The organism is Clostridioides sp. ZZV14-6009 (genome assembly GCF_020658095.1).
Lineage (GTDB): Bacteria > Bacillota > Clostridia > Peptostreptococcales > Peptostreptococcaceae > Clostridioides.
On the sequence record NZ_JAGWDG010000002.1, the window covers coordinates 230,686 to 346,028 of the forward strand.

Here is a 115,343-nt window from a genome sequence, read left to right on the forward strand (position 1 = left end):
TGCAACAATATTACTAGTTTTTCAACTTTTCTATAGTAATTTCAAGTATATTTTAAGTTGATTTAGACTCGTTTTAACTGTAAAATAAGTTATATATAACTTATTTAAAGTTAAAATAGACTGAAATTTATGTATTATATAAAGATTATACTTTTAATTATATTTAATAAATTAAACCTATTTTAATATATCATTAAAAATTTAGGGGGGAAATAGGGAAAATGAATTTAGATTTAGAGTTTTATAAAAAAATATTAGAGGCTTCTCATGATGAAATATGTGCATCTGATGATAAAGGTATAATAATATATTGTAATAAGGCATTTGAAGAAAATTATGGTCTAAAAAAAGAGGATATTTTAGGGAAAAACGTTTCTTTCTTAGAAGAATCTGGATATTCAACAAAAAGCCCCATACCAGTGGTATTGAGAACAAAGTCTAAATTTTCACTTGAACAAGATACTCAAACAGGAAAAAAACTTATTATAACTGCAAGCCCTGTATTTGATGAAAACGGCGAGCTAGAATTCACTGTTGAAAATTGTAGAGATATAACCGAACTTAATAATATAAAAAATAAACTTGAAGACACAAAAAAACAAGTGAAAAAATACAAATCTGAGGTGGAAACACTATATAGAACAGCTCTTAGGATTGAAGACACAGTAATTATGGATGGTGTAGTCATGAGACCTATTATGAATACAGTCAACCATGTTTCTAAAACTGATGTAAGTGTACTATTATTAGGAGAATCTGGAACAGGAAAGAGTTCACTTGCTAGATATATACATCACAACAGCAACAGGGCAAGCGGTCCATTTATAACTATAAACTGTGCAACCATATCTCCACAACTACTTGAATCTGAACTTTTTGGATATACTTCAGGTGCTTTTACAGGTGCAAGTACCAAAGGTAAAGTTGGTCTTGTAGAATTGGCTAATGGAGGAACTCTTTTTTTAGACGAAATAGGTGATATACCACAAAATCTACAGGCAAAATTTTTACAATTGATACAAGATAGGACTTTTACTCCTGTTGGAAGTTTAAAAAATAAAAAAGTTGACATAAGAATTATATCTGCTACAAATGCTGACTTAATTTCTAAAGTAAAAGAAAAAAAATTTAGAGAAGATTTATATTATAGATTAAATGTTATAGAAATAAAACTCCCTCCACTTAGAGAAAGAAAAGATAATTTAGTAGAGATTATAAAATATTATTTTAATAGATATTCAAGTGACTTTAATCTAAACAAGACAATTTCAAAAGAAGCTATAAATATTATTGCAAACTACAGATTTCCAGGTAATATAAGAGAGTTACAGAATATAATTCAAAAAATCTTACTTACTTGTAGAGATAATCATATAACAACAGACGATTTACCAAATATACTCACTAAAAATGTAAATACTGTCAATAGTGGAAATAATTTTCCAACATATACAACTGACGTAGATAATTCTCTACCTATTGATTATAAAAACAAAAACTTTAACACTTTAATTATGGAGTATGAAAAAAATGTAATTTTAGATGCTTATGAAAAATTGGGCAGTTCTTATAAAGTAGCTAGACTCCTTGAAATTTCCCAATCTAAAGCTAATAGACTGATTAGAAAGTATACTAATACTTAATTTTAAATTTGATAAATAAAAACTTAACATTATTTACATATTGTAAATTTCGCCAATTACTGGTATTATGAATATGGTTGAAATTATTTAAATAAATGTGATTGACTTAATTTCATATATTTACCATTAAACTTTTATCATAAATATCATATCATAATAATATATTTAATAAGTCTAATAAACTATACGAGGTGTAAATATGTTAATGAATACCCATTTTATTATGGCAAAATCGATACTTAATAATATAGATGAAAATAAAACATTCTTTATAAGCGAAAAAAATTTTATATATGGTAATATAAAACCAGATGCTTTTTCTAAATACAAATTAAAAAAACATTATATGGATGAATCATTTAATATGGTTGCTTCTAAAATAAAATATCTGTGCAGTCTTACTATAGACAGCGTTTCTAAATATTTTTCAGTAAGTAGACTTAGTCAAGAGCTTGGTGTTATCTGCCACTTTTTATGCGATTTTTTCTGCTTAGCTCATAGTGAACGCTGGGAATTTAAGCATAGTTTGAACAAACATGTCACTTATGAAAGAGAACTTGGAGCATTTGCAAAGGATGTTGATTTATCTAAAATTAAAGGTAGTACTATAAATAACGGATTTGAAAAATTTTTTGTTAAACTTTACAATGAATACAAAAATAAAAGCGACTATATGAATGATTTAAAATTTTCAGCATATACTTGCAATAGTGTTATAAATTATATATTAGATTCTATTTTAGCTAATACAATAAAATCATACCATATAGCAAATTGTGGTTAACTTAAGAATTTTAAACTGACAATTAATACAATCAAAATGACTGCTCTACAGAATATAAAATCTAGTTTTATAATTCTCTTGAACAGTCATTTTTTATACTGAATAGGTAATACCTTATAAAATTTATTACTTAGTAAATCAACATACAAAAATAACTTACTAGTTTTTTATTACTTAACATCAATCTTATATCTAATTATTTATTTTTATTATAGCATCTATAGCACTTTTTACACTATCTACTACATAATTTGCACTTTGTTTTACTTCTTCTCTTGCCTTTGACATTACAAAACTGTATTTAAAACCTTCTAACATACAAATATCATTTGGAGAATCTCCAATAGTAGCAACTTCATCTGGATTTACATTCAGAGTTTTTATTACATGTTCTATACTACCTCTTTTTGATACACTTTTAGGAACTATGTTTAAAGTATAAGTACTAGAAAAATATATTTCCAACACTTCCCTAAACTCACGTTTTAAATATAACTCTATTCTAGACAACTCTTCTAAATTTTCAGAGCATATACCAATATTACCTATAAGATTATCAAAACTATCTCTTTTCTCAAAATCAGGGTCCACTATAAAATCACTAGAATAATGTCTAAAAGCTGTCGTATCACTATCTACAATTACATCTCCTTTATATTTAAAATACAATTGTGCATCAGTTGATTCAAATCTATCAATAACTTTTTTTACTAATTTATCATCTATAGTTTGCTTAAAAATCACATTATAATCTTTATCATGTATAAATGCGCCATTTTCACATATATAATAGCCATTCATATCTAAGCTCCCTTCAATAATATCACGAGCTTGTTTAAAAACCCTACCTGTAGCAACATTAAACTGTACTCCGCTTTTTTCTATTTCCTCAATTGCTGCTATGTCCTCTTTTGTTATAGCTCCATTTTCATATAAAGTTCCATCTAAATCACAAAATATATGTTTTATCATAAATTAAAAGCCTCCAAAAATGATTTTATATTATATCAATACTTTAAATATACCCAATATCATAATAATTTAAAGTTTTTCTAATTGTATTCTCAGTTCATTAAGTAAATCTCTAGTAGCTCTTAATCTTATCTTTCTTCTATCTCCATTAAATATATTTTTCTTCACTATTGTTTTTCCATTTATATATATTGCAGTATAAACAAGTCCTACAGGCTTTTCCTCGGTCCCTCCACCAGGTCCAGCTACTCCAGTTGTAGATATGCCTATATTAGCTCCAAACCCTTTAGCAATGCCCTCAGCCATTTCTATTGCTGTTTGCTCACTTACTGCTCCAAAGTCTTCTAAAGTTTCTTTTTTTACTCCCAATCTTTTCATTTTGGATTCATTAGAATATGTTACACATCCTTCAAGAAATACAGAAGATATTCCTGGATAGTTTATAAGAGATGAAGATACCAAACCTCCAGTACAAGATTCAGCCACTGCTATTGTTAAGTTTTTTTCTACAAGAAGCTTAGAAACAGCATCCTCTAATGCAGACTCTCCTTCAGATACTGAAATATCTCCTTCAGTATATACATATTTCCCTACTCTATCCTTTATCTTTTCTTCTACTGGTTTTATCAATTCAAAAGCTAGTTCTTCATTTTCAGCTTTTGCAGTTATTCTTATTGTAACTTCTAATTCCTTTGCATACAAAGCAACTGTTGGATTAGTTTGCTCATCAATTATATCTAAAATTTCCAATTCTAGATTTGACTCACCTATTCCATACAATCTTAAAGTTTTTGATACTAGCATTTCCTTTGTAAATTGTTGTAGGTAAGGTTTGACACTCTCATTAAACATTGCCTTCATTTCTCTTGGAGGTCCAGGTAGTACTATTATACTTTTATCATCTTTCTTTAAAATTGCTCCTGGTGCTGTTCCATTATTATTTTTTAATACTATAGCATCCTTTGGAAAATATACCTGTTTCATATTATTTTCAGCCATTTTCTTTCCTGTTTTAACAAAGAATGATTCTAAGACTTCTAATGATGGTTTATGTAATTCTAATTCTTGTCCAAAATACTCTGCTGCAGTTTCTTTTGTCATATCATCACCAGTTGGTCCAAGACCTCCTGTAGTAATTACTAAATCACTTCTTTTTAAGCTTTCATCAAAACATTCTAAGAGTCTCTGCTTATTGTCTCCAACTGTACTTTGATGATATACTTCTATTCCCAATGCTGCAAGTTCTTTAGCTAAAAATTGAGAATTCGTATTTACTATATCTCCCAACAATATCTCTGTTCCTACACTTATTATTTCTGCTTTCAAATTTTATCACTCCTTGATTTATAGCCATTAAGACTAGTCTTAAGTTCATACCACTAATTTTAGCAAAAATAAGAACATAAATAAAGTTAAAAAATCATTCAACTCTATCTGTAAGTTAGATTATCACTCTAAAACCACACATAATATAAACTTAGCATATAGTGGTACTTTCATCATCAACCATTAATTCATATAATTAAGTAAGTAAATTAAAAAATTTAATTTAAAAATAATAAAATTTAAAATAGGAGTGTATAATATGAAAATAGCAGTTATAATGGGTGGAATATCATCAGAGAGAGAAGTTTCTTTAAATTCAGGAAAAGAAATATATAATAACCTTGATAAAAGTAAATACAATGTTGTAAAGGTAATAATAGATGATAAAAGAGATATATTTACAAAAATACCAGAAGATACAGATTTTGCAGTACTAGCACTACATGGAAAATTTGGTGAAGATGGATGCATTCAATCAGTACTTGAGACTATGGATATACCATATTCTGGATGTGGACCTCTTTGTAGTGGAATGTGTATGGACAAAAATATCACTAAAAAAATGCTTAGAGATTCAGACCTTCCTACTGCTCCATGGGCTTTAGTAAAATCAGTTGATGAAATAAATTATGATGAGATAGATAAAATAGGATATCCAGTATTTATAAAACCAAATTCAGGAGGTTCAAGTGTTGCTACATTCTTTATTCATTCCAAAAATGAAGTTGAAGAAGCAGTTCGTAAAGGTTTAGAGGTTGATGAGTTTGTAATGATTGAAAAATATATACCAGGTGGAGAATATACTTCATTTATATTAAATGGCGAAGTATTTCCTACTATATCTATAAAATCAGACTCAGGATTCTTTGATTATGAAGCTAAGTACTCACTTGAAAAAGGAGCAAAAGAAGAAGTTGTTTATTTAGATGATGAACTCCAAAAAAGAGTAAATGAGATTTCTGAGACTTGTTGGAAAATTTTTAATTGCAAAGCATATGTAAGAGTTGATATGATTATAAGTGAAGGTATTCCTTATGTTCTTGAGCTAAATACTCTTCCTGGCATGACTAAAACTAGTTTAATACCTAGAAGTGCTGCTGCTAAAGGTCTTGAGTATAGCCAATTATTAGATAAACTTATAGAATACTCTTTAAATTAGATAATACAATTTGAGGTGGTAATTTGATATTTTCAAATCTAAGATTAAATGATAGTGAACCAATTTATATACAAATTAAAAATTATATAAGTGATATGATATCAAAAGGATTAATTCCAGACAATAGTAAGCTCCCTTCTACAAGGGAGCTTAGTCAGCTTTTACAAGTTAGTAGAAATTCCATAGTCTTAACTTATGAAGAACTAAAATCAGAAGGCTTAATCTACTCTGTTTCAGGAAAAGGTACATTTGTTAATTCAAAAAATAAATCTTCGAACACTACATGGTCTTTAAATTGGGATTGTTTAGAGAATACATACTCTAAAAAAGCTAATGAATTAGATATTATAAAAAGTGAAATACCTTGGAGCTCTAACCTAATATCATTTAAAAGTATATCTCCCGATGGAGATTTATTTGATATGGAGGAATTAAAAAAATCTTTTTTAAATAGAATCTCATTAGAAGGTCACAAACTACTTAACTATGGATATGCACAAGGTTATAAACCTCTTATTGACTATTTGCTGGAATATATGACAAATAAGGGGGTTGATATTAATAACAAAGATATATTAATTACAAATGGATTTACAGAAGGCTTTGATATTATTATGTCCTCTTTCACTCAAGAAAAAGACTATATAATCTGTGAAAATCCTACTCACAACACAGCTATAAAAATTATGAAGTCACACAATCTCAATATTTTAGGTGTGGATATATGTGAAAATGGTTTAGATTTCAATATTCTCGAAAATCGTTTAATTGAGTACAAAAATAAAATAAAATTTGCATATATTACTCCTTCTTATCATAATCCAACGGGAATTGTAATGACTCCTGAAAATAGATATAGATTCTATAACCTTATGAAAAAATACAATATAGCAATTATAGAAGATGGCTTTAATGAAGAGTTACTCTACAATAGTTCTCATATATTTCCCATCTGCTCTCTTGATAATATGAATAATGGCGTTGTGTATATTGGTAGTTTTTCAAAAATTTTATTTCCTGGAATGAGGATTGGATGGATATTTGCAGATAAAAAAGTTATAGATAAGTTAGAAAGTGTAAAAAGGTGCAGAAATATACATGTATCTTTTTTAGACCAAGGTATTTTATTTGATTATTTAAGTAATGGGGGATTTGAAAAATACGTAAAAAAAATACGTAAATTCTATGGGGATAAATTTAACTTCGCCTATGAATGTGTAAAAAAATATATACAAACGGAATATATCTTAGGTGATGGTGGCTTGCATATATTTATAAAGCTTAAGAATATAGATACTAGAAAGTTACTAGAAAAATGTTATAAAAAAAATGTTATCTTCATGCCTGGAGATTTATTCTTTACAGATGGCTCTGGTTCTGACACTTTAAGACTTGGATTTTCGAGACTCTCTTTTGAGGATATTGAAACTGGTATAAAAATAATAGGAGAAACTATATATGAAATGTCCTAGGTTAACTAAATATTGTTAGCCTAGTTTATTTTTATGAGGTATAATATATATAGTTTATATGAATCTAACATGGGGGATAATATGAGTAAAAAGTCAAAACGAAAGAAGATTAATAAATTAAAACTAACAATTGTAATAACTGTATTATTTCTTGCCTTACTATCTATATATGAGATATTTTTCTCTAAATCCAACAAAAAAGATAATATAAAAAGTCAAGAAACTATGCAAGATAAAAATAATACAACAGATGATTCTAAAAATAATCAAAACTCTACTAAAAAGCAGGAAGATAACAATATTAAGCCTACTTTTTCATCTTCTTCAATACCAGATAATATAAAAAACAAAATGATTGGTAAATCTATGCCTTCTGATGAACCTATAAGCTTTGATAGTTTATCTTACTTGAAACTTACCTACTACGGATTTGATGAAAAAACTCATCAAGGTGAAATGATAGTAAATAGTGAACTAGCTCCAGAAGTTGTCGATATTTTTAAAGAATTATATGAAAAAAAATATCCAATTGAAAAAATTAAATTAATAGATGATTATGACGCTGTAGATGAAAAATCTATGTCTGATAATAATACATCTGCATTTTGTTATAGAACTGTAGCTGGTACAAATACTGTCTCAAATCATGGTAAAGGACGAGCCATAGATATAAATCCATTGCAAAACCCACATGTTTCTGGAGACAATATTAGCCCTAAGGTAAGCACTGTTTATGCAGATAGGTCTACTTTAAAATTTGGAATGATAAAAAAGGGTGATGATTGTTATAATGCTTTTGTAAGCAGAGGTTGGAGTTGGGGCGGATATTGGAAAAACCCAGATTACCAACATTTTGAAAAATAATAGATTAGAAATAAAGGTGAATTATATGAATTTAATGACATTGGAAAACATAAGTAAAAGCTATTCTGAAAAAAAATTACTTGAAAATATATCTCTTGGTATCAATGATGGAGAAAAAATAGGACTTATTGGTGTAAATGGTACTGGTAAATCTACTTTACTTAAAATTATTGCAGGAGCTGAAGAAAGTGAAACTGGCAATATAACAAAGGCTAATGGTACTAGAGTAGAATATCTTCCTCAAAACCCAACTTATAATGAAAATTCAACTGTTCTAGAACAAGTATTTAATGGGACTTCAGAAGAATTAAAACTACTTGGTAAGTATCAAGAAACTTTAGAAAAACTTAATTCTAATTTTACAGATGAACTAAATAAAAAGTTATTATCTATACATGAGAAGATAGATGCTTTAAATCTTTGGGATTTAGAAAGTGAAGCCAAATCTGTACTTACTAAGCTTGGTATAAATGATTTTAATCAAAAAATAATAGAGCTTTCTGGTGGTCAAAGAAAAAGAGTTTCTCTAGCCTCAGCTCTTATTACTCCTTGTGAGCTTTTAATACTAGATGAACCAACAAACCATCTAGATAATGATACCATCGATTGGCTTGAAGAATACCTAAATTCAAGAAAAGGTTCATTGCTTATGATAACTCATGATAGATATTTTTTAGACCATGTTACAAATAGAATAATTGAATTAGATAAAGGTAGATTATTTAGCTATGATGGTAATTATTCAATATTTTTAGAAAAGAAAATGGAAAGACTTACATTAGAATCAAGTATGGAAGATAAACGACAGAATTTAATTAGAACAGAGCTTGCTTGGGTTAGACGTGGAGCTCAAGCTCGTAGTACAAAACAAAAAGCTCGTCTACAAAGATTTGATGAACTCGTAAATAGAGACTCTTTCAAACTTGATGAAAATATCGATATATCTGTTGCCTCAAGTAGACTTGGAAATAAAATAATAGAAATACACAATATATCTAAATCTTTTGAAGAAAATACAGTCATAGATAGCTTAGAATATACTTTAGCACGTGCAGATAGAATTGGTATAATAGGTAAAAATGGTATGGGTAAATCAACTCTAATAAACATAATAAATGGGAAATTGGCCCCTGATAGTGGATATATCTCAATTGGAGAAACTGTAAAAATAGGTTGCTTTTCTCAAGATGATTCTCATATGGACATTAATATAAGGGCTATAGACTATGTAAAAGAAGCTAGCGATTATATAGAAACTTCTGATGGTACTAGGATTACAGCTTCTCAAATGTGTGAAAGATTCCTTTTTAATGGTACTATGCAGTATACTTTGATAGGTAAACTATCTGGTGGTGAAAGAAGAAGACTACACCTTCTTAGAATTCTTATGACAGCTCCTAATGTACTTCTTTTGGATGAGCCTACAAACGACTTAGATATTGAAACACTAAAAATATTAGAGGAATATCTTGATGAATTTAAAGGTGTAGTAATTACAGTATCACATGATAGATACTTCCTAGATAGAATCTGTAATAAAATATTCGCATATGAAGGAAATGGAAAAATTCATATTTATACAGGTAATTATAGTGACTATCTTATTTATAGAGAAATTCAAGGAATTGAATTTGAAGAGTCTAAAAAAGAATCACTTAAAAATGATGATTCAACTACTCCAAAAAAAGAAAAACCTAAAAATGATAAAAAACTTAAATTCTCATATAATGAGCAAAGAGAGTTTGAAAATATTGATTCTGACATAGAAAAACTTGAATCTAAAATTGCAAAACTTGATGAAAGTACTTCAAAATTTGCAACTGATTTTACTAAACTTCAAGAAATTTTAGATGAAAAATCAAAACTGGAAAAAGAACTTGAGTACAAATATGAAAGATGGGAATATCTAAATAATTTAGCTGACGAAATAGCTAATAATAAATAATATTAAAATATCTAAGTTTAGTGACCTTTACTTTAAGTTTATAAGTTATAAATATTTAAAAGAGCTATATGTCTTTAAAAACATATAGCTCTTTTATAACTATCTTCTAATTTTTATATTCAGATATATCCTATAATAATTCTTTCTTATATGTCTATATCCATTCTTTCAACATAGTGACAATTGACATCAATATGATTTAAAAAAACCAACAACCTTTCATAAAGTGGATGAGATTCTTCTCCATATTTGGATTCTAAGTTTTCACCTATTTCTCTAACAGTCTTTTGACCATCAATTTGTAAAAATACGAAACTAGAATATTCATCTAGCTCTATTTTTTTATATTTAGGTATTCTAGCTTTTAACTTTCTAAAAAATCTTTGAATCTTATGGTCCTGTTTTTCAAGTATAGTTACAATACTATTTTCATCTACTTCATATTCAAGTCCATCAGTAATTTTAAATACAATATCTAAAACATCATTACTCTTGCTCATTATTTTTTACTTTAGATAAAATAATAGGTAATGCTGTAAGTACAACTAGAACTACTAGTAAAGCAATTGCCATTGAATTTGTCGCAGCAAATCCACTTGGTACTTTTGGAGTTATAACTCCAGTTACTTGTAATATTATACCTATTAAACCAATGATAGATCCACCTGCAACAAGACCAGAAGATAAACTTATACCATTAGAAACTTTAGCTTCTTTTTCTTTTTCAGATTTAGATACTAATTCAACAAATAGACGAATTAATGCTCCAACTAATATTATAGAAGTTGTTGCTATTGGTAAATAGAATCCTATAGCTATAGTCATTATTGGTAATTTTAATGCATATAACACAATTGCCATAAATACTCCAACAATAATCATAACCCAAGGTAAACTACCTGACATAATACCAGAAGTTAATGTTGACATTAAGTTTGCTTGTGGTAATGCAAATTGTACATTATCACCAGTAGCTTTAAGTTGGTCAGAAAGTAATAAGATTACTCCTACAACAACTATAACACCAACTATACTTGCAATTGTGAAGTAACGTTGCATTTCGTTTTTACTACCACCAATGATGTAAGTTACTTTTTGAGATTGAGTATATCCTCCAGCTATAGCAATAGCAACAACTATAAATGACCCAAATAAAAGTAATGATTTATTAGCTTCTAAATCAGTCCATCCCATTACAACAAATACTAATGTTACAATAACTAAAGAAGCTATAGTCATACCAGAAACTGGAAGATTTGATGTTCCTATTGTTCCTGTTAAACGTCCAGCTACTATGACGAATAATAAAGATAATAAAAGAGATATGATAGCTCCAATAATTGCCATAGCAATGTTACCAGAAATTAAGAACGCTGCTAAGAATCCAACTACTACTCCACCTAATAAAAGTATCATTTGTATAGATGAACCTTCTTCTGCATCTCCAGTACTTGATTTAGCTTTAAGTGTTTCTTTTATAGAAGCGATTATAGTTGGAATAAGTTTTATTGCACCAATAATACCTCCACAAAGCATCATACCAGCACCTATATATTTTACATAACTACTAGATATAGCTCCAACATCCATTTGATTAAGAGGCATCGCAGGATTATTCCATACCATAGCTCCATCTTTAGCCATATCAGTAAAGTAACCTATTAAAGGTGCAATACCAAAGTTTGATAAGATACTTCCTGCAAACATTGTTAAAGAAACTTCAAGTCCTACTATAAACCCAATTCCTAAAAGTAGAGGGTTTACTTCAATATCAAATTTCCATTTGTAGAATTTACTTCCTACAAGACTCATTACATTGTTTGCTACATTTAAAAATGAACCAGTTAATACAGTGATAAATCCACTTATTACAAATCCAATTCCCATGTATTTAATTGAGTCTCCACCAGCCTCTGAAGCAACAAGTGTTTCAGATATAGCCATTGATTCTGGGTACATAAGTTTACCATGTTCTTCAACTATTAAATAATTGTGAACTATTGCTGCAACTCCTATACCAAAGAAAACACCACCAACTCCAACAGCTAAGCCTTCTAAAAATGTAATTTGGCTTCCAATTAAGATAACTGCTGGTAATACGAAAATGAATCCACTTGCAACAGATTCTCCACCACTTGACATACCTTGGATTAAATTCTTACCAAGAATACCCTTTTGACGAGCAAATGCTCCAACAAAAGCAGAACCTATTATAGCTCCTGGAATACCTGCTGCAACTGTAAGACCAGCTTTCATTCCAGAATAAGTTGTAGATGCGGCAAAAATGGCAGCTAAAATAATACCGATAATCAGTACAGCTACATTTCCACCGGTTCTGGACTTATCTGTGATGTATGGAACGTAATCTTTTCCACTAACCTCACCATAAGCTCCCTTAGGTAATTTTTTGTTCATAAAATTTTCACCCCTTTTCAGTTTGTATATATTATAACATATATACATATAAAACTTAACTTTTTATTATTTTACAAATAGCGAGTAAAAACTACTAAAATTTAATACCATATTATTAATTTCTACTTTTAGATATTTTTATGCTAATTTTCTTTTTATTTTTCGATTATACTAAAAATAATTAAGATAAAAAGTAAAAAAAAATTTTATATTAAAATTAAATTTGTTATAAAAACACTTTAAAACACGGAAAAGTATAAAAAATACAATAATCATCCCTATAAACAGATTTTCACCACAGTAAAAATGTACAGAAAATTCTTTCTTTTATGTCAATTGATTAATTCTTAAAAATAGGTGTCATAAAGAAATTTTTATAGTCCCTTTATAACACCTGTCATAATACAAAATCACTCTGGCAATGCCCTTTTATTTACTTTTCCAATTGGGGTAACTGGTATTTTATCTATCCTCATTATTATCGTTGGAATCATATATGGAGGTAAATGCTCATTTAAATATTCTCTAACTGTTATGTCATTTATTTTTTCGCTATCATCATCATCAATCACATAATATGCACATATATACATATCTCCGTCCTCATTTGTTCTTGATATACAGACAACACTTTTAATTTCTGCAATATTGTTTATTATGTTTTCAATCTCATACAACTCTATTCTAAATTCATCAATTTTTACTTGATTATCCATCCTACCAATATAATCTAAGTTTCCATCATCTAACCATCTTACCAAATCACCAGTCCTATACATTAATTTATTGTGTTCACAAGTTTTGTAAGGATTTTCTACAAATACTTGCTCTGTTAACCCTTTTTTATTTAAATAGCCTCTTGATATTTGGATTCCTGATAAACAGAGTTCTCCTGGAACTCCAATTGGACATAGTTTATTTTTTTTATCTAATACATATGCATAAGTATTAAAGATTGGCTTACCTATTGGTATTTTCCCATACTCTTTATCCACATGAAAAGAAGTTGATACAACAGTAAATTCTGTTGGTCCATACTCATTATATAACTCATAGTTACGTTTTCTATATCCTTTTAATCTTTCTCCTCCAGTCTGCACAACCCTAAGTGAACTATTGTTACAGTTTTGTATAAATAATCTTGCAAACGCTGTTGGTAATGCTAATATAGTTATATCATTTTCCTCACAATACTCATTTACTGTATATTCATCAAATTTTGCTTCTTCTGGCATAATGTTTATTGAAGCACCCATCAATAGATATGGAAATAGTTGTTTCATTACAGCATCAAAACTAAAACTTAAATATATTCCACATCTATCATTTTCTGTAGCACTTATAGCTTCTATACTATAATAACACATGTTTACTAAACTCTTATGCTCTATAGCTATAGTCTTTGGTCTACCAGTTGACCCTGATGTAGATATTGTATATGCACAGTTTGATGGTGTTATTTTTTCAGTTAAGTCATATCTGGTTTTAAATATGTCTTCATCATTTATATCAATTACTATTGTGTTTTCATTTATAACCTTACATCTAAGTTCGTCTGTAGTTATTACTACTTTTGCATTACTGTCTTCAAGAAGGTAATTTAATCTTTCTTCTGGATTACTTGTGTCTATCGGAAAGAATGCTCCTCCTGATTTCATAATTCCTATGGCTGTAACAATTATATTAATGTCTCTTGGCAACATTACAGCTACTATATCTTCACTTTTTACCCCTATATGATTTAAATAACCTGCAAGTCTATCAGTTAATTCATCAAGTTCTCTATATGTCAAATTTCTATTTTCATCTCTAGCACCTACATTATTAGGTGTTATCTCAACTTGTTTCCTAAATAAATCAATATAACTTCTGTCATATGGTATCTCACATTGATTATCATTAAAATCTTTCAATAATATTCTTTCTTCTTTTTTACATACAAATTCCAAATCTTCTATTAAAATATTGTTATTCCTTATTATCTGTTCTATTATATAATCAAATTGATTTAATATTCTTCTAATAGTTTCTCTTTTATATATAGATGGCTTATATTTTATTTTTATTTTTAATGCCCTTTTAGTATAAACTATTACAGATAAATCATATCCTTTTTTTTCTATGTCATAGTCATATGATAAATCAAAACTTTTAGCTACAAATATTGTATTTATAAGTTTAGTGTTCAAATGATTTTTATTCTCTATATCTGATAGTAAATAATATCCATATTCTAAAGACCTACTCCATTGCCTTTTCAATTTTTTTACAACATCTATAAATTTTTCGCTTTGTCTAACCTTAACTCTTATTGGAATTATATTTATTGTTTTTCCAAAAACTACATCATCTTCATATGTATACTTTTGTAATATCAGTCCATAGATAGTTTCTATAATAGAACTTATGCTTATATTATTCATTTTAGAATACTGAATTAATTTTTCATGTTTTTCAATATCAATCTTAAAAATTTCATCTACAACTTCGTCAGAACAATCTTTATAAAAAAAATCATTTGGAATTTTTGCTAGATTGGTATAATCATCTAGCAAATCCATCCAATAATTCATAGCTCGTTCTAAATTAACTTCATACATATCAAAATTCCCCCTTACTACTAAATCTATAGAAAAAATTCTTTTGGAATTTTATTTTTTTAAGTACAGAAATATATTAATAATACATATGCAAGCTCTAAACACATGAGCTTGCATAAACTTATACTTATATATTATGACTATTAAATTCGTAATATTTATAATGTTTAAAATATATTATAACACATATATGATTTTATTTTCTTACATTTATATAATATATAAATTATAAATTGTTATTTAATTAATGCATAATTATATTGTTTAGAATATGATATATTATATTAATTAAAATTTTATAAGAAGAAGTTATATTTATTGAAAGGAGTTTTACAAATGAACATTTATGCTCACAGAGGTTTTAGTGGAAAATATCCAGAAAACACTATTCTCGCTTTTAAAAAATGCTTAGATATGGATATATACGGAATAGAACTTGATGTTCACAAGACTAAAGATGGAAAAGTTGTAGTTATTCATGATGAAACAGTCGATAGAACTTTTAATGGACATGGTTTTGTAAAAGACCTTACTTTAAGAAAACTAAAAACCTTAAACTCATCCTTTGAAGGTTACCAAAACAATAAAGAATGTAAAATTCCAACTTTAGAAGAAGTATTAATTTTAATTTCGCCTACAGACTTAATCTTAAATATAGAACTAAAAACTGACAAAGTAAATTACACTAACATAGAAAAGGATGTTTTGAAACTTATTTTAAAATACAATATGAAAAATAGAGTTCTTATATCTAGTTTTAATAGTAATAGCTTAAAAAATTTTCATAAATTAGACCCCAGTATAAAAACAGCTTTATTGTGCTACTTGCCCATAAACAATGTAGTTGAATTTGCTAAATTTCTAGGAAATAGCTATCTTCATCCTCCTTTAATTCTAGTAAATGAATCTCTAGTTGAACTTTGTCACAAAAACTTACTAGGTGTCAATGTATATACTGTAAACGAAGAAGAAGATATGCTACACTGCCTAGCCCTTAATGTAGATGGTATTTTTACTAACTATCCAGATATAGCTTTAAAACTTTTACAATCAAAGCAATACAGCTAGTTATATAGTAGTTTATACTCCTTGACTTTTATATGATTAATATGTACAATTTTATTAAATTTAGCTTGGAGGTATACTTATGGATAACTTATTAAATGAATTTGAAGCTTTAAAAAGTAATTTAGATAATTTACCAATAGAAAAAATAGAAAATTACGATTTGAGTAAGACAGCTTTATTTATAATTGATGTAAATAATGGTTTTGCAAAACAAGGTGCCTTATACTCCCCTAGAGTAGAATCTTTGATAAAGCCAATTGAAATTTTCACAAAAAAAATATCAAATAAACTAAATAAAGTAATTGCATTTACTGATTGTCATACCCCCAAATCTATAGAACTTTTAAGTTATCCAGTTCACTGTTTAGAAAATGATGTGGAAAGTGAATTGGTTGATGAACTTAAATCTATAGAAAATCTACAAGTTCTACCTAAAAACTCTACTAACGGATTTTTCGCACTAGAAAATCTGAACTTTGATGGTATAGATAATATAATTATAGTTGGTGATTGCACAGATATATGTATATATCAATTTGCAATAACACTAAAATCTTATTTTAATCAATATGATATGAAAAAAAACATAGTTGTTCCTATGAATTTAGTAGACACTTATGACATTCCCAATGTTCATCCTGCGGAGATTTTAAACCTAGTATTTTTTAATAGTATGCTTCAAAATGGAGTTAATGTATTAAAAGAAATTCGTTTATAATAAATACTTTATATATTTGTATAGAGATACAGTTTTGATAATAAGATTATTCTATACAAATATTACTTAATACAATTAATTTAACATAACTAAAGTATGTAAATATAGAAATCGCAATTTAAATGTTCTTCTACATGTCTTCTGTAAGAGAAATTAAATTGCGATTTCTATTTTTTACATAATACTAATCAACTATACTGCTTCAATAGTTAAATTTATTTTTTAATAATCGTATTTATTTGTAGTTTCACACATAACTACTTTTATCTTTTTATTAAACATATTCTTATATTCTAATAAAAACTCATTTAATTCTGAGTCCATAAGATTTATTTTTTTATCACTACAAAGCATTATTTTTTCTTGATCTATTATTACATTAATATCATTTAAATCATTTTTTATGAATGTTGTTATACAACTCTTAGGTTGAATTTTTTCACCATATTTCTCATAAAATCCTGCACTCTTTTTAAACGATTCTAAATCTTCTGTAGATACTTTGCTGGAAGTATTATTACTCATAAAACCTGCTGTAGAAGGGTCGATTCCAAAGTTTCTAAGTTGTTTTTCTACTTCTTCAGTGTCCATACCATATCTTTCCATGAACTGTTTTTGTATTTTCATAAACTTTTCTTGAGATATGTCATTATCTTTCATATAATCAAATATTTTTCTTGAAAATTCAGCCATCGACATCTTTCCATCCATAACAGAAAAATATAAGTTATATATGTATTGCTCAAATTTATCTACATCAGAATCTTTAACTTTGTTTTTTAATTCGTTAAAGTCAATTATTCTATCATCAGACATTTTTTATCCTCCTAGCTAAATTTTTACTTGTATAAGATTATACCATACTTCTAATATATTTATATACACACTATTTTTTTAATTTAACCATTTTTTCTGTTGCATCTAATTCACACATTCTTCCTAAAGGAATAGTTATCATTGGTATACAGTGCCCAGATTGTAGATTATATATAGCTGGCTTATTAACCTTCTGTGCAAATTCCTCCAATAGTTCTATTAAATCATCTTCTTTGATACAGTTTTTAAAATCTCCAAAAATTATACCATTACATTCATCCAGTTTTCCTAAAGAATACAATTGAGTTAACATCCTGTCTAATTTATATTGACATTCTCCAATTTCTTCAATAAATAAAATTTTATCCTTTGCATCTATTTCATATTTAGTTCCTATTGTAGAAATTATTAGAGATAAGTTTCCTCCCATTATTATTCCCTCTGCTTTGCCTTCACATACAGTATAAATCTTTTCTTCTTTTGGATTTTCTAAATATAGCTCATCTTTAAATTCTAAAGCATCTACTAGAGATTTATAAGTAAATTCATCCCATTTTGCTACATCTGCTGCCATTATTCCATGATATGGTAAAAGACCACAATTTTTATAAAAAGCTAGATTTAAACCTGTTATATCAGAAAAACCTATAAATGGTTTAGGATTTTGTTTTATTATTTCATAATTTATTTTATCTAGTATTCTTGTTGTTCCATAACCTCCTCTTAAACACATAATCATATCTACTTCTTCATCTAGGAACATCTCTTCTATATCTCTTACTCTAATATCATCATTCCCAGCTAAATAACCTTTATAATTTAGTCCACAACTTTCAGAAAATTTAACTTCATAACCATACTTCTCTAAATTAAATTTTATTTCTTCTAGACTTGTATTTCTCAATGGTCCAGAAGGCGCAATTACTCCTAACATCTAAACACCTCTTATTCTAAAATGATATATTCTAATTTATGCTAAACCTCTCTACTATAATTATAAGACATTTTATTTATACTTGATACAGAATAATGATTTATATAGAATAATATAATTATAATAATGAAGAAAAATAAATTTTTAATATAGTTAGGATGTGTTTTATGATTAATATTAAAGCTCTTTGCCATGATATAAATGATTGGGTTATAGATATTCGAAGAGATTTACACAAAACTCCAGAACTTGGATTAGAAGAATTTCAAACTAAGAAAAAAATTATTAAGTATTTGGATGAAATAGGTATAAGTTATATTGAATATGAAAATCACACAGGATTGACTGCATATATAAATGTAAATCCAAACTTTGAGACAGTTGCTATAAGAGCTGATATAGATGCTTTGCCTATAACAGAAGAACTCAATCCACCTTATAAATCCATTAATCTAGGCAAAATGCACGCATGTGGCCATGATGCACATACTGCTATTTTACTTGGTACTTGTAATATACTATTTAAATTAAAGGATTATTTAAATGTAAATGTAAAGTTTTTTTTCCAACCTGCTGAAGAAACTATTGGTGGTGCCAAACTTATGATAGAAGATGGATGTATGAAAAATCCAGATGTAAATTATATATTTGGTCTTCATGTAAATCCCAATATTGATAAAAGTTTAATTGAACTAAAATACAATACTTTAAATGCATCAACAGATACACTTTGTATAACTGTATATGGCTCAAAATGTCATGGAGCTTATCCACATCAAGGTGTTGATGCCATAGTTATCTCTGCTCATATCATAACTGCTTTGCAAACAATTGTTAGCCGAAATACAAACCCTACTGATTCCGTAGTTATTTCTTTAGGAAAAATTGAAGGCGGAATTAAAGAAAATATAGTTTGTGATAAAGTTGTTATAAAAGGAACCTTAAGGACTTTAACCCAAGAAACCAGGGACTTTTCAAAAAAACGAATCAAAGAAGTTTGTGATTTTACTTGCAAAACATTTAGAGGAAAGATTGATGTTGAAATTGAAGAAGGTTATCCTGCCCTTATAAATTCAAATTCTCTTGTGAATTATGTTAAACAAAATGCAGTAGAATTATTTGGAAAAGAAAATATTTTGATTAAAGATACACCTACTCTTGGTGCTGAAGATTTTTCATATTTTTTGAAGTATTGTGAAGGTGCTTTTTATCACCTTGGTTGTGCAAATCAGGAAAAAAATATTAATTCTCCTCTTCATACAGCTACCTTTGATATTGATGAAGATTGTCTTATCACTGGCGTTATGCTTCATGCGAAAAATGTATTATCCTTTTAATCATATACTTCTATCTCCTTTTTATATTGACTCTCACATGGTGTTAGGGTTTACTCTAAAATTACAAATGACAAACCAAATAATTGGAGGTAATATTATGAAACAAAGTTTAGTAAATCCTATAGGAAAAATACGTGTTCAAGGTGAAGAAATTTCTATCGAATTGGATAAAAAGTATATACCTGCATTAAAAGAGCTTGATGAATTTAGTCATTTAAATGTAATCTGGTGGTTTGATGGATTTGATAACGTTGAAGCAAGAAGTATCTTAGAAACTCCAAAGCCTTATAAAAAAGCACCTGATGTTATGGGAATATTTGCAACAAGGTCACCTATTAGACCTAATCCAATAGCATTAACTACTGTACAAATTATTAGCATCGACCATGAGCATGGTACAATAAAAATTCCATATATTGATGCTAATGATAATAGCCCTGTTATCGACTTAAAACCATATACTCCAAGTATTGATAGAATTGAAAATCCATCAGTTCCTGAATGGTGCAATCATTGGCCTAAATGTGTAGAAAAATCAGAAGAATTTGATTGGGAAAATGAATTTGAATTTTAGTTTATTTAAAGTAGAGTATTAAATTAAGAGATTTTAATTTAATACTCTACTTTATTATATTTTAATTATATAAAGTATTCGTTGTATTTAATTTTCTTGAATTATATAATTGCTTTTATCCACTTTCATATTGGCAAATTATCTTGTATACTTAATGTAAATAATTATAAAGGAGAATACTCATGACAATATTTAGTCTACAAGCAGCAAATTTATTTGGATGGATAGCTATGGTTCTTGGCGTTATTATGTCAATTAATGATAGTAAAAAGCATTTGCCAAAATTTAAGAACTTAAACTATATTTTCTTTGCTTTTATGGGCTTATTCTATGCATTTACTTTATTTGCACTTGCCCAAAGTTTTACATCACATATATTTAGAATAGTAAATTGTATCATTTATATAATAGTTTTAATTGCATGCAATAAAGTTTCTACAAATAAAAATCTCAACAGTAGTTTTTGGACATTAGTAGGATTTTCAATAAATCCTATTTTAGCAATAATCATTGTATTTTTTATAAAAAACAAAAAATATAATTAGAACAAAATATTTTATTAAGGGTTATTTGATAACTACAAAATATACTTGAGTATATATTATTAGTTTATTATAACCCCCTAAATATCTTCTTTCTTACTAATTCTATAGAATGATTCTATAACTCAACTCTTTCTACTAATGTTAAAACGCTACAATCATTAAACAAGCTTAAAAATAATATCTATCAATGTTTTAAGTATGTTAAACTAGTAAATGTAGCTACTTCTATGTTACAATCTTATATAAATATTGTATATAGCAAAACTGGTCTAATAGATACTAATAGCGTTATATTTTTAATATCAGTTATTTTTCAGTTACAGATTTAATAATAATTAATAATGAGACATAATATTTTTCTGCCTTTTATTAATTGTATATTTACTGTTATCTATTGTTATCATTAATAATAAATTTAAGGGGGATTATATTATGAAGTTATATTTAAGTGCCGATATAGAAGGTACTTGTGGCATTGTAAATTGGGATGAAACAAAGCTTGAATGCGAATTTTCAGAGCACTATAGAACACAAATGAGTAAAGAAATAGCTTCTGCATGTAATGGAGCTACTCAGTCTGGTATGCAAGAAATACTTGTTAAAGATGCACATGATAGTGGCAGAAATATTAATCCAGATATTTTGCCTGAAAATGTCAAAATACTTAGAGGATGGACTAAAGACCCACTAGTTATGATGGCTGGGATTGATGAAAGTTTTGATGCATGTGTATTTACTGGTTATCATTCTGGAGCTACTTGTAATGGTAATCCACTTTCTCATACTATGGATATTGACTATGACTACTTTAAAATAAATGATGAGATAGCATCTGAATTTACTATAAATGCTTATGCTGCTGCATACTATAATGTTCCTGTGGCATTTTTAAGTGGAGATGAAATGCTTTGTGAAAGTGCAAAAAAACTAAACCCAAATATAATCACTGTTCCTGTTTCAAAAGGAATTGGAAATGGCTCAATTTCAATTCATCCAAATCTTGCACTAAAAAAAATAGAAGAAGGTGTTAGAGAATCTTTATCTGGAGATTTATCTAGACATTTAATAAAATTACCAAACAAGTTTAAAATTGAAATAAAGTTTAGAGAACATTACAAGGCTTTTAAAGCTTCTTTCTACCCAAATATGAAGAAAATAGATTCTCAAACAATACTATTTGAAACAGAAGATTATTATGAATTTTTAAGAATGTTGTTATTTATATAAATTTCATGTTATACATAAGGAGTTGATTGAGATAAGTAATAAAAGAAGGATTCCTTTAGGCGAATTTATTTCTGTATTTTTATTTTTTGCTGTTTTTTTTGGTATAACTTTTTGTATTTTCACTGTTATAGGAATTGGCTTCTTATCATTCTTAGGTTTTGAATATAAATCTCTTGGGTCTGTACTAATTTTCTTTTTAATATATTTTTGTATAACTACCCCAATTGATTTTCTATGCACTACCATTTTAGATATATTTAGATATGTAAACAAATTGCCGTATTCAATTTACAAATTTTGCGAATTTATAATTTATTTTATACTAACTTTTTTAGCTATGAACATAATTGATACATTTATGGGTTCAATAACGATTCCTTTAAGTACAGAAATTTTATTTGCCTTACTTTCTTATCTCTTATCTGAATGCATGGATTTTTTTGATAAAGATAAGAAAAAATCTTAATAAAAAGATAGATTACTTAATAGAAGATTTATATATTCCTATTATCTAATCTATCTTTATTTGTGTAATCTTTTATATTTAAAATATAGTTTCTTCTATTTCTTTAGTCATCTTTATAGCATCATCGAAAAATTTATCTATATGCACCACTTCATCACTCACTCTTGAATACTCTGCTGCAAATGCCATTATATGACTTTCTATAGCATCTTTTGCTGCTACTTTTCCTTTTTCTAAGTTTTTACTTGAAACTAATTTAATGAACTCAGCTATGAGATTTCTATCATATTCTTCTACCATATTTTTCTTATTTGATGGATTTATAACTACTTCTTCATTTTTTCCAAATTCTTTAATTCTTATCTCATTTTTATTTAAATCTCCACCAACTTCTCCATGACTAAACATCATCTTTATAGTTCTTCCATTTTCTTTAGTAAATGCACATAGATTAAAAGTAGCTGTTACTCCATTTTCAAATTGTAATATATTTACCATGTTATCTACAACATTATTATCACATCTGTAAACACATCTTCCATATGGGCTTGTTTCAAGTATCTTTAAAAGATTCTCTTTTGTAGGATTTATATGTACAGCTCTATTTATATTTCTGTCATTTTCTAGATAAATTTGTTTTGAAGAATATGGACATTTCTTTTCTACTAAACATTGAAGGCAATTCTGTGCCATTTCTCCCCCAGCATTTTCATTGTTAAGATGCTTTAAACTTCCAAATGCAGAGATTTTTTTACATCTACTACCTACCAAATATAATAGAATATCCATATCATGACAACTCTTCGCCAAAATCAAAGGGCTTGTCTCATTACTATTTCTCCAATTTCCTCTAGTAAAACTATGAGCAAAATGCCAATATCCTATATTCTCATTATATTGTATACTAACTAACTCTCCTAATTTTTTGCTTTCTACAATTTCTCTTAATTTATTGTAAAATGGAGAGTATCTAAGTACATGACAAATCATAAAAATCTTATCTTTATATTTATCACACAGGTCATTTATATGTACTAATCCATCTAAACTATTAGACATTGGTTTTTCCAATAATATATGATAACCCTTTTGAAGAGCTAAACTTGCTACGTCATAATGTCTATCATCATTTGTAGCTATTATGACTGCATCTGCCATTTTATCCTGTTTAAAGAATTCTTCTAGAGTTTCAAATACATTTTTGCTATTTAAGTTATACTTTTGTGCAAACAATTCACGTCTTCCTTCTTTAGGTTCTGCTACAGCAACTATCTCACATATATCAGAATTTTCATAAACATATGGAGCATACGCATATGTACCTCTATTACCTGCTCCAATCACAGCAACTTTTACTTTTTCCATACTTTAAATTATCCCCTTTATATTATTTCTACTACTTTATTATATTCTATTTTTATATATATTTGGATATTTTTGATAAAAGAAACAGCAGTTATAGTTTTTTACTTTTAACTGCTGTTTTGACTTAATATGCTATACCTTTTTAGCTTAATATTATTTATTTTTAATATAAACTTTGATACTATTTGTTCATTTATTTTGCTTGTCAATTTCTTTATCCAATTTGTCTAATTTTTTATTGTATAAAAACATATAAAATGCTGCTGAAAATACTATTACATATCCCACAATACTTAGTGTATCTGGATAAACATTAAACAAGAATATACTCAAGATTGCTGAAAATATTATATTACTATAGTCAAATATAGAAATTTCTTTGGCTGGCGCATACTTATATGCTAAAGTTATACCAAATTGACCTAAACTTGCAAATACTCCACCCAATAACAAATACACAAGTTGCATAAGAGTCATTGGTTCATACACTGCAAAAGCTATTGGTCCTACAGTAACTAATGAAAAAACTGAAAAGAAAAACACAATTGTATAATAATCTTCTCTATCTCCGAGAATTCTTAAACAAGTATATGCCATTGCTGCAAATACAGCTCCTGCAACGCCTCCTAGATATGGAATTACTTCAACACTAAATGTTGGTTTTATTATAAATAAAGCTCCTATAAATGCAATTATAATTGCCCCTATCTGTTTTATGTTTATTTTTTCTTTTAGAATAATTGCACAAAATATAACTACGAGAAAAGGACTCATTTTATTTAGCATATTAGCATCTGAAAGCATCAACTTATCAATTGCATAATAATTAAATATAACTCCTAAAGTTCCAAAGATTGACCTATATAAAAGAACCTTCATATTTTCTTTTTTACCTGTTAAACTTCCTTTATGTTTTATAATAAGCCAAAACGCTATTATAGCCGATACCAAGTTTCTAAAAAATACTTTTTGAAAACTTGGCAAATCGCCTGCCAGTTTTACAAATGCAGACATCATTGCAAAACCAAGAGCTGATGCCATTATAAACATTATACCTTTTATTCGATTTGATTTGATTGTACTACTCATATTTACCTCTTTTCTATAAAAATACATAAACCTATATTTAAAAACTACTTAAAAACTAAAATTTATAAATTGAAATAATAATTATCTAAATATTCCAATTTATACTATAATTAAAAGTATAAATTATGTCAAGTAACTAATAAACCTTTTCAATTAATAACAATAATAATTATAAGTAAAAAGTTATATCTTTTTATAGATTATTCTCCAAATATATAATATAATTCTATATAGTATAGACTTTTTTTAATTTATTATTTAGATTTTTAGTGGATTTTTTAATTATGGAGGTATTTAAAATATGGAAATAAAAAGATATGAAGGAACTGGAAGAATGAGTAGAGCTGTAGTTCACAACAATACAGTTTATTTATGTGGACAAACTCATGCTGAAGGAGGAGTAGTTGAGCAAACTACTGAAGTTTTAAATAAAATAGAAGATTTATTAAACAAATACGGTTCAGACAAACAACATTTACTATCTGTTACTATTTATTTAAGAGATATGAAAGACTTTGAAGCTATGAACTCTGTATGGGATGCTTGGGTTGAAAAAGGATTTGAACCTGCTAGAGCTTGTGTTGAAGCTAGACTTGCTAGAGAGCACTTATTAGTTGAAATGAGCGTTGTTGCGGCTACAAAATAATTTCTTTAACTTTAATAAGTAAATATAATCACTTTAACCTATAAGGAGATATAGTATTGATTTATACTATATCTCCTTATTATTTAATTTATTAATTTAATTATTTTCTATTGGCACTATCAATCTAGATGGGTATTTACTTCCATGATAAATTGTATTTTTTGCTTTTATATACTCAATACTGTTATAACCATCTTTAGTGTTACTATTTTGGAATATAAAGTTTTTTGCACTAGATGTTATATCTAACCTAATTCGATGTCCAGTTTTAAATGTATTTGATATTTTTGAAGTTGTTATTGTGAACTTATAAATTTCTCCTTCTTCCATAAATTCTGACTTATAAAAACTATTTCTGAATCTAGCACTTAGTATACCATCAGCTAATTTAATTGAGTTTCCATCTGAATCCACATCCATAATTTTTATGACCCAATCAGTATCTTTTGCAGAACTTGATGCAAAGAATTCCAACTTTATATCACCTGTTATAGTAAATTCTTCACTAAAAGCATCTGATGTATAACACAACATATCACTTCTTTTCTCCAAATCTTTATAATTATTTGGAACTCCCACTTCATTTTCTGACATATCAATCAACTGTATTGAAGGGTCTTTTGGATTATATATGTAGCTATCATAACTATATTTTGAACATTCTTCAAAAGATAGTTTTCCATCCCCTAAAGATGTATTAGCATTTCCACCACTTATTAAATAGATGCTTTTATCTATTTTATTTTCTATTGGCCAATTTTCTGCCATCTTCCATTCATTCGAACCTACTGAATAATACTCTATTGGAGCAGTCTTATCTATATCATTTTCTATTCCTTTTAAGTATTTATCAAACCATAATAGATAGTTATAGTCTACATCATACCTCAATGAATTATCTCCAAAAGGAATATCATTTATATCCCTTATAGTGTTTGAATTATGCATCCATGGACCTAATATAGCCTTTCTCTTTCCTCTTTCATAATTTTTTATTACATCCAAAGCTTCTGTAGTACCCATACCATTATCATCATACCATCCAGATATGACTAATGCAGGCACATTTATTTTATCTTTTTTTAGATGCCAATCCATCCTATCCCAATATTCATCCTTTTCTACTCTTTTTATCCACTCTTCTAAAAATTCTATTCTATATCCAAGTGCTTCAATAGGTATATTTTGTATTGGTCTTATATTTAAAACATCATCCCAGTCATCTCTTATCATTTTACTTCTATCAACTTTATTTCTTGATACCATAAATGCCCATGCAAGCATTCCAGATACAAAAGCTCCACCTTTTCTTGGTATATCAATGAAAGGGCTACCTGCTGTAACTATACTAATTAAAGCTTTTAGGTGTTTGTTTCCTGAAGATGCAGCTGCCCATTGAACATAACCAAGGTATGATGCTCCCAGCATTCCAACAACTTCATTTGACCATTCTTGTGCTACTATCCAATTTATAGTACTATCTCCATCTTCTCTTTCATATATCATAGGCTCCCACTTACCTTCTGATTCATTTCTTCCCCTGACATCTTGTATTACAACAGCATATCCCCTTTGTACATACTTATAATATATTTCTTTATCATTTTCTTTTCCATATGGAGTTCTCATAAGAATTGTGGGTACTTTTTTAGTAGAGTCTTCAAACTTAGGAAGATATACATCTGTAGAAAGTTTTATTCCATCTTTCATATCAATCATGTAATTTCCATCAAATTTTATAGGATATATCTCTTCATTTTCATGTGTTTTTTTCCACTCTTTTAATATCGTATAATCCTCATATCCATCCATAATTAATATAGTACAAGTTTCCCTAGACAAACATATAAATCCAACTACTTTATTATCCAAAACAATTACATCTAAAGGAAATTTTTTATTTCTTTGAACCCAGATATAGTCATTAAACTTAGAATATGTTTCTCCTAACTCATTTACAACTATACTTTTGTCTGTGTTTATTAAACTATTGCTATAAACATTAAATTTTTCAAATAAAAATTTCAAATCTATTTTTGTAAGATTTAAATAATATGTGCCTTCCTCTTTACTCATAGGTTTTATTTCTTCTATTTCATTTGTAAAAGGATTCAGCTTTTCAATAAGTAAAACTTCGTCAAATACTACATTACCACTATATAAACCAGATATATATAACTTAAACTTTCTCAATAAAGTCACCTCCTATAGACCAAGAAACATTTTTATTGCATATGCCACCGATATGCCTGCATAATTTCCTAATACTCCACCAATTACCCCCATAACTACAGCTACACTTACAAGCGAATTCCATTTTGCTGAAGCAGCTACTAAAGCTGATGTTGGACCATCAGCAATTGCTCCTACTATAGAAAGTATTACATATTGGTACTTTATCTTTAACATTCTAGTTACAAATAGATGGAAGGCAAATGAAGCAAATATTATGCTAAAGCAGTAAAACGTTATAGTAAAAGTTGAACCTAAAAACTCTTTTATATCTACTGAAAATCCTATTGTACATAAAAAGAATAATGCAACAAATAATCCTAAATCTAAATTACCCTTTAATTTTTTTACTGGTTTTAACTGAGCAATTATAATCGAAATTGTTGTAACTAAAAGAATTCTTGCTGCACTACTAAAACTTGAACTAAAATATCCTGAAAGTATTGTTGCAATCTCTGTAACAACAAAACCTATAGCCAACATCCAAGCAATATCTTTTATACTCCACTCTTTTGATTGCATAAATTCTTCGTTCTGGCAATCTTCTAATTCCGATTCTTCTACATGATATGGCCAAAACTTTTGAAATTTCTTCGAATTTTTTAATACTGCTGGAAGTGCAAACATAAATATTAATGTTGGAACTCCAATTACATAATCTGCTGCATTTGCTGCTGCTAGAGTCTGCCTACTTACATTAAGACCAGTTCCAATAGCTGTAAGATTAGCGCTTCCTCCAGTATATGTACCTACAAACATCCCTGCGACTTTCCATCCTTCTGATATTTCGCCTGCAAATACCAATCCAAATAAAAACGCCATTATGCTTACTGTCAATACTGCCACAAAAATTGCTATTAAAGGCTCTCTTGATAGCTTTGTCATTTCTTTTAAGTCAACACTCATCAACATTATAGTCATGGAAACTGGTATAGCATATGTAGAAATAGTTCCATATAATTCTGTACTTACTGGAACTACTTTTAAATTTGAAAGTATTATTCCCATTATGATTATTGTAAGTGCTGGTCCTAAGCTTTTAGTTACTTTATATTTTTGTAAGTAAAGTCCAAATGCAATCATAGCTGTCATTATTGCAAGTATACTACCTGTACTTGAAAAAAGTGTATTCATATTTAACCCCCTAATTTCATCATAAGTTCACTTCTATTCCTAAACCTGGTTTATTTACAAGATTCATAATATCTCCATCCATTTCAAATCCTCCAGATATACTTTCTAATTCTTCACAAAACATAAAACTATCAAGGTCAGCTTCTGTTATATTCTTCTTAGATGCTATTAAATTGGCTGCTGCTGTTATACCAATCCTTGTTTCAAGCATACATCCTAACATACAATTAACCCCACTTGCTTCAGCTATATTGTTGATTTTTATTGCAGGATAAATTCCGCCAGATTTCATTAACTTGATATTAAACGTATCAACTGCATTTTTCTTTATAGCTTTAATTGCATCTATTGGTGAATGTAATGACTCATCTATCATAATCTTGGTATTACTCTTATTTCTTATGTAGGCAGTTCCATCTAAATCCCAATGTGGAAGTGCTTGTTCAATCGCATCAACACCAAATTTTTCTAGTTTTTTGATAGTATTTATACTACTATTTACATTCCAACCTTGATTTGCATCTATTCTAATTCTTATATTATCTCCAACAGCTTCTCTAATTAATTTTACAGCTTCAATATCTTCTTCAGGTCTTATTCCAGCTTTAAGCTTCAATATTCTAAAACCTTCTCTAACTCTTCCCAGTGCTTCTTCCGCCATTTTCTCTGGTTTATCTATACCTATAGTTACATCTGTTTGAACTTTGTTATCATATCCTCCAAGAACCTTATAAAGAGGTACATTCATAATTTTACCTTTAAGGTCATACAAAGCTATATCAATTGCTGCTTTAGCAGAAGTATTACCTATTATGATTCCATCCATAATTGTATGTATAGTTTCAATATCCAATGGGTCTTTACCTATAAGTTCCTTCTTAAACATAATTAATATAGAAAGTACAGTATCTAAAGCTTCACCTGTAACTGCTGCAAGAGGAGCAGCTTCTCCAAATCCATAGTAACCTTCATCAGTCTCAATTTTTAAGATTATGCTCTCTCCATATTCAATTGTTCCAAACGAAACTACAACAGGCTTTCTTAATTTAATTCTTAATTTCTCAAATTTAATATCTGTTATTTTCATGTTAACCTCCTTATTTTTGAAGTAATAATTTAATTTTTTTACTTTTACACTTCAAATTATATTATTACTTCAATACTTCTGTCAATATAATTTACTGAAAATTTACTTTTTTCTAAAATATTCTACAATACCACCCTTTAAATTAATAATCATAAATTAAATTCTTCTGCATTATATTAATTCATCAATAATTTATTTTTATAAGATTTTATTTGCATCTCACTAATTGCTAATTCTTAAAATCTTCCATGCATCTTTCTTGCTACTACTTCTATGTTATGCTATAATTACTTTGTTTTAATCGAATATTTTGTATAAATTTTATTATTTGGAGGTTCTTATGCTAGGGGAAAAAATGAGAAATATAAGAAAAAACAAGAAAAAAACACTAAGTGATGTTTCCAAATTGACAGACTTATCTATAAGTTATATATCTCAAATCGAAAGAGATGCTATCGAACCATCCCTGTCTTCATTAAGAAAAATCGCTGAAGTTTTAGATACTCCTTTATATATGTTTATGGATGATAATAATACTGATGATTTAGTCATCAGAAAAGAAGATAGAGTTATGATGAAGTTTCCAAAAAGTGAAATGTTTTATGAGATAGTATCTCCAATGCCAACAGCTGATTTTGCACCTTCAATTTTACTTGTAGAATTTGAACTTAATCCAGAAAGTGAAGATGCTAAAGATTGTATCTATCATGCATCAGAGGAAATCATGGTAGTAACAAGTGGTATAGTTGATATTTGTATGGGTGAAAAAATAGTAAGATTAAATCCAGGGGACTCAACATTTATAAAAGCCAATGTACCTCATAAAATCATCAATCCAAGTAAAGATACAATAGCTCGTGGATATGGTGTTATATCACCTCCCATTTGGCCGATAAAGTCCAAGTAAATATCTATAATACAATTGTTTAATACTTAAAATGTTTAATACATAGAACCAAAACGTAAGCTCTTTTAAAATTAATGTATCTACTCAAATAAAAATAGCTATTTGACTAATTCAAACCATTTTAATAATGGCAAATAGTAAATAGCTATTTCTAAATTGTATTTTAAATTGTAACAAAAATTAATATTAATTAAATTTAAATTAAACCGCTATATCATTTAATACTTTGGCTTTAACAACTCTTATATTTTTCATACTTTTATATATATCTTGAATCTTATCTTCTTGTTCTCTCAATAATCTATGAGCTTCATATATATCTACAAACTCAAACTTTACTACATCATTTGGTTTTGCTTGTGACAACTTATATAAATCTACACTTATAACATTCCCTATTTTAGTATAGCCACCACTAGTCTGTCTATCTGATAGCATTATAATAGGTTTCCCATGTCCAGGTACTTGTATAGCTCCATAAGAAATACCATCAGAGATAATATCTGCTCCATTAAGGTGCTTTATACTCTCTCCATCTAGTCTACAACCCATTCTATCTATTTCATTTGTAACTTTGTATTCATTTGATAAGAATTTTTCTACTTCATCTTTAGAAAAAGCATCAAATTGAGGGCCTTTTACAATTCTCAGTACTATTTCTGAACTATAATTTGGAATATATTTTGAATTTAATTTTTTATTTATTGTAAAATCTTTTTCCTGAGCAAAAGTATTTATATAATCGCCTTTTTTAAGTGCTCTACCTTCAAATCCACCAATCTTAGCTCTTGTATAAGTTGATTTACTTCCCATTGCAAGTGGCACATCTATTCCACCAGCTATTGATACATATGCTCTAGCTCCTGATTTTACACCTCTAAATGATAATATGTCACCAGGATTTATTTGATATGACCTCCAATTTTGAATCTCTTTTCCATTTATTCTAGCTCCTAAATCTCCGCCAGTTACTGCTATTTGTGTATATTCATCAAAGGTAATTGTAGGACCTAACATTAGAACCTCCAAAGAAGCTTCATCTTCAGAATTTCCAACTAATATATTTCCTACTCTATGTGCATATTCGTCCATTGCTCCACACCCAGATACACCATATTGTCCATATCCAACTCTACCTCTGTCTTGTATTAATGTTTGGAAACCTCCTAATTCTACTTTAAATCCCATATATACCACTCCCTGCATTATCACTATTTTTAAACACTTAAATTATTTTTTTCAATTTCTATAAATTCATCTAAAGTTATTGGAACAAACTTTATAAAATCTCCAGCTCGAAGTAAAATTTGCTCTTCTCTATTTTCATCATATAGTTTTAAAGGTGTTCTCCCAATTATTTGCCATCCACCAGGGCTATCTATAGGATATACACCTGTCTGAGAACCAGCTATTCCCACACTTCCACCGTAAATTTTAATTCTTGGTACTTCTAATCTAGGTGTAGCTATTCTTTCATCCATTCCACCTAGATATGGAAATCCAGGAGTAAATCCTAACATATATATTAAATACTCTCTGCCTGTGTGTATATTTATGACTTCATCTACAGTCAGATTATTGTAGCTTGCAACAGTTTCAATATCTATACCAAATACCTTATCATAACATACTGGAATTTCATGCATTTTAGGTTTTGGTAGCTCTATACTTTCTAAATTATTTTCTATTTTTTTTAAACTCTCAATTAAACTATCAAAATCTATTTTCAAGGGATTGTAACTTATCATAAGTGACCTGTATGTTGGCACCATTTCTGTAACAATACCTTTAAGATTTGATATTTCTATCGCTCTCATAAACGAAATTACTTTTTTATTTATATCTTCTGATATCTCATTTCCAAATTCAGCAACTACTGCTTTGTCTCCTGATAGCAAGTATCTAGTTTCCATAAATGTCACCTCTTCTAAATTAAGCAAATAAAGTACTTAGACTACTAAGAGAAGTTATTCCTGCATAAGCAGATATTAAAACTACTATTAATCCAAATATCAAAAGCCATGTAGGATGTTTATAATCACCAACAATATCTTTTCTCTTAGATGCTATAAGCATTATTCCTAAAGTTATTGGAAGTATTAAACCATTTAAAGCACCTGCTAAAATTAATAGAGTTGCTGGTTTACCTATAAATGCCATTATAAGTGTTGATATAGCTATAAATGCTATTATAAAGTACTTTTCATTTTTTGCTATAAAAGGATTTAACGTCTTTAAGAAGGAAACTGATGTATAAGCAGCTCCTATAACTGATGTAATTGCAGCAGACCATAATACAAGCCCAAAGAATTTATATCCTATCGCTCCTGCACTAAACTTGAAAGCTGAAGCTGCTGGATTTTCTGGGTCAAGTTGAAGCCCTTTTGAAACTACTGCTAATATTGCTAAAAATAGAAGTACCCTCATCATAGTTGCAACCAATATCCCTAAAAGAGATGATTTAGTTATTTCTTTTATATTTTCTTCACCTGTTATTCCAGCATCTATTAATCTATGTCCTCCAGCAAATGTTATATATCCTCCAACACTTCCTCCAAGTAGAGTTATTATTGGAAATATCAATGTCTTTGGATTTTCTGGTTTTACCATTCTATAAACTGCTTCTCCAACAGGAGGATGATTTGATATTGCTACATATCCAACTATAATTATCATGCCTAATGCTAAAAACTTAGTTATCTTATCTACTAAAGAATTTGAATTCTTTGACATAAATACAAATATTGCTATTAACCCACTTAATATAGTTCCTAATGTCATATTCATATTAAACATTACATTCATACCAAGTGCAGCTCCACCAACATTTCCTATATTAAAAGCTAATCCACCAAGGCCTACTAAAAAAGCTACAAAGTAACCCAAGCCAGGTACTATTTTATTTGCTATATCTTGACCTCTAAGCCCTGATACACCAATTACTCTCCATACATTTACTTGAGCTCCTATAAAAAGGATAGTTGTAATTAATACTACAAATGAAAAACTTGGCCCAAAATCTTGAGTAAACTGTGCTGTCTGAGTTAAAAACCCTGGCCCAATTGCTGATGTTGCCATTATAAATGCGGCTCCTATAAGTGCCCCAACGTCTTTTTTACCTTTTTCTTTATCAGTAATATTTTTTGTACTCATATTTTATTTCCCCCTCATATTATCAACCTTACAATATGTCCTCTGATGAACAAACTTCCATATTTTCTAATGGACAAACTTCTATACTTTCTAATTCAAAACGTTTTCTTATTTCTTTAACAAACTCTATTGCCTTTGGATTGTCTCCATGCACACATATAGAGTCTGCTTTAATATGTATAATTTCACCAGTTATAGTTTCCACTGTTCCTTCTTTTACCATCTTAACAACTCTATCTATTGCAGTTTCTGTATCATGTATAACGGCTCCTTCTACATTTCTTGGAACCAAAAAACCGTTGCTATCATAGGCTCTATCTGCAAATACTTCATTTGCAAACTTAAGTCCAATCTCTTTAGCTGAACTTATCATTTCACTATTATATAGCCCTAACAAAGTAATATCTTTATTAACTTCATATATAGCTTCACAAATAGCCATGGCTAAATTTTTATCTTTTGCAGCCATATTGTATAAAGCTCCATGTGGCTTTACATGCTGTATATTACATCCATTTGAACTTGCAAATGCCATTAATGCTCCCAATTGATACTTTGTATAATCTTTAGCTTCTTGTTTTGTTATTTTCATCTCACGTCTTCCAAATCCTATTAAATCTAAAAAACCTGGATGTGCTCCTATTTTAACTCCATTTTCTTTGGCAAGTTTTACTGTTTTATCCATGTGACTAGGATCTCCTGCATGAAATCCACAGGCTATATTAGCTGATGAAATATATTTTAAGACTTCTTCATCTAAACCAATCTTATATGTTCCAAAACTTTCTCCTAAATCGCTATTTAAATCTACTTTATACAATTTATGACCCCCCTTGCTAACATTTTGATAGAATAAGTAGTTTTAATTTTTAAATTTTGTTTATTATATATATTGCATGAAATATTTTATTACTTGTATGCATTTTTATTTTTCCAACTATTTCAATACATTTAATTAATATAATTTTACCATTTAAGGAATTTTTTTGCAATTATTTTAAATCGACATTCATTTGTAGTTCTTTTTCAAAAAACATTTTTCCTATTTTTTAGTTAATAATTAATTATTTATAGATAAATTATAGCTTTTGACTTTCATTTTTAAAGCATTTTTCAATTTTAATAACTTTATATGCAAGACAGAAGTGTTTTTTTTCATTCATTTGTTTATTTCATCTATATAATTATTTATTTTTCTCCATAGAATGTCTTTACATTCCCTTAAATACTTCATTACATACTTTGAAGAGCAAAATAAAAATATGTATACTAAATGCACGTTAAAATATTATTTTAAAAAAACGACAATATTTGTACATAATGTAGACATATAAATTTATAAATTATACAATAGTATTATTAAGATTATATATTTTTTAACATAAATTTTATATTGGAGGAAAAACAATGGAAAAAAACTATACTATGCCAATATACCAAAAGATAGCTTTGGATATTGCAAATAAAATATATACAGGTGAAATACAGGAAGATTCAGTATTGTTTGGACGCTCTGTTTTGGCTGGTAAATACAACGTATCACCAGAAACTATAAGGAGAGCTGTTAAAATTTTAGAAGATATTGGTGTTGTTAAAAGCATAAAAGGTAAAGGTGTTATTGTATTATCACCAGGCAAAGCTTCTTCTTTTATAAAAAAATATAGAGACATTACAAATATATCATCATATAAATCAACACTTTACAATTTAATAGATACTAAATCAAATCTAGAAAATGAAATCTTAGATACTATAAATAAAATTATAGATTATTCTAATAGACTCGAAATAATAAACCCCTTAGTGCCCGTTCAGTTCACAATAAATTCTAATTGTAAGTACATTGGCCAAACAGCTGCACAAACTAAGTTTTGGCAAAATACAGGGGCTACAATCGTTGCAATTAAAAGAGGTGAGGAACTTATAATCTCTCCTGGTCCATATATTGAATTTTTAGAAGGAGATATTCTTTTGGTTGTTGGAGACCAGCATATTTATAATTCTATACCAATGTTTTTATACGAAAATGAAAAATAGATTATACTACTTGGTTACAACTATACAAAAATATAAATTTGAGAATAAAAAAGTAAAAATAAAAAAGTAGAGCTTTACAAAAGCCCTACTTTTAAATTCAAATGCATCTAACCTTTAAAGGTCTTGCTCATCTTCTTTTTCCCAACTTAAAGCTCTTGACACAGCTTTCTTCCAACCTTTATATAATCTACTTCTCTTCTCTTCACTCATATTTGGATTAAACTCTTTTTCGACTGACCATTTTGATGTAATTTCATTTCTTCCAATATAGAATCCTACACACAATCCTGCTAAATAAGCAGCTCCCAAAGCTGTAGTTTCTACTATTTTAGGTCTATCTATATCTACATTTAGTATATCTGACTGGAATTGCATTAAGAAATTATTATTACTTGCTCCTCCATCAACCTTTAATGACTTTAATTTTAATTTTGAATCGTGTTGCATTGCTTCTAATACATCTTTTGTTTGGTACGCAATTGATTCCAATGTTGCTCTAATTATATGCTCTTTTTTTGCACCTCTTGTAATACCCAATATTGACCCTCTAGCATACATATCCCAATATGGAGCACCAAGACCTGTAAATGCAGGTACTACATACACACCATTAGTATCTTCTACTCTATTTGCATAAATTTCACTATCGCTTGCAGATTCAATCATTTTAAGTTCATCTCTAAGCCATTGGATAGATGCCCCTCCAATAAATATACTTCCTTCTAATGCATAAGTTACTTTTCCATCAACACCCCAAGCAATTGTTGTAAGCAAACCATGTTTAGATTTAACTATATTGTTACCTGTGTTCATAAGTAGAAAGCAACCTGTTCCATAAGTATTTTTTGCAGTACCTTCTTCAATACAATTTTGACCAAACAAGGCTGCTTGTTGGTCTCCTGCGCATCCAGCAATAGGTATTTTAGCTCCTGATAGCATACGTTCATCTGTATGACCATAGACATAGCTAGAAGGTTTTACTACTGGTAACATACTTATTGGTATATCTAGTTCTCGTAGTATGTCTTTATCCCACTCTAAGTTATTTATATTGTACATCATCGTTCTAGATGCATTTGAATAATCTGTTATATGTACTTTTCCACGCGTTAAGTTCCATATTAACCATGTATCTATAGTACCAAATAATAATTCGCCTTGTTCTGCTTTTTCTCTAGCACCTTCTACATTATCTAGTATCCACTTTATTTTTGTTGCTGAAAAGTATGCATCTATCAAAAGACCCGTTTTTTCCTTTATCGATTCCTCTAATCCTTTACTTTTGAGTACATCACAGATTTCTGATGTTCTTCTACATTGCCATACTATTGCGTTATAAATCGGTTTCCCAGTATACCTACTCCAAACAATGGTAGTCTCTCTTTGATTAGTTATACCTATTGAAGCAATTTCTTCTGGTCTTATACCTGCTGTTTCTATGACCTCTCTCATTACCCCACTTTGTGAACCCCATATTTCCATAGGGTCATGTTCTACCCAGCCAGCTTTTGGATAAATCTGTTTAAATTCCTTTTGCGCAATTTTTACTATTTCACCTTTTTTATTAAATAATATAGCTCTTGAACTAGTTGTTCCTTGGTCTAGTGCCATTACATACTTCTTTTCCATCATTTTACTCTCCTTATCATATAATAATATTATTAACTTATTAAAAAGAAAAATCTAATATTACATAATTTTAGTACATATTCCTGTTTAAATATAAAAAATATAAATTTAATTAGATTAAATACTTATATAATAAGACATTTATTTTACATCATATCTATATATTAATATTATACATTATAGCTTTCATATTGATTAATAAATTTTAAAGGTTTATAATAAACAGTGTTCATAATAATTTTAATAGAAGAGGTGGTCATATGCCTAAGATTTTAGAAAACGTTAAGGAAGATATACTAAAAGTGTCTCGAGATATGATTTTGGAAGAAGATTACTCAAATATTAGTATAAGAAAAATAGCTCAAAGGTGTGGTATAAGCGCAGGTACAGTATATAATTACTTCAAATCAAAACAAGAAATAATAGAATATATTACAAAATCAGAATGGGATTTATTGATAAGGCGAATTGAATACTCTAATAAAAATAGTGATAATTACATTGAAAAACTAAATATTATCTTTACAGAAATAAGAAATTTTATAAACAAGGTTCATAATATTCAATATGATGATTTTTTAGATACTTTTGGAGTGGAAAGATTTATCGAAATGAAAAAACATAAAAATGATTTTCATGAGCAACTTTCAAATAAAGTATATGAAGCTTTAGAACAAGAAAATTTCTTTAATAATGATAAATTAGTATGTAATATCATAATCAAAATGTTTTTTTCATACTCAACATATCTTCATATAGAATTTGAAGATTTAAAGCCATATATTGAAAAATTAATACATTAAGGTGGTGTTTACCTTGAATTCTAATACTAGTGTTCAAAGCAAAGATAATAATCCAAAGTTATTTTTAGTACTCACTCTCTATCTTCTAGGTATATTTATGGGAGCTATTGATACTGGAATAGTATCACCAGCAAGAACAATTATACAAAATAGCCTAGGTGTAAATGAAAAAACAGGAATTTGGATGATTACTATATATACACTAACATATGCGTCTGTAATCCCTATCTCTGGTAAATTAGCAGATAAAATAGGAAGAAAATATGTATATTTAGTTAGTATATTTCTATTTGGTAGTGGTTCATTAATCTGTGGATTATCATCATTATTTTCCAACTTTTATATTTTACTAATTGGCCGTGTTATACAAGCTATTGGTGGAGGCGGAATTATGCCAATTGCTACAGCAGAATTTGGAACCACTTTCCCAGAAAACAAAAGAGGCATGGCTTTAGGTTTAGTTGGAGCAACCTATGGTATTGCAAATATTTTAGGCTCAAGTATAGGTAGTACAATACTAAGTATATTTGGAACTCAAAATTGGAAATGGTTGTTTTTTGTTAATCTTCCAATATGCTTGGTTATAATTATTGGAGGAATACTATTTATTAAAAATAATAAGTCTCCATCTACAGAGAAAATAGATAAATTAGGAACATTAATGTTGATATGTATAATAGTATCTTTGTTATATGGTCTTATGAATATAGACTTTTTTAATTTTAAAAATTCTATACAAGATACATCAGTTTATCCTTATTTATTGACATTTATAATACTTATACCTATTTTTATATTTGTTGAAAATAAAGCTAAAGACCCTATTTTGAATTTCGAATATTTTTTAAATCCAAGAATACTAATAGTACTCATTCTATCTTTAATTGTTGGCATTGGAATGATGGGTATGGTATTTGTTCCACAATATGCTGAAAATGCATTAAAAATAAATGCTGGTTCTGGTGGATATTTTGTTGCCATATTAGGATTATTTGCAGGTATCGCTGCCCCTCTGAGTGGAAGACTTATCGATAAATTTGGTGCAAAAAAGATACTATTACTTGGATTTTCAGTATCTATGATAGGCTCTCTTTATCTAGTTTTAATTGCACTAAAAACCAATACAGTATTTAGTGTATGTGTAAGTCTAATATTTATGGGATTAGGAATGGGATTTACTATGGGAACACCTTTAAATTACATGATGCTTTCAAATACAAAAATAGAAGAATCTAATTCTGCACTTGCAACACTATCTCTGATACGCTCAATTGGAACTTCAATTTCGCCTGCAATAATGATTGGATTTATAGCACATGCGGGATTATCTGTACAGGATAATATTATGGATATAGTTGGTAAGCCATCAACACCTAAAATAGTTCAACTTGAAGAACTTGAAACTATGATAGATGATTTAAAGTCAGACCCAGAAATGGCTAAGAATTTAAAAAATATTTCTATACCAAATATGAACGATTCATCAAGTATTAATATGGATATGACAGATGGCAAACTACCAAAATACTTACTAGACAAAGTTCAATCAGCAGATACAACCAATATTACCAACATCACAAAAGAAATATCAACAACAATGTTTGATGAAAAAGTTCCTTCTGTAATTACAAAAATAGAATCAAATGTTCAAAAAGGAATAGATGGTACTCAAAGTGGAATAAATGGTATTGAGGAAGGCGAAAACAAACTAAACAGTGGCATCAAAGGAATTCAAACTGGTATTGACAATATGGTAAAAGCTAGAACTGGTATTAATCAAGGAATAGCTGGAATAAAAAAAGGTATCGCTGGAACTGATAAAGGCATAAAAGGTATGGAACAAGGTATAAAAAAACAAGATAAAGCTATAAATGAAATGACACTTGCTTATAATAAAATACCTACAATACCACAAGGTACTACTCCTCCTGATAACGAAAATTCATCAAATAATCAAGAACAAAATAACACTAGTAATTCTGACTCAAACAGTAATAAAAATGATTCTACAGAAAATAAAAATAATAATTCTAGTGAGAATAAATCAAATTTAAATGAAAAAAAAGAAGCTCTAAATGCTCAAATACAACAACTTAAAAAAGCAAGAGCTGAGTTAAATACCAAATTACAAAAAACTAAGTCTCAAAGAAAACAATTACGTAAAAAACTTAAAAACATGGAATCTCAAAAGAAAGAACTTCAGACAAAATTAAATGATTCCATGAATAAAAAACAAGACATGGAAAAAGGTTTTGACACAATGGAGCAACAAAAAAAATCGCTTCAATTAGTTCTAGCAAAGACACAAGAAGTAAAAGATGAAATACCAAAAGCTTTTAATAAGTCAAAACTCGATTATATAAATTCTATAGAAAACAATAAAATAAAAATAGAAAATACACTACAATCTACTCTAAATTTAGGATTTAGACAGATGTATATAACAGTTTTTTGTGTAAATTTACTTGCATTCATAATATTGTTATTCTATAAAGAAAACAAAACTAGATAAACAAGTCCAATAGTATTATATTGTAAGCTTATGCTATATTTTAAACATTTGAAATTCTTTATCTTTAACTAATATAAACTACAATATAATACTATTCTCTTCCTAATATCTATTCTTAATATAATTTTTATATATTCTTCATTATTAGAAAATTATATTTTCATATCCAAGTATACTTTAAAAGTAATCTATAAAATATATTATTAAAACTACTTTATTTTCAATATCTACTTTTGCCTATTAAAAGATATCTATAAATCAAAATAAACCATATATTTTCAATTATAATATGTTAAAATCATAGTATGAGTATATTAATTTAAGTAAAATGTCATTTAGACTTTATTTTAGTAATTTTATAGAACAAAAGGAATATATCTCGATTTTTAATGTCATTTAGACTTTTATTTATGAAAAGAAAGGAGTGTGTTCATGGATACTTTAGGAAAAAGAATTGCTTATTTGAGAAACTCCAGAAAACTTACCCAGCGTAAACTTATGGATATTTTAAAATTTGAAAACTTAGGTAAGTTTGAAACTGGAGGTAGGAAGCCTAATTGCGATATATTAATGTCAATAGCTGATTATTTTGATGTTAGCACTGACTGGCTTCTATATGGAAAAGAAAAAGTAAACTCCAATAATAGTGTTGAAGAAAATAAGGAAGATTATTTGTATAATCTACATGTAACTGATGACGAAATGATGATATTAAATCTCTATAGGCAATTGAATGAACGTGATAAAATAAAAATAGAAGGAATGCTAGAGTTTAAGATATCTGAATATAATGAATTAGAAAAACATTCTCCTTCTGATAGTAACGATAAACCAGTTTAAACATACATAACTTGATACGAATTTACATCATTTATAAAGATTCTTTTTTTGTGCTAAATTGACAACTAAAATATGGATATTAAGTTGCTCAAATAAACTATAATTTAATTACAAACACATTTATTGTAGTTAGATTAACATATCCATATTTTAGTTTATATGTTTTTTATATGTTTTTAAAAATATTCTATCTCACTATGTAATTCTTTCTATCTCTAATTAATATATTATTTATGTCTTTAATTCTTCCAACATCTTTTTATATACAATTGTACATCCTTTGTAATTTTCCTCTCTAAGAAGGATTGAACATGAAGTAGAATATTTAGTTAAAATATCCAGTTTTTCCATGTTTAAACTTCGTACACCATTGAGAGCTGTAATAAAATCATCAATTGCTCTACAGCACTCTATTACCCCTTCTGAATCTAATTTACACATAATAATATGCCCCTTCTTCATATATTAGTTATTAATATTAATCTTCTTCTGAATATTCTATATTAAGCAATTGATAAATTGATGATTTATATTTTTTTCCTGTTCTTCTGCCATTTAAAATAGCTGACAAATAGTTTTCATTAACACCGACTTTTTTTGCTAATTCTCTTTGAGTCATGTTTAATTCAATAAGCCTTTGCTTGACCTGTATTCCCAAAAAAGGTATCCATTTTTTTCGAGTATCCATTTAATCAAGTTTCCTTTCTAAGTGGATTTATATTTAATTTTATTATTAAATTTATACACCTCCCTCTGTTTAGTATATTTTTTAAATATGTACAAATATTAAGTACATGAATTTATTTAATACTAAATAAGATTTTTTGATTACTTTGTGCTAAAATTAGGATGTAATTTCGTATCATTAAATTAATTATAAGGTCACTTTGACCTTAAGTCAATATTTTTATGTCATTTTGACCTTAATTTTGCAACTATTTATATTTTAAAAAGTCTTTCTGACATTAATTGAATGGAGAGTGTTTATGGATACTTTAGGAGAAAGAATTGTTTATTTAAGAAAAACAAAAAAACTTAAGCAATATGAATTAGAAGAAATGTTAAACTGTGATAATTTGAGTAAATTTGAAAGAAATATTAGAAAACCAAATTATGAGATATTAAAATCCATAGCTGATATATTTAATGTTTCTGTAGACTGGCTATTAAATGGAGATAATATATCACAAGAATCAAATTTAATTTGCGATTCCTCACCAAACTATCCATTTAATAGCATAAGTTCTGATGAAATAAAACTTTTAAAAAACTTTAGAAAACTAAGTGATTATGATAGAGCAAAAATAGAAGGTATGATTGAATTAAAACTTCATGAATATGAAAAAGAGAAAGACTTTGAAAAAACTGAGTATAATAAAAATAAAGATAAAAAAATAGATGAATAATTTTTATGTTGCTTTTGATACGATTTTACATCATTTCTTTGCTCTAATATTTTTATTTCATTTATTTTCTTTTTTATAGTTTTATGATAAAATAATTAGTATATTTTGCTTTACTTGAATGTAATTATTTATACAAAAGTCAAACATAATATAAATGTAGTAAATTTTTAGTTTCAAGTAATCTCTCGTTATTATAACTAAATATTTATTAAAATTAGGAGGATAAAATGGGCTTAAAAGACAAATTCGCGCAATCATTTGCTAGATCAAAAACTATGAGTGGCCCTGAGAAAAAGGCTAATGAAATAATGGGTAAATTACTTCTTAAGAAGGCTATATTACCTATCGTTTTAATGTTCGTGATAATAATCGCTGGAGCTATGCTGAAAATCAATTCTTGGGTTACACTTGGCATAAATTTAGTTATTGCTGTTGGTGCTTTCTTCTACATAAGAAATTCTAGTAAAAAGTATCAAAACTTTAAACCTTATGTTGGCAATTTGATTAGTTTAGAGAAAAAAGGTAAAAAAGAGTATGTTGCTATCATAAAACAAGGTAAATTACCAGTTAAATTACAAATTGCTTATGGTGGTGAAGACCTTGAACATATTAAGAAAAATCAAATGGTTCAAATAAGTTATAATCCAGATGCTAAGATAGCTATTTTAGTTAACAGACAATAATTTTATAGTTTAATTATAAAAAGAGGTAGCATTTAATGCTACCTCTTTTATATTTGTTCATTTTTTCAATTTGTTTCGTTTTATTTAGTTTTCTAATTAAGCTAATTTATTCAAGTTTCCTATCTATTTGTTTTACACATTTATTTATATATATTTCTTTATTTGTATTTTAATTATGCTTTTCTAAGTACTTTAACACAAGCTCAAAAGTTTCTTTTCTATCATGCCCAACAAATTCAATATATTTATCAGAATAATTTTTTACGACTTCAGTAGATTTTCCACCTATAGAAAAAATATTTTTTGCCATTTTATTTTTATAGTCCTTTATATCAATTAATAAGCTTTTTTCTATATAAAATGACATTATGGTTGCAATTGCTTTATCAACTTCTCCAGAATATACTATTACATTTTCATAAGATTCCTGTAAGTTATCTTCTTCTTTTATATTTTTATTTAAAATTCCCTCTGCTATTAGTTTTGCAATTGTGTGTTTGCTTCTAATATAATAATCAGTGTCTACTTTACTGTCTACAAAACAAGTTTCGATTAGTATTGCTGGTGCTTTTGTATGATTAAGCCAGTATAGGTTTCTTATATCTTCTTTCGCTCCTCTATTTTTAAACACAGTTGAAAGTTTTGAGTTTACTCTTTTTGCATATATTTCTCCGTTATTTGTTTTATATATTGTTTCTGTTCCCATAGGATTTAGAGTTGTTTTATTTGCATTAAAATGGATTTGTACTGCTAGGTCTACATCTTGTTTGTTGGCTATTTGGCATTGTTCTGATAGATATTCATTTGATTTGTCTATTTTACCAGTATATGTTGTTGCTCCTCCTAGTTTTAGCCATTTTACTATTAGGTCTGTTAGGATTCTGTTTTCTTTTCCTTCGTCTATATAGCCAACTGCCCCAGTTCCTTTTCCTGACAATGTGTGACCTGGTACTATTGCTACTTTCATATTATACATCTTCTTTTTGTAACATATCTTTTATATCAGTTACATTTTCTTTAATTTCCTCTACATCTATCTTCATTATTCCCATCTGTACAAGTATATTTTTATTTATTTCTTGTTGTTGAGTAGATAATTCTATAAAATTCTCTACAGTTTTTTTGTACATATCTCTATCTTCTTTTTTCTCTTCCATAGTGTTTTTAAATAGAAGAGCACATAATATCCCTATTGCCCCTAGACTACTCAATTCGGTTACTAACTTATCCATTATAGTCTCCTATCATCTAATTTTTTTATACTTACATCTTGAATTTTTACTATATTTTAATATCATATAGTACTCTATATTTTGACACTGCTACTTATATATTTAGTGTTTTAATTTTTTATTTCTTTTATAAATTAATTAAATCTATAAAATATTAATATAGCAAAAAATAAGTACAAGGTCTTGACTTTAGTAAGTAAGACCTTGTACTTTGCATAAAAAAAATAACTACTATATAGTTATTCTAAGTTTACTATTCAACTGGTATTTCTAGTTCTTCACATCTAATTCTAACTTGTTCTCTAATTATTGTTGGTACCTCTTCTATAGTTTTCTTTCCTCTTAAAATTAATGCTACATATACTTCTACCATTCCACTTTCACCTCCAGATTTTGATGTGTTAAATGTGCTTATACTGCGAACTTCATTGACAAGACTTTGACTTAATAACATCTCATATATTTCTGCATTTGCTATAAAGTTACTTGTTATATCATCATCTTGCTTTACTTGACCTGCACTTATGTCTGAAATATCTTTATATTGCATTTCTACTTTTCTACCTTGTTTGATTTGCTCTATTTTGTTTTTATCAAATTTAAACAATTTTTAACACCTCCATTTTAAGCTTCTGATTCGTTGTTTTCTGCATCATATCTAAAAATCATAGATGGACGTTTTATAGCTGTCCATTTATCTCCTTTTTCTACTATGATTTTAGGTTGAGCACTTTTTATGTTGGCTTCTTCTAATTCATAGATTTCTTGATAGCTTGAATCTGATTTTTTAATTTCAACTAGTTTCATGTCTTTAAATAAATCAGATTTATTTATTTTTACTTGAACCTTAGTCTTATTTATTAATTGATATATAGGGTCTCCAAGGTTTAAATCTTCTTCAAGACCTCTATCTAGTGTAATTGTAATATCTTGCTCATTAGATGTTGTATTGACTACTTTGTACATTCTATTGCCTATCATAACATAAGAGTCTTTAATTATAGAATTTCCAGTACTCTCTTTAAAAATAAATAAAGATGCATATAAATCATCACCTTTACAGTAAGCTCTAAATAGTATCTTATTCTCTCCTATCTTAATTTTATCTGGTGGTACTTCAAATGATATTTTTTCAGTAGTTAAGTCACTTATAGATTTTATACTTTCTCCATTTATAAGCATTTCTATTCTGCTTATATCTTTATTAGGGTCTTGTATTTTTATCTTAATTGATGAAATTGACTTTTCAGTAATTTCTATAGCAGCATTTGTTGTTCCTACTTCTGATATAATATATAATGTATTGTCTGTTGCAAGCACATCCTTTACTGTATTTACATCTTCAGAAATAGGTACTATAGTAAATTCTTTTAAAAATTCTACTGGTTGTTCAATTTTATATACATCTCTATTTTTCCCAGTAACCCATACTGAATTATCATTTTTAAGTACTAATATATGGTCACTTCCAAAAGATTTTATTTCTCTTATGTCTGTTAATGCTTTTGTAAAGAACTTAATTATAGTATTTTCACTATCACTTCCTAATCCTAAAGTACCTTTATCATTATACCCTTGTACAAATAATTCATTGCTTGTAGTTACTACTAATGTATAGTTTTTACCACAATGTACTTCTTTACAGCTAGATACAGTTGTAATTCTTTGTAATTCAGTAACTGGATTATTATGACCTATACCTAATTGGTACTCTGAGTTTTTACCAATAGACCAAAGACTATCATCAGATTTTATAAAGTAAGTAAAGTTATCTCCACATGAAACATGTTTTACATCTGATATATTAATCTGCACAAATTCATCTACTTGATTTATAGACAAGTCTTGTAATAGTTCTCCATGGTAGTTTGTACCACATCCATACATTGTTCCATCATTAAGCAATACAATAATATGAGTTTTAGAAATAGATACTTCTTTTATATTTTCATATGGAAGTTCAGTATAAAGGTCTCCTTTATATAAGTTTCCTAATACTAAGCCATAGTCTATATCTTTTGTAGTAGGTATAACTATCTTATTGTTTAGAAGTATAAAATTATGTCTATTTTTAATAGATGTTAAATCTCCCATTACAAAATTCATATGCTTATAATTAAATATTCTATTATCATTATTTCTACTATCATATCTATTACCAACACCTAATTGCCCATAATTATTTAATCCACAAATATATATATCATTAGTATCTTTTATTGCTATATTAGCATACTCTAGAGGAAGTATTTTCTTTACTCTTGTATTGGTTTTTATAAATGTATCTCTTTTTGCTACATCACCAAGACCTAATTGTCCATAATCATTAAAACCTGTGCCATATAAGTCACCATTATCACTTACATAATATCCACATCTACAACTCATACTTATGTCTTTTGCCTTTGATGCTATTTTTTTAATCTTCTCTGGAGTCTCACTTCCTGTACCTGAACCATTACTACATTTACCTGCAGTATATACATCACCTTCACTTGTAAGTAAAAGTACTGCATTATTTCTGTTTGGAGCTACTTTTACTACATTTGAAATTGGAATTTCAGAAAATGAACTTTGATTACTATTACTATTTAGACCTAAGCAATAATCAGTATTTAATCCTGTACTATATGCCGTATTATAGATTGTTATTATATAAGTATTTATTTCATTTGGTATAACTTCTTTTACATTTTCCATACACTTTATAAAACTGTATTGGTCAGTAGTATTTCCCATACCTAGCTGTGAATTATTATTGTATCCACAACAATATGCAATATTCGTATCCTTTACAATGAATGTTGTTGTATCTGAGCAGTATACATCTCTTACATTGGTTATATTGTTCACTGTAAATGTCAATACATCTGGATGGTTACTTTCACTTCCTAAGCCCAGTTGCCCATGAGTATTTTCTCCACATGAATATAGTGTGTTATCATCTTTGATTGCATGTGAGTGAGTAGTTCCTAAAACAACATCTCTTACATTTTGTATATTTACTTTGGTAAAGGTATTTCTGTTTACTATATCACCTAGTCCCAACTGTCCTTTAGTATTTAATCCTGTAGAATATAGTGTTCCATCATTTCTAATTGCAAATGTTGTGTTACCATCTATACTTGTTGATATTTTCTTTATATTATCAAGGTTTATTTGAGTAAACTTATTTCTATTTATTGTATCTCCCAAACCTAATTGTCCATAGTTATTATTTCCTGTGGCGTAGGCTGTACCATCATTTTTGACTATAAACATTGTATTTCTTGATGTTGTAATTTCTTTTATATCATCCATAAATATAAATGAGTTTGATTGTTCAGTTATATTTGTGAATTTTCTTATTGGTTCATTATTATATTCTCCTATACCTAGTTTGTTAAATTGATTTGCTCCTGTTACGTATATATTATTCTTTTTATCTACTACTACTACAGTATTTCCTTTTACAATTATATCTTTTATGTCTTTTAATCCTGTATCATAATTACTTGCACCCTCTATATTTGTTGAATTCCCAAATTGCCCACTATTAGCAATCCCTTTTCCATATAACTTGGAATTACTATGATATATTATAAAATTACTTCCTAAATTAGAAATCTCAGAATTAATACTAGTGTAACTTTTATATCCAGTAATGGTTGAGCCAAATGTTTTTGGATATCCAGTAATATATGAACTTCCTTTCTTAAAAAATAATATATTATTTGACATCCCTATTACTTTTTCAATTCCACTAAAATCAGTCTCTTGTATAAAATAAGTATTATGATTTGAATTTGTAGCTTCAATAAAAATTCCATATCTTGAATAATCAGATATACTTGGACTACTATTTGATGTTCTTAAATATCCATGATATCCTGTTAAATAAACATAACCTCTTTCGTCAATTATTGCACAGCCATCATAAAAAGGAAAAACATCAGTTATTTTAGGTAACGTTCTAATGCCATTTGATGTAGAAGATGTTGAGTTTGTTCTACATTGAGATACTAGTGCTTTGCTTTGGTTATTATTATTTCCTGTACCTAATTGATAACTATAATTGTATCCAGAAACATATAGTTTCCCTTCACTGTTTATCATATATACAGAATAATCATATACTGCTATCTTTTCAATATTACTTATTCCCTGCTTATATGGATAATTAGAAGCTCTTTCTATATTATTATAAGAACTATTCCCCCAACCATATACTTCTTTTGAATGATTTAAGGCTATTACATAACTGCTTTCTACACAAAACTCCTTTATATTTTCTATTTCTATTTTTGTAAATATATTTCTATTAACTTCATCTCTTAAACCCAATTGTCCACTATTATTTAAACCACAAGAATATAAAGTTCCATTATTCTTAAGCACAAAAGTAGAACTTCCACTTCCCTTTATATCCAAAACATTATCTATATCTACCTTAGTCATAACTGACCTATTAATAGTATCTCCCAGTCCTAACTGTCCATTATTATTTAACCCACAAGCATACAATGTACCATCATTCATAACAATAAACATATTGTTATTTGTCAACTCTATCTTCTTATAATCTTGAAAATTATCACTTAACTTTACATTTAAAAATTCACTATTATCCTTTGTAACATACAAATAATCATCATTGACCAATAGACCTGAATAATTATCTAAATTTGAAGATTGTACCTTTGAAAACTCATACAGAAAAGTTGTATGAAAAAATGAACCAAGTTGACCTGCTAAATTACAGCCAGATACAAATATCTCTTTTGAACCATTTATTAAAAAATTAAATTGAGAACCACACTTAATATCTTTTATATTTTCTACATTAACTTTAACAAAAGTATTTCTTGCTGCTACATCTTTGTTGGCATTTGCTAGTTGACCATAATTATTTTGTCCTGTACTAAATAGTGTATTATCATATTTTAATATCATAGTATGACCATTTCCACAAGAAGCATACTTAACATTATTTATACTAGAAAGAGTAAATACAATTGAATTATTATTATTTCCTGTACCAAGTTGACCAACACTATTAGCACCTGTAGTATACATAGTTCCATCATTCTTAATAAGGATTGTATGACTACTACCACACGCTATCTGTTTTACATTATCCATACCTTCTATTTTATTAAAAACACTCTTATTTAAAGTACTATTAATTCCCAACTGCCCACTTGAATTTAATCCACATGCATGTGCTGTCCCATCCATTTTTATGATAAATACAGATTGATTATAAGTTACTACATCCTTTACACTATCTATATTCACCTTAGTGAAAGTGGCTCTGTTGTTAGTATCACCTAGTCCAAGTTGACCACTTGAATTTAAACCTGCTGAATATAATGTTCCATCATTTTTAAGTATAAAAGTAAAGTCATAACCACATGCAACAGTTTTTACATCATCTATCGGTAACTTAGTAAATTCATAATATACTGTAGACTCAATTACACCTAATTGACCTACATTACTCGTTCCTGCTCCATATGCAAATCCATCTTTAGTTACTGCTACACTATGCTTTGAACCACAAGATACGTATTTTACATTATCAATTTTTACTTTACTAAACATCCTTCTCTCTGACGAATCCTTTCCAAGTCCTAATTGAAAACCTGTATTATCACCACAAGCATATAAATTCCCATCTGATTTTAAACCAAAGGTACTATTACTTATACCAGTAAAAAATGCTACAAAATCATAATCATTATATCTTTTATCAAAATCATCAATCAATATATTCTTATCGTTAAAATAAGCACCACGTTGTAAAAGTTTATTTTGCTTCATTATCAGAACTCCCCCCTTTATTTATCTTATTTCATATGAATACTTATTTAGAGTTATATCTTTTTGTTCTTTTAAATAAGTATTACTAGATTTTGTCTCAACAAAGTTATTATCCATCTCATGTATATATCTAACTCTATTTGCACTAAATGGCAATACCACATCTCTAAAAATCACATTACCCATTTCACCTGTTATACATTTTCTATTTAAATCTAACTTAAGTCCTTCTATAGCTACTATGTTATTTCCATTTGCTAATGTATCATACCAATAACCAGCCTCATCTACAGTTACTTCTGACTCTAATTCTAGGTATATTAATATATCTAGCACTTTTTCAGATAATTTGTTATAGCTATTTTTTAATACTGATATATCAGTTTGTATTTGACCACTTATAACATCATCAAAAGATATGTTTTCTATTTTTTTAACTACCTCATTTATAGCTCCTGATAAATCTTTGGAATCTGTAGTTAATATATTTACATCACCAATGTTTACTTTTATTTCTTTTATATTCTTATCAAACTTATCATCTAAATCTTGAATATCCTTTTGAGTTACAAAAACCAATGTAGGGTCTACTTCTAATGTAATATTTGAAGTATTAGACAGCTGTAAAATCATCTTTACAACTAAATCTTTAATACTTCCATCTTCAGCACGTGGCTTATACGTCTCTGGATATTTGCCTATAGCTATTATATTATTTTCACTATCCAAAACAGCAGCTTCTCTTATCATAAATCCACCAACTGTTCCTGGTAAAATAGTCTCTATAACTATCCAATTAGGATTCTTCTCATCAATTCTTAGAGAATTTATATTTCCTTCCCAAACTACATTCTTTAAAGCAGTTTGCTCTTCTGTCGGCTCATAATATTCTCCATTACTATCTCCAACTTGAAACTTGGTTAATCCTACAAGCTCTCCTAGTGCAGTCGCATTTGCTATTTTTTCTCTACCAATTTTGGTTAATATTATATAAAACTTTTCTTCCAACTATACCACCTCCGATTTAGGATAAACTATTACATTTTCTACACCAGTATTATTTGCAATAGCTATATTAATCTTACAATTACTCTCAATACATTTAATACTTAAAGGATAGACCTTTATTTCTTCTCTACTTATCATTCCAGCTCCGCAATTTACAACAGCGCTACACTTTATAATTGGTTCAAAGTATGGATGAACTTTTACCTCTTCACTGCACACCATACCTCCACCACAATAAACCATACTTTCATCTAATATTATAGGCTCTAGATAATGTAACAAGTGCGCAGGCTTTACCTTTTCAATCATATCACTACAATCTAAAAGAGTTTTATAGTCACAATTATTTGCTATAAAACTCAGTACGAATGTAAACTTATCACTATAAACTTTTATATCTGTTTCTGATTTTGTATATGCCTCACAGATACTTTTTATAACATCAATAGTACTAGTACCTCTGCTTCTCATTTTAGCTTTTATATTGCTACGTCTTGTGTCAAAATCAAGTTCTTTTTTTCAATGCAGAGTATATCTTCCCACATATCTAATCCCCATGTTGCTGTATCAACAAATAATTGGTTAAAAGTATCATCAATATCTTCTTTAAGAATATTTAATTCTGTATCGTATGCACCTTGTATCTCTTCTACAATGTAATTTCTATCAAATGATGGTAGTTTATCAATTAGCTTCATTGATTTTCCACCTCACTAAAATTAACAGTTGTTACACTAGGTATTTTATCTTCATTAATAGTTATATTGTCTGTACTTCCATTTATAAGTAGGTTACTTAAATCATGTACACCAGCAGTATTTATAAGTATTCCCATGACTTTTGTATAGATTATCTCTCCTCTAATATCTCTAAAGTATGTATTTATACTTTCTAAGAAAGATTCTTTGACATTGTCTAATGTATATCCATCTTCTAGTTTCATTACTGCACTTATATTTATTTCTATTGGTAATGGTGTCACAACTGTTATAGTTGGTCCAATAGGCTTCTCTTCATCTATATGTTGCTGACACCTTTCAATCGTTTCTGTATCAACGGCTTGATTATTTTTCCCAAATATCAAGACCTTAACTGTTCCTGGACCATCCCATCTTGGATAAACCTTAACATTATAGACTCCATCTACTTCCAAAGCCCATTCTTCATAGTGAGCTTTATTTCCACTTGTAGCTTGATTTCTTTGGATTTTATAAAATCTTTCCTTTAGTTCTTCATCCGTCTCTATATCTGTACCACCTTCAAAACTTCTTGTGTTAGTAATCTTTGTAACTCCAGATATATTATCAACTAATTTAAATTCACAATTTGTAGGTAAATTATATTTCTTACCAACTTCTAGAGCTTGAACTGGGCTATTGTCACCTTCTTCACTACCAATAGTTACATCTTTTATTACTACAAATAGTAAATCTCTATATGATATTACTGTGCCATTACTTATTACAGTTCCTTTCTCTCCAATAAATTCAACTTCTCCATTTGACTCTGTACCCAACTTTCTATATACACCAAATTCATTGACTCTTTTATCGAGAAACTGGTTATATGTGTCTTGTATAAAAGCCATTTTATGTATCTTAAAAAGTTCTAGATATATCTTTGAAAGTTCTAGATTATTTCCAGATACCATGTTGCTTAGAAAAGAACCTTCACCCTTATAAATATCAAGCTTAATATTTTCAAGAGTTCTATTTTTTATTACTTCATATGTCTGGTCACTATACATTTATTTCCACCTCCCCATAGATAGTGGATACTTTTACATTTGCACTCAATATGTCTCTGTTAAAGTTAGCACTTTTTACATTTACTTCTAATATATATGGATTTATTAGAAGGGCCTCTTTTATGAATCTACTAGCTTCACTTTCTGTAAGGCCTTTTGTATATTTTTGTCCTATTAGTTCTGAAAGCTCTGTCCCATATTCTAAAGAGTATATCTCATGTTCATATCTATTTGTCCTTATACACTTGTATATCCAAACTTTTAAGGCCTCTTTTTTTTCAATTATTTTAAAGTCACCTTTTTCTAAAACAGGTTCATCTTTTTCAAAATCCCAGGCCACTTCACGAAAGATTGGCAATTCTTCCGTTTTAGGCAAGATATAATCTTCTGGGACACCTATAAAGGGAAATATTGTACTCATTATAAGCTCACCAACTTACTTACAACAGCAAATTTTTCGCCTATTCTAAACATTATTACCATATCTCCAGATTCAAAAGTATCTATAAATGGATTTTTTACTTCATGTTTGTGTTCTTGATTGGTTTCTGTATCAAATGATTCTATCTGTCTATCAAGCATCCAACTATCTATCAAAATATCTTCTTTTTCTAATATGATGTTATTTGTCTCTATTTTTAAATCTGGTAATTTATTTTCAATTTTTCCAATAAAAAAAGAAGGTTGGTTATGATACTTTCCTTCTTCTCTTATTATTCCTATAAATTCATTTATTGGATTAGCCATTATATCACCATCCTTTTATAATACTCTCCTAGCTGTATTAAAATCTTTTCTACTGCTTAACTTACTTATTTTAACTACATCACCTTTTTTTGGAGCATGTAAAAACTCTCCATTGCCTATATATAGTCCAACATGGCTGACTGGATTATGAAAAAATACTAAATCTCCTGCTTGAAGATTTTTTTGTTCTACTTTCTTGCCTTTTTTAGATTGTTGATTTGACGTTCTTGGTAAACTAACATTAACTTTTTTAAAACAATAGACCATTAAACCAGAACAGTCAAAACTACTTGGTCCATTTCCACCCCATTTATAAGGTTTACCTAGATGTTTTTTTGCTTCTGATATTACTATTTTAGCTTTATCAGATACATTACCAGAATAACCACCAATAATAATTTTTCCTTTTCTTCTTCCAAATTTACTAGCTTCTTCAACATTTCCAAATAAAATATCTATGTGGTATGTTCCATTCTTTTCTATGGTTATTGCAGGTCCTACATCATTTACTTTATAGACTCCATCACGACCAGAAACTCCTGTAATTACCTGTATTTCATCTCCATAGTTCAATAGAGGATGTTTATTTAAAAACTCTTTTGTATAATAAGTTTGCTCATATTTACCAACCATAGGAGCAGCACAAGTTTTTTTAGATGGGTCAAGTTTTTTCTTTCTACAATCTGTATCTCCACCTTCTTCTTTTCTAGGACAGTAAGCTGTAAATTCTGCTGTAAACTCTTTTCCCCCTGTATAACCTTCTCCTCCTAAATTACTTTCTTCCTTAGGTTCATCCTGTCCTGCTGATTTTTCATCCATAAGATTTTGAAAATTAAGTTCAAGTTCAATTTGATACTCTCCATTTTGCCAGGTATGCTTATCTGTATCTATATAAAATAGTCCTACAAGCTTTGTATAAGAATCTTTAACTTTTACCCCTCTACCAGTTATACAACTTACATCTCCATAACCTTTAAGAGAACAGCTTTTTTCTATACCTTTAAACTCACTATCCACATCTACATCTTGATTCTCTTGTTGCTGAATTACTTTTTGTATTATTACATTTACTTCTTTAAAAATTTCATTATCTATTTTTTCACTAATTTTACTTCCATACTGGTCTACTACTATTACCTTATTTTTTACATTTTCCATACTCTCTGAAAAGGTGGTATTTATAATATTAAATTCCTCTTCAAACATAACACTTAATGTAACAGTTCCTTTTTCAATAACATTAAACTTATCTAAATTGGCTTCTATCATATACTTTTTCTTTGTCTTTTTACTTGCCTCTGTATATGCACTCATTATCGTGTCATATCCATTTACTCCTATAAACATCTTAGTATACTTAACATTAGTCTTTGCTATTGTACCAACTGCAAGCTTATTTTCAGCAAATACTTGCTTTGCTATATCTTCAACTAACTTGTCTTTAAAATTGTATGACACTTCACTTTGTGTAAGTAGAAATCCCATATCTTTGGATACAAAACTAATTTCATTACTACTTGAATCTTTAGACCTATTAATTATCATTCCTCTAAAAAGCTCTTTCTCATCTAAATAAAAACAAATCGTACTAGCTATTGGTATATCTATTTGTTGAAAATTCACATCAAAAGAGGATTGGATTATTGAAAACTCTAGAGTTCTTGATGGAGATTTATAATCACCTGACCAAGAAACTTTATCTACTATATCAGTTATATCATATATACTTCCATTTTTTATGTGTACCCAAATTTTAATAATAAAAAATCACCTGCCTTTTCATTTAACTCTATCAGCAGTTATTTACAACTTATTACCCATAATAGCTATTTTTTTGGAGTTACCTTTGGTATTTTTATTCTTTTATACTCTTTTAAGTCTAATGTGAAATACACATCTCGAGTCCCATCTCTTTCTTCATAGTTAAATCCCTCAATTATGACCTCCATATTTATATTTGTTTCTGTAATTGTAAACCTTAATATAAGCCCTTCATTCATCCATTTTTCAATCTTATTTACACAGTCATATGGCGATGGAAAACCTGTATAATCACAGAAAGTATAGTCTTTATTTGGAAAAAAACTTGACATTGAAATACTTTTAAGAGCTACACCTCCAAAAGTCGCTATCTCACCTATTTTGAGTATACTAGAAGAGTTTACAGCAGCTTTTCCATTAATACTAAAGGAAGATGGAAATACTGGAAATCTAAATCTATCTTCTGCTTGTCTAAGCCACATTTCCATTATAATACACCTCCCAATTGTGCCATTTTTATACTTGAAACTAATTTTGATGTAACTTTTTCTATGTCAGCTTCTTCTCTAATTACTATTGTATCAGCTAACTTGGCTATGCTTATATTTCCACCACTTTTTCCGCTTCTATATTGATTGGCTTCTTGTTTAGTTAGAACCATTTCCCCCTCATGAAGCCTTGTTGGGTAGTCATTATAAGGTACATAATTTAATCCAAAGGCATTTCCAAACAATGCATTTATATCAGGATTTGTACCTGAATCATGAGCTAATCCACTGTCCATACCTTCTTTTTCATATTTCTTTCTTCTCTCTGTAATATATTTACCTATTTTAGCAGTTATAGGGCTTTCATTTATAGACTTAACCATCTTCTTCCATGAATCGCAAATTAAATTTATAAAATCAGATAAGTTTTTTAATGCATCAAGAAAAGAATCTAAAAGTGGCTCCAAAAACTTCCATGCCTCTTCTAAAATTGGACCTAATGTTTCCCATACAGTTTTCCATACATTACCCATAGTTTCAATAAAATAATTTATTTGTGGAGCATGCTCTCCTAAAAAGGTAAAGATTCTCGTAATAATGGGACTAACAGCCTCAACTACAGGTCCTATCAACTGAAATGCTGTAGTTACTATCGTACCAAATATGCTTATTAACCCTTGTGCAATTGGTGATTTATTGTTTATACTGTCTAGTAAATTATTTACTAAGTTTACTACTGGTAATAATGAATCTATCAGTGCAGTAAAGTCAATATTTTGTAATAGGGTACTTCCTGTGTTAACAATTGCTTTTGGAGCATTCCCTATCATTCTTGCTGCACTATTTTCAAAATTTTCTTGTTTATTTTCAGCCATCATTTTACGTTTTTCAACTTCACTAGAAAGTCTAAATTGAGTAGAATCAGGAATCCTTTTTTTATTCTTTATACTTCTAAATTGCATTTGTTCATCTTTATTACTAGTAATTCCTCTACCATTCACTACATTACCTATCTTTTCAGCCATTCTTTTAGATAGACTAGCTAAATTTGATAACCCACTTTCTATAAAAGTTTTTATTTTCTTTATTCCTTGACCTAAAATATCATCGAAAGGTTTAACAATACTCTTCAAACCATTATTAATACTTGTTTGAGCAGCAGCTATTATACCTGGTATTGTTTCACTCATTTCTTTAGCTAGTCCCATTTGCTTTATACTTATACCTTCCAATGCTTCATCAAAAGTTTTATAATTTTCTCCTACCAAAGTATTAAGAGATTCCATATTACCCTTTGCTGCACTTAAAAAAGCTGCTGATACATCTTGTGTGCTACTTGTATCCATATTTAAAGCTCTAACATCTACCATAGCCTGAGTTATATCTTCTTCTTTTTTACCCCCAGTAATATTACTAATCATTTTAGCTTTAGTTCCCATTGCAACAACATCTTCAGGATCAAAAGGTGTATCATTTGCCATATCTACTAAACGATCATAATACTTATCAACATCTTTTTTACTAGTACTCCCAGTATTTCTTTTCATTACACTTTCTAGGACAACTTTCTGATTTTGCTCTTGACCAAGTAAGTCAACACCCTTTTTCACAGCAACACTTATAGTAGCACCATTTGTTAAATCTGATATCTTCCCCTTTATAGAACTAAGTATTCCACTCGCCATATCCTTTACAGCTATTGCACCTGTCCATACCTTCCCTGCAAACAATCTCAACTTAGGAAATACCTTACTTATAATACTACTTGCCATATCTTTAAGATTAACAATTCCTTGCCAGCTATTTTTAATAAAGTATTTCAATTTTTCCAAGAGATTACTTACAACACCCTTAGCTGTATCCTTTATTTTTATTACAACTGGCCATGCTTTGTCACTAATCTTTTTTAACTTTTCAAGTACTTTACCAAGTGCCTTTTTTGCACTTGAATTTTCTATCTTTAGCCTTATATTAGAAGCAAGGCTTCTTAAGAAACTTATTTTTGAATTAGCTTTTTCAATCTCTTTAGCTTTAAAATCAAATATTATTATAATTTTGGCATTTGAGTTCAATTCATTTTTCTTTTGAATCAGCTTACTGAAATAATCAATAATCATAGCTATAGTTACTGCTAGTCTCATAATACTTCCATTTAAACTTCCAATCGTTCCTGAAGTAGCATTTATACTAGAACTTAACTTTGTCATAGTGGAACTTGCACTACTAGCAGTAGTCTGAACTTTTCTTAAAGAAGAATTCAAACTATTTAATCTACTACTTGCACTTCCAATAGAATTTTTTATACTACTAGCCATCACATTAGTTGAAAGTGAAACCGCCACAGTTGCTCTTCTAAAAGTATCCGTTACTGATATAATTTGATTCATCTTTGGAGTGTAATTATCTGTAAGATACATATTTATACCTTCTTCTCTTACATTACCCACTATATACCACCTCCCGTCAAAGGACAAACTCCATATCCATGCTTCATTTTCTCAACTTCTTCCTCAATTTCTAAGGCGAAAAAAGCTTCAATAAGCTTTAATTCGCCTTTATCCATTGCATAAAAAAGGGACGGTCTAATACCTTTTTTCTTCCAATAATAATACATTATTGTCGTTTTAGTATCCGTCCCTATTAGTTTTTTACCTCTTCTATTACTGCATTTTTACCATAACCCATTACATCTTGAAGGATTCTGTATAAATTAGTAATTTCGCCTGGTAACAATAGCTTTCTCGCTAATTCCTTTGGAGTTGGAGCCTTAAATTTATCCATTAACTCCTTATTTTTAAATAAAAGATTTCCATCTAAATCACATATACCTTCTATAACTGTAAGCATCTGCATTTCTGGTAAATCTATATCTGTTTTCATATTCTCATCAATTTTAAGACATATATTTTGTATCTCTTCATCTTTACTTATTGTCAATGCTCTACACATTACTTTAAACTCTTGGCCAAATATATTAGATAATCTTTTTAGTTCAACTATAGTACTTGGTCTTTCTAAATTTTCTGTATCTGCATTTAAAAGTAAGTCTACTATATTTACATTTTTTGGTAATCCATTTTCACTCATTATTATTTACTCCTTTATCAATCAATTTCTATTCACTGACTGTCTATGTTTATTAACTACATTTATATATATTAACTATCCATACAAAACTAAATTATATCAAGGAAGTCATACTCAGTAAATGTAAAAGGAGCTTCTATTTCTCCTTTTACTCCAACTTCCCAATCAGCTAAAGTTAAATCATCAAAAGCTATGTTTTTTACTGCTATTCTTTCCGCTCCATAAGAATCTGGGTCATTTAGCTTAGATATAGCTACAAATCTAGGTTCAGAACCTCTTTTTATTTTCTCTCCAATTAACTTATGCATTCTTGAGCTAACATGATATAAAGTTATTGAACCTTTCCCTTTGTATCCCATATACTTCGTATCAGTTCCCATTTGACCTGCTATTATAATATCTTCTTTTGTAAATTCCATCTTTGCTTGAAATTTCTTTACTTCCGCTACTTTATCTCCATCAAGCCAAAGTTCTCCCCAAGTACCACTCATTACATTTCTAGCTTCCATATTTGCCATATTAACAATCCTCCTATATTTCTATTGATAAATCTATATCTTCCATAGCATCTAGTGCTTTTATTGTTGCTTTTAAAAATACTTTAGAGCCAGTATTAGCTTCTTTTATTTCTTGTGAAGTCATATAAGATAAATCTATTCCCTTTGATTTCAGATACGATTTTTGTGCTTCAAAATCTATTTCAACAGTAGAATTGGACTCTATAAGAGCAGATTTTTCTAGTTCTTCTAAATAACTTTTTATAGATACTATTAATAGACATTTATTATCGTAACTATTAGTAACTTTTCCTATATAGTCATCTATAATTACCTTTCTTATATCACTATGTATAATATCCAAAGTGTCAACTATCTTGATTTTTTGGAACATCTCTCCTTTTTCTTCAGTTAAATCAGTTAAAGAATTTATTCCTCTAGCAATTCTTATAGCTCCAGCTTCTTTAATAAGAATAAGCTCTCCATTATTAACTTTTGACTCTGCATCGGCTTTAGTAATTTTAGGTATATCAACAACATCACTAAGCTTAGTATAAGTTATTGATTGACTTAAAGGTGTCCCTGTTATAATACCAGCTATCCTACTCGTAAACTCATCAGCACTATACTTCTTTGTTCCAACTAGTGCATCTTCTGTAGTAAAATTAATTATTCCCTCATGATTTCCTGCAACTTTGCCCAATATAGCTTTAACTTTAACTTTGTCTGTATCTCTAAGTTTAATTATCCAGCTTTTGATAACAGTCTTATCAGCTTCTATTGCTTTAGGCATGCATAAATAATTAAATTCTTTAGTTTCTAAAAAGTCTAAGGCACTTTGAACCTCTTCCTCTTCTCCTAGCACATAAACTAATACTTTATTTGGTGCATTGACATTTCCCATCAAAGCCATATTTATATAGTCTTTATTTTCAACAGATAAATCAGCTGGTATATCTTCTTTTTCATGTATTTCATTGAATCCTAGTGCTTTGGTATCTTTAAGCACTATTGCAATTATTCCTCTAGCTGAACGCTCTTTAACAGTTGTAGCTAGCTCCTTAAATGATATATTGATACTTGGTAATCCCATAGCCATACTATCACTCTCCTAAGTTTAAATTTATTTCTTCCATATTTTCATATACTTCTTCTTCCTCATATATACTATCAAGAAAGTTTAATGTAATTGAAAAGTTCAATGTATAAATTGACTCTTCTTTTTTAATACTTTGTTCAATTTTAGTTATATTTAATTTTCTATTTCTTACATTTACAGTTCTATTAAATAGTTTATCAAGTTCATCTGAAACTTCATACATTCTTATATTATTTGATTGTGGTCTTGGTAAATATTTTATAGACATAACAACATCTTTGTTGTTTGTCTTTAACATTATGGGTGTACAAATAGCTGATACCATACTTACAAAAAAACAAGACCCTTCAGAGCCTTGCACACTTTCATCATCAATAAAAATACTTTCATCAAAACTTTTTTTAAGTATATCAATAATTGTTTCTAATATTTCTTTGTATTTAAGCAAATAATCACCACTCTATCACTAAATATTTTTTTACTTAATGTGACAATCTTCTTATGAGTAGCATAAGTAATTTTTAAAGATACATCTAATTTCTCTATTGTTATGCTCCCTCTATATTTTTAGGTAATATCATATTTTTCAATTCCTCACCTCCCTCACTGTAGATTTCTTTCACAATAACATTATCTCACATATTTTAGGGGCTGTTGTTGCTATAGTGTGTATAAAGTGTTGTAAAAGTGTTATGTTTTTTATAATATTTCACTTAGCTTACAAATCATCTTTTTCTTTAAGTTGTAGCAAGAAGTTCTATCTAAATGCAATTTCATAGAAATATATGTCATGTTATTTTTTGTCTTACTATTATAGAATAGATTAAAAAATTCCATTTCCATATCATTTAGACAAGTTAGAGCATTTTCTATTTTTTCCTTTTCTATTTCTATATCATCTTTTTCCATTTTTAATTTTCTTAATCTCTCCTCTTTTTTTACAACTTCATTTTCAACAGAAGAGCTTATATTATATGTAGTACTAGTCTTTTCAGTATAAACTACAGCTCCACATCCAAAGTATTCATTTTCACATCTTTTTATATCTAGGTTAATATTCTTTATTTTTACATCCAAATACTTGTAGTTATGTAATCTTTCATCTATTTCCTTAAGTAATATATCTTTTTTATTATCCATTATATTTCTCCTTTTTATATTTTATTGTCTTTAGCTTTAACTTTATAATGATAGTTTCTAATCAATAGTCTTATTGCAAATTCCACAACCTTTAAAGAACATTTTGTTCTATATATATTTAAAAAATTTTATCTATATTTTGTTCTAAAATAACAGAATTTTTTTATGCAAAATGAATCATAAATTTTTATGTTTCTTTCTATTCTTGATACATAATTATTTGTAATTCCTACTTTTTTCAAGTTTAGCTTGTGCCAGACTCATAGACTCTCTGTAATCTTTTAAATTATTTTTAAACATGCTTTTCTCCTCCTAGTATAATTAAGAATATTTTGTTCTTATCTATTACCATTATATAGAATTGTTTGTTCTTTATCAATATTTTTTTAGAAAAAATTATTCTTTTTTATTTTATCAGTTTTAATTTTTAGAACAATTTGTTATAATTTATACATAAGGTGGTGTTATAATGTTTGCCAAAAGATTAAGAGAACTTAGAAAGGAATTTGGATTTACTCAAAGAGAACTTGGTGAAAAAGTAGGAGTTTCTCAAAGAGTTTTAGGATACTATGAAACAGAAAACAGATTTCCTGATGAACATATTTTAAATAAATTGGCTGATGTATTTAATGTATCAGTTGATTACCTTCTTGGAAGAACCTTGGTTAAGGAAAATATTGACACTGTTGCGGCACATAGAAAAAATCCACATGAAGACTTGCCTGAAGAAGCTCAAGAACAACTTAATGATTATATAGAATTTTTACTAAATAAATATAAAAAAAAATAAACTATATAATGAGCAGATTTATTTCTCTGCTCTTTTAATATAACTTTTCATCAAACATACATTCTATATTAGGGGGATTTTTATGAATAATTTGGATAAACTTTTTGAATTAGCTTCTCAAGAAGAGATAGTAATTCATTATACCACTCATATTGCAGGTGACTTAGAAGGATTATATATAAACAGGCATGGTATAAAAGTTATATCATTACTCAATAACTTAAAACAAAATACCAATAAACTTACATCCATATTAGCAGAGGAGCTTGGACATCATTTCACTAGTTTTGGATACTATATATCCTCTTATAACGATTATTACACAAAAATCATTATAGACAAATGTGAAAATAAAGCTTTAAAATGGGCTTGTGAATTTTTAATTACAGAAGAAGATATAATAAATATAATTAATTCTGGTATTACTTGCGTTTATGAAATGGCTGACATACTTAATGTAGATATCAAATTTTTTCAAAAAAGATTGGAATTCTTATCATTAAAAAAACAAGCTTTACCACTTGGTAATAATAAATATCTTGTATTAACTAATTTGCCATATTTCTACATATTTGATCCAATTTCATAATAAAATGGTAGTAATTTTAATTGACTTAATAGCAAAAATCTATATATTTATTTTAGCAAATTTTGGTTTCTATAAACTCAATATTAATATATAATAATGATAGCACATTATTTAAAATTCTAAAAACAAATACATGCTTTTTTAAGAAAGGTTGTTTGATGAATGTATAAAGAAAAGTTTTTTGATAATTATTTTAAGTTCTTAGCACTATTTTTTTGGCCAATTATGTGGTATAAGTGGATAGTAATTTCAAATGGTACTCTTGAAAATACATTATTTACTGCTTATACAATTGTTGCAATTATTTACATCATTTTATACTCAATATTTATAATAAAATATAAAGACATTACACAAATAGATTTCTTTTACAGGATAAGCACTTTACTTGCATTTATATTTACTCTTTTTAGTTTCTTGATATATCCAAAGAGTTTATTTTTCTTGTATCTAAAGATAGTTTTTACTGGAATATATTTTTATTATTCAATAGTAAAAACACTTAAATTTAAACATGAAGAAGGAATAGTGGGAATTATGGCCTCAATTCTATTGATTGTAATCACCTTGTTCTATTAAATCTAAGTCTATTTGACTTAATATGACTTTAAATGTTAGACATATACATCGTTTTCTGATATTATTTAAGTTGGTAGCTTTATATTAATAATGAAATACACTATAAAAGGAGTTAACTATTATGGAAAATATGGAAAAACAAGTTTTAGTAACAGTTGGAGAAAAAGAGATAACTAATATCGATATTGAAAATGCATTAAAATCATTAGACCCTTATCAAGCAATGCAATTTAAAACTGAAGAAGGAAAAAAACATTTATTAAATGATTTAGTAAACCAAGAACTATTCTTCTTAGATGCTAAGGAAGAAAAATTAGATGAAGAAGAAGTATTTAAATTAGAAATGAAAAAGATAGAAGCAAATGTATTAAAGCAATTTGCTATAAATAAAGTTTTATCTAGTGTTGATGTAACAGAAGATGAAAAAGTAAAATTCTTTGAAGCTAATAAGAGCTCTTTTTCTAAACCAGAAAGCGCAACTGCTAAACATATACTAGTAGATAGTGATGAAAAAGCTAAAGAAATACTTGCTCAAATAAAATCAGAAGAAATATCTTTTGAAGATGCTGCTATTAAACATTCTTCTTGCCCATCTAAAGATATGGGTGGTGATTTAGGAACATTCGGTAGAGGACAAATGGTTCCTGAGTTTGAAGAAGCTGTATTCTCTATGGCTAAAGGTGAAGTAAGTGAGCCAGTTAAAACTCAATTTGGATACCATATAATAAAGTTAGAAGACCTTCAAGAAAGTACAGAATCTACATTTGATGAAGTTGAAGCTGAAGTTGAAAAAAGTTTATTATACCAAAAACAAAATGAAGTTTATGGAAATAAAATAAATGCTCTTAACGCTAAATATGGAAATCTTGTAAAATACAACGACTAATAATAAAACAACAGATAAAAAAAGCTGTCTTATCTATAATTCTTAGAAAAGACAGCTTTTATATTAAAGTTTAAGAATTTAATTTCATATTATTATTCTTTTATTACAAAGAATAGAAGTAGAAACTTGAAAAGTTTCAAAAAATTTTCTAATTATCATCTGCTAAATTTTTATATCCACGTATTATCTCATAACAATAACCTATTACATCTCTTCTTTTTATTATTCCAATAAATGTATCTTGGTCATCTATAACAGGAATAAAATTTTGATTTAAAGATTTTATTACTAAATCTTCAATGTCTGCATTGATGGAAACAGGAGAATTATCCATTTTTCTATTGATATCTGTTACTGGAACATCTTCCAATCCTTTTAGGTCCAGATTTAAGTCGTTTTTTAATGTCCATAAAAAATCACCTTCTGTTATAGTTCCAATATATTTACCCTCTTTGCTTATTATTGGAATCGCAGAGTATTTGTGATATTCCATTTTTTCTAGGGCTTGCCTTATAGTGTAGTCTTCATATATATATGCTACTTCACTTTTTGGTGTTAGAAAGAATAATATGTTCATTACACTACCCACCGTTACCGAAAACTTACAAATATTATCCAATATTTATAATGTTACTTTTTTGCAGTAACTTTCTCCTTTCTCATTTTCTAAGTATTTTTTAGATACTATACGCTGTAACAAGCGTTTTTCTTTTAATAGCTTTAAATGTCTATGCTTTATTAATATTTTTGTATGGTCTATCAGCGTCACTTATTCTTTTTATAGAAAATTAACTAGAGATTAATTGACTTAAACTTAGCCATAATAATTTTACTCTACACTATTAATTTTAACATATTTATCTTATTATTAATGCCTTTATTTTAATAATTTTAATTTATTTTGAAATTAATTTAGTTTCCAAAAAACTGAAAAAACCGCTAAACGATTAGCGGCTTATCTGTCATATTACTAGAATACTAATATATATGAATTTTTAATTATAATCTAACTACATTAGCAGCTTGAGGACCTTTAGCTCCATCTACTACTTCGAATTCAACACTTTGTCCTTCTTCTAATGATTTGTATCCATCTCCTGTTATAGCTGAGAAATGTACGAAAACATCTCCTTCACCTTCTACAGATATAAATCCAAATCCTTTTTCATTGTTAAACCATTTAACTACACCAGTTTTCATTAATAAATCCTCCTAAAAAAACACAATTATTTAGCTACTATTTCCTGTAACCTTATTACTACTTTATCACATATAGCTATGTTTGTCAATTATTATTATTTTTATACATTAATAAGCATTTTTTTTAATTTATAATATTAAATCATTGTTATCTTTTATACTTTATTTTTCTTTATACATTTTTAATAGTTTATTTTTATTATATGGAATCTTATAGATTTATCACTCCAACCTAAATCCCATGGCACAAGCATTCTATCAGTATTATGACAGGTTACCAAAGGATATCCTCTTGAATCCAATCCTGTTACAGTTGAAACATGTGTTATTCTACCTTTTTTTTCATATCCTACAAAATCTCCAGGACGTAGATTATAAGCTTCTTTGTAAACATCTTCGTAAGAACCTTTAGCTATTAATGAGCCTCTTCCACTATAGAGAGCATAATTTTTAAAAGCTTGTGCATTTACCCATGCTTTTGTTCCTGCTCTTTCACTATAATTCCAAATTGAATTTTTCTTAAACTTTCCACTTTCAAACATTATCTGTGATGCAAAGTTGGCACAATCTCCACCTTCTGGATTATAATCTCTATAATTTGGATTAAACTTCATACCATGTTCTTCGTCTGCTGCTGCTCCACAGTATTTATGTGCATAATCTATAGCCTTCTTTTGCTCCTCTGTGAGCTGTAGCTCTACAGCATTTTGTTGACCAATATAGCTTCTTATATCATCAGATTTTATATTTTCTAAATTTAAAGAATCTGCAAAAGGGTCTGTATACCACTCTTTAGTTATGACATATTGATTATCTATGATTTTTACATTTAGATAATGATATGTACCTATTCTAAATGCATTTTCTTTGTCCTTTTGATTTTCATATGAGTACTTATACTCAGTTGATACAGAACATATTATGCCATATAAGTCTTTTTCTTTTTCTTTTATTTTTTTAACTTTGACTCTTGTTTTTATATCTTTAAACTTTACACCTTGTTTACTAGACCAATTTTCTAAATACTTCATCTTTTTTACTTCATTTTCATAAGCCCAAAGACCAAACTTTTTTTCTGTCTCATAAAGGCCTTTTAAAATATTTTCATTTTTCTCCAATATTGCCTTATTTCTGTAGTCAAATAAATTTTCAAGCAATAGCTTATACTGGTCTTTTACATCATCACCTTCAACAGTAGCAGATTCTATAACTTTTTCTTTCATATTTTTCATACTTAAATCATTAATTAAAAATACACCTGCTGTAGTAGCTAAAGATAAAAATACAAATGCCATTATACCTTTGATGTACTTATTTTTATTTTTCAGTATTTTCAAAGCTACACCTCCCAAATAGTACACCTTACGAATAAATTCACAAAAAAGCTGTTATTATATATAATAATTTTCATATTTAATAATTCTCTATCTTATTATGTCCAATATTAAAAATTAATTGTATTGATACACTGTTTTTTTTACAAATTTTTATTTTATAATCTACTTTTTTCTTTTTTTTATAGTAATATATATGTATATAAATATTTTGTTATCATTATGATTAATACATACTAATGGAGGGTTTTTTATGCAAAAAAAAGTCGCAGCAATTAATGACTTATCTGGAATAGGAAAATGTTCATTATCAGTTGCTATACCTATACTTTCAGCATTAAAGGTTCAATGTTGTCCATTTCCAACAGCTATACTTTCAAGTCAAACTGGTTATCCTGAGTTTACATTTTTAGATTGTACTGATGAGATGGTAAAATATTCAACTGTTTGGAAAAATTTAAAAGTCAACTTTGACAGTATATATAGTGGTTTTTTAGGTTCAAAACATCAAATTGAAATAGTGGCAAATTTTATAAATGATTATCCAAATGCTTTTATTGTAGTTGACCCTGTAATGGGTGATAATGGAATTATGTATCCAATCTTTACAGAAGAAATGAGACATGAAATTAAAGAATTAGTTAGACATTCAGATTTAACTACTCCTAATTTAACAGAAGCCTGTTTCTTAACTGGAAATGACTATACAAAAAAGGATTATAATAGAGATGAACTTATAAATATTGCAAAGTCTGTATCTTCTTTAGGACCTAGTAAGGTTGTAATCACAGGCATATTAGAAGATGATAATATATTAAATTTAGCTTATGATAGAGATACTGACCATGTATTTTTTACATCAGTTAAATACAATAATTGCTCTTATAGTGGAACAGGAGACATATTTACATCTATACTTTGTGGTATGTTAGTGAATAAATATGATTTGGGAATGGCTGTTAATATAGCAACTGACTTTATATATAAAACTATAAATTACACATCTCAATTTGATACCAATAGAAATGATGGGGTTATGTTTGAAAACTTTTTATCAGATTTAACTAGTATATAAAATTCAAAAAAATTATCCATTTTGCAAATACCTATAATATAAAATTTAGGTATTTAAAAAATGGATATTATTTATTAAATTATTGGTATTTCAATTGTTACCATGGCACCACCAGTTTTTATAGAGTTTTCAATATACAAAGTCCCATCATGTTTTTGGACAATATTATTTACAATGTATAGACCCATACCGTAATGAGATTTAGAGTTCCTACTTAAATCACCTGTATAAAATTGTTCTTTAGCTTTTGATAAATCTTCCTTAGAAAAACCTCTTCCACAATCTGTAATTACAAATTTTAAGTATCTTTGATTTACTAATACATCAAAATATAAATTACTTTGATTTGTTGAATAATCAATAGCATTTGAAATTATATTCATAATAGCTCTAAATAATAATTCTCTATCTATTATTATATTCTTAGGTAAATCATCTTGCTTATAAAATTCCACACTTAAACTTTTTGTACTGGAGAGTGCTTCTATTTGCACCAAAACATCCTCTATAAATTTATCAATATTAATACTTTCTTTATTAATCATATAACCTTTATCTGCTTTAGATATGTATATTAGAGTATTAATATATTTTTCTATCTGAGTAGCGCTATTTGCTATATATTCCATATATTCTAATAGCTCAGCATTTTCATTTATTTCAATTAATAAATCAGTATTTCCATGTATAATGGTTAATGGTGTCTTTATATCATGTGCTAATGCAGATATCTGTTCTTTTCGAGTTTCTTCCAGTCTCCACTGCTTTTCTAAAGAATCTTTTAATGCTAACTTCATTTTTTCTATAGAAAAAAGAACATTGTCAATTTCATAAATATCACTAGACTCTATTGTAAAATCTAAATCTTGCTGTTGTATTTTTTCTGTAGCATTTTTCAAAAGGTCCATTTTTGCATTAATTTTTTTACCAAAGGATTTTGATAGTATAACCATTTCAATAAAAAATGCTATAACAAAAATAATAATCCCTAATACTTCTGGTTTTGGTAAATATTTTCTTAAAGCTGGAGAATTAAATTCTGATACTATATCATATCTTATTATACATACTTCATTTGGTCTAAAAAGTTTTATATAATTGTCTGACGAATGGCCGCTTTTTACTTCGATACCTTTCATTAAATTCCAGGTTTCTTTTGCTTCTTCATTATTAAAAGTTCCTGAAGTTAATCTACCATCTAAAGTATAGATTCCATAATCACAAAAATCTGGTATTATATCTTTAGTTACTTTTTCACTTGAAATAATTTCATCTTTATATTTATAGATTTGCTTTTCTGCATAATTGGATGGCAATACTACTCCTAATGATAATAACACAGAAAACAAAAATACTAAAAGAATTCCCAAAGTAATTGTTATAACAAAGAATACAGATAAATATCTTACAAAAATAGTTCTTAACTTTACAACTTTTTTATTATTAAACTTTTTTTCCCAAAACATTCGTATCATATCCTCCAAACAGTTTAATTAACAAATAAACAACTATGTATCTGATTATTTTTATCTCTTTTATGCTATCAAATTATACTATAATATAATAATACAAATAATCTAAATAAACAATTAGTTATTTTATTCTTCAGATTTCTTACCTTCCCATTTAGAAAACCAAATACATAAAATTACAAATGCAAAAATAGTTGCAAAACCACAAATTAAACCTATTAACTGAAACTCTTGAATGGATTCAATTTCTTTAGAACTTGAAAAAGATGCCCAAACACTTACAAATCTAACGCCCCATGCACAAGGAATATATTGCCATATACCATCTCCTAGTCCAGTTAGTAATAGTGCTGAGAGTAAAGTTTCCACTATACCTACTCCAATTGATGCTCCTTTTCCAAATCTCAAACTTAAGAATAAATGTAATATATATTCAAATAGATTACTTCCAACTAAAATTAAAATTGAAATCATATAAAAACTTAGTGTAAAAAGATTATCATTAAAAATAGTATTTATACCAAATTTAAAACCTAAAACAGAAACTAATGTTGCTCCAAAACCAAGGCATATTAAAATTATATATTTACTCATGAGTGTAAGGTATTTTGGATTAGATGCTGTTAGTATATGCTTATAATTTCCTGAGTAATATTCTTGTTCAACACACATTGAACACATAATACTTGATAATAAAGGAAAAGCTATAGCTATAACTTGTAAATATACTACTATCTTTGATATACTATCATAACCTGAAATATTGTAATATCCTAAAAATAAGCCTATTCCTACTAATACAATACAAAAGTGTATTAGTACTATGTAAGTTCTTTTTAGTTTTATCAAGTCAGAATTAAATAGTCTTATTAGTTGTGCCATATTATTTCACCTCTCTATTTTTAAACCAAACACTTGTAGCTAAAGTAAATAATATAAATAAAACAATAGATATTAATATCCCTGGTAAAATAACATTAGTACTTAAAAGTTCATTCCCTTCTGGTACAGGAAGCCCATTTGGTAAAATATGCAATACCGCAGCCATTAATCTTGATGGAATTGAATATGGAAATAAGTACCATGAACTTGTAGTTGAAAAAACAGCTACTCCAAGCACAGTGAAAAACATATTTATTAAAACTGTAATAAACAAACCAAATTTTGAAGCTAAAAACATACAAAGTGGAATTTGCCACATAAATAGTAAGATAAGTACTATAGTTCCAATAATATTTTGATTTATTAAAATAGTTTTCTTATAAACTACTCCAATAAAAACTATCCCTATCATGAAAATAATTGAAGATATACAAAGTATAATGGTACAATAAAGTATTTTTCCAGTCCAGATATTTTTTTTGTCAACTGGCAATGACAAGACACCTTGATACTTCTTTTTTTCATCTTTTTGTACTACTAAAGAACAAATTAAAGTTATTGCTCCTGGAAGAAACATAGTATACCACCAATTGTAAGTACCATTTTGTCCTCCACCTAGTCCAAAACAGATAAGTATAGAAAATATTGGGGCTATCCAAGACAATCTCATTCCAAAAGTTCTTTTCATCTTTTGGAACTCTGCTCTAACAAATCTTTCCATCTTACTTACCTCTCTTTCTATTTTCAGCTACAACTTTCATAAAAAGTTCTTCTAAATTTTGTTCTTTTGATACTTCTCCTTGATACCCTATTACTCCATTAGAAATTATTCCAATTTCATCTACAACTTGCTCAACCTCAGACAAAATATGACTTGATAAAATAACTGTAATTCCTTGCTTTGGAAAAGAACGAATCAATTCTCTAAGTTCTTCAATTCCAATAGGGTCAAGTCCATTTGTAGGCTCATCTAAGATTAAAAGTTTTGGGTGATTTAATAATGCGATAGCAATACCAAGACGCTGCTTCATACCTAGAGAAAACTGACCTGAACGCTTTTTAAAAGTATCTCTTAAATCAACAATCTCTAAAACTTCTTCAATGCGAGAGTCAGGAAGACCAAGTAATGTAGTATGAACTTTTAGATTCTCTCTTGCTGTTAAATTCTCATATATAGCAGGTGATTCAATAAGAGACCCAATGTTTGCTAAGTCTTTTCTAGTCCATCTATGACCTTCAAATAATATCTTTCCAGAAGTGGGGTTTAAAATCCCTGTTATCATTTTTAATAAAGTAGATTTCCCTGCTCCATTTGGTCCTAATAATCCATAAATAGAATTATGTTTAATTGCAATTGAAATATTATTAACTGCAGCCTGCTCCTTAAATTTTTTAGAAACTCCTTTTACCTCCAAAATATAATTACTCATAATTTTCATCCTTTCTTTTGTCAAACTTATTTACAAGAATCATTTTAAATCATAAATATAAGGATTTTATAAGGATTAAAAAATTATAAAAAAAAATGATGTGCTTTTAAATAAAACACATCATTTCTTATGTTAACTCTATTAATTCTCCATTGTAGTATATCTCTACTTCTTCAACCCAAATACTATTATCATCTTCTTGAATGACATTTTTGATAATATTATTTATAGTATATATTATATTTTGTTCATTTAAATAATCCTCTTTCCAAGAAACTCTCCCCTTTTCATCAGGTTCAACTAAGTTTATCTTTACTAGACTATCTTTTTCCTGAACTTCAACTTCCATATCTAAACCATTAAAATACTCATGTGATAAAGTATCTAAGATTAACTGTAGTTTATCTTTTAATGTACTTTCTTCATCTATTTGCAAGTATTTTACTATCTTTTCATCCTTTGAAACTATCTCTATAGGTATTTTAGCTGTTTTTTTAGGATTAATTGTATCAGTTTCTTCTTTGATGTCTTCACCTTTCTTTACAACTGCAGAATCTCTAGAATCAACCAATTCTACTTTGTCAACTTTATAATCCATACATGCTGTACTCAATAAAGTAGTAGCAATTATTAAAAAACTTACTGCTATTTTATTCATAAGTATCCCTCTCCCAATTCTATTTCGATACTTATTATACCATAGTATAGACTATATTTTTATACTTTTAGGTCAATTTATTAATTATAGTAATAAATTATTTACATTTCTAATTTATTTGAATTTATTTTTATAGTATACTCTTGTTCTAAATTCGACAAGTTTTCATTTAAAAGCCCTTTTATTTCTCTTATATTTTTATATGAGTTATGATTTTCTTCACTGTGTTCATATCCATCTGAACTATCACTGTATTCTTCTGCTTCATCATTAATATCTTCTATTCTTTCTTTAGACTTTATGTCGCAATTAAACTTATACTTATTTACTGGTAGAGTAAGACTTACTTTAGAATTTGGAACATCTATATCTAAATTTTTAGCAATTGGAAAATCACAATATATGCTAAAGTTGTTATCATAATGCGAATTCCTACCTATTTTTTCCTTTATGTTTATATTTTCAGGTATATATTGTTCTACATTATTGACAAATATGTCTTCATATTCTGAAGATATATCTAATGATTCTGATTCTATATTTACGTTTTTAACACCTAAAACTGATTTTGTAGATAATTCAAGATTATTACTAGATATTAAATTTAATGTATCTAGCTTATTTATATTATTTTCAGTTATAACTCTCTCAAATCTTCCATAAGAACTCTTATATGTTATATTATTTGAAGCTACATTATCATATACTAATAGAGATGAATCTACACTTGATACATTTATATCTACATTATTTGGTACATAGATTACTATTTCCCTATAATCTCCTGAAAACATACTATTTATAGATGTATTAAATAATTGGTCAAAATTTTTAATTTTTTTAACACGATTTTCATATTTTCGTTCACCTTTTACAACTAATGTCTTATCCTTTAAAGTTACATTATATTTGTAAAACTCATTATTTCCCCTTGTTGTCACACGTACATCTTCACTTGAGTGTCTCTTTATCATAACATTTATATTGTCAACAGATACATCTAACTTGTCAATATTTACTTTTTCTTGATAAAGTTTATTTTCTTTTTTAAATTCAGCTTCTTTTTCGAGTCCAAAGTTTATTAAACTTGGCATAACTAAAATCCCTGACCATGTTGTTCCAATTATACCTATTACTAATAAAACCGCAGCAAATATGGCAAGTTTCTTATTCATGTTTATCTTCTCCTTTCTTATCATCTATCTCTTCAAAATCTTTATACATTGACTCAAAATTTATGCTATCATCATTGTAATTATCAGATTCCTTTATATCTTCTTTTTCTATATTGTAATAATCATCATATAAATCTTCATCACTATCTTTATTCAAATCTTTCTCACTTAAAGTATCTTTATTTCTTTTTTCCATCTTTTCATTTGCATTTATATAAATGTTTTTTCTCTTTATCCAATTTATATAACTACTTAACAATTGTTTGCCTAACTTTATAACAAACAGTAAAATTTGCCATGCCAGTATCTCTAAACCTATAAATGCTATAGTCGCAAATATACAAAACATTGTAACATCTGGAACCATTGAAATAAATTTAATTACAAATGGAATTGATATGACAAAAGCAATCAATGTACATACTAACCCAATAGCAACTGAAATAATAGCACATACAAATGCAAATGCTGGAATAATCAATAATAAGGATAAAAATACTAATAAAATCTTTATAGCTTCTCTAGATACTCCTACAACACCTTCTTCTATACTTGGAGTAAGTTTATCATTTACTCTTTCTTTCGATTTATTGTATTTTTCTTTAGCTTCATCTTTTAAAATAGAATATCCCTTTTTCATATCTAACTTGAATTTACTAAACTTATCATTTAAAATATCTGTGTTTATTATTTTTTCATCTTCAATGTTTTTTTCTTTCGTCTGTAGAATAAGTTCTCTTGCTATAGATTTTGGTGAACCAAGTGATGATATTATCTCCATATCACTCTTTCCTTCTATAATCCCATCTACAAAATATTCTTCATAATCTCTCAATATATCATTAACTTCGCTCTCAGAAAAATCCTTTCTTAGATAATCCTTTAAAATTTCCAGAAACTCAGTTTTATTCAAGTTCATTACCTCCCTCATCTTCACTTATTAAAATCTCAACAGCCTTTACAAATTCTCTCCATTCTTCCATCAAATTGGATAAGTTTTCTTTTCCTAGTGAAGTTATTCTATAGTATTTTCTAGCAGGACCCTCATTAGATTCTAGTATATATGTTTCAAAATACAAATCTTTTGTCAGTCTTCTTAGAATAGGATATATCGTTCCTTCATTTACATCTATTACTTTAGAAATATTATGTACTATTTCATATCCATACATATCTTTTTTAGATATTAGCGCGAGTACACAAATTTCTAAGACACCCTTTCTAAATTGTGTGTTCATATACTCCATCCTTTCTTTAAATACACAGTATTGTGTTTTACAAGGTACTATGTTAAAACTTCTTATGCTTTCATAATAACACAGTACTATGTTTTACACAATAGTTATTTTTTAATATTATTATTGATTAAATTCTTCTGTAAATGTATAATACTCTAATCAGATATATTTTATGAAAGTGGTGATAAATTGTCTAAAACAAAAGAAGATAAAACTATATTAATCTTAACAGCTCAATTTGGTGCTGGTCATATAAGTGCTGCAAAAGCAGTTAAGGAATGTATCATTGAAAAATATAGTAATTACAATGTTGTTATACAAAACTTTATAAATGCAAGTATCCCTATGATGAATAAGCCTATGGTGAAGCTTTATGAAAACAATACAAAATATACTCCTGGATTATATAATTATTATTACTATTTTAAGAAATCGTTTGACTCAAGACATGATTTCTCTCATAAATTATATACACCTAAACTTTCTGAGTATATTTCTGATATAAATCCAGATTTGATTATCTCTACATTTCCACTAGCAGCTGCTTGTGTAAATAATTTTAAGATAAAAAATCCTGACATAAATATACCCACATTGACAGTTATTACAGATGTTGTAGACAGTATGGAATGGGTTTTTGAAAATACAGATTTATATTTTGTTCCATCTCCAGAGATAAAAAATAGATTTTTTCAAAAAGGAATAAACCCAGATTCCATAAAAGTTACTGGAGTTCCTGTAGATAAGAGATTCCAGATTGAAAGTAAAGAACCTTGTTATGGAAAATATAGATTATTGCTTTTAGGAGGAGGAAGAGGTCTATTTGATATAGATGAGGATTTTATGCATTGGATAGATGACTTTATTGAAGAACATATTAATTCCATAGAGATTACAATAGTTACAGGTAAAAATAAAAAACTATATGATAATTTAACTCATAAAAAACCTCTAAAAAATATAAAAGTACTTGGATTTGTAAATGATATGTACAATCTAATAGAAGAATGTGACTTAATGTTGACTAAACCTGGAGGAGCAACTATATTTGAAGCAATCCAGTCTCAAACTCCAGTGCTCGTAAAAATGCCAAAAGTTGGTCAAGAAATTGAAAATGCCAAATTTATAATAGATAAGGGTCTTGGAATGATTTACAGCGATGACCTAGACCTAAAAAATATATTTTATAAGTTAGTGTCAAATGAATTTGATTCTATAATAAATTTTATGAAAAAGAATCTAGAAGAATTTAAAACAGTCATTCATCCAGATGAAATTGCTGATTATATATCAGAATTAATAGATAATCAATATAATTAATTTAGATTAATTTTATTGTAAAACTTAAAATCAAAAATTAAAGGCAATTGAGTATGGTTTTTACATTTGAGATTTAACTCAAAATGATTTAATCATACTTAATTGCCTTTATAATATCAAAATCAAATTATTATCATTTTATCTTAGTATATATTTTTCTTGTATTGCATATATAATTGTTGTATTTCTTCCATGCTTCTCTTTAGTTCTATTTGTAAATCCGAAGCAGTTTGATAATCTTTATTTTCTACAGCTTCTCTTACTCTAGTAAATAGTGATTCTCTAGTTAAAGTGTCTTTCATAATATTAAACTTTAAGTCTGATATTGAATTCCAAACTACTTCATCAAGTGCATCCATATTTTCTTTTGTGTGTACTTTTACAATACTTCTTATCTTTTGAATTCCCGCTTCTATTATTCTAGTTTTTAATTTTTTTTGCCACTTATCTATTGCCCCAACTTTAAATGATTCTATTATGCTATCAGTAAATACATCGCCTTGTTTTAAAGATTTTAATTTAGAAGCATATATCTCTAGATTTTTCATATTTTCATAAACTGTTGCTGGAGGTGTTCCAAATCTTGCATTTCTTTCTTCTAAATTATAATGTTCAAATACATCATTTTCATCTCTATATGCTCTGTCTTTTTCTAAATAGAAACTTTCTTCTCCCACATTTTTAGATAATTCTTTTTCTAGTTCTTTAGTACTAAGTCCACTCTTAGCTGCTGCTTTTATACCATCTAACATTGTTTGATAACATCCTGCTATTACTAGATAAGTATTAGATAGAGGACTTGGTGATCTTAACTCAAATCTTACAGTCTTTGGATTCTTTATATCTCTTATTAACCCAACAAGTACTGACCTATTTCTAGATGGCATTTCATAACTATGACCTAAAGATGTAACTATACATACAGGTGCTTCAAATCCAGGAACTAGTCTATTAAATCCATCATTAGAAGCTGTTACAATTGGATTTAATACTTCATAATTATAAAGAAGTCCCATAAGAGCTCCATACCCTAATTCACTTAGATAATCTTCTTTTAAATCTTTTGGAGCAAATAAGTTTTTGCTACTTCCATCTTTTAATTTTGCACTTACTCCTACATGTGTATGACCACCACTTCCTGCAACTCCATGAATTGGCTTTGCTTTAAATGTGACTTCTAATCCATGTGATGTAAATACATCTTCTATAACATCTCTTACTAATAATTCATTATCTGCCGCTTGTAATGGTGTAGAAAACTTCCAAGAAACCTCTAATTGCTCCATAGCATGGTTTGTCTTTCCATCTATACTTATAGAACTTTGAATTCCACCAACCTCTTTATGAGCCATTTCAGGGCTTACACCTAGCTTTTGAAGTATTATTAAACTTTGTTCTAGACAAGTTCTTATAATACCATGAGTTCTTTTCCAGTATTGTTCTTTTAAGCTTTGTGATACATATAATTTTTCTAAGTCAGCCTTATCTTCAGGAGTATTAACCCAAAATTCAAGTTCTGTAGCTGCTGTTAACATTATTTCTTCTATATCATCTACTGAGTTTATTCCTATATTGTTTATTACATGTGGATATTCTCTAAATATTTCAAACATAGATTTCTTAAAATATTTATCTGCTTTTTGAAGAATTCCCCTAGAACATACTTTTTTATTATCATGTATTAGAAATGCAGGTATCTTTAATGTTCCTACAGGTAATCCTGCTTCTTCATCTATGTATTCCATATTGTAATCTACATACCAATGACAACTTTTATCTGGCATTAAGTCTACTTTTGCATTATTTAGTGTTGCTATATTATAAAGCTCAACACTTGAACCATCAGTTTGTATAGCTGATTCTAAGAATTTATCTATATCCTCTAAAAATAATTCTACAGGAATTTTTTCGTCTGTTGCATTTCCTCCTAAGTCAACACCCATTAAAGAAACGAATCTTATGTTTTTATTGCTCTTTAGGATTTCTCTTATCTCTTCATTGGTATGCTTATCTTTCTCTATTACATATAATAAACTCTCCATCTTTTCACTCTCCTATGATTTTTGTGTAAATTTTATTTTATTAAATATACAAGATAAAATTCATTTTTCCTTATGTTTATGAATTTTTCTTGCAAAACATTCGTGTTTCATTCGTGTTTTTATTTATATTATTATATATCAAGTACAAAAAGTTCGCAATATTTTTTCTTGGAAAAATATTATACATACAATAGTTTAACATTTTTATAAATATGGGGTATACTAAAATAAAAGTATTTTTGTTTAAAAATTTAATTTAGCTTATAATATAATCTATACTAGTAATAATACAAAAATTTAGGAGATAAACTTTATGGAATACATAATTTTCGATTTGGAATTCAACCAAGGCTTTGACAAAAAACTCAATAAAACTGTGTCCAATGAAAAATGTCCTTTTGAAATTATACAAATAGGAGCAATTAAACTGGATTCTAAATTTAATATAGTAGATACATTTAATAGCTATATTAAACCTACACTATACAAGGCAATGCACCCTTTTATTAGTCGTATGACTAATATTAAAGACTCTGATTTTAACAATTCGCCTACTTTTCCTGAGGTTTACAACAATTTCATAAAATTTATAGCATCACACGACCCTATACTATGTGTTTGGGGAGTTGGAGATTTAAAGGAATTATACAGAAATATCAATTATCATAAGCTAGCATCAGATATTTTACCTAAGTCTTATATTAATATTCAACAACATGCATCTAAATATTTTAATAATCCAGCAGGAAAAAGTATTGGCTTGCAAAATGCTATTTCTATATTGGAACTTGATGAAAAAATGTCTTATCACAATGCTTTAAATGATGCATACTATACATCGAAGGTTTTTATTAAGATATACAATCCAAGTATAGTACCTGATATATATGTATATACAAATATTAAATCTAAATCTATAAAGTATTCTAATAAAAAAAGAGTTGACTATGATAAATTGTTTGATGAGTTCAAGAAAATTCTAAATCGCGATTTGACTAAAGATGAGAAAAAAATTATTAATTTAGCTTACAACATGGGAAAAACAAATCAATTTGAATTAGAAAATTGTAAACAAGGAAAAAATAAGTGAAATTTATCTAGGTTAAAAACAGGCATGTAGATTAAAAGAATAATTAACTTTAAATTTACATCTACAGCCCAATTTTTATCCTTATGAAACTTCTATCTTATCTCTAATTCTACTGGACAATGGTCTGACCCCAATACCTCAGTGTGTATATTTACATTTGTCAATCTATCTTCTAATTTTTTAGATGCACAAAAATAATCTATTCTCCATCCAGCGTTATTTTTTCTTGCATTAAATCTATATGACCACCAACTATACACTCCTTCTTTATCAGGATTAAAGTATCTATATGTGTCTATAAATCCACTATCTAATAATTTAGAGAATTTTTCTCTTTCTTCCTTTGTAAAACCTGCGTTCTTTGTGTTGTTTTTAGGATTTTTCAAGTCTATTTCTTTATGTGCCACATTCATATCTCCACACACTATTACAGGCTTATAATTATCTAATTTAACCAAATAATCTATAAAGTCATCTTCCCATCTAGTTCTATATTCTAATCTCTTTAACTCAGATTGAGAATTTGGAGTATATACAGTAACAAAATAAAAATCTTCAAATTCTAAAGTTATAACTCTACCTTCTTTATCATGTTCTTCTATATTTATTCCATACATTACTTTTAAAGGCTCTTTTTTGGTAAATATAGCAGTACCTGAATAACCTTTTCGCTCTGCATAATTCCAGTATTGAAAATAACCCGGCAAATCTAACTCTATTTGCCCTTCCTGTAATTTAGTCTCTTGTAGACAAAATATATCTGCATCAATATCTCTAAAAAAGTCTAAAAATCCTTTCCCTACACATGCTCTTATCCCATTAACATTCCACGATATAAATTTCATATTCCACTCCTCATCTAAATAGTAATTTTCTATTAGTTTTTTCATTTATTTTTCTATTTGTTTTTATTTTAACATTGATATACTATAATTTTATTTTAAAATTATTATTTCTTTAATACCTAAAAAGTACATCCTTTAATCAAATTTTAATTTTTTTGTTAATTCTTCAGGATTCATTGAAGAAACATACATATTTGTTCCAAGTTCAAATCCTCCAAGGTTATATTTTCTTGGTATTATGTGCATATGAACATTAAAGTATGATTTTGTTTCAATTTTTGTTGGATGAGTATGGATACACAAGTTAAATGGCATATATCCATTTATATTATATAATTTTTTAAATAACTTTTCGAATATCATAGAAAGCTCTTTTATATTGTTATCTGTTAATTCATCAAACTTTATGCTGTCTTTAAATATTACTCTTACTTCTCCACTGTACTTAGTTGCATATGGTATAATTACTAAAAAAGCATCTCCATTATAAACCACTCTTTTATTTAAACTTATTTCATTTTCTACCAAGTCATTATACAAAGAGCTTTTATTGCTATCATAATACTCTTTTGAAACCAACAACTCATTTGTAATTTCAGGTGGAATAAAAGACATAGATAGTATTTGAGCATGTGGATGCATCAAAGATGCTCCAGCCTTTCTCAAGAAATTTTTAAAAATACTCACATATTCTACTTTGTCATCTTTCGACAAACGTTTAAATCTATTTCTATACATAAAAAAAACATCTTCAAATTCTTTTTGATTCATATTGTAAAAACTGCTGTTATGTTTATTACTTTCTATCATTACCTCATGAATACCATATATATCTCTTGCCAAATCATCAATTATAGGAAATTTATTATATATGGATTTTACAAGCCAACCTTCATCACCTTTTATTTCAAATAGTGTATCCGTTGCATAAACTTCATTTCCCTTACAAAATGGGCATCCTTCATCGTATTCATTAGTTTCTTCTTCATCATTTGGTACATCAATTGTATCTAATGGCCTTTTCAACCTATCAGTAGCAAATATAACAACATCATTAGTAATTGGATCTATTCTTAATTCTCTCATAATTAACACCTCTTAGTTAATAGCCTTTAATATAATTATATGATATTTATTGTATCTGTTAAATAAATTTATAATATTTTTTATAATTTTACATATTTAGTATTATGTATTTTAATTTTGTAATACAAAAAAATTATAACTAATATATACATATATTATCATACTATAAATAAGTTTATGTACATATAATTTATTAGTATAAATACGAGTATTTCACTCTAATTTGTTAAAAGTTTATTTTAAAGCTATATTAATTTTTTTTGATGATTTTTACCTATAAGTATGTTATTATTATCTTGTAAAGATGTCTTGTATTCCAATATACAATTTACATAATACAATATACGTATTTAAATTAAATAGGGGGTATTAAAATGAATTATTCAAACAGAGTTAGTGCAATGCAAGCCTCTCCAATCAGAAAACTTGTTCCATTTGCACAAGCAGCAAAAGATAAAGGAATCAAAGTATATCACTTAAATATAGGTCAACCAGACATAAAAACTCCTCAAGGGTTTTTTGATGCTGTTAAAAACTTTGATAGCGAAGTTTTAGAATATGCTACTTCTGAAGGTATTCCAGAATTATTAGAAGCACTTCAAAATTACTACAAAACTTACAATATGGATTTTGAAAAAGATGAATTATTAGTAACTAATGGTGGTAGTGAAGCTTTACTTTTCACTATGATGGCTGTTTGTGACCCAGGAGATAATTTATTAGTTCCAGAACCATTCTATACTAACTACAATGGATTTGGTCAATGTGTAAACGTAGAAGTTAATGCTGTTACAACAAAAGCAGAAAACGGTTTCCACCTTCCATCAAAAGAAGAAATAGCTTCTAAGGTAGATGATAGAACTAAAGCTATAATTCTTTCTAACCCAGGAAATCCAACTGGTGCAATTTATACAAAAGAAGAACTTAATATCCTAGCTGAAATAGCTAAAGAAAAAAATCTATGGATAATAGCAGACGAAGTTTATAGAGAATTTGTTTATGATGGACTTGAATACACTAGCTGTGGTAACTTAGAAGGTGTACAAGACAGAGTTATAATAATAGACAGTGTTTCTAAGAGATACAGTGCTTGTGGTGCTAGAATTGGTTCTATCGCTTGTAAAAATAAAGGTCTTATCGCTCAAATACTTAAATTATGCCAAGGAAGACTTTGTGTTCCTACATTAGAACAAATAGGAGCTGTTGAATTATACAAAACTCCAGTTTCTTACTTCAAAGAAGTTAATGAAGAATACAAAAAAAGAAGAGATGTATTATACAATGAATTAATGAAAGTTGAAGGTGTTATCTGTAAAAAACCAACTGGTGCATTCTATATAGTTGCTAAATTACCAGTTGAAAATGCAGAAGATTTCACAATCTGGATGTTAAAAGAGTTCAGTAAAAATAATGAAACTGTTATGGTTTGCCCTGCTGAAGGATTCTATGCTACTCCAGGTTTAGGACGTGACGAAATAAGATTAGCTTACATCTTAAATGAAACTGACCTTCATAGAGCTGCTACATTATTAAAAGAAGGTTTAGAGCAATATGTAGCTTTACACAAATAAATTTTAAAAGTTTACCTTATGTAAATTTTATTAGATAAAAAATCCCCTTTTCAACCAATATTTGAAAAGGGGATTTTTCATAGTTTCCTATTTAAATTCATCTTTATTTAATATATACTGAAGAGTATTTATTGCTCCTAGATAGTTCTTTCTATCTTCTTCAGTTAGTCTAGAAAGCTTTTCTTCCAATCCATCACTTAATTTATCCATAAAATCAGAAGCTATCTTATCTCCTTCTTCTGTAATGTCAATTAAATACTTTCTTCTATCAACTAAATCTCTTTCTCTTGTTACATATTTTTTTTCTGTTAAATCATCTACCATACTAGTTAGACTGCCTTTTTCTATATTTAATTTAGAGCATAAATCAGTCATGCTTATTACTCCATAATTTCTTATAAATACTAATGCTCTCAATTGTGTTTTATTTACATTATAGTCTGGTGCGAATTTTTTTAGGTCTTCTAAATATAAACTAGAATAAATCTTAGGAAATGTTTTTACCAAAAAACTTATAGTATCTTTTACTACGTATTTCATACAATCACCTCGGTTGTTTTAAAATTTATTAAATTATCTAACTAACTTTATTTCAGTTTACATTAAAAATATTGCAAGTACAATAGTTTTTGAATAATGATTAAATTTAATTAGTAATCTTATTATTTTTCTTGTTTTTAATTATATTTTTCTGATTAAATATTATTTATATAGCTATTTTATTGAATTCATGATATAGTAAATAAGGAAGAACTCTTCACAGCGGTGAAGAGCAGACGCTAGCCCATTAAAATGGCTATCTTATTTATAAATAAGATAGCCGTTTTTAATTATATTTTATCTATAAAACTTACACTCTTAAATCCACATCTACTTTTCCTAAATCTTCTTTATAATCTTTTATAGTTGGTTCTACAACTTCATTTACAAATTCTACAACTTGTTCTGGAGCTCTACCTATAAATTTTTTTGGGTCCATTATAGATAATATTTCTTCCTTGCTCATTTTAAATGAATCATCATTCATTATAAGCTCAATTAAATTATTATCTTTTCCTTCATGTTTAACTCTATAAGCAGCTTTCATAGAATATTCTCTTATTATCTCATGTAATTCCTGTCTATCTCCACCTCTTTTTACAGCTTCCATAAGTATTGTTTCTGTAGCCATAAAAGGAAGTTCTTCATTTACACGTTTATTTATCATATTTTCATACACTACTAACCCATCAGTTACATTTATACCTATTTCAAGTATAGCATCTGCTGCCATAAAAGCTTGAGGTATAGCTAATCTTTTATTGGCTGAGTCATCTAATGTTCTCTCTAACCATTGAGTAGCCTGTACCATTGCAGGGCTTATAGATTCAGATATTATATATTTAGATAAAGAAGCTATTCTTTCACTTCTCATTGGATTTCTTTTATAGGCCATTGCTGATGAACCTATTTGATTTTTTTCAAATGGCTCTTCTAATTCTTTTAGACTTTGTAAAAGTCTTATATCATTAGTCATTTTATGCATACTTTGAGCTATTCCTGATAATACACTTATTACTTGATAGTCTAGCTTTCTAGTATATGTTTGTCCACTTACTGCATAAGAAGAACTATATCCCATTTTTTTACAAATTTTCTTATCTAACTCTTTTACTTTTTCATGGTCTCCTTCAAATAAACTTAAAAAACTTGCTTGAGTCCCAGTAGTCCCTTTAACTCCTCTTAATTTCATATTATCTATTCTATAATTTAAGTCTTCTAAATCAAGGATTAAATCTTGAGCCCACAAACAAGCTCTTTTCCCTACTGTTGTAAGTTGTGCTGCTTGAAAGTGCGTAAAACCAAGAGCTGGCATATCCTTATACTTAAGTGCAAATTCTTTTAAGTTATTTATTAAATTTACAAGCTTTACTCTTAGAAGTTTTAAGGCTTCATTCATTTGTACAACGTCTGTATTATCTCCAACATAAGCAGATGTTGCTCCTAGATGGATGATTCCTTTAGCTTTTTCACATTGTAAACCATACGCTTTTACATGAGACATTACATCATGTCTTACTTCTTTTTCTATTTTTCTAGCTTCATCAAAATTTATATTATCTATATTAGCTCTTAACTCATCTAATTGTTCTTCAGTTATATTGATTCCTAACTCATGCTCACCTTCAGCAAGAGCAACCCATAATCTTCTCCATGTAGAAAATTTAAATTGTGGAGAAAATATATAACTCATATCTTTACTACAGTATCTATCTGTAAGCGGATTTGAGTACGTAGTATATTTGTTATCTATCATTATATTAGCACCTTCCTTAAATCTTTTGTTGTATAGTTATTATGTACATATTAGTACATAAATAATTATATATAATTTTACGAACTATAACAAGACTTTTTTATTTTTTGTTCATATTTATATAGAGTATTTTTTACGTGCTAATACTTTTTATTTATATCTAGATTATCTTTCTCAATTAAATAATCCACAATCTCGCTATCAACAAAATTCAATACATATTTATATCTAATTGCATAGTATTTATCACTCCAGCCAAGTTGATTTTTTACGTCACTCTCATCCGCCCCAAGTCTTAAACTTATTGCTGCAAATGAATGTCTAAAGTCTCTTGCTGAATATTGAGAAAGCCCTGCTAAATCTAATGCTTTTTTTACTATCAATCTGACATTTCTATCTGTTATAGAATTGCTTTTTTGAGTTGTAAAAATAAAATCATCATTAGGTATTATTACTTCTGGAAGTCCAGAATAATTTCTGTAGTCTTCTAAAAGCCTAAAAAAGTATGGATGTAACTTTACTACTCTCTCTTTTCTTCCCTTTCCTAGTCTAACATACGAGTTATCGTTTTCATCTACCATAAGGTCTTTCCACTTTAAGCTAACTAATTCATTTAATAAACACCCAGTAGTAACTAGACAGACTATTATCACTCTATCTCTTATATTCAGTTTTGGTAAAATACCTATAAGCTTATTTATTTCCTGTATGCTTAAAACATCATCCTTTGTCTTTATTCTAGTTACTGTTGGTTTTTCTACATGCCTAAATGGATTTATATCTATATATCCTTCTTTTTTTAAAAAGTTATAAAAACTATGTAAATAACTATATATCTTTTCACAAGTTGATTTTGCATATTTGGTTTGTATATAGTCCACAAAATTTTTACAATCTTCTTTTGTTACATAAATTAATTCTTTTCCTTTTAGAAACTCTTTAAATAACATAACCTTTGATAAATAATCGTGTTTTGTACTTGGGTTTAATTTTGTAGAAAAAACATTAAAAGTTTCATACTCATAATCATCCAATATTTTCGTAATATACATAATAACTCCTTTCCTTTTCATAAAATAAAATAGTTATACTTTTACTATACCATATATTTCCCCTTCATATATACCCCTTATTCAATAGACAAGTTTCAAGTTTATTTTTTTAAATTATGAAGGTTTTATGAAAATATCAATCTTCCATTGTGCACTACACAGTACTGTGGTATTATAAGTTAGTAAAAGGTGGCATATTTTATTAATATTTGAGTAAAATATGCTACTATAAATTTGTATTGGAGGTATTTAAATTTGGAAACATTTAGTTTGCTTGAAGTTTTTAAAGCAGTCATTTTGGGAATAGTTCAAGGAATTACAGAATGGCTACCAGTAAGTAGTACAGGGCATATGATATTAGTTGATGAATTTATAAAATTGAATTTTTCATCTACATTTATAAATACATTTTTAGTTGTAATTCAATTTGGTTCAATATTAGCTGTACTTGTTATATTTTTTAGGAAGTTAAATCCTTTTGATAGTGCAAAGAATACTAAACAAAAAAAAGAAACAGTTCGCTTATGGCTTAAGGTTATAATTGCAGTTATACCATCTGGAGTTATTGGTATACTGTTTGAGGATGATATAGACAGATTATTCTTCAATTCAACAGTAGTTGCAATTGCTCTTATTGTATATGGTATAATAATGATAGGACTTGAAAGTAGAAATAAAAGACCAAAATATAAAGATTTTTCTCAAGTTACATATAAACTAGCTCTTTGTATAGGTTTATTCCAATGTCTAGCTCTTATTCCAGGTACATCTAGATCTGGTTCAACTATAATTGGTGCAGTATTACTTGGTACTTCTAGATATGTAGCAGCAGAATTTTCATTCTTCTTAGCTATTCCTACAATGCTTGGAGCTAGTGCATTAAAACTTTTAAAAGCTGGATTTGGATTTACTGGATTTGAATGGCTTATTTTGGGTGTTGGCTCTGTAGTAGCTTTTATAGTTTCAATCGTAGTTATTAAGTTTTTTATGGATTATATCAAAAAACACGATTTCAAAGTCTTTGGTTATTATAGAATAATTTTGGGTATAGTTGTTCTTGGTTATTTCTTTTTATTCTAAAGTATTTTAATTTAATGACAAATGATAAGGAGAAAAATTATGAGTGTTAAAAAGGAAATATTTGATTGGATTAAGTCAATAGCCATGGCTATTGTACTTGCATTTGTAATATTACAATTTATAAGACCTTCTATTGTTAGTGGAGAATCAATGTATCCTACTTTAGACGATAAAGACTATTTAATTTTAAATAGAATATCATATAAAGTTGGTAAACCTGAAAAAGGTGATATTGTAGTTTTTAAAACTGATTTAGTTGATGGAGATACTGGAAAGAAAAAAGATTTAATAAAGAGAGTTATAGCTACTGAAGGTGATAGTATAAAAATATCCAATTCTAAAGTATATGTAAATGGCAAATTAATAACTGAACCATATATACATAATAATTATACTTCTGGAGATGTAGACACAGTCGTTCCAAAAGGAAAGTTATTTGCAATGGGTGATAATAGAGAAAATAGTAATGATAGTAGATTCCCAGATGTAGGTATGGTTGATGAAGATGAAATTATTGGTAAGGTCATGGTAAGATTATTACCTTTTGATAATATTGGAAAAGTAAGTTAAAAAAATAAGAGACTGAATTGGTAATATTTATTCTACACAATTCAGTCTCTTTTAATTTTTTGAATTCAAAATACGTTTTATTCCCTATCCTCTTTTGATTCTGTAATAATTCTTATTATATCACTTGCATCTTCATTAAAGGTTGTTACTATACTTAGATAGTCAGTGGCCCTACTCATAGCCAAATAAACCTTATTTAAATCACCTACAAAGTCATTTACTTGATAATCTTGCTCTGTATCATTTATTGTTTGATTATATAACATTTCTAACTCACATATTATTATCGCTTTATATTCTAAATTCTTTATTGTATATATATTTGCTATTGTCGTTCCTACCTTCTTACTTATGTTTGTTAAGTTATCTTCTGCACATATATAAGGAATTTGTGCTTCTTCTAATGCCTTTTTTAACATGTATTGAAAATAAATAGTTTTTCCACTTTTTAATTTCTTCTTATTATAAGGATATACAATAGCAACTTCAGAATAATCAAGACCTTTTTGGCTTATCAAATATTCGATTTCCCATATTACAGAACTTATTTGGTCATCTAAATCACTTACTTTTATTATATCAACCGACTTATTACCACCTCTAAGTGCTTTTGTATTAAAAAAAGTATTAAACTTTGTATTAGGTCTTAATTCATTAATATAAGCATTAGAATTATTTGAAAAATTATTTGTAAAATCAACAATTTCTTTAGCTTGCCTATAATTTTTATTTAATATGATTTTATCATCAAACTCTATATTACTATATAGTTTCCTAAATATATTTAATCTATTAAAGATATTTAAAGAGTTACAAGAATACACATTAAATATGAATTTTGTTTTATATAAAAACTCTCTTATAAAATCTATTTCATAATCTAAAAAACTTTCTGCTTCATCAATAAAAATAGCCTTAAACATGTTTTTATTCTTTATAATGTTTTGTGCTTGCTTTACAAGATTATTAAATGTTTTTTCATAATCATTTTTTAACATATTGTAGTCAATGATTAGATTATATTTTTTAGCTAATTTAAATATAAAAGAGCTAAATGTATGAACTTCTAAATTGTTGTTATCTTTATATAATAATTCAATTCTTTCTCGAAGTTCATTACATAGTTGTTTTGTATGTGTAAATATTAGTAATTTATGATGTGGATATACTTTTGCCAGTTTTATAGCTCTAGAAAGCATATTTGCCGTTTTCCCTATACCAGAACCGCCTTCAATAAGTGTATTTCCATATTTAATAGAAATAGCATCTTTAATTTGAATTTCTTCCATCATAGTTGCTGTATATTTATAGTCATCATTGTAGAAGGAAATTTTTTTAAATTTTTCGTTTAGGTGAAGTGTGTCATTTATTATATAGTATTCTGAACATATATCTAATAAAAATAAATTTAAATTTATTTCATCATTTTTTTCCTTAAGATATTCATCCAGTGAAGCACTAGCCATTATATCTTGAAGCTTATTTTTATCTATTATATTATTATTCACAAATTCTTCAAACTCATAAGCTTCGTCTACTTCAACATATGGCATAATATAAACATAATTATAGCTTATATTTCTATTCTTTTGTCCCATTTTTAGTTTCAAAAGCTCATATTCCTCATGCATAACTTCAAGTAACTCTTCTTCCAAAATAAAATATATATCTTCTGTTGTATCCATAAATTTTATAAATAAAATTTTTCCATCTTTTACATACAACAAGTCAGTATTTATTCCTTTAAAAGGAGTAACTTTTGGCACTACTTTAACGTCCTCATTGATATTTTCGTAAAATACTTTCTCGAATTCTTTCAATTTCAGGGCGTCTAACTGAGAGTTTATATTTATGTATTGGCTCACTTACATTACCTCCTTCTGTTATAATTAATTATACCATTTTAAACTATATTTTTATATATACTTTTTATAGGCAAATTTAGCAAACAAATTCAAAATAAGTACAAATAAATACAAAACTATTAAAGAAAATTTGCAATAACTATAGATATTTATTGTTATAAAATATTTTATGTAGATAATAAATTGATAAATTTCATAATTAATGTTTAAAATAATAAGTAAAATCTTTAAAATGGCGAATCTTCTCGTCTAGAAACATAAAAACTTAGTATTAAAAAATTTAAAAACCTGCTAATAAAATAGATTGATTTTTAGCAGGTTTTATTTATAATCTTCGTATATTGATGCTATTATATTAAATTTTATATTTTACTGTAACATTTAATTTTTATTTTCTGATATGATACTAAGACTTGATATATCTGTATAAATCGCATAAAAAACAGGATAACGATTTTGATATAACTCGTTTACAAATGTACCTTGCATTCTTACAGGAAAAATATGACCATCTGTATGACACAAACGGAAAACCACTTCAAAAGTCTCTCTCTTAGAAATTGCTTCTCGTAATGTATTAAGTACTATTTGTAAGTCATCTTGTAATACTGGTGAAAGAACATCAAAGTTTGCAGATGAAACAACGTGTGCAGAATATCCAGTGAATTCAAGCATTTTTTGATTAAAATAAAGTAATTTCAAATTTTCCATACAAGCAAATTTGACAATACCATCAGTAGCCATTTCCAATAATACTTTTATATCTCTAGGATTTATGTGAAATGACATACTATCCATAGAATCATCCGAAAATACATGATAAGAATTTTTCCCATGGCTTTTTGCATAATAAAGTGCTTGGTCTGCTTTTTCATATAACTCAGAATATACGCAACCATGTTCAGGATACATTGCTACACCAATACTACATGTAATAGAAAACTCCGCTTGCTCAGCAAATTTCTTCTGATTAATTTTAGAACATAAACGCTCTAATTTATCTATAAGTACATAGTTATTGCTATTAAAATTTTTTATCAATACTACAAACTCATCTCCACCAATACGTCCTACAATATCATCCTCTCGAAATTGAGATTTCAATTCTAATGCAAATTCATTTATAATAAAATCTCCAAATGCATGACCATATTTATCATTTACATTTTTAAAATCATCAATATCAAATATTAGAAAAACATGTTCTGAATCTTGATTGTTCTTGTTTTCTAGAAATGAACTAATAAATTCCTCTGTTACCCCCTTATTGTAAAGGCCAGTAAGAGAATCAAGTTGTGAGCGTTCAAGTAGTAATAATTCTCTATTTTTTTCCTCATCTATATTTTTACGATAAGATATCATACGAACAGATTCATCTGATGTCCAAAAGAAAATTCGTGCATTAATTCTAATCCAGTGATAATTTTCCCCATCTTTCTTAATTAAAAAATCATAGCTTATATTATTAATTCCGCTATTATAACACTTAAGAACATTTTCTGGTAAGAACGTCTCTAAATAACCCTGTGCATACTCTCCTTTGATTTGTTCTTTAGCAATTGTATATAGTGCTTCATCATAGGGTGTATTAAGCCCTAAGCCAAACTCATGAAAATATCTATTTGAATCTTCACAACCAGCTCTATTATTAGTAACATCAATCTCAAAAATATTTTCATAAAGTTCTTCAGTAGATTGACTTAACAACTTTTGATATTCTAATTTCTGAGAAACACTAAGCTTCATTATTTGACTTTTATACTTCTTAAGTACACGTGTAATTGTAAAAAGTACAAATATTATAATCAAAATTATAACTGCAATTCCTTTTAAAAATTGTATCTGAAGTTGCTTACTCATTACAGTCAAATCAGTCTCTAAAACAAGATGCCATTTTAAACTAGGTATATACTGACATACAACATAACTTTTTGATTTTTCAGATGAATGCCAAAAACTCCTCTGCTCTTTTTTATTATTTAATATTAACTCCTTTGAATCAGATAAATCACTACTAGAATTTTCAAAGAAATTTATATGCTCATAACCAGTTTTTTCTGATGTTAATTGTACAAATCCCTTATCATCAATTAAATGTGCTACAACATCAAATTTATCATCATATTCTTTAAGCAACATTTGTAATGAATTAACCTTTAATCCAACTCCTATAATTCCCATAGTTGATCCATCATCATCTTTTATCTTACAATTTACAAATACTGTAATACTATTATTGCTTGCTTCATCATTATCAACATTTAATGAATATTCATCATTACTCTTTAAGAAATTATAATACCATTGATTCTCTGAATTATTAACACTAAGATTTCTATCAAGCCCATTAAAATGATAATAGTTATTTGTTTTAGCAGATACTAGAAAAATAGAATCATATGAGTATTTATTCTTGTATGCATTCAAGTAATCTTGTAATTTATAAGTAAATTCCTCATCATTTATATGTTCTTTCTCACCATCTAAAAAGTTTTTTAATAAACTATCATTTGCCATGGTAAGAGATACATTTATAGGTTCTGAAAGGAGTTTATCTATCTGATAATAGATACCTTCAGCAGCCAATGTGGATACATGCTCAATATCATTTTTAAAAATATTAGTATTAGATTGGTATCCAATTACAGAAGTAGCTACAAAACCAAGAGTAATAATAGTGCAAACAATAACATTTGTATGTAAAAGTGTATTTTTTTTCATAGTATGTCCCCTCTTTAACCCTCACTTTGGCTTCATTGTATTTTCACCTTCTTTAAATATAATTATTTCAAGTAGTAAACTCTTTAAAACTTTAAATTTTTATATTCATCTGTTACTTTTTATAAAACAACAGAAATATACAAATACATCATATAAAGAACATCATCAAAATTAAAAGTCTAAAAAGATTTATATTTTTTTCAAATATATTATTTATCGTTCACAATAACGTTGATTAAAAGTTTTTTGATATGACATTCCTGTAGTCAATTCTGCCTAACTATAATTTGTCATATAATAGATTATTTTATCACTTCATTATATCAAACAAACTTAAATAATTATACAAACAATGTGTATATAAGGATTAATTTTATTAATTCTTTATAATTAATTAATCTTTATCCCCTTTATACTTATTTCAAATTGTATCATTTTAAGCCCTAAAAATTAAAAAACCACAGGATAAATCATTCTATCCTGTGGCAAATTTAAATTTTTAAAAATATTTTTGTTATCATTTAGATATTTATATTTTATTTTGCATATTCTATAGCTCTTGTTTCTCTTATTATACTTACTTTTATTTGTCCAGGATATTCAAGCTCATCCTCTATTTTCTTAGTCATATCTCTCGCTAATAAGTGTATTTCTTCATCATTTATGGCTTCTGGTTTTACCATTATTCTAATCTCTCTACCAGCTTGTATAGCAAATGATTTTTCTACACCTTCGTATGAATTAGCTATTTCTTCTAATTTTTCAAGTCTCTTAATATAAGCTTCTAAAGTCTCTCTTCTAGCACCAGGTCTAGCAGCTGATATCGCATCTGCTGCTGTAACTAATACAGCTTCTACGGTCTGAGGCTCATAATCTCCATGATGTGTACTCATAGCATGTATAACTTCTTTAGATTCCTTATAACGTCTAAGTAAATCCATACCTATTTCAACATGTGTACCTTCCATTTCATGGTCTACAGCCTTACCTATATCATGTAATAAACCAGCTCTCTTAGCTAATCTAATGTCTGCACCTATCTCAGCAGCCATTATACCAGCTATATGAGCAACTTCTATAGAATGTTTAAGAACATTTTGTCCATAACTAGTTCTATAATTAAGTCTACCTAATAATCTTATTAATTCTGGATGAATTCCATGTACACTAGTTTCAAATGCAGCTTGTTCACCATATTCTTTTATAATATTGTCAACTTCTTTTCTCGCTTTTTCAACCATTTCTTCAATTCTAGCTGGATGTATTCTTCCATCTGCTATTAATTTCTCTAGAGCAATTCTTGCAATTTCTCTTCTTATTGGATCAAATCCTGATAAAATTACTGCTTCTGGAGTGTCATCTATTATAAGGTCTATCCCTGTTAAAGTTTCTAGAGTCCTTATATTTCTACCTTCTCTACCTATTATTCTACCCTTCATTTCATCATTAGGTAAGCTTACTACTGTAACAGTAGTTTCAGCTACGTGATCTGCTGCACATTTTTGAATTGCATATCCTATAATTTCTCTTGATTTCTTATCAGCTTCTTCTTTAGCTTGACCTTCTATCTCTTTTATCATTATAGACATTTCACGTCTTACATCTCTCTCAGCATTTGTTAAAATAATTTCTTTAGCCTTATCAGATGTAATTCCTGATATGCTTTCTAATTTTTCCAATTGTTGAGTTTTTATTACTTCGACTTCTTCTTCTTTCTTTTCAACTGTCTTTAATTTTTCACTTAGATTTACTTCTTTAGATTCTAAATTTTGTAATTTTCTATCTAAGACTTCTTCTTTTTGTACTACTCTTTTTTCATACTTTTGTACTTCTGTTCTTCTTTCTTTGTTTTCTCTTTCAGCTTCTGTTCTCCACTTATGGATCTCTTCTTTAGCTTCTAATAACTTTTCTTTCTGTACTGTTTCTGAGTCGTGGTGTGCTTTATCTATTATTTCTTTGGCCAAGTTTTCAGCTTGTCCAAGTTTTGCTTCAGATATATTTTTTCTAACAAAATATCCAGCTATAATACCAACAGCTGCACCTATTACAATCATTACTACACTATCTATGACATCCACCTCCTTCGTTAATAATCCCAAAATGTCATCACTATGATTAAAAAATATTCCTAATAATTAAAATTAAATTTAGATATTTTATCCTCACTTAATTTTATAATTTTTTCAACATTGTGTCAAGCTAATAGGGAGCGTGGTATGTCCTTATTTAATAGTTATTTTTTTATATTTTCACTTATTTTTCAACAACGTCTTCTGATACCAAAGTACCAGCTTCTTCACTAACCTCATTTAAATTGTAAAATGTTCTAACTTTTTCATCTATTTCATTAGTTAAATCCATATTATCCTCTAGGAATTTTTTTACATTTTCCCTTCCTTGTCCAAGTTTAGTATCATTGTAACTATACCATGAACCTGATTTTTTAACTATATCTATGTCAGCAGCTATATCTAAAAGATCTCCAATTTTTGATATACCTTCTCCATACATTATATCAAATTCAGATTGTTTAAATGGTGGTGCTACTTTGTTTTTAACAACCTTAACTCTTGTTCTGCTTCCTATAACCTTGTCACCTTGTTTTATTGTGTCTATTTTTCTAACATCCAATCTAACTGATGAGTAGAACTTTAATGCACGTCCTCCAGTAGTCGTTTCTGGATTTCCAAACATTATTCCTACTTTCTCTCTTAATTGGTTTATAAATATAGCAACACAATTTGATTTTTTAATCGAACCAGTTAATTTTCTAAGTGCTTGAGACATAAGTCTAGCTTGTAAACCTACATGAGAATCACCCATATCTCCGTCTATTTCTGCTTTTGGAACCAATGCTGCAACTGAATCTATTACTATTATATCAATTGCACCACTTCTTATTAATGCCTCTGCTATTTCTAAGGCTTGTTCTCCTGTATCTGGTTGAGATATGATTAGATTATCAACATCCACACCTAATGCTTTTGCATATACTGGGTCAAGTGCATGTTCAGCATCTATAAATGCAGCTATTCCTCCATTTTTTTGAGCTGATGCTACACAACTAAGTGCAACAGTCGTCTTACCAGAAGATTCTGGACCATATATTTCAACTATTCTCCCTCTAGGTAGACCTCCTATACCAATAGCTATATCTAAACCGATTGCTCCTGTTGATATAACATCTATAGACATAGACGTTGCTTCTCCCAATTTCATTACTGAACCTTTACCAAAATCTTTTTCAATTTTACCTAAAGCTTCATTCAACGCTTTTAATTTTTCTTGATCTACACTCATCTCTATACCATCCCTTCATTTATCTACAAACATTTGTTCTCTTGTTATATATTAATTATATAACATAAATCAAACCTAGTCAATTTAAAAACGCTCCTAATGATTATATTTTTATTTGCTACATTTTATTTATAAACCATTATCAATAATTATATACACAAAAGAAAATATTACCGAAAAAGAAAAGAGGTATACTATAATAGTATACCCTTTTTTACATTTTTAAAGTTTTAAGTTGCTATTTTTTATTTATTAATCAATCAATTTATGTTTTTTAAATGATAATATTCTATTTTGAAGACATGAAAAGTTCTTTATTTTTATATAGGTATTCCCATCCAGAATATAAAGTAAGCAGTGTTGCTATAAGTATAAGAATTCCACCTATATTTAGTATTAATTCATTTTCAAACTGAGCTCCTAACAATAAAATCACTACTGATACCATTTGAGTTATAGTTTTAAGTTTTCCACTGCCACCAGCTGCTATTATTTTTCCATCAGCAGCTGCTATAGCCCTCAATATACTAACTGTAAGTTCTCTAGCTACTATTATAATTACCATCCAACTACTTACTAGACCATCTTCTATCATACATGTAAGTGCTGAGATTACTAATAATTTGTCTGCTAATGGGTCCATAAACTTCCCAAAATCAGTGACTAAGTTATACTTTCTAGCTATTTTTCCATCTAGTGCATCAGTAATTGAAGCTACTATAAAAATAATACAAGCTAATAAAAACTTGTTTGGTACATTAAATAACATTATTAAAACAAATACTGGAATTAAAAATATTCTAAACAAAGTTAATTTGTTAGGCAAGTTCATATACAACATCTCCCATTAAATCGTATTCCATTGCATCATTTATTTGAACACTTACGAATTCTCCTACTTCAAGATTATCTACACTTTTTACATATACTATACTATCAATTTCTTCTGCATCGCCCTGTGTTCTTCCTGTATATACATTATCTTCTATTTGCTCTTCTATTAGTACTTCATATGTTTTTCCTATTTTTTTATCATTAAGTTCTTCAGATATTTTTTGTTGAATCATCATTAAAGTATCTCTTCTTTGTATTTTTACTTCTTCATCTATATGATTTGGTAATTTATCTGCTGGTGTATCTTCTTCTCTTGAATATGCAAATGCACCTAACCTATCAAATTTAACTTCTTTGACAAAATTTACAAGCTGTTTAAAATCTTCTTCTGTTTCACCAGGAAAACCTACTATTATTGTAGTTCTAAGTATAGCATCTGGTATATTCTTTCTTATAAGTTTAATTTTATTTAATATATCCTCTTTACTAGTTTTTCTATTCATTAACTTTAAAATACTGTTACTTGCATGTTGTATTGGCATATCAAAATAGCTACATATATTATCATGTTCTTTTATAACTTTAATCAATTCTTCTGTTATTGATTCTGGATATGAGTACATGACTCTTATCCATTTAAGCCCATTTATCTTTGCAAGTTCTTCTAAAAGTTCTGGTAATCTCTCTTTACCATATAAATCAAAACCATACTTTGTAGTATCTTGAGCTATAACTACAAGTTCTTTTACTCCAGATTCAGCCAATTTATTTGCTTCTTTAATTATATCTTCAAATCTTCTACTTCTATATTTACCTCTAAGCTTAGGTATTATACAATAAGTACAATTATTGGAACATCCTTCTCCAATTTTTAAGTATGCCATATAGCTAGGCGTAGATAGATATCTTGGTAAGTCCTCATTAAATACAAACTCTATATCATCAAGACTTACAATTTGATGTTTCTCACTCAAATCTTTAAGTATATCATCTATATTTTGGTAGCTTCCTGTACCAACTATTGCATCTATTTCTGGAATTTCAGTTTTTAATTCCTCAGAGTATCTTTGAGCTAAACATCCTGTTACTATCAACAGCTTTAGATTCCCAGTCTGTTTTAATTCTGCAAATTCTATTATAGTATCAATTGATTCTTGCTTAGCTGACTCTATAAACCCACAAGTATTTACTATAATTACATCAGCTTCTGCAAAATCTCCTATCAATTTATAACCTTTTTTATTTAAAATTCCCATCATTATTTCTGCATCCACCAAATTTTTTGAGCATCCTAATGATTCTAATGCTATCTTTAACATTTTTTCTCTCCTTCCAATATGCTCTCATATAAGCCTATAACATATTCTAGGGCTTTTTGTGTGTCATCAAAATTTACAATTTTATTGTACTTATATTTTTCCACTGAATGCATATAAAGTGGGTCGTAATATTCTATAAGATATTTTTTTACAAGTTCTTCATATTTGCCTAATTCTAATAAATCAATATATTCATCTACTGCTTTATGACCCAATCTTTTTCTGAATTTATTTATACACTCTTTTAAAACCAATATATTATCTTCATCTTTACCATAAATATAATCTCTACAAAGTCTATTGACTCTATTATCAATATCACATTCCAGTAGTATATGATACCCATCTCGTATCATTGCATCGAAGATTTCATTAGGAACTGTGACACTTCCAACTCGCTTACTTTCACTTTCAACAAATATATAATCCTTTTTTGAGAAAAATATACTTTCAAATAATTTAGTTTCAAAGTTCTTTTGAGATGGTGGCTTCTCATCAAATGTTATAAAACCAAAAGTTGAACCACTATTTTTAGCTATTCCTTCTAAATCTAATACATCTATTTCTTTTTTCTTCAATAAATGCAATAAATCAGTCTTTCCTGAGCCAGTTAATCCATGCACAGATATAAAGTTCTTTGTATTCATTATATTTCTTAAGTAATCCAATACAAAGTTTCTATAAGCCTTATATCCACCTTCAAGTTGATAAACATTTACACCTAATGATGACAATACATTTACTATACTTCCACTTCTCATTCCGCCTCTTGCACAATATATGACAATATTATCATAATTTGCTGTAAGCTCTGCTGCTTGTAAATATATATCCTTTAGCTTATACGATACATAATCAAATCCCTTTTGTATTGCTTCATGCTTTCCCTGCATCTTATAAATAGTTCCAACTTCATTATGCTCATTGTTTTTAAAAAGGGGCATATTAAAAGCATTTAATATATGGTCTTCTTCATATTCCCCTTCTGTTCTTACATCTACAAAAACTACTTTTTCTAGCTTAAGTGCCTTTTCTATTTCTATAACCGACAATTCTATTCACCTTCTAAATTCTGCAAATCTTGTTTGCTTATTAGTACCTTTCTTGGCTTACTTCCCTCGCTAGCTCCAATTATACCTCTTTCTTCCATAGAGTCAATAAGTCTAGCTGCTCTATTAAATCCTATTTTAAATCTTCTTTGCAACATAGAAGCAGATGCTTGACCACTTTCTACAACAAATTCTATTGCCTCACTTAAAAATTCATCCTCATCGCTAGATTTTGATGTATTAACTTTAGATATAGTTTCAATTATATCTTCCTCATACTTTATTCCATCCTTAACCTGGTCTTTTACAAAATCAATTACTCTTTCTGACTCACTTTCTGATATAAATGCACCTTGAAGTCTAACTGGTTTTGCCGCTCCAAGTGGATAAAATAGCATATCACCTTTACCTAAAAGTTTCTCTGCCCCACCCATATCAAGTATTGTTCTTGAATCAGTTTGAGATGACACTGCAAATGCTATTCTAGACGGTATATTAGCTTTTATAACACCTGTTATGACATCAACGGATGGTCTTTGTGTAGCTACAATCAGGTGCATTCCAGCAGCTCTGGCCATCTGAGCTAATCTACAAATATAATCCTCTACATCATTTGCGCTTGCCATCATTAAATCTGCTAACTCATCTATTATTATTACTATTTTAGGTAATTTTTCCTCTGATTTTTCATTATAACTTGTTACATCTTTTACTTGAGCATCTGCAAATAGTTTATATCTTCTATTCATCTCTGTCACTGCCCAGTTTAAGGCATTAGCAGCTTTTTTAGGGTCTGTAACTACAGGTATCAGAAGATGTGGTATTCCATTATAATTTGCAAGTTCAACCACTTTTGGGTCTATTAAAAGTAATTTTACTTCATCAGGGTTTGCCTTATATAATATACTACTTATCAAAGTGTTTACACAGACACTCTTTCCTGAACCTGTAGAACCAGCTATAAGTAAATGTGGCATCTTACCTATATCTCCAATTATAATTTTGCCTGCTACATCTTTCCCAAGCCCCATTGCAAGAGGAGAATCAAAATTATTAAACTCTTCACTTTCTAGAACTTCTCTTACTCCAACCATTTGAGCTTCCTCATTTGGAACTTCTATTCCAATTGCACTTTTCCCAGGAATTGGCGCTTCAATTCTTATACTTTTAGCTGCTAAACTTAAAGCTATATCATCAGTTAAGTTTACAATTTTACTTACTTTAACCCCTGGACTTGGCTGTATCTCATATCTTGTTATAGTTGGACCAACTGTAACTTGATTAATCTTTGCTTCTACTCCAAAATCTGAAAGTGTCTTTTCTAAAAGAGAGGCATTTTTTAAAACCTTCTTTTTGCCATTTTCATCAGATTTTTTATTTACTTTATTTAAAAGTTCAACACTAGGTTTTTTATAATTTGAATAGTCTTCATTATTTGACTCTGATACAATGCTTATTGGTTGAGTTTTTTCTACATCTAAATTAGATTTGCTTATATCAACTTTCTTTTCTGGTTTAGTCTCCACAACTGAATTTTCATTTGTAGCTTTCTGTAACTCTTTTAAAACATCTAGTTCTGGCATACTTTGAGTTCCTTCTAATATTTCTAAATATTCATCTTCTGCCTTGTTAAAACCAACTATTTTAATAGTCTTATCGTCTACACCATCACCATTTTCTTCTTCTAAATATTCATCTTCTTCATCTTCATTGTCACGGCCTTTTGACATTAACCCTTTAAAAAATCCAGGCTTCTTATTTACAGTAGTATCGTCCACTTCATCAGTTATCATATCTATTGCAGATTTTTTCATATTTGAAATTTTATCTTTAAAAGTTAAATTACTGTCTTTTGATGCTTTAGATTTTGACTTTGCATTTGATACCAAATCTTTTATAGAAATATTAAATATAAACATTATAGAAAGTATAAGAGCAAATATACTTATTAGCCATCCACCTGCTATACCAAATATTTTACTCATATAATACGCAATGGTTGTTGCTATTAAGCCACTACCTTGTCCACTTACACCCAATTTCATAACATCATCAAACATATTACCTTTTAGTGGGCTATCTACAGGAAGAGTTCCTGCATTTAACAATCCATAAAATACAAAAATAAATAAAATAATTATGTAGTATAATTTAGTCTTTCTCAATCTATATATATATTCATTTCCATCAAAAAACCCTAGAAGTCCTGTTATAATTACTATAAATGGTATTGCTATGGAAAGTCCTCCAAATAATCCTTTAAAGAGATTTTGCATTATCACAGGTATCCATCCCATAGAATTAGAATTTAAACTATATAATAAAAATACACCTATAAATATTGTTATCAAATTATGATATTCTGCATTAAAGCTTAAGGTATTTACCTTCTTTTTTTTCTTCTTTTTCGTGGCCATTAATATCACTCCTTATTTTTAGCAAGTTTTACCCCTTCATAGCAAAAAGTGCTAATGCCTTAACACTAACACTCCTACTTTATTACATCATTATATCATAAATTTTATTATTTAAACAAATTTTAATCATTATTTTTTTCTTCCTCTGATTCTTTTATAAGCTCTTTTAATTTTTTAATAGCATCTTTTAATCCACCAACTTCATCTATAATCCCGTAATCTACAGCTTCTTTTCCTATTAAAACACTACCAACATCACTTATAAGCTCATCTTTCTCATGCATAAGTTTATCAAGTATATCTCTTTCGATATTAGATGTTCTTATGATAAATTGAATTATTCTCTCTTGCATCTTTTTAAAATACTCGAAAGTTTCATTTATACCTATTACAAGTCCAGTTGTTCTTACAGGATGTATAATCATTGTTGCAGTTGGAGCTATAAATGAGTAATCACCTGCAGTAGCAAGAGGAACACCTATACTATGACTTCCCCCTAATACAAGAGTAACTACTTTTTTGGATGTACTATTTAAAAGTTCTGCAATAGCTAGACCTGCCTCAATATCTCCTCCAACAGTATTTAAAACAACTAGTACTCCTTTAACATCATTACTTTCCTCAATTGAATAAAGCATTGGAATTATATGTTCATACTTTGTAGCTTTTTTCTGAGGATTTCCTATAAAATGACCTTCAATTTCTCCAATTATAGTTATACATTGGGTATCTTTAGGAGGCTGAGGAGGCATCTCACTAGTGCCAAATTGTTTTATACATTCTCTTTCCTCACAGCTAGAATCTCTTCTACAATTATCTTTATCAAATGTTTCATTATCATCTTTATAATCTTTCATAAAAAAACTCCTATCAAAATATATTTAACTTAGTTTTGCCAAATAAATCAAATATATTAAGATATACGAAAAATTATTAAATTTTGAATAAAAGTAATTGCATTACGATTCTTATTTTACATAAAATTGTTGGTGTATTGCATGTACTGCTGTATGCATATCTTCTTCACTAACTAAACAAGATATAGTCATATTTGAATCTGATGTTTGTAAAAGAGATACTCCTGCTTTTGATAAACCTCTAACTACTTTTGACATGATACCAGACATTTCATCAGCTATTCTTGAACATATCAATGTTACTTTAGCACAATCTCTATTTACTTCATAATCTAATTCAAATTTATCTAGTATTTCTTTTAATTCTTTTATATCAGCATCTTCAATAACAAAGGCTTTTTCTGATATAAAGAAATTTATCATATCTATATTTATAAGTTTCTTTTCTATTTCATTTAATACTTCTGTAAACACTTCTTCTGCTGATTTAATCTTAACTTGAGCAACACTATCTTTATTTGCAACAGCAACTTTAAGGTCTTTTTCTTGTTCATATTCTATATTTTGTTCTAAATGCTTACATAAAGAACCTATTTTTGTACCTTCAAAAGTTGGATTCATTGTATTTTTTATTGCTAGAGTTATATTTCCACTTTTAGCTAACTGTACTGCTCTTGGATGTATTACCTTAGCTCCTTTATCTGCCATTTGAAATACTTCTTCATAATCTATAAAACTCAATACTTTAGCATTTGGTTCTACTCTAGGGTCTGCAGTCATTATACCATCTACATCAGTGTAAATTTCAACTGTCTCACATTCCAAAGATTTACCAATAGCAACTGCTGATGTATCACTTCCACCTCTTCCAAGAGTAGTTACTTCACCATCATCTGTTACACCTTGAAATCCAGCTATAACAACAACTTTGCCATCATCTAATGCTCTTTTTACCTTTTTAGGGTTTATATATTTTATTTTAGCATTAGAATACTCATCACTTGTAATTATACCTGCTTGTTGACCAGTAAAGAAAACAGATTCTATACCTTTTGCATTTAATAAATTAGCAAGAATTGTCCCTGATATTATTTCACCACAAGACATTATTAAATCAAGTTCTCTTTTATTTGGTTCATCATTTACTGAATTACACAGATTTATAAGTGTATCTGTTGCATATGGAGCGCCCTTTCTACCCATTGCTGAAACTACTAATACTAATTGTAACTCTTCATCATTATCTCTGTATGCTTTTACTATCTTACATACTTCATTCATTTTTTCATATGATTCTACTGATGTCCCACCAAACTTTTGCACTAAAATACTCATTTTTTCCTCCTAAATATATCCCTCATATTCTATAATTATCATATCATTGCCTATTTTTTTTACATTTCTCCATGGAACTTCTAAAAATGACTTATCTTTTCTTCTGGCAAAAAAGCCTTTTTCTTTTGGAATTAAAAGCGCCAATATCCCGCCTGTAGTTTCATCTAGTATAAGGTCACACTCTCCAATAACTCCTAATCTTTCTCCTGTGACTAAGTTAACTATTTCCTTACCTGCTATTTCAGATAAATTCATATTTTATACCTCCAGAGATTCACTTTTTAAAATATTAATCCAAATGCAGAATATCTTCTACATCTCTTCCAACTATACATGTACCAATATTTTCTATATTGAATACCTTATCAACAACTTTTTTTACTGAATTAATATCAACATTATTTATACATTCAAGTATTTCATCTGTAGTTTTTACTTTTTTACTCAACAACATAGATTTACCAGTAGACATCATTCTACTGCTAGTACTTTCTAAATCCAATATATAATTACCTTTTAGTTGTTCCTTACTTTCAAATATTTCTTTTTCTGTAAGATAATTTTTTCTTATATTTTCAATTTCTTCTTTTATTAAATTATAAACATCTTGCAAATTTTCTGTACTCATACTTGCGAATATACCTAATTCACCACATTTTCTGTATAGTGTTTGTGACGAGTATATTGAATATACTAAACCTTTTTCCTCCCTTATCTTCTGAAAAAGTCTTGAGCTTATACTTCCACCAAAAATATTGTTTACCACCGCCATTGAATAAACTTCATCATCATTTTCAAATGGAATACCTTTTAGACACATAGCTAAGTTTACCTGTTCAGTATCTTTGTTTTTTGATATAAAACAAGGATTAAACTTGGCCTCAGTTATGTCTATACTTAAGCTTCTCTTTTTCCAGTTTCCAAATTTAGATTTAAGTTTATCTACCATATCATCAAAATCAAAGTTTCCAACTATAGAAATAACAGCATTATTTGGAATATAATATTTGTTTAAGTACTCTAACATAGACTCCTTAGTTATATTGTATAGAGAATCTTTTGTCCCAATTATATTCATCCCTAAACCATCATTAGCATATATATTTTCGACTAATAAATCATAAGATAAATCGTCTGGAGAATCTTCATACATCTTAAGTTCCTCCAATATTATAAGTCTTTCCTTATCTATATCATTTTTATCAAATCTAGAATTTAGTATCATATCACTTAATACATCTATTCCTGTATCTATATGCTCATCTATTAATTTTACATAATAACATGTACATTCTTTACTTGTAAATGCATTGATTTGCCCACCTAAATTGTCAATTGTGCTAGCAATCTCTTTTGAGGTTCTATTTTTGGTTCCTTTAAACATCATATGTTCTATAAAATGAGAAGTTCCACTTACCTCTTCTTCTTCTATTCTAGACCCTGCATTTATCCAAATACCTAACATTATTGACTTTAGATATGGTATTTCTTCCCCAATTATTGTAAGCCCATTTTCCAGTATTTTTGTCTTATACATTACATTCTCCTAAAAATTTATTCTTTATGTTACATTGGATTATTGAAAACACTATGTTCTAATTCTATTTATTTTTATATGTATTACATTATAAGTCAGTCTTTTAATTAATTCAACTACAACTTATACAATCTTAATCAAATATTTATACTTTGTCTACTTAAATACATCACTAAGTTTACCTGGTTTTAATCCTTTTTCTCTTACAATTGCTATAATATCATCTATACATTTTGTCGTTGCATCAGTTGGGTGCATTAAGATTATACTACTATCTTTAATATCTTTTTTCTTCATTCTATCTATAATTACTTCTGGTTGATCTTTATATTTCCAGTCTATAGTGTCAGCATCCCATTTAATTGAAGTATATCCTAATTCTTTAGCAGCCTTTACTGTTTCTGCTCCAAAAGAACCTGCTGGAGCTTGAAAAAACTTAGTCTTCTCATTTATAATTTCTTCAATTATCTTTTTAGAGGTTTCTATTTGTTCATAGTTATCCTCATATGATAGTGTCGAATAATCTAAATGTTTGTATCCATGATTGCCTATTTCATGCCCTTGTTTCTTTATCTTCAATAATTCGTCTTTATTTTTTTCTGCCCACTTCCCAGTTACATTAAAAGTAATCTTTACATTCTCTTTTTTAAGAGTTTCCAAAATAGATTCTATGTACTCTGTTTCCCATCCAAGGTCTACGTTGCATGTTAATGCAACGTATCCACTTTTATCTTTTGTACCTCTCTCATATGGTAAATCTACTCCATTAAACAAGTTAAAAACGGGCTTATTGTTAAACAATTTTAATACCATTACCCCTCCTGATAATCCTAATAATATCACTAAAATTAGTATTATAATTTTTTTGAGCTTACTCTTATTAAGTACCATCATTATCATTAAAACTCCCCCTAATTATGTACAAATTGTTTCTTATTTAATACTATTAAAGGAAAGCTCTATTTATGCACTAAATATAACATAAACCTTTCTCTGTATATCAATAAAAAATTCTATTAAAAATCTCTTAAATAAACCTATATTATTAAACAGCTTTTTAATTAGCTCTTTACTTTTCCTATCATTTTAGAATTTCCTACAGTACTTTCTACTGTTACTTTTAATACAAGAGTATGTAATACATTTTATATAAAAAGCCTCTGTTAGAAAGAGTAACAGAGGCTTTTTATTTCATGTTCAAAAGTTTAATTTCATACTTGAAAATATATTATAATAACTAGAATATGTTTATGTAATTGTACTTTTGAAATCTATAAATAATCTTTAATTTGTTGATTTCTTTAAACTTTTTCTTTCTATAAAAAAGAGAGCCACTAAAAGCTGAACTACTGCAACAATTGAAATACAAATAAATGCAACATCTATTCCAAATACATTTGCTGTAGTATTTGTCATACCTCGTGATGTTACTGTAGCAGTTGTCATTACTGCAACAAAAACTGCTGAGCCAATAGCACCAGCTATTGTACGCAATGAAGTAAGTAATGCTGTTCCATGAGCAATATTTTTTTCCCCAAGCACACTCATTCCCCAAGTAACAATAGGCATCATAATTAATCCAATAGCTATCAGACGTATAATATAAAAAACAGAGATATACAATACTGAAGTATCTTTTCCTACAAAAGATACACCAAGACAACTTATTGCCAAGAATATACTTCCACATACAACTAGCTTTCGTATTCCAAACCTATCATAAAATCTACCTGCAAAAGGACTTATAAGTGCCATTACAAGAGAACCTGGCATCATAATGAGACCACACTTAGTTGCTGAAAATCCTCTTACTGTCTGGATATATATTGGAATTAAAGTGGAACCTGCCATCATTACAACATATAGAAGCATACTTATAATTACAGCAAGTCTATAACTTTTATTCTTAAGAATACGAAGTTCTAGAAATGGCTCTTTTGAGTGAATCTGACGCAAAGAAAATGCTATAATTGATACTATACCTACAAATAATGGCAAAGCAATATTTATACTGAAAAACTCAGTTGTTCCAATATTCCCAAGTCCAAGCAAAAGGCCACTAAATCCCACTGCACATAAAATCATAGAAAACGTATCAAATGATTGTTTTTTTGTCTCTATTACATTTTGTAACACTCTAGATGCTATAATAATGTCAATAATACTTATAACTAAAGAAAACCAAAAAATAGCTTGCCAATTAAAAATATCAATGACAATTCCTGCTAGAGTTGGCGCAAATATTGGAGCAGCACCAGCAGCCAAACCGTATATACCCATTATGGAGCCCATTTGCTCTGCAGGATAAATTGTTAAAATTATTACTTGTGTCATAGATAGCAACACTCCATTACCCATTGCTTGCAATATACGTCCAAACAAGAGAGGTGTAAATGAAGATGCACTAGCAGAAAGCAACAATCCTACCGCAAAAAGACTCATAGCACTAATGAAAAGTGGTTTTGTTGGAAATCTCCTAATCAAAAATGCAGTTGCAGGAACCATAATTCCCATAGCAAGTGTATATGCACTAGTAAGCCATTGAGCTGTTGTGGCTGATATATTTAAATCCCCCATCATAACTGGCAATGCAGTAGTAAGAGATGTCTGAAGTAATGAGCCAACTATAGATCCAATCAATAGTACAGCAAAAATCATATTTCTAGATTGCTTATTTAAATTCATGTCTTTACCTTCTTTCTGTTTTTATTAGCAACGCTTAAGAAATATCTCTATTTTTTATCTTCAAAAAACTTTATAATCTTTTTTTGAATACGTATGTAAGCAATAGCATCTTCTGGACCTAGTGCTTTTAAAAATTTAACTGTATACTCTAAAAATTCTTTTTCATTTATTTTCTGCTGTTGTATTCCCTTAGGCATTAATTGAACTAGTGTCTGTCTACCATTTTGTGGGTCAACACAGCGCTCAATCATTTCCTTTGATTCTAACTGATTAAGAATAGCAGACATTCTAGCAGTACTAACATTCATAGTACTACTTATTTCTTTTGGGTTTACTTTTTTATTGTTTTTAGATAAATAACCCAATACAAATTTTTCACCACTTTGTATATCTGCAATTTTATCTTTATGTGGTATTTTTACCATCAACGTCTTAACCTTTCCAAGTTCAAGTGCTAATTCCATATAGTCCACATTATCACCTCCTTAATCGCTAACACTATTAGTAATTTACCATATATTGTCAATAAAATCAATATTAACATGATGTTTAATAGTCATTATCACATTAGCAATAAAATATTATAATAAGAGATTATATATTCGTAATGATACTTAATTATTTAGCACTTAAACTTCTCAAATATTTGTACTAAGTATATTTATACAATAAAAAAGCAAAACCCTAAGATTTTGCCTTTAATTATTTAATACATTATTTATTTTTATGCTCTGGTTTTGGTAAAAGAACTTTTCTAGATAAGTTAACTCTTCCTTTTTCATCTATTTCTGTAACTTTAACTTCAACTTCATCTCCTATATTTAATACATCTTCAACCTTAGCAACTCTTTCATGAGCTATATGAGATATATGAAGTAATCCTTCTTTTCCTGGAAGTATTTCAATAAATGCTCCAAAATTCATTATTCTACTTACTTTACCTTTGTAAGTTTTTCCTACTTCTGGTTCAATAACTATATTATTTATAAGTTCTTGAGCTCTATTAATCATATCAATTTCAATACCTGATATGAATACTTCTCCAGTTTGTTCAATATCTATCTTAACTCCAGTTTCATCTATTATCTTAGTTATTATCTTTCCACCAGGTCCTATTACATCTTTTATTTTGTCAGGATTTATTTGCATTTTAACAATCTTAGGTGCATATGGTGAAAGCTCTGGTTTTGGTTGAGATATAGTTTTTCTCATTTCTCCTAGTATATGAATTCTACCTTCCTTAGCTTGTTTTAAAGCACGTTGTAGAACTTCTTTATCTATACCATCTATTTTTATATCCATTTGTATTGCAGTTATACCATGTTCTGTCCCAGCCACTTTAAAGTCCATGTCTCCTAAGTGGTCTTCCATACCTTGTATATCTGAAAGCACTGCTACCTTGCCATCATGCTTTATAAGTCCCATTGCTATACCTGCAACCATGTCTCTTATAGGCACACCTGCATCAAGCAGAGATAATGTTGAACCACATACACTCGCTTGAGATGTAGAACCATTTGAACTCAATACTTCAGAAACTAATCTAATAGCATAAGGGAAGTCTTCTTGAGATGGTATCACTGGTAATAAAGCTCTCTCAGCTAAAGCACCATGTCCTATTTCTCTTCTACCTGGACCTCTTGATGGTCTAGCTTCTCCAACACTATATGCTGGGAAATTATAGTGATGCATATATCTTTTGTTTTCTTCTTCATCTAATCCATCTAACTTTTGAACATCTCCTAAAGCACCTAAAGTAGCTACATTAAGTACTTGAGTTTGTCCTCTAGTAAATATAGCTGAACCATGAGCTCTAGGTATCATACCAGTTTCACACCATATAGGTCTGATTTCTTCTAATTTTCTATTATCTGGTCTTACATTTTCATGCACTATAAGTTTTCTTACTTCTTCTTTTATTATATCTTGTAATACTTCCTCTATATCACCAATAAGTTCTTCAAAATTTTCAATAGTTTCTTCAAAATGAGCTAGAGTTTCTTCTTTAACTCTATCCATCTTTTCCATTCTTTCTAATTTTTCAAAAGTTTGAACTGCATCTTTCATCTTAGCAGTTGCAAATTCACGAACCAATTGAGTTATTTCTTCTCCTGCATGGTATAATTCAACAACAATTTTTTCTTTTCCAACTTCTGCAACTATACCATCTATAAATTCAACCACTTTTTTTATTTCTTGATGAGCAAATAAAATAGCATCTAGCATTATATCATCTGGAACTTCATCTGCTCCAGCTTCAACCATCATTATTGCTTCTTTTGTACCTGAAACAACTAGATGCATTGAACTTTTCTCTCTTTGCTCTGCATTTGGATTTACAACGAATGCACCATCTACAAGACCAATACATACTGAACCTGTTGGGCCATTAAATGGTATATCTGATATAGAAAGTGCTATAGATGAACCTATCATTGCTACTATATCTGGTGTGCAGTCTTGATCTACTGATAAAACTGTTGCAACTACCTGAACATCATTTCTAAATCCTTTTGGAAATAATGGTCTTATTGGTCTATCTATCAATCTTGATGTAAGTATCGCTTTTTCTGAAGGCTTACCTTCTCTCTTTAAAAAACCTCCAGGTATTTTACCTACAGAGTATAATTTTTCTTCATAATCTACACTTAAAGGGAAAAAGTCTATTCCGTCTCTAGGCTTAGCTGACTTAGTTGTATTTACCATTACCATACTGTCGCTGTATCTAACTATACAGCTACCGTTAGTCATTTCACAAATTTTTCCTATTTCTACAGAAAGTTCTCTCCCTGCGAAATCCATTTTAAATATTTTATGTTCAAACATTAATGCTTGTCCTCCTCTTATTAAAAACACGTATATCACTCTATTTACTATATTATCAAAAATACTATAAATTAACAATATAAAAATTATCTTTGCCTATATATGCAAGAAGCTTATATTTCTGCTAATTAGAACAACTTATAGCTAATATATCTGGCCCTGTATGAGAACAAATAGAAACTCCACCTCTAGTAAACAAGACTCTTCTTGCTTTTATTCTTTTATTTACTTCTTCTTTTAATATTTCACAATCATGTAGATTATCTCCACAACCTATTGTTACTATTTTCCCTTCTAAAGACCCTTCATTCATTTCTAAAATTATATCTACTAGTTTACTTGCTATATTTTTTACTCCTCTAACCTTGTTTACCAACTTAGCTTCCCCATTATCAAAGAAAAATATAGGTTTTATATTCAACATATTTCCTATTAAAGCAGTTGCTACTGGAACCCTTCCACTTTGTTTTAAGAAATCAAGGGTATATGGAGCAAAAAGTAATCTTATACTGCTACGAATGTTTTCTAACTCATTTATTATTTCTTCAAACCCTAAACCTTCTTCAACAAGTTCACAAGCCTTTATAACATATTGCCCACTACCAAGTGATAAGTTTCGAGTATCAAATATATGTATTTTTTCTTTTTCATTCATATCATTTTTAGCTATTACGGCACTTTGAAAAGTTCCTGAAGCATTTGATGCACCTGTTAAACAGATTATATGGTATCCATCTTCTATAAACTTATCAAATACTTCTTTAAACTCCATATATGTAGCTTGTGAAGTCTTAGGTATTTGTTTTATTTCTTTTACTTTCTTGTAAAACTCTTCTTTATCTATATCCACTCCTTCTATATATTCTCTATCATTAAAAATAACTGTAAGTGGAACTATTTCTATACAATCTTTCTCTGATATTTCATCTGGAATATCGCACAAACTATCACATACTAACTTTATTTTCAAAATAATTTCCTCCTTATTCTAACTAAATATTATAGTATAAAATTTCTATATTTATCTTGTCTTTCCTTTTTAATTGATTATGTATTTATATATTACCTTATATTCTTACCCAATATTATTCATTTTATAATTTTTTATAATGTATAAATTACTTTTATTATTAACTATTTTACTCTATAATAAATTAACTATAAAAAAGCAGGTATACACTATACCTGCTTTTTTATAAAGAATGAAATTACTTTCTTAATCCTAATTTAGCTATTAATGCTCTATATCCTTCAAGATCTTTTTCTTTTAAGTAAGCTAATAAGTTTCTTCTTCTACCAACCATTTTTAATAGTCCTCTTCTTGAATGGTGGTCTTTCTTATGAGTTTTTAAATGTCCATTTAGATCATTTATTCTAGCTGTTAATAAAGCTATTTGTACTTCTGGAGAACCAGTATCTCCTTCAACTCTTCCATATTCTTTGATTATTTCTGTTTTGTTTATCATTTAGATTACCTCCGTATTTTTTTAGAAACGCCTATTACTAAGCATTGATTGGAGTATTCAAAAGCTGAGTAATGGTTATTTTCCTTAATCATTTTATCATACATTACTTGTTTTTGCAAACATAGTTTTCATATACATAGTTTGTGTCATTAGACAATTGATTTTTTAAGTCATTTATTGAATTAAATTTTCTCTCATCCCTTATTCTTTCCAAAAATTCAACAATTATATTTTTACCATAAATATCTCTGTCAAATTCTAAAATGTTTGTTTCAATAGACAAAGATTTTCCATTAACTGTTGGGTTATAACCTACATTTGTAGCACCAAAATAAACCTCATCTCCAATATGTACAATAGAAGCATAGATACCTCTCTTTGGAACGAGCATATTATTCTTAAGGTCAATATTTGCTGTTGGGAATCCCATAGTTCTTCCAAGGTGTTTAGAATGTATAACACACCCTTCTAACTTGTAATTACGACCTAAATACTCTTTAACATTAGTCATATCACCTTGGGATACTAAACTTCTAATATAAGTACTACTCACTCTTACATCATTTATTTTGATTGGTTTTATTACTTCCACCTCAAAACCAAATTCATTTTCTAAGCTCTTTAATAGATTGACATTCCCTTCTTTAGCTCTGGCAAACGTAAAGTCATGTCCAATCACTATTTTTTTAGCCTTTAATTTTTTTACTAGTATCTCCTCTACAAAATCATTTGCAGGTATTTTAGTCATATACTCATCAAATGGTATAATTACAACTATATCTATTCCCAATTCTTCTAATAATTTTATTTTGTCCTCATTACTTATAATATTTTTTGTTGAGTTTGGTCTAAAGTAGTTTACAGGATGATTTGCAAATGTAAATACAATACTCTGTATATTTTCTTTTTTTGCATATTCAACTGCTTTTTTTATAAGAACTTGATGTCCTTTGTGTATGCCATCAAAATTCCCTATGGTAATGACACTTTCTTTTATGTTTGCTATTTCTGCTATAGATTTTATAATCACCATAATAAATTTTCCCCACTAAAATTATAATTTACTCTTAACTTATTCACAAACTATTATAGCATAAGTAAAAGAGATAGACTATAGAAGTTATTATAGCACTATCTCTTTTGGTGTTTTTTCAAATACATTGATTATATAAACATCTTATCACTTTTAACACTTACTGTATTATTATGTTTTGATAATTTTCCTAATCCTAAGAAGTTATCTTTACTATATACTCTTACAAATTCATCATCTTTACTGAGATTGTTCTTTAAAAATCTCTTATCATCTATTGAACCACCATTACTATAATATTTTATAGCATTAGGGTTTAATACAATATAATTAAACGAATCCAATACATAATCTATATCATATAAGTGTTTATCCAGAGTTTCATTTGCATAAAATAATTCTAATTCTTCTAGCGTTATCGAATTTTCCAAGTTAAATTTACCAGAAGATGTTCTATTTAAAAATGACATATGTCCTCCACATCCTAGATATTCTCCTATATCATGGCAAATGCTTCTCACATAAGTCCCTTTAGAACATTCAACATAAAACATTACTTTATTACCTTTTATACTAAGGATTTTTATATCTTTTATGTTTATTCTTCTAGTTTTTAAAGTAATCTCAGAGCCTCTACCACTTCTTACTAAATCACACATTCTCTTTCCATTTACTTTTAAAGCTGAGTAAATTGGAGGAAGTTGATCTATTTCACCTTTTTGTGTATCAAAAGCTCTTTCTATATCTTCATTACTTAACTTAAAATCATCAATTTTTTTTATAATTTCTCCAGATGAATCATAGGTATCTGTACTTATACCTAAAGTAAGTTCACATATATAC

105 protein-coding genes (1 of these 105 running past the window's edge) are annotated in these 115,343 nt (G+C 28.1%); 30 read left to right on the forward strand and 75 right to left on the reverse strand.

Going from position 1 to position 115,343, the window contains the following annotated elements:
- The first annotated feature begins 221 nt into the window (after nucleotides 1-221).
- Together KGF36_RS04380 and KGF36_RS04385 are read left to right on the forward strand one after the other, a co-directional pair.
- Nucleotides 222-1,643 (forward strand): sigma-54 interaction domain-containing protein, encoded by a 1,422-nt coding sequence (locus KGF36_RS04380; protein ID WP_227850173.1) that lies wholly within the window; start codon nucleotides 222-224, stop codon nucleotides 1,641-1,643.
- 199 nt (nucleotides 1,644-1,842) lie between these two features.
- Nucleotides 1,843-2,427: a zinc dependent phospholipase C family protein gene (locus KGF36_RS04385; protein ID WP_227827281.1), complete on the forward strand. Its 585-nt coding sequence runs from the start codon at nucleotides 1,843-1,845 to the stop codon at nucleotides 2,425-2,427.
- Nucleotides 2,428-2,619: 192 nt separating this feature from the next.
- Here the strand turns inward: KGF36_RS04385 and KGF36_RS04390 are convergent, their stop codons facing one another.
- Together KGF36_RS04390 and KGF36_RS04395 are read right to left on the reverse strand one after the other, a co-directional pair.
- Complete coding sequence (locus tag KGF36_RS04390; protein WP_227827280.1) at nucleotides 2,620-3,399, reverse strand: HAD family hydrolase; 780 nt, start codon at nucleotides 3,397-3,399, stop codon at nucleotides 2,620-2,622.
- A gap of 69 nt (nucleotides 3,400-3,468) precedes the next feature.
- Nucleotides 3,469-4,725, reverse strand: a complete 1,257-nt coding sequence (locus KGF36_RS04395) for a competence/damage-inducible protein A (RefSeq protein ID WP_227827279.1) — start codon at nucleotides 4,723-4,725, stop codon at nucleotides 3,469-3,471.
- 259 nt (nucleotides 4,726-4,984) lie between these two features.
- On the opposite strand from KGF36_RS04395, the gene KGF36_RS04400 reads away from it, so the two are divergent.
- The 4 genes from KGF36_RS04400 to KGF36_RS04415 all read left to right on the forward strand — a co-directional run bounded on the left by KGF36_RS04400 (nucleotide 4,985) and on the right by KGF36_RS04415 (nucleotide 10,165).
- On the forward strand, nucleotides 4,985-5,884 hold the full coding sequence (locus KGF36_RS04400; RefSeq protein WP_227854570.1) for a D-alanine--D-alanine ligase: 900 nt from the start codon (nucleotides 4,985-4,987) through the stop codon (nucleotides 5,882-5,884).
- A gap of 23 nt (nucleotides 5,885-5,907) precedes the next feature.
- A complete protein-coding gene (gene ddlR, locus KGF36_RS04405) occupies nucleotides 5,908-7,356 on the forward strand; it encodes a transcriptional regulator DdlR (RefSeq protein WP_227827277.1) in 1,449 nt (482 codons plus the stop codon).
- Nucleotides 7,357-7,437: 81 nt separating this feature from the next.
- Entirely contained in the window at nucleotides 7,438-8,220 is a 783-nt protein-coding gene (locus tag KGF36_RS04410) for a M15 family metallopeptidase (RefSeq protein WP_227827276.1), read from the forward strand.
- A 25-nt stretch (nucleotides 8,221-8,245) separates the two neighbouring features.
- A complete protein-coding gene (locus tag KGF36_RS04415) occupies nucleotides 8,246-10,165 on the forward strand; it encodes an ABC-F family ATP-binding cassette domain-containing protein (protein ID WP_227854571.1) in 1,920 nt (639 codons plus the stop codon).
- A 146-nt stretch (nucleotides 10,166-10,311) separates the two neighbouring features.
- Here KGF36_RS04415 and KGF36_RS04420 read toward each other — a convergent pair whose 3' ends face one another.
- The 3 genes from KGF36_RS04420 to KGF36_RS04430 form a co-directional block, all read right to left on the reverse strand.
- Nucleotides 10,312-10,665, reverse strand: coding sequence for a PqqD family protein (locus KGF36_RS04420; protein WP_227827275.1), 354 nt, complete (start codon nucleotides 10,663-10,665; stop codon nucleotides 10,312-10,314).
- Nucleotides 10,652-12,580: an OPT family oligopeptide transporter gene (locus KGF36_RS04425; RefSeq protein ID WP_227827274.1), complete on the reverse strand. Its 1,929-nt coding sequence runs from the start codon at nucleotides 12,578-12,580 to the stop codon at nucleotides 10,652-10,654. Before KGF36_RS04425 ends, KGF36_RS04420 begins: the two co-directional genes overlap by 14 nt.
- Before the next feature lie 410 nt (nucleotides 12,581-12,990).
- Nucleotides 12,991-15,180 (reverse strand): amino acid adenylation domain-containing protein, encoded by a 2,190-nt coding sequence (locus KGF36_RS04430; RefSeq protein ID WP_227854572.1) that lies wholly within the window; start codon nucleotides 15,178-15,180, stop codon nucleotides 12,991-12,993.
- A gap of 336 nt (nucleotides 15,181-15,516) precedes the next feature.
- Between KGF36_RS04430 and KGF36_RS04435 the strand changes: the two genes are divergently transcribed.
- Nucleotides 15,517-16,248: a glycerophosphodiester phosphodiesterase gene (locus tag KGF36_RS04435; protein ID WP_227827272.1), complete on the forward strand. Its 732-nt coding sequence runs from the start codon at nucleotides 15,517-15,519 to the stop codon at nucleotides 16,246-16,248.
- A gap of 79 nt (nucleotides 16,249-16,327) precedes the next feature.
- Nucleotides 16,328-16,966, forward strand: a complete 639-nt coding sequence (locus KGF36_RS04440; protein ID WP_227827271.1) for an isochorismatase family cysteine hydrolase — start codon at nucleotides 16,328-16,330, stop codon at nucleotides 16,964-16,966.
- Between the two features lie 222 nt (nucleotides 16,967-17,188).
- Here KGF36_RS04440 and KGF36_RS04445 read toward each other — a convergent pair whose 3' ends face one another.
- Nucleotides 17,189-17,782 carry a DUF3867 domain-containing protein gene (locus tag KGF36_RS04445; RefSeq protein ID WP_227434304.1) on the reverse strand — a complete coding sequence of 198 codons (594 nt, stop codon included), beginning with the start codon at nucleotides 17,780-17,782 and terminating at the stop codon, nucleotides 17,189-17,191.
- A gap of 70 nt (nucleotides 17,783-17,852) precedes the next feature.
- Complete coding sequence (locus KGF36_RS04450) at nucleotides 17,853-18,716, reverse strand: S66 peptidase family protein (RefSeq protein WP_227827270.1); 864 nt, start codon at nucleotides 18,714-18,716, stop codon at nucleotides 17,853-17,855.
- Between the two features lie 167 nt (nucleotides 18,717-18,883).
- On the opposite strand from KGF36_RS04450, the gene KGF36_RS04455 reads away from it, so the two are divergent.
- The 5 genes from KGF36_RS04455 to KGF36_RS04475 all read left to right on the forward strand — a co-directional run bounded on the left by KGF36_RS04455 (nucleotide 18,884) and on the right by KGF36_RS04475 (nucleotide 22,865).
- On the forward strand, nucleotides 18,884-20,053 hold the full coding sequence (locus KGF36_RS04455) for a M20 metallopeptidase family protein (protein WP_227841940.1): 1,170 nt from the start codon (nucleotides 18,884-18,886) through the stop codon (nucleotides 20,051-20,053).
- 97 nt (nucleotides 20,054-20,150) lie between these two features.
- Entirely contained in the window at nucleotides 20,151-20,627 is a 477-nt protein-coding gene (locus KGF36_RS04460) for an SAM-dependent methyltransferase (RefSeq protein WP_227827268.1), read from the forward strand.
- Nucleotides 20,628-20,809: 182 nt separating this feature from the next.
- Nucleotides 20,810-21,172 carry a hypothetical protein gene (locus tag KGF36_RS04465; protein WP_227827267.1) on the forward strand — a complete coding sequence of 121 codons (363 nt, stop codon included), beginning with the start codon at nucleotides 20,810-20,812 and terminating at the stop codon, nucleotides 21,170-21,172.
- Nucleotides 21,173-21,604: 432 nt separating this feature from the next.
- Nucleotides 21,605-22,399, forward strand: a complete 795-nt coding sequence (locus KGF36_RS04470; RefSeq protein ID WP_227827266.1) for a M55 family metallopeptidase — start codon at nucleotides 21,605-21,607, stop codon at nucleotides 22,397-22,399.
- Nucleotides 22,400-22,421: 22 nt separating this feature from the next.
- Nucleotides 22,422-22,865: a regulatory YrvL family protein gene (locus tag KGF36_RS04475; RefSeq protein ID WP_227827265.1), complete on the forward strand. Its 444-nt coding sequence runs from the start codon at nucleotides 22,422-22,424 to the stop codon at nucleotides 22,863-22,865.
- A 78-nt stretch (nucleotides 22,866-22,943) separates the two neighbouring features.
- Here the strand turns inward: KGF36_RS04475 and KGF36_RS04480 are convergent, their stop codons facing one another.
- The gene (locus tag KGF36_RS04480; protein WP_227827264.1) at nucleotides 22,944-24,230 is read right to left on the reverse strand and encodes a Gfo/Idh/MocA family protein; all 1,287 of its coding nucleotides are present in this window, start codon (nucleotides 24,228-24,230) and stop codon (nucleotides 22,944-22,946) included.
- 189 nt (nucleotides 24,231-24,419) lie between these two features.
- Nucleotides 24,420-25,319, reverse strand: coding sequence for a DMT family transporter (locus KGF36_RS04485; protein WP_227827263.1), 900 nt, complete (start codon nucleotides 25,317-25,319; stop codon nucleotides 24,420-24,422).
- Nucleotides 25,320-25,620: 301 nt separating this feature from the next.
- Between KGF36_RS04485 and KGF36_RS04490 the strand changes: the two genes are divergently transcribed.
- A complete protein-coding gene (locus KGF36_RS04490; RefSeq protein ID WP_227434296.1) occupies nucleotides 25,621-25,965 on the forward strand; it encodes a RidA family protein in 345 nt (114 codons plus the stop codon).
- Between the two features lie 96 nt (nucleotides 25,966-26,061).
- On the opposite strand, the gene KGF36_RS04495 is transcribed toward KGF36_RS04490, so the two are convergent.
- The 3 genes from KGF36_RS04495 to KGF36_RS04505 are packed head-to-tail and all read right to left on the reverse strand — an operon-like array spanning nucleotide 26,062 to nucleotide 30,418.
- Nucleotides 26,062-28,158 (reverse strand): CocE/NonD family hydrolase, encoded by a 2,097-nt coding sequence (locus KGF36_RS04495; RefSeq protein WP_227827262.1) that lies wholly within the window; start codon nucleotides 28,156-28,158, stop codon nucleotides 26,062-26,064.
- Nucleotides 28,159-28,170: 12 nt separating this feature from the next.
- Entirely contained in the window at nucleotides 28,171-29,331 is a 1,161-nt protein-coding gene (locus tag KGF36_RS04500) for a DUF819 family protein (protein ID WP_227841942.1), read from the reverse strand.
- Nucleotides 29,332-29,350: 19 nt separating this feature from the next.
- Nucleotides 29,351-30,418 carry a dipeptide epimerase gene (locus KGF36_RS04505; protein WP_227841943.1) on the reverse strand — a complete coding sequence of 356 codons (1,068 nt, stop codon included), beginning with the start codon at nucleotides 30,416-30,418 and terminating at the stop codon, nucleotides 29,351-29,353.
- Nucleotides 30,419-30,758: 340 nt separating this feature from the next.
- Here KGF36_RS04505 and KGF36_RS04510 point away from each other — a divergent pair, with 340 nt between their 5' ends.
- The gene (locus KGF36_RS04510; protein WP_227841944.1) at nucleotides 30,759-31,325 is read left to right on the forward strand and encodes a helix-turn-helix domain-containing protein; all 567 of its coding nucleotides are present in this window, start codon (nucleotides 30,759-30,761) and stop codon (nucleotides 31,323-31,325) included.
- 201 nt (nucleotides 31,326-31,526) lie between these two features.
- Here the strand turns inward: KGF36_RS04510 and KGF36_RS04515 are convergent, their stop codons facing one another.
- The 4 genes from KGF36_RS04515 to KGF36_RS04530 are packed head-to-tail and all read right to left on the reverse strand — an operon-like array spanning nucleotide 31,527 to nucleotide 35,298.
- A complete protein-coding gene (locus KGF36_RS04515) occupies nucleotides 31,527-32,513 on the reverse strand; it encodes a biotin-dependent carboxyltransferase family protein (RefSeq protein ID WP_227841945.1) in 987 nt (328 codons plus the stop codon).
- 29 nt (nucleotides 32,514-32,542) lie between these two features.
- Nucleotides 32,543-33,238: a 5-oxoprolinase subunit PxpB gene (gene pxpB / locus KGF36_RS04520; RefSeq protein ID WP_227854573.1), complete on the reverse strand. Its 696-nt coding sequence runs from the start codon at nucleotides 33,236-33,238 to the stop codon at nucleotides 32,543-32,545.
- Between the two features lie 19 nt (nucleotides 33,239-33,257).
- Nucleotides 33,258-34,478 (reverse strand): NRAMP family divalent metal transporter, encoded by a 1,221-nt coding sequence (locus KGF36_RS04525; RefSeq protein ID WP_227827256.1) that lies wholly within the window; start codon nucleotides 34,476-34,478, stop codon nucleotides 33,258-33,260.
- A gap of 28 nt (nucleotides 34,479-34,506) precedes the next feature.
- Nucleotides 34,507-35,298 (reverse strand): LamB/YcsF family protein, encoded by a 792-nt coding sequence (locus tag KGF36_RS04530; RefSeq protein WP_227827255.1) that lies wholly within the window; start codon nucleotides 35,296-35,298, stop codon nucleotides 34,507-34,509.
- Nucleotides 35,299-35,885: 587 nt separating this feature from the next.
- Between KGF36_RS04530 and KGF36_RS04535 the strand changes: the two genes are divergently transcribed.
- On the forward strand, nucleotides 35,886-36,515 hold the full coding sequence (locus KGF36_RS04535; RefSeq protein ID WP_227827254.1) for a TrkA C-terminal domain-containing protein: 630 nt from the start codon (nucleotides 35,886-35,888) through the stop codon (nucleotides 36,513-36,515).
- Between the two features lie 114 nt (nucleotides 36,516-36,629).
- On the opposite strand, the gene glpK is transcribed toward KGF36_RS04535, so the two are convergent.
- Nucleotides 36,630-38,144: a glycerol kinase GlpK gene (gene glpK, locus KGF36_RS04540; protein WP_227839535.1), complete on the reverse strand. Its 1,515-nt coding sequence runs from the start codon at nucleotides 38,142-38,144 to the stop codon at nucleotides 36,630-36,632.
- Nucleotides 38,145-38,404: 260 nt separating this feature from the next.
- Between glpK and KGF36_RS04545 the strand changes: the two genes are divergently transcribed.
- The 3 genes from KGF36_RS04545 (at nucleotide 38,405) to KGF36_RS04555 (ending at nucleotide 42,299) form a co-directional block, all read left to right on the forward strand.
- Nucleotides 38,405-38,947, forward strand: coding sequence for a TetR/AcrR family transcriptional regulator (locus tag KGF36_RS04545; RefSeq protein WP_227827252.1), 543 nt, complete (start codon nucleotides 38,405-38,407; stop codon nucleotides 38,945-38,947).
- Nucleotides 38,948-38,951: 4 nt separating this feature from the next.
- On the forward strand, nucleotides 38,952-41,459 hold the full coding sequence (locus KGF36_RS04550; RefSeq protein WP_227827251.1) for an MDR family MFS transporter: 2,508 nt from the start codon (nucleotides 38,952-38,954) through the stop codon (nucleotides 41,457-41,459).
- 432 nt (nucleotides 41,460-41,891) lie between these two features.
- Nucleotides 41,892-42,299, forward strand: a complete 408-nt coding sequence (locus KGF36_RS04555) for a helix-turn-helix domain-containing protein (RefSeq protein WP_227827250.1) — start codon at nucleotides 41,892-41,894, stop codon at nucleotides 42,297-42,299.
- A gap of 231 nt (nucleotides 42,300-42,530) precedes the next feature.
- Here KGF36_RS04555 and KGF36_RS04560 read toward each other — a convergent pair whose 3' ends face one another.
- On the reverse strand, nucleotides 42,531-42,740 hold the full coding sequence (locus KGF36_RS04560) for a hypothetical protein (protein ID WP_227827249.1): 210 nt from the start codon (nucleotides 42,738-42,740) through the stop codon (nucleotides 42,531-42,533).
- A gap of 37 nt (nucleotides 42,741-42,777) precedes the next feature.
- On the reverse strand, nucleotides 42,778-42,987 hold the full coding sequence (locus KGF36_RS04565; protein WP_227434281.1) for a helix-turn-helix transcriptional regulator: 210 nt from the start codon (nucleotides 42,985-42,987) through the stop codon (nucleotides 42,778-42,780).
- Between the two features lie 298 nt (nucleotides 42,988-43,285).
- On the opposite strand from KGF36_RS04565, the gene KGF36_RS04570 reads away from it, so the two are divergent.
- Together KGF36_RS04570 and KGF36_RS04575 are read left to right on the forward strand one after the other, a co-directional pair.
- A complete protein-coding gene (locus KGF36_RS04570; RefSeq protein WP_227827248.1) occupies nucleotides 43,286-43,705 on the forward strand; it encodes a helix-turn-helix domain-containing protein in 420 nt (139 codons plus the stop codon).
- A 227-nt stretch (nucleotides 43,706-43,932) separates the two neighbouring features.
- Nucleotides 43,933-44,388, forward strand: a complete 456-nt coding sequence (locus KGF36_RS04575; protein WP_227434279.1) for a hypothetical protein — start codon at nucleotides 43,933-43,935, stop codon at nucleotides 44,386-44,388.
- Nucleotides 44,389-44,557: 169 nt separating this feature from the next.
- On the opposite strand, the gene KGF36_RS04580 is transcribed toward KGF36_RS04575, so the two are convergent.
- The 19 genes from KGF36_RS04580 to KGF36_RS04670 all read right to left on the reverse strand — a co-directional run bounded on the left by KGF36_RS04580 (nucleotide 44,558) and on the right by KGF36_RS04670 (nucleotide 62,996).
- A complete protein-coding gene (locus tag KGF36_RS04580; protein WP_227827247.1) occupies nucleotides 44,558-45,355 on the reverse strand; it encodes an N-acetylmuramoyl-L-alanine amidase in 798 nt (265 codons plus the stop codon).
- A 1-nt stretch (nucleotide 45,356) separates the two neighbouring features.
- Nucleotides 45,357-45,620, reverse strand: coding sequence for a hypothetical protein (locus KGF36_RS04585; RefSeq protein WP_227827246.1), 264 nt, complete (start codon nucleotides 45,618-45,620; stop codon nucleotides 45,357-45,359).
- A 253-nt stretch (nucleotides 45,621-45,873) separates the two neighbouring features.
- Nucleotides 45,874-46,227 (reverse strand): CD1375 family protein, encoded by a 354-nt coding sequence (locus KGF36_RS04590; RefSeq protein WP_227827245.1) that lies wholly within the window; start codon nucleotides 46,225-46,227, stop codon nucleotides 45,874-45,876.
- A gap of 17 nt (nucleotides 46,228-46,244) precedes the next feature.
- Entirely contained in the window at nucleotides 46,245-51,422 is a 5,178-nt protein-coding gene (locus KGF36_RS04595; RefSeq protein WP_227827244.1) for a chromosome condensation regulator, read from the reverse strand.
- Between the two features lie 21 nt (nucleotides 51,423-51,443).
- On the reverse strand, nucleotides 51,444-52,430 hold the full coding sequence (locus KGF36_RS04600; protein ID WP_227827243.1) for a phage tail protein: 987 nt from the start codon (nucleotides 52,428-52,430) through the stop codon (nucleotides 51,444-51,446).
- Nucleotides 52,431-52,901, reverse strand: a complete 471-nt coding sequence (locus tag KGF36_RS04605; protein ID WP_227854574.1) for a hypothetical protein — start codon at nucleotides 52,899-52,901, stop codon at nucleotides 52,431-52,433.
- A gap of 8 nt (nucleotides 52,902-52,909) precedes the next feature.
- A complete protein-coding gene (locus KGF36_RS04610; RefSeq protein ID WP_227854575.1) occupies nucleotides 52,910-53,128 on the reverse strand; it encodes a YmfQ family protein in 219 nt (72 codons plus the stop codon).
- Entirely contained in the window at nucleotides 53,125-54,177 is a 1,053-nt protein-coding gene (locus tag KGF36_RS04615) for a baseplate J/gp47 family protein (protein WP_227827241.1), read from the reverse strand. Before KGF36_RS04615 ends, KGF36_RS04610 begins: the two co-directional genes overlap by 4 nt.
- On the reverse strand, nucleotides 54,170-54,598 hold the full coding sequence (locus tag KGF36_RS04620; protein ID WP_227827240.1) for a DUF2634 domain-containing protein: 429 nt from the start codon (nucleotides 54,596-54,598) through the stop codon (nucleotides 54,170-54,172). The genes KGF36_RS04615 and KGF36_RS04620 overlap by 8 nt, the downstream gene beginning before the upstream one ends.
- Nucleotides 54,598-54,924: a DUF2577 family protein gene (locus KGF36_RS04625; protein WP_227827239.1), complete on the reverse strand. Its 327-nt coding sequence runs from the start codon at nucleotides 54,922-54,924 to the stop codon at nucleotides 54,598-54,600. Before KGF36_RS04625 ends, KGF36_RS04620 begins: the two co-directional genes overlap by 1 nt.
- A 15-nt stretch (nucleotides 54,925-54,939) precedes the next feature.
- Entirely contained in the window at nucleotides 54,940-56,469 is a 1,530-nt protein-coding gene (locus tag KGF36_RS04630; protein ID WP_227854576.1) for an NlpC/P60 family protein, read from the reverse strand.
- Nucleotides 56,470-56,750: 281 nt separating this feature from the next.
- A complete protein-coding gene (locus KGF36_RS04635; RefSeq protein WP_227827237.1) occupies nucleotides 56,751-57,173 on the reverse strand; it encodes a phage baseplate protein in 423 nt (140 codons plus the stop codon).
- Complete coding sequence (locus tag KGF36_RS04640; RefSeq protein WP_227827236.1) at nucleotides 57,173-59,620, reverse strand: hypothetical protein; 2,448 nt, start codon at nucleotides 59,618-59,620, stop codon at nucleotides 57,173-57,175. The genes KGF36_RS04635 and KGF36_RS04640 overlap by 1 nt, the downstream gene beginning before the upstream one ends.
- Nucleotides 59,620-59,787 carry a hypothetical protein gene (locus KGF36_RS04645; protein ID WP_074080522.1) on the reverse strand — a complete coding sequence of 56 codons (168 nt, stop codon included), beginning with the start codon at nucleotides 59,785-59,787 and terminating at the stop codon, nucleotides 59,620-59,622. The genes KGF36_RS04640 and KGF36_RS04645 overlap by 1 nt, the downstream gene beginning before the upstream one ends.
- Nucleotides 59,788-59,813: 26 nt before the next feature.
- Entirely contained in the window at nucleotides 59,814-60,260 is a 447-nt protein-coding gene (locus KGF36_RS04650) for a phage tail assembly chaperone (protein WP_227827235.1), read from the reverse strand.
- An 89-nt stretch (nucleotides 60,261-60,349) separates the two neighbouring features.
- Nucleotides 60,350-60,778: a phage tail tube protein gene (locus tag KGF36_RS04655; RefSeq protein ID WP_009896262.1), complete on the reverse strand. Its 429-nt coding sequence runs from the start codon at nucleotides 60,776-60,778 to the stop codon at nucleotides 60,350-60,352.
- 13 nt (nucleotides 60,779-60,791) lie between these two features.
- A complete protein-coding gene (locus tag KGF36_RS04660) occupies nucleotides 60,792-61,856 on the reverse strand; it encodes a phage tail sheath subtilisin-like domain-containing protein (protein WP_227854577.1) in 1,065 nt (354 codons plus the stop codon).
- 4 nt (nucleotides 61,857-61,860) lie between these two features.
- The gene (locus KGF36_RS04665; RefSeq protein WP_227850162.1) at nucleotides 61,861-62,304 is read right to left on the reverse strand and encodes a DUF6838 family protein; all 444 of its coding nucleotides are present in this window, start codon (nucleotides 62,302-62,304) and stop codon (nucleotides 61,861-61,863) included.
- 251 nt (nucleotides 62,305-62,555) lie between these two features.
- Entirely contained in the window at nucleotides 62,556-62,996 is a 441-nt protein-coding gene (locus KGF36_RS04670) for a hypothetical protein (RefSeq protein ID WP_227841959.1), read from the reverse strand.
- 469 nt (nucleotides 62,997-63,465) lie between these two features.
- Here KGF36_RS04670 and KGF36_RS04675 point away from each other — a divergent pair, with 469 nt between their 5' ends.
- The 3 genes from KGF36_RS04675 (at nucleotide 63,466) to KGF36_RS04685 (ending at nucleotide 65,840) form a co-directional block, all read left to right on the forward strand.
- A complete protein-coding gene (locus KGF36_RS04675; RefSeq protein WP_227434265.1) occupies nucleotides 63,466-63,786 on the forward strand; it encodes an XRE family transcriptional regulator in 321 nt (106 codons plus the stop codon).
- An 82-nt stretch (nucleotides 63,787-63,868) separates the two neighbouring features.
- Nucleotides 63,869-64,375: a hypothetical protein gene (locus KGF36_RS04680; protein ID WP_227850161.1), complete on the forward strand. Its 507-nt coding sequence runs from the start codon at nucleotides 63,869-63,871 to the stop codon at nucleotides 64,373-64,375.
- A gap of 709 nt (nucleotides 64,376-65,084) precedes the next feature.
- Nucleotides 65,085-65,840 carry a peptidylprolyl isomerase gene (locus KGF36_RS04685; protein WP_227827479.1) on the forward strand — a complete coding sequence of 252 codons (756 nt, stop codon included), beginning with the start codon at nucleotides 65,085-65,087 and terminating at the stop codon, nucleotides 65,838-65,840.
- Between the two features lie 148 nt (nucleotides 65,841-65,988).
- Here the strand turns inward: KGF36_RS04685 and KGF36_RS04690 are convergent, their stop codons facing one another.
- The 3 genes from KGF36_RS04690 to KGF36_RS04700 all read right to left on the reverse strand — a co-directional run bounded on the left by KGF36_RS04690 (nucleotide 65,989) and on the right by KGF36_RS04700 (nucleotide 68,377).
- Nucleotides 65,989-66,417 carry a CBS domain-containing protein gene (locus KGF36_RS04690; RefSeq protein ID WP_227434263.1) on the reverse strand — a complete coding sequence of 143 codons (429 nt, stop codon included), beginning with the start codon at nucleotides 66,415-66,417 and terminating at the stop codon, nucleotides 65,989-65,991.
- Between the two features lie 422 nt (nucleotides 66,418-66,839).
- On the reverse strand, nucleotides 66,840-67,040 hold the full coding sequence (locus KGF36_RS04695; protein ID WP_227434262.1) for a cold-shock protein: 201 nt from the start codon (nucleotides 67,038-67,040) through the stop codon (nucleotides 66,840-66,842).
- Nucleotides 67,041-67,222: 182 nt separating this feature from the next.
- Nucleotides 67,223-68,377: an amidase domain-containing protein gene (locus KGF36_RS04700; protein ID WP_227827229.1), complete on the reverse strand. Its 1,155-nt coding sequence runs from the start codon at nucleotides 68,375-68,377 to the stop codon at nucleotides 67,223-67,225.
- A gap of 250 nt (nucleotides 68,378-68,627) precedes the next feature.
- Here KGF36_RS04700 and KGF36_RS04705 point away from each other — a divergent pair, with 250 nt between their 5' ends.
- On the forward strand, nucleotides 68,628-69,449 hold the full coding sequence (locus KGF36_RS04705) for a pyridoxamine kinase (protein WP_227850160.1): 822 nt from the start codon (nucleotides 68,628-68,630) through the stop codon (nucleotides 69,447-69,449).
- 74 nt (nucleotides 69,450-69,523) lie between these two features.
- Here the strand turns inward: KGF36_RS04705 and KGF36_RS04710 are convergent, their stop codons facing one another.
- The 8 genes from KGF36_RS04710 to KGF36_RS04745 all read right to left on the reverse strand — a co-directional run bounded on the left by KGF36_RS04710 (nucleotide 69,524) and on the right by KGF36_RS04745 (nucleotide 76,304).
- Nucleotides 69,524-70,915 carry a sensor histidine kinase gene (locus KGF36_RS04710; RefSeq protein WP_227827227.1) on the reverse strand — a complete coding sequence of 464 codons (1,392 nt, stop codon included), beginning with the start codon at nucleotides 70,913-70,915 and terminating at the stop codon, nucleotides 69,524-69,526.
- Between the two features lie 132 nt (nucleotides 70,916-71,047).
- Complete coding sequence (locus KGF36_RS04715) at nucleotides 71,048-71,803, reverse strand: lantibiotic immunity ABC transporter MutG family permease subunit (protein WP_227827226.1); 756 nt, start codon at nucleotides 71,801-71,803, stop codon at nucleotides 71,048-71,050.
- A gap of 1 nt (nucleotide 71,804) precedes the next feature.
- A complete protein-coding gene (locus tag KGF36_RS04720; RefSeq protein WP_227827225.1) occupies nucleotides 71,805-72,524 on the reverse strand; it encodes a lantibiotic immunity ABC transporter MutE/EpiE family permease subunit in 720 nt (239 codons plus the stop codon).
- A 1-nt stretch (nucleotide 72,525) separates the two neighbouring features.
- Nucleotides 72,526-73,233 carry a lantibiotic protection ABC transporter ATP-binding protein gene (locus KGF36_RS04725; RefSeq protein ID WP_227827224.1) on the reverse strand — a complete coding sequence of 236 codons (708 nt, stop codon included), beginning with the start codon at nucleotides 73,231-73,233 and terminating at the stop codon, nucleotides 72,526-72,528.
- Between the two features lie 127 nt (nucleotides 73,234-73,360).
- On the reverse strand, nucleotides 73,361-73,891 hold the full coding sequence (locus tag KGF36_RS04730; protein WP_227827223.1) for a hypothetical protein: 531 nt from the start codon (nucleotides 73,889-73,891) through the stop codon (nucleotides 73,361-73,363).
- A 101-nt stretch (nucleotides 73,892-73,992) separates the two neighbouring features.
- Nucleotides 73,993-75,066, reverse strand: a complete 1,074-nt coding sequence (locus tag KGF36_RS04735; RefSeq protein WP_227827222.1) for a DUF4097 family beta strand repeat-containing protein — start codon at nucleotides 75,064-75,066, stop codon at nucleotides 73,993-73,995.
- A complete protein-coding gene (locus KGF36_RS04740; RefSeq protein ID WP_227827221.1) occupies nucleotides 75,059-75,985 on the reverse strand; it encodes a DUF1700 domain-containing protein in 927 nt (308 codons plus the stop codon). Before KGF36_RS04740 ends, KGF36_RS04735 begins: the two co-directional genes overlap by 8 nt.
- A complete protein-coding gene (locus KGF36_RS04745; protein ID WP_009889116.1) occupies nucleotides 75,972-76,304 on the reverse strand; it encodes a PadR family transcriptional regulator in 333 nt (110 codons plus the stop codon). The genes KGF36_RS04740 and KGF36_RS04745 overlap by 14 nt, the downstream gene beginning before the upstream one ends.
- A gap of 189 nt (nucleotides 76,305-76,493) precedes the next feature.
- On the opposite strand from KGF36_RS04745, the gene KGF36_RS04750 reads away from it, so the two are divergent.
- The gene (locus KGF36_RS04750; RefSeq protein WP_227827220.1) at nucleotides 76,494-77,624 is read left to right on the forward strand and encodes an MGDG synthase family glycosyltransferase; all 1,131 of its coding nucleotides are present in this window, start codon (nucleotides 76,494-76,496) and stop codon (nucleotides 77,622-77,624) included.
- Nucleotides 77,625-77,767: 143 nt separating this feature from the next.
- Here KGF36_RS04750 and KGF36_RS04755 read toward each other — a convergent pair whose 3' ends face one another.
- Nucleotides 77,768-79,666 (reverse strand): glutamine synthetase, encoded by a 1,899-nt coding sequence (locus KGF36_RS04755; protein WP_227827219.1) that lies wholly within the window; start codon nucleotides 79,664-79,666, stop codon nucleotides 77,768-77,770.
- A 313-nt stretch (nucleotides 79,667-79,979) separates the two neighbouring features.
- Here KGF36_RS04755 and KGF36_RS04760 point away from each other — a divergent pair, with 313 nt between their 5' ends.
- Nucleotides 79,980-80,756, forward strand: a complete 777-nt coding sequence (locus KGF36_RS04760; RefSeq protein WP_227827218.1) for a 3'-5' exonuclease — start codon at nucleotides 79,980-79,982, stop codon at nucleotides 80,754-80,756.
- Nucleotides 80,757-80,848: 92 nt separating this feature from the next.
- Here the strand turns inward: KGF36_RS04760 and KGF36_RS04765 are convergent, their stop codons facing one another.
- Both KGF36_RS04765 and galT read right to left on the reverse strand, forming a co-directional pair.
- Nucleotides 80,849-81,601 carry an exodeoxyribonuclease III gene (locus KGF36_RS04765; protein WP_227827478.1) on the reverse strand — a complete coding sequence of 251 codons (753 nt, stop codon included), beginning with the start codon at nucleotides 81,599-81,601 and terminating at the stop codon, nucleotides 80,849-80,851.
- A gap of 135 nt (nucleotides 81,602-81,736) precedes the next feature.
- The gene (gene galT, locus KGF36_RS04770) at nucleotides 81,737-82,687 is read right to left on the reverse strand and encodes a galactose-1-phosphate uridylyltransferase (protein ID WP_227827217.1); all 951 of its coding nucleotides are present in this window, start codon (nucleotides 82,685-82,687) and stop codon (nucleotides 81,737-81,739) included.
- Nucleotides 82,688-83,061: 374 nt separating this feature from the next.
- On the opposite strand from galT, the gene KGF36_RS04775 reads away from it, so the two are divergent.
- A complete protein-coding gene (locus tag KGF36_RS04775; RefSeq protein WP_227827216.1) occupies nucleotides 83,062-84,258 on the forward strand; it encodes a pyridoxal phosphate-dependent aminotransferase in 1,197 nt (398 codons plus the stop codon).
- 87 nt (nucleotides 84,259-84,345) lie between these two features.
- On the opposite strand, the gene KGF36_RS04780 is transcribed toward KGF36_RS04775, so the two are convergent.
- From KGF36_RS04780 to KGF36_RS04790, 3 genes are all read right to left on the reverse strand, one after another.
- Nucleotides 84,346-84,798: a MarR family winged helix-turn-helix transcriptional regulator gene (locus KGF36_RS04780; RefSeq protein WP_227827215.1), complete on the reverse strand. Its 453-nt coding sequence runs from the start codon at nucleotides 84,796-84,798 to the stop codon at nucleotides 84,346-84,348.
- 310 nt (nucleotides 84,799-85,108) lie between these two features.
- Complete coding sequence (purB, locus tag KGF36_RS04785; protein ID WP_227827214.1) at nucleotides 85,109-86,554, reverse strand: adenylosuccinate lyase; 1,446 nt, start codon at nucleotides 86,552-86,554, stop codon at nucleotides 85,109-85,111.
- Nucleotides 86,555-86,694: 140 nt separating this feature from the next.
- Entirely contained in the window at nucleotides 86,695-87,606 is a 912-nt protein-coding gene (locus tag KGF36_RS04790) for a tyrosine-type recombinase/integrase (RefSeq protein WP_227827477.1), read from the reverse strand.
- Between the two features lie 255 nt (nucleotides 87,607-87,861).
- Between KGF36_RS04790 and KGF36_RS04795 the strand changes: the two genes are divergently transcribed.
- Together KGF36_RS04795 and lepB are read left to right on the forward strand one after the other, a co-directional pair.
- Entirely contained in the window at nucleotides 87,862-88,686 is an 825-nt protein-coding gene (locus tag KGF36_RS04795; protein WP_227827213.1) for an undecaprenyl-diphosphate phosphatase, read from the forward strand.
- A 39-nt stretch (nucleotides 88,687-88,725) separates the two neighbouring features.
- Nucleotides 88,726-89,256 carry a signal peptidase I gene (gene lepB, locus KGF36_RS04800; RefSeq protein ID WP_227827212.1) on the forward strand — a complete coding sequence of 177 codons (531 nt, stop codon included), beginning with the start codon at nucleotides 88,726-88,728 and terminating at the stop codon, nucleotides 89,254-89,256.
- Between the two features lie 77 nt (nucleotides 89,257-89,333).
- On the opposite strand, the gene KGF36_RS04805 is transcribed toward lepB, so the two are convergent.
- From KGF36_RS04805 to truB, 20 genes are all read right to left on the reverse strand, one after another.
- Nucleotides 89,334-91,121: a UvrD-helicase domain-containing protein gene (locus KGF36_RS04805; protein ID WP_227827211.1), complete on the reverse strand. Its 1,788-nt coding sequence runs from the start codon at nucleotides 91,119-91,121 to the stop codon at nucleotides 89,334-89,336.
- A gap of 381 nt (nucleotides 91,122-91,502) precedes the next feature.
- Entirely contained in the window at nucleotides 91,503-93,842 is a 2,340-nt protein-coding gene (locus KGF36_RS04810) for a diguanylate cyclase (RefSeq protein WP_227827210.1), read from the reverse strand.
- A 536-nt stretch (nucleotides 93,843-94,378) separates the two neighbouring features.
- Complete coding sequence (gene rny / locus KGF36_RS04815) at nucleotides 94,379-95,920, reverse strand: ribonuclease Y (protein WP_227827476.1); 1,542 nt, start codon at nucleotides 95,918-95,920, stop codon at nucleotides 94,379-94,381.
- A 175-nt stretch (nucleotides 95,921-96,095) separates the two neighbouring features.
- Entirely contained in the window at nucleotides 96,096-97,142 is a 1,047-nt protein-coding gene (recA, locus tag KGF36_RS04820; protein WP_227827209.1) for a recombinase RecA, read from the reverse strand.
- 289 nt (nucleotides 97,143-97,431) lie between these two features.
- The gene (pgsA, locus tag KGF36_RS04825; protein ID WP_227854578.1) at nucleotides 97,432-97,974 is read right to left on the reverse strand and encodes a CDP-diacylglycerol--glycerol-3-phosphate 3-phosphatidyltransferase; all 543 of its coding nucleotides are present in this window, start codon (nucleotides 97,972-97,974) and stop codon (nucleotides 97,432-97,434) included.
- Entirely contained in the window at nucleotides 97,961-99,295 is a 1,335-nt protein-coding gene (gene rimO, locus KGF36_RS04830) for a 30S ribosomal protein S12 methylthiotransferase RimO (RefSeq protein WP_227854579.1), read from the reverse strand. The genes pgsA and rimO overlap by 14 nt, the downstream gene beginning before the upstream one ends.
- Nucleotides 99,289-100,347: a tRNA 2-selenouridine(34) synthase MnmH gene (mnmH, locus tag KGF36_RS04835; protein WP_227839909.1), complete on the reverse strand. Its 1,059-nt coding sequence runs from the start codon at nucleotides 100,345-100,347 to the stop codon at nucleotides 99,289-99,291. The genes rimO and mnmH overlap by 7 nt, the downstream gene beginning before the upstream one ends.
- A 2-nt stretch (nucleotides 100,348-100,349) precedes the next feature.
- Nucleotides 100,350-102,761, reverse strand: a complete 2,412-nt coding sequence (locus tag KGF36_RS04840) for an FtsK/SpoIIIE family DNA translocase (protein WP_227827205.1) — start codon at nucleotides 102,759-102,761, stop codon at nucleotides 100,350-100,352.
- Between the two features lie 122 nt (nucleotides 102,762-102,883).
- Complete coding sequence (locus KGF36_RS04845) at nucleotides 102,884-103,618, reverse strand: ATP-dependent Clp protease proteolytic subunit (RefSeq protein WP_227854580.1); 735 nt, start codon at nucleotides 103,616-103,618, stop codon at nucleotides 102,884-102,886.
- A gap of 111 nt (nucleotides 103,619-103,729) precedes the next feature.
- Nucleotides 103,730-104,953 (reverse strand): aspartate kinase, encoded by a 1,224-nt coding sequence (gene dapG, locus KGF36_RS04850; RefSeq protein ID WP_227827203.1) that lies wholly within the window; start codon nucleotides 104,951-104,953, stop codon nucleotides 103,730-103,732.
- A gap of 9 nt (nucleotides 104,954-104,962) precedes the next feature.
- Entirely contained in the window at nucleotides 104,963-105,208 is a 246-nt protein-coding gene (locus KGF36_RS04855; protein WP_003419503.1) for a YlmC/YmxH family sporulation protein, read from the reverse strand.
- A gap of 34 nt (nucleotides 105,209-105,242) precedes the next feature.
- The gene (locus KGF36_RS04860) at nucleotides 105,243-106,490 is read right to left on the reverse strand and encodes a M16 family metallopeptidase (RefSeq protein WP_227854581.1); all 1,248 of its coding nucleotides are present in this window, start codon (nucleotides 106,488-106,490) and stop codon (nucleotides 105,243-105,245) included.
- Nucleotides 106,491-106,646: 156 nt separating this feature from the next.
- A complete protein-coding gene (locus KGF36_RS04865) occupies nucleotides 106,647-107,390 on the reverse strand; it encodes a polysaccharide deacetylase family protein (RefSeq protein ID WP_227827201.1) in 744 nt (247 codons plus the stop codon).
- A 384-nt stretch (nucleotides 107,391-107,774) separates the two neighbouring features.
- Nucleotides 107,775-109,175: an MDR family MFS transporter gene (locus tag KGF36_RS04870; protein ID WP_227850158.1), complete on the reverse strand. Its 1,401-nt coding sequence runs from the start codon at nucleotides 109,173-109,175 to the stop codon at nucleotides 107,775-107,777.
- Between the two features lie 47 nt (nucleotides 109,176-109,222).
- On the reverse strand, nucleotides 109,223-109,639 hold the full coding sequence (locus KGF36_RS04875; protein WP_227854606.1) for a MarR family transcriptional regulator: 417 nt from the start codon (nucleotides 109,637-109,639) through the stop codon (nucleotides 109,223-109,225).
- A 250-nt stretch (nucleotides 109,640-109,889) separates the two neighbouring features.
- Entirely contained in the window at nucleotides 109,890-112,001 is a 2,112-nt protein-coding gene (gene pnp, locus KGF36_RS04880) for a polyribonucleotide nucleotidyltransferase (RefSeq protein ID WP_227836148.1), read from the reverse strand.
- Nucleotides 112,002-112,125: 124 nt separating this feature from the next.
- The gene (locus KGF36_RS04885) at nucleotides 112,126-112,971 is read right to left on the reverse strand and encodes a DegV family protein (protein WP_227854582.1); all 846 of its coding nucleotides are present in this window, start codon (nucleotides 112,969-112,971) and stop codon (nucleotides 112,126-112,128) included.
- 238 nt (nucleotides 112,972-113,209) lie between these two features.
- Nucleotides 113,210-113,467 (reverse strand): 30S ribosomal protein S15, encoded by a 258-nt coding sequence (gene rpsO / locus KGF36_RS04890; protein WP_227434225.1) that lies wholly within the window; start codon nucleotides 113,465-113,467, stop codon nucleotides 113,210-113,212.
- A 103-nt stretch (nucleotides 113,468-113,570) separates the two neighbouring features.
- Nucleotides 113,571-114,500 carry a bifunctional riboflavin kinase/FAD synthetase gene (locus KGF36_RS04895; RefSeq protein ID WP_227854583.1) on the reverse strand — a complete coding sequence of 310 codons (930 nt, stop codon included), beginning with the start codon at nucleotides 114,498-114,500 and terminating at the stop codon, nucleotides 113,571-113,573.
- A gap of 131 nt (nucleotides 114,501-114,631) precedes the next feature.
- Nucleotides 114,632-115,343, reverse strand: partial view of a tRNA pseudouridine(55) synthase TruB gene (gene truB / locus KGF36_RS04900; protein ID WP_227827196.1) — the 3' portion only. 194 nt of this gene lie beyond the right edge of the window; the window shows 712 of its 906 coding nt (coding positions 195-906); its start codon lies off the right edge, out of view; the stop codon is at nucleotides 114,632-114,634.

Excerpts from the sequence above, each read along its gene's own strand:
- KGF36_RS04460 (WP_227827268.1), top strand. The coding sequence starts at position 20,151 with ATGAAACAAAGTTTAGTAAATCCTATAGGAAAAATACGTGTTCAAGGT.
- KGF36_RS04580 (WP_227827247.1), bottom strand. The coding sequence starts at position 45,355 with ATGAAAGTAGCAATAGTACCAGGTCACACATTGTCAGGAAAAGGAACT.
- KGF36_RS04565 (WP_227434281.1), bottom strand. The coding sequence starts at position 42,987 with ATGGATACTCGAAAAAAATGGATACCTTTTTTGGGAATACAGGTCAAG.
- KGF36_RS04445 (WP_227434304.1), bottom strand. The coding sequence starts at position 17,782 with ATGTCTGATGATAGAATAATTGACTTTAACGAATTAAAAAACAAAGTT.
- KGF36_RS04705 (WP_227850160.1), top strand. The coding sequence starts at position 68,628 with ATGCAAAAAAAAGTCGCAGCAATTAATGACTTATCTGGAATAGGAAAA.
- pgsA (WP_227854578.1), bottom strand. The coding sequence starts at position 97,974 with ATGAACTTGCCTAACAAATTAACTTTGTTTAGAATATTTTTAATTCCA.
- KGF36_RS04505 (WP_227841943.1), bottom strand. The coding sequence starts at position 30,418 with ATGAAAATAACAGATATTAAATTTGAGAAATTAAGAATTAAATTAAGA.
- KGF36_RS04780 (WP_227827215.1), bottom strand. The coding sequence starts at position 84,798 with ATGAAATACGTAGTAAAAGATACTATAAGTTTTTTGGTAAAAACATTT.
- KGF36_RS04845 (WP_227854580.1), bottom strand. The coding sequence starts at position 103,618 with ATGAAAGATTATAAAGATGATAATGAAACATTTGATAAAGATAATTGT.
- dapG (WP_227827203.1), bottom strand. The coding sequence starts at position 104,953 with ATGAGTATTTTAGTGCAAAAGTTTGGTGGGACATCAGTAGAATCATAT.
- KGF36_RS04745 (WP_009889116.1), bottom strand. The coding sequence starts at position 76,304 with ATGAACACACAATTTAGAAAGGGTGTCTTAGAAATTTGTGTACTCGCG.
- KGF36_RS04420 (WP_227827275.1), bottom strand. The coding sequence starts at position 10,665 with ATGAGCAAGAGTAATGATGTTTTAGATATTGTATTTAAAATTACTGAT.
- KGF36_RS04790 (WP_227827477.1), bottom strand. The coding sequence starts at position 87,606 with ATGTATATTACGAAAATATTGGATGATTATGAGTATGAAACTTTTAAT.
- KGF36_RS04570 (WP_227827248.1), top strand. The coding sequence starts at position 43,286 with ATGGATACTTTAGGAGAAAGAATTGTTTATTTAAGAAAAACAAAAAAA.
- KGF36_RS04735 (WP_227827222.1), bottom strand. The coding sequence starts at position 75,066 with ATGAATAAGAAACTTGCCATATTTGCTGCGGTTTTATTAGTAATAGGT.
- KGF36_RS04685 (WP_227827479.1), top strand. The coding sequence starts at position 65,085 with ATGGAAAAACAAGTTTTAGTAACAGTTGGAGAAAAAGAGATAACTAAT.
- KGF36_RS04380 (WP_227850173.1), top strand. The coding sequence starts at position 222 with ATGAATTTAGATTTAGAGTTTTATAAAAAAATATTAGAGGCTTCTCAT.
- KGF36_RS04415 (WP_227854571.1), top strand. The coding sequence starts at position 8,246 with ATGAATTTAATGACATTGGAAAACATAAGTAAAAGCTATTCTGAAAAA.
- KGF36_RS04480 (WP_227827264.1), bottom strand. The coding sequence starts at position 24,230 with ATGGAAAAAGTAAAAGTTGCTGTGATTGGAGCAGGTAATAGAGGTACA.
- KGF36_RS04690 (WP_227434263.1), bottom strand. The coding sequence starts at position 66,417 with ATGAACATATTATTCTTTCTAACACCAAAAAGTGAAGTAGCATATATA.
- KGF36_RS04870 (WP_227850158.1), bottom strand. The coding sequence starts at position 109,175 with ATGAATTTAAATAAGCAATCTAGAAATATGATTTTTGCTGTACTATTG.
- KGF36_RS04630 (WP_227854576.1), bottom strand. The coding sequence starts at position 56,469 with ATGATAATTAATAGGTCTAAAGATTCAAGTAGTAATGAAATTAGTTTT.
- KGF36_RS04775 (WP_227827216.1), top strand. The coding sequence starts at position 83,062 with ATGAATTATTCAAACAGAGTTAGTGCAATGCAAGCCTCTCCAATCAGA.
- KGF36_RS04410 (WP_227827276.1), top strand. The coding sequence starts at position 7,438 with ATGAGTAAAAAGTCAAAACGAAAGAAGATTAATAAATTAAAACTAACA.
- glpK (WP_227839535.1), bottom strand. The coding sequence starts at position 38,144 with ATGGAAAAGAAGTATGTAATGGCACTAGACCAAGGAACAACTAGTTCA.
- KGF36_RS04670 (WP_227841959.1), bottom strand. The coding sequence starts at position 62,996 with ATGGATAATAAAAAAGATATATTACTTAAGGAAATAGATGAAAGATTA.
- KGF36_RS04605 (WP_227854574.1), bottom strand. The coding sequence starts at position 52,901 with ATGAGAAGCAGAGGTACTAGTACTATTGATGTTATAAAAAGTATCTGT.
- KGF36_RS04650 (WP_227827235.1), bottom strand. The coding sequence starts at position 60,260 with ATGAGTGAAAATGGATTACCAAAAAATGTAAATATAGTAGACTTACTT.
- KGF36_RS04740 (WP_227827221.1), bottom strand. The coding sequence starts at position 75,985 with ATGAACTTGAATAAAACTGAGTTTCTGGAAATTTTAAAGGATTATCTA.
- KGF36_RS04610 (WP_227854575.1), bottom strand. The coding sequence starts at position 53,128 with ATGAAGCTAATTGATAAACTACCATCATTTGATAGAAATTACATTGTA.
- pxpB (WP_227854573.1), bottom strand. The coding sequence starts at position 33,238 with ATGGAAACTAGATACTTGCTATCAGGAGACAAAGCAGTAGTTGCTGAA.
- KGF36_RS04485 (WP_227827263.1), bottom strand. The coding sequence starts at position 25,319 with ATGAGTAGTACAATCAAATCAAATCGAATAAAAGGTATAATGTTTATA.
- KGF36_RS04680 (WP_227850161.1), top strand. The coding sequence starts at position 63,869 with ATGAATAATTTGGATAAACTTTTTGAATTAGCTTCTCAAGAAGAGATA.
- KGF36_RS04515 (WP_227841945.1), bottom strand. The coding sequence starts at position 32,513 with ATGGGATTTAAAGTAGAATTAGGAGGTTTCCAAACATTAATACAAGAC.
- KGF36_RS04440 (WP_227827271.1), top strand. The coding sequence starts at position 16,328 with ATGGATAACTTATTAAATGAATTTGAAGCTTTAAAAAGTAATTTAGAT.
- lepB (WP_227827212.1), top strand. The coding sequence starts at position 88,726 with ATGAGTGTTAAAAAGGAAATATTTGATTGGATTAAGTCAATAGCCATG.
- KGF36_RS04695 (WP_227434262.1), bottom strand. The coding sequence starts at position 67,040 with ATGAAAACTGGTGTAGTTAAATGGTTTAACAATGAAAAAGGATTTGGA.
- KGF36_RS04730 (WP_227827223.1), bottom strand. The coding sequence starts at position 73,891 with ATGAATAAAATAGCAGTAAGTTTTTTAATAATTGCTACTACTTTATTG.
- KGF36_RS04615 (WP_227827241.1), bottom strand. The coding sequence starts at position 54,177 with ATGTATAGTGACCAGACATATGAAGTAATAAAAAATAGAACTCTTGAA.
- KGF36_RS04655 (WP_009896262.1), bottom strand. The coding sequence starts at position 60,778 with ATGGCAAATATGGAAGCTAGAAATGTAATGAGTGGTACTTGGGGAGAA.
- KGF36_RS04810 (WP_227827210.1), bottom strand. The coding sequence starts at position 93,842 with ATGAAAAAAAATACACTTTTACATACAAATGTTATTGTTTGCACTATT.
- KGF36_RS04715 (WP_227827226.1), bottom strand. The coding sequence starts at position 71,803 with ATGGCACAACTAATAAGACTATTTAATTCTGACTTGATAAAACTAAAA.
- KGF36_RS04525 (WP_227827256.1), bottom strand. The coding sequence starts at position 34,478 with ATGAGTACAAAAAATATTACTGATAAAGAAAAAGGTAAAAAAGACGTT.
- KGF36_RS04425 (WP_227827274.1), bottom strand. The coding sequence starts at position 12,580 with ATGAACAAAAAATTACCTAAGGGAGCTTATGGTGAGGTTAGTGGAAAA.
- KGF36_RS04560 (WP_227827249.1), bottom strand. The coding sequence starts at position 42,740 with ATGTGTAAATTAGATTCAGAAGGGGTAATAGAGTGCTGTAGAGCAATT.
- KGF36_RS04450 (WP_227827270.1), bottom strand. The coding sequence starts at position 18,716 with ATGTTAGGAGTAATTGCGCCTTCTGGACCATTGAGAAATACAAGTCTA.
- KGF36_RS04385 (WP_227827281.1), top strand. The coding sequence starts at position 1,843 with ATGTTAATGAATACCCATTTTATTATGGCAAAATCGATACTTAATAAT.
- rimO (WP_227854579.1), bottom strand. The coding sequence starts at position 99,295 with ATGTTAAAGATAGCATTAGAATCATTAGGATGCTCAAAAAATTTGGTG.
- rpsO (WP_227434225.1), bottom strand. The coding sequence starts at position 113,467 with ATGATAAACAAAACAGAAATAATCAAAGAATATGGAAGAGTTGAAGGA.
- KGF36_RS04840 (WP_227827205.1), bottom strand. The coding sequence starts at position 102,761 with ATGGCCACGAAAAAGAAGAAAAAAAAGAAGGTAAATACCTTAAGCTTT.
- KGF36_RS04555 (WP_227827250.1), top strand. The coding sequence starts at position 41,892 with ATGGATACTTTAGGAAAAAGAATTGCTTATTTGAGAAACTCCAGAAAA.
- KGF36_RS04470 (WP_227827266.1), top strand. The coding sequence starts at position 21,605 with ATGAAGTTATATTTAAGTGCCGATATAGAAGGTACTTGTGGCATTGTA.
- KGF36_RS04660 (WP_227854577.1), bottom strand. The coding sequence starts at position 61,856 with ATGGCTATGGGATTACCAAGTATCAATATATCATTTAAGGAGCTAGCT.
- KGF36_RS04635 (WP_227827237.1), bottom strand. The coding sequence starts at position 57,173 with ATGGAAATGTGGCTTAGACAAGCAGAAGATAGATTTAGATTTCCAGTA.
- KGF36_RS04435 (WP_227827272.1), top strand. The coding sequence starts at position 15,517 with ATGAACATTTATGCTCACAGAGGTTTTAGTGGAAAATATCCAGAAAAC.
- KGF36_RS04675 (WP_227434265.1), top strand. The coding sequence starts at position 63,466 with ATGTTTGCCAAAAGATTAAGAGAACTTAGAAAGGAATTTGGATTTACT.
- KGF36_RS04860 (WP_227854581.1), bottom strand. The coding sequence starts at position 106,490 with ATGTATAAGACAAAAATACTGGAAAATGGGCTTACAATAATTGGGGAA.
- KGF36_RS04390 (WP_227827280.1), bottom strand. The coding sequence starts at position 3,399 with ATGATAAAACATATATTTTGTGATTTAGATGGAACTTTATATGAAAAT.
- KGF36_RS04765 (WP_227827478.1), bottom strand. The coding sequence starts at position 81,601 with ATGAAATTTATATCGTGGAATGTTAATGGGATAAGAGCATGTGTAGGG.
- KGF36_RS04895 (WP_227854583.1), bottom strand. The coding sequence starts at position 114,500 with ATGGTGATTATAAAATCTATAGCAGAAATAGCAAACATAAAAGAAAGT.
- recA (WP_227827209.1), bottom strand. The coding sequence starts at position 97,142 with ATGAGTGTAGATCAAGAAAAATTAAAAGCGTTGAATGAAGCTTTAGGT.
- KGF36_RS04400 (WP_227854570.1), top strand. The coding sequence starts at position 4,985 with ATGAAAATAGCAGTTATAATGGGTGGAATATCATCAGAGAGAGAAGTT.
- KGF36_RS04755 (WP_227827219.1), bottom strand. The coding sequence starts at position 79,666 with ATGGAGAGTTTATTATATGTAATAGAGAAAGATAAGCATACCAATGAA.
- KGF36_RS04585 (WP_227827246.1), bottom strand. The coding sequence starts at position 45,620 with ATGGATAAGTTAGTAACCGAATTGAGTAGTCTAGGGGCAATAGGGATA.
- KGF36_RS04625 (WP_227827239.1), bottom strand. The coding sequence starts at position 54,924 with ATGGCTAATCCAATAAATGAATTTATAGGAATAATAAGAGAAGAAGGA.
- KGF36_RS04455 (WP_227841940.1), top strand. The coding sequence starts at position 18,884 with ATGATTAATATTAAAGCTCTTTGCCATGATATAAATGATTGGGTTATA.
- KGF36_RS04865 (WP_227827201.1), bottom strand. The coding sequence starts at position 107,390 with ATGATAATGATGGTACTTAATAAGAGTAAGCTCAAAAAAATTATAATA.
- KGF36_RS04760 (WP_227827218.1), top strand. The coding sequence starts at position 79,980 with ATGGAATACATAATTTTCGATTTGGAATTCAACCAAGGCTTTGACAAA.
- KGF36_RS04710 (WP_227827227.1), bottom strand. The coding sequence starts at position 70,915 with ATGTTTTGGGAAAAAAAGTTTAATAATAAAAAAGTTGTAAAGTTAAGA.
- KGF36_RS04575 (WP_227434279.1), top strand. The coding sequence starts at position 43,933 with ATGGGCTTAAAAGACAAATTCGCGCAATCATTTGCTAGATCAAAAACT.
- purB (WP_227827214.1), bottom strand. The coding sequence starts at position 86,554 with ATGATAGATAACAAATATACTACGTACTCAAATCCGCTTACAGATAGA.
- KGF36_RS04720 (WP_227827225.1), bottom strand. The coding sequence starts at position 72,524 with ATGGAAAGATTTGTTAGAGCAGAGTTCCAAAAGATGAAAAGAACTTTT.
- galT (WP_227827217.1), bottom strand. The coding sequence starts at position 82,687 with ATGAGAGAATTAAGAATAGATCCAATTACTAATGATGTTGTTATATTT.
- KGF36_RS04855 (WP_003419503.1), bottom strand. The coding sequence starts at position 105,208 with ATGAATTTATCTGAAATAGCAGGTAAGGAAATAGTTAACTTAGTCACA.
- KGF36_RS04545 (WP_227827252.1), top strand. The coding sequence starts at position 38,405 with ATGCCTAAGATTTTAGAAAACGTTAAGGAAGATATACTAAAAGTGTCT.
- KGF36_RS04510 (WP_227841944.1), top strand. The coding sequence starts at position 30,759 with ATGCTAGGGGAAAAAATGAGAAATATAAGAAAAAACAAGAAAAAAACA.
- KGF36_RS04595 (WP_227827244.1), bottom strand. The coding sequence starts at position 51,422 with ATGAAGCAAAATAAACTTTTACAACGTGGTGCTTATTTTAACGATAAG.
- KGF36_RS04465 (WP_227827267.1), top strand. The coding sequence starts at position 20,810 with ATGACAATATTTAGTCTACAAGCAGCAAATTTATTTGGATGGATAGCT.
- KGF36_RS04645 (WP_074080522.1), bottom strand. The coding sequence starts at position 59,787 with ATGTATTATTATTGGAAGAAAAAAGGTATTAGACCGTCCCTTTTTTAT.
- KGF36_RS04500 (WP_227841942.1), bottom strand. The coding sequence starts at position 29,331 with ATGAATACACTTTTTTCAAGTACAGGTAGTATACTTGCAATAATGACA.
- KGF36_RS04875 (WP_227854606.1), bottom strand. The coding sequence starts at position 109,639 with ATGGAATTAGCACTTGAACTTGGAAAGGTTAAGACGTTGATGGTAAAA.
- pnp (WP_227836148.1), bottom strand. The coding sequence starts at position 112,001 with ATGTTTGAACATAAAATATTTAAAATGGATTTCGCAGGGAGAGAACTT.
- KGF36_RS04430 (WP_227854572.1), bottom strand. The coding sequence starts at position 15,180 with ATGTATGAAGTTAATTTAGAACGAGCTATGAATTATTGGATGGATTTG.
- KGF36_RS04725 (WP_227827224.1), bottom strand. The coding sequence starts at position 73,233 with ATGAGTAATTATATTTTGGAGGTAAAAGGAGTTTCTAAAAAATTTAAG.
- KGF36_RS04535 (WP_227827254.1), top strand. The coding sequence starts at position 35,886 with ATGGAAAAAAACTATACTATGCCAATATACCAAAAGATAGCTTTGGAT.
- KGF36_RS04620 (WP_227827240.1), bottom strand. The coding sequence starts at position 54,598 with ATGAGTACAATATTTCCCTTTATAGGTGTCCCAGAAGATTATATCTTG.
- KGF36_RS04490 (WP_227434296.1), top strand. The coding sequence starts at position 25,621 with ATGGAAATAAAAAGATATGAAGGAACTGGAAGAATGAGTAGAGCTGTA.